This window comes from Streptomyces malachitofuscus, from assembly GCF_055571035.1.
The window spans coordinates 1-98,854 of sequence record NZ_JBVIGA010000016.1; the positions used below are offsets into that span (position 1 = coordinate 1).

A 98,854-nucleotide genomic window follows, 5' to 3' on the forward strand; every position below is an offset into this window, starting at 1 on the left:
AGCATGCGGCGGGTGACGGCGAAGCCTCCGAAGATGTTCACGCTCGTCAGCAGGATCGCCACGAAGGAGAGCACGGTGACGAGCCGGTTGCCGTGTCCGATCTGCACCAGGGCGCCGATCACCACGATCCCGGAGATGGCGTTGGTCACCGACATCAGTGGGGTGTGCAGGGCGTGGTGGACCTTGCCGATGACGTAGTAGCCGATGACCACAGCCAGCGCGAACACGGTGAAGTTTTCGGCGAGTTGAGCCGGTGCGAGGGCGACCAGCAGGAAGGTGGCCAGCATCCCGAGCCCGATCAGGCCGTAGCGCCGCGCCGGGGTGAGCGGCGACCGTCCGGCGTCCGCCGGCGCTGCGGCGGATTCCTCTTGCGGGGCGGCTGCCGGGGCGGCCGAGACGGCGACGGGCGGGGGCGGCCAGGTGACCTCGCCGGAGCGGACCACGGTGACGGCCCGCTGGACCACGTCGTCGAAGTCGAGGGCGGGCCGGCCGTCCTTGCCGGGTGTGATCAGCGCGAGGAGGTTGACCACGTTGGTGCCGAACATCTGCGAGGCCTGGTCGGGCAGCCGGGAGGCCAGGTCGGTGTAGCCGATGACGGTCACCCCGTTGTCGGTCACCACGCTGCGGCCGGGGATGGTGCCCTCGACGTTGCCGCCCTGGGCGGCCGCCATGTCGACGATGACGCTGCCGGGTTTCATCGCCGCCACATCTGCGGCGGTCAGCAGGCGCGGCGCGGGGCGGCCGGGGATCAGGGCCGTGGTGATGACGATGTCCACCTCCCGGGCCTGCTCGTGGTAGAGCTCGGCCGCCGCCCGGTCGTAGTCGGCGGAGGTGACCTTGGCATAGCCGTCGCTGCCCGCCTCGTGGGCCGTGTCCACCGCGAGATACTCGCCGCCGAGGGACTTCACCTGGTCGGCGACCTCGGGCCGCGGGTCGGTGGCGCGGACGACGGCACCGAGGCTGGACGCGGCCCCGATGGCGGCGAGTCCTGCGACGCCGGCCCCGACGACGAGGACCTTCGCCGGGGGCACCTTGCCCGCGGCGGTGACCTGCCCGGTGAAGAAGCGTCCGAAAACGTGGGCGGCCTCGATCACCGCGCGGTAGCCCGCGATGTTCGCCATCGAGCTGAGCACATCCATCGACTGCGCCCGCGAGATCCGGGGCACCGCGTCGAGGGCGAGCACCGTCAGCTCACGCGCGGCGAGTTCCTCCAGCAGCTCCGGCCGCTGCGCCGGGGAGATCAAGGACACCAGTGTCACGCCGTCGTGCAGCCTGGCGATCTCCTCCGTCGACGGCGCGTTGACCTTGAGTACGACATCCGCGTCCCATGCCGCGCCAATACTCGCCCCCGCCTCCTCGTAGGCCTGGTCGCCGTAGCCGGCGGCAGCACCGGCCCCCGACTCGACGACGGCCTCGTATCCGAGGCCGAGCAGCAGGCGTACGGTCGCGGGGGTCGCGGCGACACGTGTCTCCTCGGGTGTGGATTCGGTGACGACACCGATGCGTCGGGGCGGATGGGGATGCGCGGAGTGCTGCGCAGACATATGAGGTCCCCTCGTAAAGACATTGGTGGACACGGTGATACGGGACATGCCGACCCCTGGGAAGGGTGAGCGGGAAGGGGTCAGGTCCTGTCGACGCCGGACAGACGGAGAAGCGGCGACGAAGGACCTAGATGCCATACCCACCGTCGACGTCGATCGACTGGCCCGTCACGTACGACGCCGCATCGGAGACGAGGAAGCAGACCATCGCGGCCACCTCGGCCCCCCTGCCCAGTCGGCGGAGCGGGATCCGGCGCTCCACGTCCGCGCGCATCTCCGGTGGGACGTCGCCGGTCGCGGCGAGGCCGATGCCCATGCCGTCGGCGAGCACACCGGGTCCGACGGAGTTGGCGCGGATGCCGTAGCGGCCTTCCTCGAGCGCTACGGCCTGGATCAGAGCCTCTATGCCTCCCTTGGGAACGGACGAGAGAGCGTCCCGAGCGGGGAAGCGCCGCAGCGCCATTGTGGTCACGGCAGTGAGCGATCCGGACGTGGAGCGCAGGTGGGGCAACGTGGTCCGGACGAGTTCGAAGAACGCCGTCAGTTCCTGCTCGACGTGCCTCCGGAACTGGCCTGACTCGAAAGTGCTGACGAACCGTTGGTCGACGTACGGCCCCGAGGCGTGGACCACCGCGTCGATGCGCCCGTAGGCGTCGACGACCTCGCGGACGAAGGTGTCCGCCTGGTCCGGGTCGGTGAAGTCCGGATGGCCGGACAGGGACGACGCCCCCAGTTCCGCCAGCTCGCCTTCGAGTTCCGCCGCCTTCTCACTGTTGCTGCGGTAGGTGAACGCGACGCGGAATCCCTGGCGCGCCAGGCCCCGGCACACCGCACGTCCCACTCCTCCGGTGCCACCGGTGACCAGGGCCGCGCGTTCTCTGTTCGACATGGAAACAAGTCTTCTCTCGGCTTGGATGTTGTGATGTCACAGGGACCGTGCGACGAGTTCCTTCATGACCTCGTTGGCTCCGCCGTAGATGCGCTGAACCCTGGATCCGGCGTAGATGCGCGCGATCAGGTATTCCATGGCATACCCGTACCCACCGAAGATCTGCAGGCACCGGTCGGCGACCGAGGACAGAACGTCGGTACTCCAGTACTTGCTCTGCGAAGCCGTCGCGGCATCGAGCTTGCCGGACAGGTGCTGGATGATGCAGTGATCGAGGAAGACTCGCGCGACCCTGGCCTCGGTGGCACATTCCGCGAGTACCATCCTGGTGTTCTGCAGATCCCACAGTGAACCACCGAAGGCTCTGCGTTGCTTGGCGTATTCGGCGGTTATCTCCACCGCGTACTCGGCCTGTGCGACGGCCCCGATGGCGATGGCCAGCCGCTCTTGCGGCAGTTGGGCCATCAATTGCGCGAAACCGCGTTCTTCGGCCTCGCCGATCAGGTTTTCGGCGGGGACCCGCACGTCGTCGAAGAACAGCTCACGGGTGTCCTGGCCATGCTGGCCGATCTTCTTCAACGGCCCGCCGTGCGACAATCCGGTGACGCGCTCCCGCTCCACGCCGATGATCGAGAGCCCGCGCGCGCCCTCGCCGCCGGTGCGGGCGACCACCAGGATCAGCCCGGCCATGGAGCCGTTGGTGATGAACGACTTGGTGCCGCTGAGCACGTAGTGGTCGCCTTCCCGGCGCGCTCGGGTGCGCAGGGCCTTGAGATCCGATCCCCCGGACGGCTCTGTCATCGCTATCGCACCGATGAGCTCGCCGTTCGCGAGGCCCGGCAGCCATCGTCGCTTCTGCTCCTCCGTGCCGTACTCGTTGATGTAGTGCGGGACGATGGTGCTGTGGATGGCGTAGGGGAGAGAGTCGTCGGCGAGTCGTCCCTGCTCCCACAGGACCGCCGCCTCGTGCACGAACGTTCCACCGCCACCTCCGAATTCCTCGGGGATGCTCGGGCACAGCAGACCAAGTTTTCCCGCCTCGGTCCAGGTCTCGCGGTCGACGCCGTGCTGCGTGCTGAAGCGTTCCACATGGGGAATCACCGAGCGTTCGAAGAAGCTTCGGGCCAGCAGGCCGACATGGCGAGTCTCGTCGTCGACCCAGGGTGAGCAGTATTCGCCCATTACGCATCCAGCTTTCGAAGAAGTGACCGTCAGGAAACGCTCTGGCCGCCGTCGATGACGATGACCTCGCCGGTCATGAAGTCGGACGCCGGCCCTGCGAGGGCCACGATCCAGGTGGCGAGTTCGTTGGCGTCCGCCAGCCGCCGGGCGGGGATGGTCCGCAGAATCCTCTGCCTGAGCTCCTCGTCGGCACGCATCTCGGCGTTCATGTCGGTGACGAAGTAGCCCGGGGCGATGGCGTTCACCTGGATGTTGTGCCGAGCCCATTCGACGGCCAGTGATCTGGTCAGTCCGATCACGCCCGCCTTGGACGACGAGTAGGCGGTGTGGTTCGGGATCCCCTTGATGGCGAAGTTCGAGGCGACGTTGATGATTTTTCCGCCGTGGCCCTCGGACATCAGATGGCGGCCCATGGCGCGGACTGCCAGGAAGGTGCCGCGCAGATTGGTGGTCAGGACGGTGTCCCACTCCTCGGCTGTAGTGTCGACCAGTGGCTTGGTCGCAACCACGCCGGAGTTGTTCACCAGGATGTCGAGGCGGCCGAAGTGCGCCGACGACTCCGTGATCAGGGACTCGACCTCGGACTCGGAGGTGACGTCGGTCGGGCGCGCCCACGCCTCGTATCCCCGTTCGGCGGCCTCGGCCACGACCTGCTCCAGGTCCGCTGCCCTCCGTGAGGCGACCACGATCCTGGCGCCCTGTGCTCCCAAGGCGTGGGCGAAAGCCCGGCCGAGCCCGCGTCCACCGCCGGTGACGACAGCGACCTTCCCCTTGAGCACCTTCACGGCTGCTCTCCCTTCTCCTCGGGGTTCACGAGCTGCTGCGCCAGTAGACGCACGGCCTTCTTGTCGAGCTTCCCGAGGGTGGTCCTGGGAATGGCTTCGGTGAAGTGGATGACATCCGGGACCCACCACTTGGCCACGCGCTCGGCCAGATGAGCACGAAGAGTGTCTGCCGTCAGCACCTCACCGTGGCGCAGGACCACGAACGCGGCGGGCCGCTCGCCCCAGCGGTCGTCGTCGACGGCGACGACCACGGCCTCGGCGACCGAGGGGTGGTTCTCGATGGCGTCCGCGAGTTCAACCGAGGGGATCCACTCGCCGCCCGACTTGATCATGTCCTTCGTGCGGTCGATGATGCGGACGACGCCGTCCTCGGAGATGTCGGCGACATCTCCGGTACGCATCCATCCGTCACCGGTGAACTTGTCGTCGGATCCTGCGGGCATCCGGTGGTAGCAGGCGGTGACCGTGGCGCCCCGCATCTGCAGTTCTCCGCTCACCGCGTCGGTGCGCACGTCGATGAACGGAAGCGGTCTTCCCTGGGACAGCCTGATGCGCATCCGGTCCGCGCCTGCGGCGCGCGACCGGGCAGGCACACTGCCGATGGACACGAGCGGGTTGGCCTCGGTCATCCCGAAGCCCTGCACCACGGGAATCCCCAGCTCGTCGAATCGAGTGAGAAAGCGTTCGCTGAGCGGCGCTCCGCCGACCACCACCATGCGGAGCGAGGAAAGGTCCGGCAGTTCCGGGAGTCGGCCGACGTCGTGCCAGATCGTGGGGACGCCGGCGGAGAACGTGGCCCGTTGCTCCGCGAGAACACGCACCATGTCTTCGGGCGCGGTCAGCGGCCCCGGTAGGACGAGCCGCGCACCGGCCATCAGGGACGCGTACGGTATTCCCCAGGCGTTGGCGTGGAAGATCGGCACGAAGGGCACGGCCACGTCCGCTTCCGCGATCGCGTAGTAGTCGGGCAGGCACTGCAACAGCGTGTGCAGGACGGTCGAACGATGGGTGTACGCCACGCCCTTCGGTAGTCCCGTGGTACCGCCCGTATAGCACAGGGTGCACGCGGACTCCTCGGGAATGCGAGGGAAGGAGAAATCCGGGTCGCCCTCGGACAGCAGCCGTTCGTAGTCCAGCGCGTCGGCTTCTTCCGGTGGGGCTCCGATGAGTACGCGTTTGACGTGCGGTGGAAGCGCCGGGAGACGGCCGGCCAGGGAATGCTCCGCCACCACGACCGTCGCCTCCGCGTGGTCAATGACGTAGCTCAGCTCGTCGGGGTGGAGCCGGACGTTCAGCGGCGTCAGGACGGCCCCGATGGAGGGAACCGCGAGATGAAGTTCGAGGTGTTCCAGGGTGTTCCAGGCGAAGGTGGCGACGCGGTCTCCGACGTGTACACCAGCCCGGACGAGGGCGGACGCCAGCCTGCGCACGCGGGACACAAGAGTGGCGTACGTCATGTCGACCGGGCCCTCGTCGGTGTAGCCCACCACCCGCTGGTCGCCGAAGAAACGGCCGGCGCGTTCGACGATGCTCTGGAGCAGCAGCGGTTCGTTCATCATGGTCCCCGCGACCCTCACATCGCCGGGGCCGGTCCATGAGGTTGTCATTCGGCGACTCCTGATTTCTCCCACGCACGCACCGCCGTTCGCAGTGTGCTGATCCGGGCTTCGAGAGGGCCTTGCTCGTCCATCAGCTTCAGTGCCAGCGTCGTCACACCGGCGTCGGCGAACTCACGCATGCGTGACGCCATACGTGCTTCGTCTCCGATCAGTGACGTACGGTCGACCAGCTCGAACGGAACGGCGCGGCGCGCGCCGGCCTTGTCACCGGACAGGTACCTGTCCTGGATCACCTGTGCCGCCTCTTCGAAACCCGCCCGGACCGCGATCTCGTTGTAGTAGTTCTTCTCGCGGCTGCCCATTCCGCCGACGTAGAGGGCGACATAGTCGCGGACCATGTCCGCTGCCGATCGCGCGTCCTCGTGCACGGCGACGGGGACCGTGGCCACGATGTCGAAGAGCTCCTCCTCCCGCCCGGCGGCCTTGCGTCCGGCGGCGATGTGCGCCCGTGCGTGGTCGGCCTGGTCGGCCGAGTAGAACAGGGCCAGCCATCCGTCCGCGACCTCACCCGCAAGCTCCAGCGCCTTCGGCCCCGTGGCCGCCAGGTACAGCGGAACACGCTCACGGAGCGGATGGAGGATCAGTTTGAGCGCGACCCCGGGACCGTCCGGCAGCGGCAGTGAGTAGTGCGATCCCTGAACGATCACGCGTTCTCTGCGCAGAACACGCTGGATGATGTCGACGTACTCACGCGAGCGGGCCAGGGGCCTGCCGAACGGGACACCGTGCCAGCCTTCGGACACCTGCGGGCCCGAGGAGCCCAGTCCGAGCCGGAACCGACCGCTGGACAGCAGGTCCAGGCTCGCCGCGGTCATGCCCGTCATCGCAGGGGTGCGGGCCGGCACTTGGAGGATCGCGCTGCCGATGTCGATCCTCGACGTGTGTGCCGCGAGGTGGGCGAGCACGGAGACGGCGTCCACGCCGTAGGCCTCGCCCGCCCAGCATGCGGCGAACCCCAGGGCCTCGGCCTCCTGGGCCAGGGCGGTGTTGTCCGGCCGGGTGAGGAAGTCCTGGCCGAAATTCAGACTCAGCTTCATGGTGCGAGCTGTTCCCTTCCGTCCGACGGCTCCCCCACGTGCGAGGGCCGGGGCGGATCAGAGGCGTTCGATGATCGTGGCATTGGCGAGGCCTCCCCCTTCGCACATGGTCTGCAGGCCGTAGCGGGCTCCTCGGCGTTCGAGTTCGCACAACAGATCGGTCATGATGCGGACTCCGGACGCGCCGAGCGGGTGTCCCAATGCGATCGCCCCGCCATTGACGTTCGTCCTGTCCGGATCGGCCCGCAGTTCCGTAAGCCAGGCGAGCACCACGGGGGCGAAGGCCTCATTCACCTCGAACAGATCGATGTCGTCGATGCTCAGTCCGGCACGCTCGAGGACACGGCGTGTGGCCGGAATCGGTGCGGTGAGCATCATGACCGGGTCGTCGCCCACCACACTCATCGCACGGATCCTCGCCCGGGGGCGCAGGCCGTGTCGCCTGACGGCCTCGTCCGAGGCCACCAGCATGGCCGACGCTCCGTCCGAGATCTGGCTGGCGACCGCCGCCGTGATCCGCCCGCCCGGTCTGAGGGGCTTGAGTGACGCCATCTTCTCGAGGCTGGTGTCCCGCCGCGGCCCCTCGTCGACGGCCACCCCGGCGACCGGGACGATCTGCTCGGTCAGCCGTCCCTCGTCGACGGCGGCCACGGCGAGCCGATGGCTCTCCAGCGCGAACTGCTCGAGCGCTCCGCGGTCGAGCCCCCACGTGTCGGCGATCAGCTCGGCACCGTGGAACTGCGACACCTCTGTGCCGCCGTACCGCGCGCGCCAGCCGGCCGATCCGCTGAACGGATCCGGCACGTCGGCGGTCCGCCAGCTCGACGCCATCGCAACGGCGCTCATGTTCTGCACACCGCCCGCGACGACGAGATCCTGTGTCCCGCTCAGAACGGCCTGTGCCGCGAAGTGCACCGCCTGCTGTGCGGACCCGCACTGCCGGTCGATGGTCACTCCGGAAACCGACTCAGGCAGCCCTGCCGCGAGCCAGGAGGTCCGCGCGACGTTGGCAGCCTGGCTCCCCACCGGGTCCAGACAGCCGAAGATCACGTCGTCGACCGCTGCGGGATCCACCCCGGCACGCTCGACGAGTGCCGCAAGGACGGCGCCGCCGAGGTCCGCGGGGTGCTGGTCCGCCAGACCGCCGTTGCGACGCCCTACGGCTGTCCGTACCGCTTCGATGATGTAGGCGTCTGCCATCTCACTCCTGACCTGATCCTTGCGGGATCCGTCGATGAGCTCGATCCCGGCACCCCTGAGGCTAACTAGGATGTACAGACTCTTCAAGGTCCAACATTTGATTCGCAACCCCGAGCATGGCGTCACTCATCCATGAGCGTCGCTATGTATCCGATGAGATGCGGTATAGACCCTTCCTGGATCTACAAGAAAATAAATGTTGGACAGTGACGTTCTCGTTCACTTCGGCTACTGTTCACGGTGGCCGAAAGCTGTTGGTCACGACGGGCGCGACACGGCCCGCCGCGACCCCCGCCGACCCGGCGGCTTCGGTGACCCGGTGCCCCTCGCACCCCGAGGACGGCACCTACGGACGTCCACGGCTCGGGACTCCAGAACAGACCGCTCACGATCGAGTTCTTCGACGTCTTCCCTTTTCACCCGTTTCGGGGCGACTTTCGCACCAGTATGTGCGACCGACACGCAGACGAGGTACCGATGAGCGCAATCAACAACGAGAACAGCCCTCCCGGGCCGACGAGCCGGAAGGAGCTGCGCCGGGTCATGCTGGCCAGCTATGTCGGTAGCGCGGTCGAGTACTACGACTTCCTGCTGTACGTCACAGCGTCCAGTCTGGTCTTCAACAAGCTGTTCTTCACCAACCTCTCTCCGACGGCCGGCACCATCGCCTCCCTGGCCACCCTCGCCATCGGCTATGTGAGCCGTCCGCTCGGCGCGCTGGTATTCGGTCACTACGGCGACCGGCTGGGCCGCAAGTCCATGCTCATAGCCACGTTGATAATGATGGGCGTCTCCACCACACTCATCGGTCTGCTGCCCACGAGCGATCAGGTCGGCGTGCTGGCGCCGGCCCTGCTCATCCTCCTGCGGGTCGTCCAGGGCATATCGGTCGGTGGCGAGTGGGGAGGCGCGTCACTGATGGCCTTCGAGCACGCTCCCGCTCGTCGTCGTGGACTGGCGACCGGTGTGATCGCCGCGGGCGGGCCGACCGGCACCGCACTCGCCGCAGCAGCACTGGGGCTGTGCAGCCTGATGCCCGAGGAGCAGTTCTTCTCCTGGGGCTGGCGCGTTCCCTTCCTGATCAGCGCCGCGCTCGTCGCCATCGGACTATGGGCACGGCTGAAGGTCTCGGAGTCACCGTTGTTCATCGAGGAACAACGCGTACGGCGGGAGCGCGGTGACGCGCCGAGGATTCCGCTGTGGGAGGTTCTGCGTGCCCCCCGGCCCCTCATCCTGGCCTTCCTCGGGCTCCTGTCGACGTTCACCTTCTACAGCCTTGTCAGTTCGTTCGGACTCGCCTACGCCCGCGACCGTGGGCTCAGCCTGTCCGTGGTCCTCGGCATCCAGGTGCTCGGAGGCGTCACATGCATGGTGAGCATGATCATCGCCGGCGCCGCCTCAGACCGTTTCGGCCGCCGTGCGGTCCTCGCATTCGGAGCGGTGGCGGGCTCCCTGTTCACCTATCCGTTCCTGCAGTTGATCGCCTCCGGTGAGGCCGTGCAGACCATGCTCGCGTTCATCGTGATGTTCGGTCCGGTCGTCGGCCCCCTTTTCGGCCCGACCGGCGCATTCCTCAGCGAGCAGTTCGACACGGGCTCCCGCTACACGGGTGCGTCCCTGGGCTATCAGGCCGCTTCGACCGTCGGCGGCGGCTTCGCCCCGGTCATCCTCGTCTCCTTGATGGCCGCACAGGACGGCGGCCATGGATTCATCCTTCTGTTCGCGGTCGGCATCGGGGTGCTGAGCATTCTGGCTCTCGCCGCGATGCCCGCGCGGCGCGACGCGGGAGCGCCCCCCGACGTCACCGGCGCCCCACTCCAGCCCTTCCCGGCCGGCGGCGAAGGCGGTCCCCGACAGACGGGGCAGGCCTGACCCGACGGCGTGCGTCGCCCCGCAGCGGACGTGATGCGGCAAGCAGGGTGGCAGAATTCTTTCGATAAATGGAACATTTGCCACTTACGGCGTCGAGTGACGACAGCCAGCCTGGAGCGGACGACCGACTCCCTGTGCCGCATTCCTCGTCGCCGGCCGGCGGCGTCCCAGCTTCCCCTCGTCCGGGAAGGCTGCCCCGCCGGCCGATCACTTCCGCTCGTCTGCCGGCGCCCATCGCTCCCCACGCCGCGCAAGCTCCGCTTTCCGCTGCTGCGGCAGGCCGCAGCAGCGGACTGTCGACCACCATCAGACGAAAGGCTCCTCGTGCTGAAGAAGAGGCTCATCCTGATACGAAAGCGGCCCGACCTGTCCCTCGACGCCTTCAACGAGCATTGGGCGGGCCCGCACGCAACCATCGTCCTCGGCCTCCCGGGCCTGAAGGAGTATGTCCAGAACCCCGTCGTCCGCTACGCCGGCACGCCGTCGGGCGAGCGCTCGGTGGACGGGCTCGCCGAACTCTGGGACGACAACGCGGCCGACCCCGTCACCGCAGCGCGTGTGGCACGCGAACTGCGGGACGACGAACCGAGGTTCCTCGCCGGCCTGACCGGCTTCTCGGTAACCAGCACCGACAGCTACGACCCGGAGGCCAAGCTATGGGTCATCGGTGACGAGCCGTTCGACCCTGCCGTCTTCACCGAGGCCGTGGCCGAGGCGGTGACCGGCGGCGTCATCGAGTCCCGGCCCGCCAACGGGCGGCTGATGGACAGTCCCAGTCTGGTCCGCGAGCCCGCCGCACCCGCGCAGATTCTGACTGTCGGCACCACACGTGCGGCCGGTCCCGCCGTCCATGAGGCGGCGCTGAAGGCGGCCGCGGACGCGGCGGTGCTGGGGCGGCTGCGGATTCTGCTGACTCATGCGCGGCGCATCCTCTGACCGGAGACCACCACGGCCTCTGCCGGCCGAGTTTTCCACGGTCGTGACCGCGTCCGGCACGCGGTTCCGGATGCCCGACACGTAAGGATCACCATGACGAGCCTGTTCGACCCGCTCACCCTCCGCGGAGTGACAGCGCGCAATCGCATCTGGCTGGCACCCATGTGCCAGTACTCGGTCCACGCTCGCGACGGAGTCCCGACCGACTGGCACCTGGTTCACCTCGGCGCTCGGGCGACCGGTGGCTTCGGCCTTGTCATGACCGAGGCCACCGCGGTCTGCCCGGAAGGACGTATATCACCGCAGGACACCGGCATCTGGAACGAGGACCAGGCGCAGGCTTGGGCGCGGATCACCGATTTCGCCAAGGCCGAGGGCGCGGTCCCGGCCGTGCAGCTCGCGCACGCGGGGCGCAAGGCCTCGACCGCCGAGCCCTGGCACGGCAGGGTCGCGGTCGCTCCGGAGAACGGGGGATGGACCCCGATCGCCCCCTCTCCGGTCCCGTACCGGGATCTGTCCGTTCCCGACGCCCTGGAGGGCGCCCAGATCGACGCGACGGTGCGGGCCTTCGCGTACGCCGCGCGCCGTGCGGTGGCCGTCGGCTTCGAGGTCGTGGAGGTGCACGCAGCACACGGTTACCTGCTGCACGAGTTCCTTTCTCCCCTGTCGAACAAGCGGACGGACGAGTACGGCGGCGACTTCACCCACAGGATCCGGCTGGTCATCGAGGTCGTCGACGCGATCCGGCAGGTCATCCCCGACAGCACACCCCTGCTGGTACGGCTCTCCGCGACCGACTGGGTCGAGGGCGGCTGGACACTGGACGAGACCGTCGAACTGGCCGCACTGCTGGCCGGACGCGGCGTGGACCTCTTCGATCTCAGCTCCGGGGGCAACGACCCCCGCCAGCGGATTCCGGTCGGCCCCGGCTACCAGGTTCCTTTCGCCGACGCTGTCCGCACGAAGGCCGGAGTGCCCACCGCCGCCGTCGGCCTGATCACCGAACCGCGGCAGGCGCAGGACGTCCTCGACGAGGGATCGGCGGACGCCGTCTTCCTGGGGCGTGCCGCGTTGCGCGAATCGGAGTGGCCCCTGCGCGCCGCGCACACACTCGGGGTGGCCGCGCCGGACGCGCCGTATCCGGTGCAGTACCGGCAGGGCGAGTACAGCAATTGAAGAGAGAAGGCGACCCCACCTGCACCGGCTGTTCAGACCGCTTGTTGTCCGACATTGTCGAGTACAGTGACTGTGGACAACAGCAGGAGGGGGGCCAGGATGCCGGAGCAGGGTCTGAGCAGGCGGGCGATCGGCCAGAAGGTGCTCCGGCCGCGCGAACAGGTCGAGGAGCACATCAAGCTCGCCATCATGTCGGGCGAGCTGAAGAGCGGCGAGATGCTGCCGCCCGAGGCCGAGCTGGCCCGCCAGTTCGGCGTCAGCCGCACCACTCTTCGCGAAGCCCTGCGCTCCCTGGTGACCCAGCGTCTCATCTACAAGGTGCCCGGCTCGCGGGGCGGCAACTTCGTGCAGTCCGTGGACCACCACTCCCTCCGGTCCGACCTGGCCAGCTCGATGCACAATCTGCTGACCCTGGGAAGCATCGACTTCACCGAGGTCGCCGAGCTGCGGCAGTACCTCGAGGTGCCCTCCGTCAGGCTCGCCGCGAAACACCGTTCCGAGGAACATCTGGCGCTGCTGAACGAGATCGTGCGGCGGCAGAAGGCGGCGGCGGTGGACGACCCCGAGGTCCCGCAACTCGACGCGGCCTTCCACTCCACCATCGCCGAGGCGTCCGGCAACCGGGTGCTCGCCTCGTTCGTCTCCGCCCTGCATCAGCAGACCGAACCCGTGCACTACCTGGAGCTGTCCAAGGAGGTAGGCCGGCGCACGGTGCTTCAGCATGTGGCCATCGTCGACGCGATCGCGGCGCAGGACCCCGACGCGGCCGAGTCGGCCGTCGTGGAGCACCTGACGTATCTGCGCGCCCAGTTGGCTCCGCGCTTCGGCACGGCCTGATACCGGCCCGGTCGTCGACCGGGCTTTCTTACGCCGTACAAATGTCGGACCTTGAACGCCTTGTGTAACTGTCGTACCCTTACTCGCGCCAGCGTCAGTCTCCGCGCCGGCCACTCGTGACGATGAGGAAGTGCCCATGGAGTTCCTGGAGGACAGTGGCCCGCTCAAAGGACTGAGGGTCGTCGACATGACCACCTCCTACGCGGGACCGACGGCATCCATGTACCTCGCCGACCTCGGGGCGCAGGTGATCAAGGTGGAACGGCCCGGTCAGGGCGATGACGCGCGGTCCTGGGGCCCGCCGTTCGTCGAGGGGACCTCGGCCTGGTTCGCGTCGGCCAACCGCAACAAGCGGTCGGTGGTCCTCAACCTCCGCGTCCCCGAGGGACAGGACGCGCTGCTTCGACTGCTCGACGCAGCCGACGTCTTCCTGCAGAACATGAACCCGTCGAAGCTCCAGCAACTCGGCATCGACGGACCGGCACTGCTGCGGCGGAACCCGGGCCTGATCTACTGCGCGATGTCGGGCTTCGGGCTCGACGGACCGGACAGCCATCTCCCGGGCTACGACCTGGTGGCCCAAGCCCGGTCCGGTCTGATGTCCGTGACCGGCGAGACGGGGCGCGCCCCACAGCGCGTTTCGACAGCGCTCTCCGACATCGCCACGGGCATGGCGGCGGCGATCGCGGTGAGTGCGGCCGCTGTCCGGCAGGCCCGCTCCGGGGTCGGGGACATCATCGACGTGTCGCTGCTGGACACGGACCTCGCACTGATGGCCCCCCGGATCGCCGCGTACCACGCGGGTGAGCCGGAGCCGGCCCCGAGCGGCGGCACGGACTCGGTGCTGGCCGTCTACCAGCCCTTCGAAGCGGCGGACCGCACCATCGTCGTGGCCATCGGCAACAACCTGATGTGGCAGCGGTTCTGCCGGGCGGCAGGCCTGGATGAGCTGGCACGGGATTCCGCGCTGGCGGACAATTCCGGGCGCCGGGATCACCGCGCGCGGATCACCGCCCGCATCGCCGACGTCATCCGCCGCCAGCCGGCCGCCCAGTGGCTGCGCGTGCTGGGCGAGGCCGATGTTCCCGCCGCGCTCGTGCAGTCCCTGTCCGAGGTCGCCAAGGACCCGCATGTCATCGCCCGTGGATCGATCATGCCGGTGCCCGGAGGCGATCACACTCTGACGAGCGTGCGCAGCCCGTTCCGGCTGGCATCCGCTCCCGTGGCGCGCAATGAGCGCTTCCCGGCCCTGGGTGAGCACACCGCCGAGGTCCTGCGGGAGCTCGGCTACTCCCCCCAAGCCATGGCCCATCTGGCCACGGCAGGAGCTGCCGAGTTCGGGCCGTCCCGATCGGTCGCTCCGGACAACGAGGAAGGATCGCTCAGTGCCTGAACCAGTACTCACGGACACCGACGGCGCGGTCAGGGTCATCCGCATCAATCGCCCAGAGGTGCACAATGCGCTGAACGCGGCGGTACTCACGGATCTCAGAGCCGCCGTGGAGGCCGCCGCCTCGGATCCAGCCGTTCGCGTCGCGGTCCTCACCGGGACGGGGCGAAAGGCGTTCAGCGCCGGAGCCGACCTCAAGGAAGTGGCCGGTATGTCCCCCGACCGCGCCCACGAGGCAATGCGCCACGGACAGCGGGCGATGCGTGCGATCGAGCGCGCCGAGATCCCCGTGATCGCCGCCGTCAACGGCATCGCGCTCGGGGGCGGCTTCGAGCTGGTACTGGCCTCCACCTTCCCGGTCCTGTCCCACAGTGCGTCGCTCGGGCTGCCGGAGTCCGGGCTGGGGCTGATCCCGGGCTACGGAGGTACCCAGCGGCTTCCGCGCGTGATCGGGACGGCGGCCGCCGCGCACCTCATGCTGACCGGTTCCCGGCTGGACGCCGAGCGGGCCTACGCGCTCGGCCTCACACCGCTACCGCCCGTCGCCCCCGAGACCCTTCTCGAGACCGCGGTCACCATGGCCTCGCGGATCGCCGAGCAGGGGCCGCGCGCGGTCCGTTCGATCCTGCAGGCGCTGGAGACGGGACGTGACGCCACACTCGACGCGGGGCTCACCACCGAGACCGGGCTGGCATCACTCGCCCTCGCCGGCACCGAGTCGGCGGAGGGCATCGGAGCCTTCCTGGAACGGCGGCCAGCAGCATTCGAGGGCCTCGGCGGTGAGCAGTGAGCGTGCTCCTCGAACTCTTGGACATCGACACCGAACCATCGGCCCATCTCACACTGCACGGCCTGCTGGACGAGCAGACGGCGGACGAGGCCCTCAGCGAGCGGGAGAAGGAGGTCCGTTCCCGAACCCGGGAGGTCGTCGCCCGGCACGTCGTTCCCGGGGCCGCCCGTGCCGACGAGACCGGCGAGTTCGTGCACGACAGCGTACAGGCCCTCGCGGCGGCCGGGCTGTGCGGGCTCGTCTTCCCGCGGGAGCTCGGCGGAACCGGCGACACCAGCGTGGCCTACGCCCTGGCAGTGGAGGAGATCGCGGCGGGCTGCGCGGCGACGAGTCTGGTCTTCATGACGCAGACGCACGCCGCGTACCCCCTTCTCATCGCCGGGTCGGACGAGGTGCGCCACCGCTACATCCCCGGCCTGCTGGACGGCTCGCGATACGGCTCCCTGTGCATCACCGAACCGAACGCGGGCAGTGACGTCTCCGGTCTTCGCACGACAGCCACTTCGGCGGAGGGCGGCTACATCCTCAACGGCGCCAAGACCTTCATCACCACGGGTGACCGCGCCGATGTACTCGTCTGCTTCGCCAGCACCGACCGCGGCGCGGGCCGCGCAGGCATCAGCGCTTTCCTCGTCGACGGCTCGTGGGACGGCGTCACGCACAGCACCCCCTTCCACAAAATGGGCATGCACGGCTCGTCCACCACGGAGTTGTTCTTCGACGGGGTCAGGGTGCCCGCCTGCCATCGGCTCGGCACAGAGGGCCAGGGCTGGGCGATCGTGATGAACTCCGTGGTCAAGTCCCGGATCAGCGCCGCCGCCCAGGGAGTCGGGCTGGCCCGAGCGGCCTACGCGCGCACACTGGCCGCGCTCACCCGGCTGCACGGACCGCGGCTGCCGGACGAAGACCTCTTCACGCTGGCGGAGCTGCGCGGCCGGATCATCCAGGGCCGGCTGCTGCTGCACGCGGTGGCCCGGCAGGCCGACGCCGGGCAGGCCTCGACCGCACACATCGGGATCATGAAGCAGTCCTGCACCGACCTCGGCTGGGACGCCTCGGTCACGGCCACTCGGCTTCTGGGTCCCTACGGCGACCTCGGCGTCCTCGGCATCGAACGCTGCCTGCGCGACGCCAAGGTCACACAAATCTACGACGGCACCAACGAAATCCAGCGGCTGCTCATCGGCCGCGAGACGACCCGCGCGATGGCAGGCCTCACATGACGCCCCTCGTGACACCCGGCAAGGAATGTACAGATGACCACTGAACACAAGACCGCGGCGGTGCTCGGCGCGGGGACAATGGGCTCGGGCATCGCCACCGTGATCGCCCGCAGCGGCCACCGGACCCTGCTGTTCGATGTGAACGAGACCAATCTGGCCCGCGGCATCGCCACCGTGCACGGCTTCTTCGAGCGCAGCGTACAGCTGGGCAAGCTGAGCGAGGCTGACGCCGAAGCGGCGAAGGCGCGACTGAGCGGAACGACCGAACTCGCGGACCTCGCCCCGTCCGATGTCGTGGTCGAGGCCGTCTTCGAGGATGTCGCGCTGAAGAAGGAGACCTTCGGCCGGCTGGACGGGATCGTCTCGGAGCGGACACTGTTCCACACGAACACCTCCACCCTGTCGGTGACCGGTATCGCTTCCGGGTCCCGGCTGCCCGAACGCGTCGTCGGGACGCATTACTGCAACCCGGCACCACTGATGAAACTGGTCGAGGTGGCCGACGGCCGACACACCGCGGACTGGGCGCACAGGGCGACGCTCGAGTTCCTCGCCTCCCTCGGCAAGACCACCGTGGTGACGAAGGACAGACCCGGATTCATCGTCAACCGTTTCCTCATCCCGTGGGAGAACAGCTGCATCACCGCGCTGGAGACGGGCCTGGGGACCAAGGAATCCATCGACGCCGCCGTGACAGGCGCCCTGGGTCACCCGATGGGGCCGTTCCAGCTCCTGGACATCGTGGGCATGGACATCCACCAGCAAGTCGCGACCCGTCTGTACGAGCAGCTGCGCGATCCGCGGTTCTTCCCCCCGCCCATGGTCGAGCGGATGGTCGCCGCGGGGGACCTCGGCCGCAAGACCGGGCGTGGCTTCTACACCTACGACGACACCCGGCTTTTCGGGTCCTGACCGGGAGGGGAAGAGAAATGACAAAGGACATGCGGCACGTCGGGCTGCTCGGTTTCGGCACGATGGGCGCCGGGATCGCCCAGCTCGTCGCGCAGTCGGGCCGCGACGTCACAGTCCTGGAGACCGACCAGGACCGGATCGACGCGGGAGCCGCCTTCTTGAGAAAGTTCCTCGGCGGCGGTGTGGCCCGGGGCAAGCTGACCGAAGCCGGCCGCGACGAGATTCTCGGCCGCGTCCACGGCGTCACCGATGCGTCCGCTCTCGCCGGGGCCGAGATCGTGATCGAGGCGGTGACCGAGAGGCGTGAGATCAAGCGGGAGCTGCTGGCCCTGGTCGCCGAGGCGGTCGGGCCGGAGGCGTTGATCGTCACCAACACCTCGGCGCTGTCGGTCACCGACCTGGCGACCGCGGTGCCGCGTCCGGAACGCTTCGCCGGGCTGCACTTCTTCAACCCCGCCCCGCTCATGAAGGTGATCGAGATCGTACGGGCACTGCGGAGCGAGGAAAGCGTCATCGAGCGGCTGGTAGGTTTCGTCGGCGCGCTGGGCAAGGATCCGGTGGTGGTGAAGGACCGGCCCGGTTTCCTGGTCAACCGGCTACTCATCCCGTATCTCAATGATGTCGTGCAGGCCTACGACGACGAGCTCGCCAGTGCCGAGGACATCGACACGGCCGTACGGCTCGGTCTCGGCCACAAGCAAGGTCCGCTGGAACTCATGGACATGATCGGCCTCGACGTGCACGAGCACGCCACCACCAGCGCCTACGAGGCCACTCTCGACCCGGCCTTCGCCCCTCCCCCACTGCTGCGGCAGATGGTGGCCGCCGGCCGACTGGGCAACAAGAGCGGCCGGGGATTCAGGACGGAGGGGCACTGATGCCCGATTACGACGACCTTCTGATCGACCGCGATGAAGCGGTCCTCACCATGACGATCAACCGGCCCGAGACGGGCAACAAGTTCCGTCACCGGACGTGCCTGGAGCTCTCCGACGCGCTGCAGCGCTTCCGACTGGACCCGTCTCTGCGCGCGGCCGTCCTCACCGGCACCGGCGAGAAGTTCTTCTGCATCGGCGGCGAGCACGAGGAGACCACCTCGCTCGACCAGTCGCAGGTGCTCCCCGTCCTCGACGTGTACCAGGCGATCGACACCATTCCGAAGCCTGTCGTGGCGGCGGTCAACGGCTTCGCCGTCGGGGGCGGCAACGTGCTGCACACCGTGTGCGATCTCACGATCGCTTCCGAGACCGCGGTGTTCCGCCAGGTGGGACCCCTGGTCGGCAGCTTCGACGCGGGGTATGGCAGCTGGTATCTCGAGGACACGATCGGCCGCAAGCGCGCCAAGGAAATGTGGTATCTGAACAAGAAGTACTCGGCCGCGCAGGCGCTGGAGATGGGTCTGGTCAACGAGGTCGTCCCGGCCGCGGCCCTACTCGACCGCGCTCACGAGGTCGCCGGAACCATCGCCTCGCGCAGCCCGCTCGCGATCGGGGCACTCAAGGCGGCCTTCTCGGGGCGGCACAACGGCGTGTCGGGTCAGGCCCGGATGGCGCACGACCAGTTGCTGACGATGTACCTCAGGACGAACGAGGCGCACGAGGTCTCCGAGGCGTTCGCGGAGAAGCGCGCTCCCCGGGCCGACAGGTTCTGGTCATGAGCTGGCTCGGTCCCGGACTCGACCCGGATCAGCGCGGGCTGCTCGACATGCTCGACGCCTTCGTCACCGACCGGGACATCGACCTGACCGACGACCCGGCTCAGGTGGGCGCCCTGCGCCGGGAACTCGCCGGGCTGGGTGTGTGGACTCTCGGCGTCGCCGAGGAGCACGGCGGCGGCGGGGCGGACCGGACGATGACCACGGTGGCATTCGAACGGCTCGGACGGCGCTGGCCCGCCCTCGCCCTGGCATGCGTGCACGCCCATGCGGCCGCAGATGCTCTCGGCCCCGCCGGAGGGGACCTGGTCCCCCGGCTGCACACCGCGGAGGCGCTCATGGCAGTCGTGGAGGCCGACGCGACGCATGTGACGCTCACGCGTGAGGGTGATGCGGTGACCGGGTCGGTGAGCCGTGTGGACGTCACCGGCCCTCCCGACGCGCTGATCGTCCTGACCTCGGACCGTAGCGGACTGCTGTTCGAGACGGATGCGCTGGCTGCCGGGCCGGTCCTGCGCCGTTCCGGACTGGGCGGGGCGTGCACCACGCCGCTCAAACTGAACGGTGTCATCGGGGTATCGGTCCACAAGCTGGCCCTCGACGGCACCACTGTGCGCAACCGCCTTCGGCTGGGGGCCGCCGCGGTCGCCGCCGGCATCGCCGGCGGGGCGGTCGACGCGGCCACCGCCTATGCGGCCGAACGGCACCAGTTCGGAGGGCCGCTCACCGCGCTACCGACCGTACGCGCCTCCTTGTTCGCTCAGACCGCCGGTGCGACGACGGTGCTCCTGGCGGTGCTGGCCGCGGGAGGCCGAGGCACGGCCGCCGCATCGGCTGCACTGGTCCAGGCCTGCGACACAGCCGTGGACGTCGCCGCCGCGGCGCTGCAGATCCATGGCGGGTACGGCTACCTCGCCGAGTACGCGGCGGAGCGAAGCGCACGCGATGCCGTGTCCCTCCGGGCGGCCGTCGACGCGACGGGCACAGCCAGGCGCGAGGCCAGCCGCCTCGCCGGCATGCCATGAGTCCCCGGCGTGCCGGTACTGAATGGCAGGAATTTCACGAAAGCAGGCAATAGGGCTACTCGTGATGCAAATATGCCAAATACACCCTGGACTCATGACGACCCGCATACGACAGACACGTTGACATCACCCCCGCTGCCTCCAGGACATCACCGCCATGAGTACACAGACAGCCCTCCCCCGCCCTCTCCTTCCGGACGCTTCACAGGTCCCGACGCCCCGCGTTCTTCTTCTGCCTCTCGTGGGAGTGGCGAGGCCCTCGGCGGTTGCCCGCCGCCGCACCCTCGACACCCTCCACAACTGGGGCGTCACCGGCGAGGTGTGCGACGACGCCGCTCTCGTGGCCTCAGAACTGACCACGAACGCCGAAACGCACACCCCCGGCGGCCCTCTGCAGATCGAACTCACGCTCGACAGAAATCAGCTGACCATCGCCGTGCGGGACGACAGCCCTGCGCAACCGGTGACTCGCCGCGCCCCGGTGAGCTGTGAGCACGGGCGAGGCCTGACCATCGTGCTGGCACTGGCCCGCGGGTTGGGCTGCGAAAGCACCCCCGCTCACAAGACCGTCTGGGCGGCGCTCGCCGTCCCCGACGAACAGCTACGGGCAACCCCGGCCGGCACCTCGTCCTGCCTCGGCAGGGCTCGGTCGCGTTCCTTCACCGGTGGTGTGGCCGCCTAACCTGATGTCTCTGCATTGAGGTCCATCGTCCACCCTCCGCACCACGGCCGGCCCCGCCGTCGGGGCATAGGTGCGGTCCAGCGACCACGAACGACGTCTGCCGGGCTCCGGCACCGGGGCGTCTACTGGTCCCTCTGCGCTCTCACGCCGTCCAGTTCGCGTTTCACCGCCTCGTCGTCCTGGCCTACAAGGAGCTGGCTCTTGTCCTCGATGCGGGAGAAGCGCTCCCCTCTCGCGACGTCCTCCTCACTCAGCACCCGCCCGCACCACTCACCCCGGGCGACAGTCCGGTCGTCGAACGGGACAGCGGCGCCCTCGCCGAGAACGGTCCAGCCGTCGTCCGCCCAGCGCAGCGCCAGGAGGTAGGTGTGGCCCGTTTCCAGCCGGGGGCGTACGCGCTCGTGGCCTTCGTACGGGCACCGCTTTCCCGGTACACGCGCCAGCCGGCGGCCACCATGTCGAAGTGTCGCCAAGTGAATGCCGGGGGCTCTTCGCGGACCACAGGACGTCGTCCGCCCGGAATGTCACCGAGCGGTCGGTCGCATACTGGATCGGCCCCTTGGCGAAGTCCCGCCGATTGATCTCCTGCTCGGCGGTCGGTGTGGCCACGACGACTGATCGGCCTGCGTGACCCAGTCCTTCGCCGTTTCGTAGGGGTAGTCGTCGTAGGCGGTCCCGCAGCCCACCACCGTGTCCAGGCCATCCCTGCCGATCAGAACGGCAGCGGCGATTCCGACAGCGGCCAGGCATGCGGCGACGGGGCGGCCCGCCCGGTCGAAGAGAGCATTCAGCACGGGTCCTCGGTTTCACGCGGTGTGAAACCGCGAGGGGCCACACAAAGCCCTCCGGCGCGAAGACGAAGACGCTGTCCCCGTCACTTCGGTGGCCGGACAAAACGTGTTGTGATCACAGCGGTGATCACACCCACCTCCGGTGCACGTGAAAACCAGACCAGAACCCCGGTTTCCCATCAACGGTGTGGCCTGTGCCTGCGTACCCCCCAGTGACACCGTTGTCCGGCACACCGGTGCCGGCAGGCATGACACTCAGGAGTCCCCCTTGGAACAAGAGGACTTACAGTCCCCCGCGCCCCCACCCGCATCCCGCGCGCCGAGCCGCAGAGCCGCCTTGCTGGGCATCGGAGCGGTGGCCGGTGTCGGGGCGGTCGATCTCGGTGCGTTCCTCTTCGCGAGCGGCCGGCTCACCCCGGACAGGCTGACACCCGGCCGGCTGACGGACGGTTTCGAAACCGTCTTCGGCAAGCACGCCGGTTTCCGGAGGAACCACGCGAAGGGTGTGGGTGTCGCCGGGTCGTTCCTGGCCAACGGGGCCGGGAATGCCGTGTCCGAGGCCGTGGTCTTCGAAGACGGCAGAAGAACTCCGGTGACCGGGAGATTCTCGCTGTCCGGGGGCGTTCCGGATGTGGCCGACGCCACGCAGACCGTACGGGGTCTCGGGTTGCGATTCGACCTGCCGGACGGTGAACAGTGGCGCACCGCGATGATCAACCGCCCCGTCTTCCAGGACCGTACACCTCAGGGCTTCTACGAACGGATGCTCGCGTTCAAGGCGATGCCCGGGACGGGGAAGCCCGATCCGGAAAAGACCGCGGCCTTCCTCGCCAAGCATCCCGAGACGGTGCGGGCCATGGAGCTGGCGAAGCAGCACCCGCCCACATCGGGCTTCGCGGACAGCTCGTTCAACGGTCTCAACACCTTCCACTTCACCAACGGTTCGGGCGACACGGTGCCAGTCCGCTGGTCACTGATTCCCCTCCAGCCAGTGCGCCCGGCCGCCAAGGGGCCGCTCGGCAGGAACGAACTGTTCGAGAAGCTGATCACCGCCCTGGACGCCGGTCCACTGCGATGGCGGATGGTCCTCACCATCGGCCGTCCCGAGGATCCCGTCGACGACGCCACCGCGGCCTGGCCGGACACCCGTCGCACGATCGACGCCGGGGTCCTCACGCTCACCTCGGCACGCACCGAGGCCGCGGGCGAGGGGCGGGACATCAACTTCGATCCCACCGTGGTGCCCCGAGGGATCGCACCGTCCAGTGACCCCCTGCTCAGCGCCCGCTCGGCGGTGTACGCGCAGTCCTTCACACGGCGAGCCGGTGAGGGCATACGCACCAGTCCGGTGAAGGCGGCCGAGGAGAGCGATGTCTGAGGCCGCAACGGACGATCGCGAGGTCCTTGCCTCACCTGCCGGTGAACCGGCGCAGTTCCCGCTTTTCTCCCGCTGGCTGCACTGGATCATGGCCGGCCTCGTCGTGGTCATGCTCTTCATCGGCGCCGGGATGATGGCCTCCCTGGGCGATTACCGTTTCCTGGTGTCCGTGCACAAACCCTTGGGCATGGGGGTCCTGGCCCTGGCAGTGATCCGGCTGATGTACCGGCTCACCCACCGGGCACCGCCACTTCCCCGTTCGATGAACCGCACCGAACGGCGGGCGGCCACCGCGTCCGAGTCTCTGCTTTACGGTCTGATGGTGGCCCAGCCACTCGTCGGCTGGGCGATGGTGTCGGCGTCCGACACCCCGTTCGTGCTGGGCGGTGTGCATATGCCCGCCATCGTGCCGCCGGATCCGGGACTGTACTCCGCATTGCGCGAGACGCATGCGGTGTTCGGCTACGCCCTCTTCTTTCTCTTCACGATGCACATGCTGGCCGTGCTGGCGCATGCGCTGGTGTTGCGGGACGGGCTTCTCACGAGGATGGCCCTATGGAGGCGTCCGCGAATTCGTACAGCGGCCCCGTCGCGCTTCAGTCACCGCGGGAAAGGGCGAGAGGGGAGCAATGCGGTATGACGAGACACTCCGGCGGCATGTGCCTGTGTCCGCCGAGGAGTGGCGTATCCATCTCGCCGAGTTCGCCGACTGGTACTTCGGCACAGTGTCCGCCGCCCATCGGAGTCCGGCGTCGGATCGGCCACGGGGATTCCGGCTCCGGCGCGAGCCGGCGACCGCAAGACAACTGGACGCGGCCGAGGAACGGCTCGGGGTTCCGCTGCCTCCGAGCCTGCGCGGCTTCTTGACGGCCAGCAACGGCTTCGGGCCTGTCTCTCAGTACACGGAGGCGTTGCGCTCCTGTGAAGAGATCGACTGGTTCCGGCGTACTCACCCGGGGTGCGTCAACACCGTCGGCGGCACCGAGGAGCGTGATGTGCTGCTGCACGCGCTGTGTCTGACACGGGGCGAGGACGTGATCCTGCTGGACACCCGCACAACGTCGGCGGACGGTGAGTACGGTGCGTATCTCTTCGCCGTGAAGTACGGAGAACTCGATGAGCGGTACGCCGGTTTCGGCGAGGTCGTGCTGGCGGGCCACGCGGAGATCGAATGGCATCGCACGCACTGCGTCTGAGAGGTGGCGGTACGCGTGCCGTCATCAGTGCCCGGACGGCGGCCGGGCGTTGTCCATGGCTTTCCGGTCCGCGAGCCGGTTCCCGCACTGCGACGTGCCCACGTGACGAAGTGGCACACCGGGTCGCTCGAGGGCACCACCCGTCGCCGCAGAAGCCGGAAGGCACATGAGGTGAGTCCGCCGCGGGTGTGTCCGTCACGGCGACGACGAGCGCGGCGGCCGTCAGGAGCGTCGTACTCGTCGTCGCCGGGTTCCGGCGCGCGCCTCGTGGGCGGGCACAGCGGTGGGGACGGCGTGCAAGAGGACGACGTCCCGAGCGCCCGGTGGAGAGCAGGCGGCGCGACGGGGAGGCGGCCGGCCCACCCGGAAGCCGGAGGCGGGCCACCCGTCGCCGGCCGGGCGTCTCCTCGATTTCTCTTGCCTACGCAGTGGGATACACGCAGATGCCGAAGTCGCGCCATCCGGACGGGAGGTCGTCGGGACCCGCTGTGCCGGTGTAGTCGACCGGCTCGTCGCCCATGGTCAGACCGTCCTCGGCGTGGCGTCCGGTGTACCGGTCGAGGCCCCCGTCACCGACGGACTGGAACACCTGCAGTTCGGCCCGTCCATCGTGGTCCTCGTCGGTCGCGCGCGCATCGCTGACGAACGATGCCCTTGCGAGGTCGATGTGGCGGGTGCGGCTGCCGCTCAAGTCCCTGGCGAGCGGCCCGTAGCGAAGTTCATGCACGGGCAGGTGGGAGGCGGTGCTGTCTCCGGCGTCGCGCCGGCTGTGGAACAGGGCCAGGTCGAGATATCCGTCGCCGTCGAAATCGCCGAACGCGCCTCGGGTCGCGGTGTCCGGGACCAGCGCGCTGCGGGCCTTCTGCCACACCGTGCGAGCCTCGCCCACCCGGACCTCGACAGCGGTGGTCGCCCGGCTGAAGACGACCGTGGCGTCTCCCGAGCGATGGGGGTCGCGTATCTCGTCCAGGCGCCCGTCCGCGTCGAGGTCGGCGGTCAGCTTGGTGCCGCTCTCGTCGGAGCACACCACCGTCGGCCGGTGGTCACCGGGGTCGGGTCCGGATGCGAGGCAAAGCCATACAGCGGGCACCACAAGCGCCGCCCCCGCGCCGAGGACGGCCCGCAGGCGGGGGCGCCCCCACTGCCTCGGAAGCAGGTAGGACAACAAACCGTCCTGTTCCTTCGGACGGAGTTGAGGGACATCCGGCATGGGCGACACCTATGATTCTTCTAGCGGGCAATGCCCGATCCCAGATCGGCCCACTCCCCGGGCCCGACAAAGGTGCCCTCGTGCAACTGGGTGACGCCCTGGGGCAGAGGGCCGGCGGCGGATCCCGGCAGCATCCACGCGGATCCGGGAGCTTCCCGGTCGCCCGGAGCCGTGACCACGAGGTCGGCCCTGTGGTCGCCGTCCATGTCGGTGAGGCGCACGGCCCGCCCGAAGTTGTGCTCGCTGTTCGCCAAGCCGTGCACATCGCGCTCGTCGAACGCCCGGGCGCCCCGACCGGTCAGGCCGTTCTTGCCGCCCGGGAAGAACAGCACCTCCTCGGTGCCCGGTTTGGCGTACACCTCTGCCCGAGGGGCTCCCGCGACGACGTCCGCGTAGCCGTCGCCGTTGACGTCACCGGTGTCCAGGGCCACGAAGACACCGTCCTCGTCGCCCGGCTCCTCACCGGGTACGCCTGGTGTGTCGCGGTCGAGTGTCGTGGTTCTGGTTCCCGGTCCGGACTCCGTGCCGTGGACCACCGTCACCGAGCTGCGGCTCACCCCGCCACCGCGAGGGCTGAGGACCAGGTCACCGAAGCCGTCCCCGTCCACGTCGCCGACTGCGCCCGCCGCGGCGTCGGGCAGGCGCACGGTGTCGGGCTGTGTGAAGCCGTCCCGGCCGCCCTGCAGATAACTCACCGGCCAGTGCAGCTCGGACCAGGCGACGGTCTCGGGACCGGTGTCGTCGTTGTGGAAGGTCACCAGGTCGTCGATGCCGTCGCCATTGAGGTCCCCGGCCACCAGTTCCTGGTAGGCCATGTCGTCCGCCCTCTCGTCGGGCGCCCGGGGCACCGGCACGCGCCCCGTGCCGGCGGGCGAGCCGTCACGCAGGAACGGGCCCTTCAGCAGGCCACGTTCCGAGCCGATACCGAAGACGAGATCGGCGTGCCCGTCACCGTCGAAGTCGCCGGCGGCGAGCTGCTCCTCCAGGCACGGTTCAGAGGCCCAGGGCACATGGCTGCCGTCTGTCCCCGGCACCCGGGCGGCACGCGTCAGCCCGCGGTCGGAACCCCACATGATGATCACATGGGGGTCGCATCCCTCGAAGACGGAGGCGGCGAGGTCGGTGTAGCCGTCCTCGTTGAAGTCACGGGCCACTGTGTCGAATCCGAAGAACGCCTCGTCGCGGGGCTTCCCCGGAATCAGGGGATCGCCCTGCGTGAGCCGCTGGCACCGGCCGAGGTCCGTCCCCGTGCCGGTGCCGTACGCGACCGCGACCATCCCGGCGAGGGCGCTGTCCCCGACGTCTCCGGCAGGCCCGGCGAATGCGATGTCGGGGTGGCCGTCGCCGTCGAAGTCGGCGGCGGGTGCCGCACCGGTCCGAACCGGGCGGTCCGCTGCGGGCCCGGTCTGCGGCGCGGCGCCGTGTGCGGCGGTCCGGCACGCATGCGGTGCGGCGATGCTGCCGCTCTCGCCACCGGCGAGAAGGGTGCCCGCCACGACCGATACCGCCGCGACCGCGGCACCACCGCCGATCATCCCCAGCCGTTTTCCGACCGCTCTCCGCACAGACACTCCTCGTCACCGGGCCTCGCCGAATGGAGTAACGCGCCGGGTGGCCGGCATGGTTCCGGCTGGGGGATCGACGGCGGCAGGTGGCAGGGCGGGGCCACCGCGCACCGAGCGGCCTCGATGCCGACGTTCCGGGACGGGCTCCACCCGCCAGTCGCGCCCCGCGGACCAGCGGTGCCTGCCCAGTGTTCACGTCAGGGGCGCCCGGTGCCTCCCGCGGGGTGCCCGACGTAAGCTACGAAGAGGCGGTGGCGGACTTGGCCACCCTTCCGTCTCATCAGGTTCCGATTGCGGTGCCTGCACGACGGCACGCATCTGGGCGATGTTGAGATGGATCATGGTCAGGAAGCGCTACCACCACGGAGAGCTGCGCCGGGCCCTGCTCGACGCCGCCGAGGAGCTGGTCCGCGAGCGCGGAGACACGGGCTGGTCACTGCGTGAAGCGTCGGCCCAGGTCGGGGTCAGTCCGAGCGCCGCCTACCATCACTTCGCCTCACGTGACGCGCTCATGCACGCCCTGTCCGAACGCGTACTCGCCCAGCTCGGTACCCGCATGTCCGCTGCGGCAGCGGAGACTGCCGGGCCGGACGTCGACGACGACCTGCGAGGCATCCTCGCGGCGGGCCGCGCTTATATCCGCTGGATCACGAACGACCCCGCCGTCGCACGGCTGGCCTTCGGTTTCCATGCCCGGGGCTACGAGGTGGCATGCTCACCGCACCCGCAGGACGTGATCGAAGCCGAGCTCGACCGGCTCGCCGACGCCGGAGTCCTGAGCACCGCAGCCCGCGACGGCGCGGGATGCACCGTGTGGGCAGCCGTGCACGGCCTCGGAACCCTCCTCGCCGACAAGCTGGTGTCCCCCGCCGATACCGAGGTCGCGGACCTGCAGACGGAGCGCCTCCTTCGAGCCGTCCTCGCCGGTCTGGCACTGGAGTCCACACCTCCCCGGGGGTGACCGGAGGCACGCTCTGCCCACACCGGCCGCCGAGAACCCGGCAGGGAGGACGGCCGGCGAACGAGCTGCTGTGCAAGAACGCGGTGCATGCGGCCGTAACCTGGGCGGTCAGCGCATTCACCAGGTGGGCCGCACCTCGGTGGCACCCGAATACGTGCCCTTGCCCGGGCGCTGGTAGCCGCCTTCACGGTGGACGAAGTGCAGGCGCAGGGACGAGGTGCGTACCGGTGAGAAGGTGACCGTGTTGGCACCGGCGCGAGGGCCGGCGGGGTCCCAACGGGCACCGGTGACCTGTTCGAAGCGGCGTCCGCTCAGATGTTCGACGAACATCTGCCGGGGCGGCTGCACTCCTCCGCCGTCGTCGTAGAGGTGGACGGTCAGCCCGGTGCAGCGGCGCGGTGCGTCGAAGTCCAGCTGCAGCCAGTCGACGGTGTTGGGCGAGTTGTAGGCGGTCCAGCGCGGAGTGTCGGCGACGACCCCGTCCACCACGGCCATGGGCGAGTCGTACATCCACGTGTGGGACGCCGACACGGCGATCGGCCCGTCCGATTCGCCCCGCAGGTCCTTCGACGTGGCCAGCCCGATGCTCTGCGCGCCGGTCGTCGACTGGGCGTTGTAGAAGTGGAAGACGACGCCGTCGTGCTTGACGACCCACGGCTTCGTCGCCTGGTTCGCCTCCCAGGGCCGGGTGGAGCTGGTCAGTTTCGGCCCCCGCCAGGGCGTCCAGTTCACCAGGTCGTAGGAGCAGGCGAACGAGTCGAAGCGGCCGTTGGAGGTACGGTCGATGGTGTTCCAGAAGAACATCACCCACAGGTCCCCCATGCGGACGACCTGTGGGTCGCCACAGAGTGCGACGCCGTGCCACTCGTACGGAGTGAGAACCGGAGCCTCGCCGTAACGGCGCCAGTGGACCATGTCGTCGGAGACCGCCATACCGATCGTCTCGTTGCCGTACCCTCCGGCGCCAGTGGCGTTGTAGTACATGACGAAGCCGGAACCGAGGCGGGCCTGCGGATCGCGGATGATGTTGCTCTTGAACAGTTTGGAGCGTTCCCAGTAGCGGGTGTCGGAATCGTCGGGGCCCAGAACCGCCGTGTCCCGGCGATCCCATGGCTGCGGCAGGTGCGGGGTCCGGGTGGAGGCGACGCCGACGGACAGCGGTCCGCCCTCGTAACCGGGGTCGGGACCGCCGAGGTAGCTCATCCAGAACCGGTCGTCGAACATCTGCAGCTGGGCGGAGCCACCCCACTCGGTGTCCTGCAGCGCGATGTATCCGGCAGCCTGCTTCTGGTCCCAGGCGCCCGGCCGGAAGGGGAGAACGGTTCCCTCGGGCGTCCAGTCGAGCAGGTCGGGGCTCGACGCGAGCCGGGTCTCGTAGCCGTCCTCGCGAAACACCAGGTGCACCATGTACCAGCGGCCGCGATGGCGGAAGACGCTGGGGGAATCGACCAGCTCCGCATCCGGCGGTGTGGTGAGCACGGGGCCGTACCGGTAGGGCGTCTTGACCTCCTCGTACACCTCCTGCATGACCTCGTCCGGCACGGTCGTCGGGCGCCGGCGTCTGCCCTCGGCGCCAACTGCCCGGTCTTCGTCGGATGCGGCCGTCACGCCGTGTGCCGTGCCCGGCAGCAGAGAGAGGCCGGCGGCGGAGGCGCCCGCCATCCCTGTCCGCCGGATGAGGCCGCGGCGGGTCATCCCGTCGCTCCCCGTGGGCACCGGCCGCATGCCGCCTCGTTGTGCAGCATCGTTCCCCTGATGGCTCATCAGCGCCTCCCAGCCCAGACAACGTTGTCAAGCCAGTGCAATGTAGCGACGCGGCCACGAACGGTCAACGCCTCCCACCTCACGGAACGAGATTGAGGACCGAGAACGGCAAACCGGTCACCCGGCTTGAAAAGATGGATCGATATCTCTTCAACACACCTCGAATCACGGGCGTATCCCTCACTGAAGATCAGTCACCGAGCCGACGGAAGAGCGAGCCGGCGCAGGGGAACAGTGGACCTCGTGCCTACGCCGCCCATTTCGCACACGCATTGTCGACCCCGCCATCGGGCGCGGATACAGCGTGAGCCGGTGACTCGCACATGCTCATCGTGGTGTCGGCTCAGGCGGACGCCACAAAACAAGGGAGACGGTCCGGGTGACACACACCAGGATGACCCGCCGGGTGATTCTCAGCACCACCGCATTCGCCGCGCTGGCCCTGCCGGTCACGATGGCGTCGGCGAATGCGGACGCTCCGGAGAAGAGCACGTCGAAGACCGCGCCGATCCACCGCACAGTGGTGTCATTTGGCGCCTACACCAGCGCCGTCGGCGACATGCGTGATCCGGTCGTCGACGCGACCAACAATTCCCTGGCGGTCAGCCCCGACGAACGATTCGCCGTGGCGACGAACTCCGATTCTGACCACCTCTCCGTGATTCACCTACGCAGTGGCCGGAAGGTCGCCGAAATCAAGGGGTATGTCAGCCCGCGCAACATCCTGTTCGCCCCGGACAGCAAGACCTTCACCGTGTCCGACAGCGCCCGTGGTGTCGTGGACCGGATTTCCATGCGGACGTTCGACGTCGTGAAGCGTCTTCCGCTCGGCGCCGGTGTGTTCGGCACCGCGCAGAGCAAGGACGGCAAGCTGCTGTACGCCAACAACGCGGCCTCCAACACCGTCACCGTCATCGACCAAGCCGCCAACCGGCCCAAGACCGTGCTGACCGGGTTCTCCGAACCTCGTCAGGGGATCAAGCTCGCTCCCAAGGGTGACAAGCTGTACGTCACCAACTTCGACGGGGGCAAGGGCGGCAGGATCACCGTTCTCGACGTCACCACCGAGAAGCCGCAGGAGCTGAAGCAGATCGAGGGATTCGACGGCGTACGCGGACTGTCCGTCAACCGTGCCGGCGACCGGCTGTACGCCGCCAGCAGCGGCAACGACAAGATCTACATCGTCGACACCGCATCCGGTGAGACCCGGGACACGGTCGATGTGGGCGACCAGCCCTACGGTGCCGCACTCTCCCCCGACGAAACCGTGCTGTTCTCCGGGAACAAGGGCGCGAACTCACTGACCGCCATCGACCCCGGCACCGGGGATGTGAAGGGCACCGTGACGGGCCTGAAGGCTCCCCGTCAGGCGATCAGCTTCAGCGCCGACTCGCAGACCGCGTGGGTTCTCAACGAGGACCTGAGCGTCGCCGAGGTGGACGTGGACGCCCTCAAGGTGATCCGCACGCTCGGCAGGCGCTGACCGCACACGGCCCGGTTGCCGTCGGCCCCTGACGCCAGGCAACCGGGCCCTCACCCCGTCCGGCGGCCGGCCGACGGCTTCGCCAGGAGCCGGGAGCGGGCCGCGGCGCGCGTCCTCGTCCCGGCCGGGCCGCCGCGCTCACGCCGTACAGAGGCCGAGAGCGGTCCCCAGCCGGGACGCGCCCCGGGCGGCCGGGTCCTCGGGGGTCCGGAACGGGACACGCGCGGCCGGCCGAAGCGCCGTGCGGCCGGATCGCGCACCGGTGCCGTCCCGTGATGGGCCACCTCGACATCCCTGATCCGGGTGCCCCGTCGAGCCAGAAGAACCGGTCCTCCGGCACAGCGCGGTCCCCGGACACCGGTGGCCCGCCTCCGTGTCGCATGAGTCCTCCCAGGCGCTCCTCGCCACGAGGCCGACGCTCCCCCGGCCGTCCTCCGCGTGTCCGCCGATCCGCAGCCCGGTCCGGCCGAGCACGCCGGGATCGCCTCCTCCCCTCTCCCACCACTTCCGTGGGCGCTCCTCGACGCAGGTCCCGGCGGGGGGGGTGTCCCGCTGCTGCACCGGCGTCACGGTCGCGGGATCCGGTGAACGGCAGGAGCCGGCCGGCGGGTGGCAGCACAGAGTCCGTCAGGTCTGCGGGCAGCGTCACGAGATCCACGGTCCCGATCGGGTTCAGCGCCTCGTCAAGGCCGGGGCACCGGTGGGGAGCGTCAGCGGTCCGCCCAAGCGGCCGGCGACCGGCCGACCCGCACGGGTTGCCTGCCCCGCGGTGCTCAGCCCCCTCTTCCCGCGCACCGGACCCGGGCGCCTTCCGGCGGAGCCCGCTCAGTGCGTTCATGGTCCCGGGCCTCCTGCGGTGAGCCCGGGAACGCGGCTGTGCGCGGTCGCCGCCCGCCGATGATCGTCCGGGGCGTACACGCCCAGGCAGTGCACGTTCGCTGGGCATCCGGTCCGCCGGCGGAGGCAGTGCGAGACCCCCCACTGGGCCATTGGCCCAACTTTTCCGCACAAGATTGTCAGATGGTTCCCTTCGCCCGCATACTCCTGGCCCATCAGCGCACCATCCCGGCTTCCGCCGCGCCAACCATGGCTGGGGACACGGTCGATCGCCGTGCCGTGCCACCGTTCAGAGGAGAAGGCGATGACGTCATCCTTCACCGAAGCCGGCCGGCAGGACGGCCGGCACCCGCGTCTGGACGACCGCTACCGCCTCCCGGACGGTGTAGTGCACCTCTCCGGCATCCAGGCCCTCGTCCGCGTCCTGCTGGACCGTTCCGCGCGCGACCGTCGCGACGGTCTGCGCACCGCGACGTTCGTGTCGGGGTACGAGGGATCGCCCCTGGCCGGTTACGACATCGAGCTGGCACGACGCCAGGCGTTGCTGCGGGAGTACGACGTCGTCCACAAGCCGGGGCTCAACGAGGAACTCGCCGCGACCGCGGTCATGGGCAGCCAACTGGCCGGTCAGGTGGGCATGTCCCGCTACGACGGCGTCATGGGCATCTGGTACGGCAAGTCACCCGGCCTGGACCGTGCCTCCGATGCCCTGCGGCACGCGAACCTGGTGGGCACCGCCCGCCTCGGCGGTGCGGTCGCGCTGGTCGGCGACGATCCGGGGGCGAAGTCGTCCAGCGTGCCGTGCGTCAGCGAGGCGACGCTCGCGGACCTGGCGATCCCGACGCTCTACCCGGCCGACTCGCAGGACGTCCTCGACTTCGGGATCCACGCGCAGTACCTCTCCCGGTTCAGCGGCCTGTGGGCAGGGATGAAGATCACGACCGCGGTGGCGGACGCGATGTCCACGGCCGTCGTCGCCCCGAACCGCATCGCGGTCGTCGAGGGGGATGCGGGTCCCAGCCCGCACCGGCCGAGTGCGATGCTGCTGGGCCCCGAGCTCATGGCGCTCGAGCGCAGCCTGCACGACAGCAGGCTCCCGCGGGCCCTGGAGTACGCCCGACTGCACGGCCTCAACCGGGTGGTGCAGCGCGGGCCGTCCGACAAGATCGGCATTCTCGCCTCCGGCAAGACCTATCTCGATGTCCGTGAGGCGCTCCGTGTCATCGGGCTCACGGACGCGGACCTGACCCGCCAAGGCATCAGAATCCTCAAGCTCGGCATGGTCTTCCCCCTGGAGCGCGACGCCGTCGTCGAGTTCGCGGAGGGTCTCGACCATCTGCTGGTCGTCGAGGAGAAGAGACCGTTCCTCGAGGCCGCGGTCAAGGAGATCCTTTACGGCCGTGCCCAGGTCCCGACGGTCCACGGCAAGGAAGGTCCGGACGGACGGCCGCTGTTCAGCCGCTCGGGAGAACTCGACACGGACGGCGTCACCTCCGGCCTGTCCCGAGTGCTCGCGGCACTCGGTGTCGAGGCCGCCCGCGTCTGGCGCCGGCGGCCCCGGCCCCGAACCACGCTGTCCCTGCCGCTTTTGGCCCGCAGCCCCTACTACTGCTCGGGCTGCCCGCACAACACCTCAACCACCGCGGGCGGTGACTCCCCGGTGGGCGCCGGCATCGGCTGCCACTCGATGGTCGTGTTCATGGACACCGAGCAGGTCGGCACGGTCGTCGGGATGACCCAGATGGGCGGGGAGGGCGCCCAGTGGATCGGGATGCAGCCGTTCGTCGACGTCGGTCACTTCGTGCAGAACATCGGGGACGGCACCTTCATGCACTCCGGCAGCCTGGCCGTGCGGGCGGCAGTCGCCGCCGGGGTGAATGTCACGTTCAAGCTGCTCTACAACGGCACGGTCGCCATGACCGGCGGCCAGGACGCCGTCGGCGCTCTGCCCGTCGACCGGCTCGCCGCCACGCTCCTCGACGAGGGCGTCGCCAAGGTGATCATCACCACCGACGACAAGGCGCGCGTTCCCCGCGCCCGGCTCCCGAGGGCGGTGCGGGTGCTCGACCGGGCCGGTATCGAGAAGGCGCTGGCGGAGTTGAGGGCCACCGCGGGCGTCACGGTCCTCATCCACGACCAGGAGTGCGCCGCCGAGAAGCGGCGGGCACGGCGGCGCGGCAAGGCCGGCACTCCGACGACGCGCGTGTGGATCAACGAGCGCCTCTGCGAGGGCTGCGGTGACTGCGGCCGGGCGTCGAACTGTCTCTCCGTGCACCCCGTTCCCACCGAGTTCGGCCGCAAGACGCGCATCGACCAGTCCTCGTGCAACCTGGACTACTCGTGCCTCGACGGCGACTGCCCGGCGTTCATGACCATCACCCCGGCCGGCCGGCCGCGGCACGCCGGACCGCCCGCTCTGGCGGCCGGTGACGTGCCTGAGCCGGCCGTCCGCAGGACATCGGACGGCTCCTTCGGCATGCGGATCACCGGTATCGGGGGGACCGGCATCGTCACCGTCTCGCAGGTGCTGGCGACCGCCGCCGTCATCGATGGCCAGCACGCGCGCAGCCTGGACCAGACCGGTCTCGCCCAGAAGGGCGGCGCCGTCGTCTCCGACATCAAGATCACCGCGCAGGCCGTGGAACAGGGCGCGAAGCTCACCGAGCGGAGCTGCGACCTGTACCTCGCCTGCGATCCGCTCGTCGCGACCGATCCGACGTATCTTCGGGTCGCCTCCCCGGAGCGCACGGTCGCCGTCATGAGCACCACCGAGATCCCCACCGGGCAGATGGTGGTCGACACGGAGGTCGGTTTCCCGGCTCCGGACGTGGTCCGGCACGCCGTCGGCGAGGTGAGCCGTCAGCTTCTCGCGCTGGATACCGGTGCGCTGGCCACACAGCTTTTCGACGACGAGCAGTACGCCAACATGCTGCTGGTGGGAGCCGCGTACCAGACCGGGGTGCTGCCCGTGCCGGCGCGGGCGGTCGAGGAGGCCATCACCCTCAACGGGGTGGCTGTGGAGCGCAATATCCAGGCGTTCCGGCGGGGCCGCCAGGCAATCGCCGATCCGGAGGCGCTGCGCGCGGCGGTGGCGGGCCCGGCGCCCGAAGAGACCGCGAAGCCGCCACTGCCCCGCGGAACCACCGAGCTCGTGGCCACGGTCACCGGCGACGAGGGATCCGAACTGCACCGGCTGCTCACGGTGCGCGTGGCCGACCTCATCGGCTACCAAAACCTGCGATACGCCCGCCGGTACGCCGAGTTCGTCCGGCGGGTGGCGGACGCGGAGCGCGCCGCCGTGGACGGCTCGACCGAGCTGACGGAGGCGGCCGCCCGTTACCTCCACAAGCTCATGGCGTACAAGGACGAGTACGAGGTGGCGCGGCTCGCCCTCGATCCAGTCGTCGACGAGGACATCGATGCGGCGTTCGGGAGCGGGAGCCGACGGTCCTTTATGCTGCGTCCGCCCGTTCTCCGGGCCGTGGGCATGGAACGGAAGATCGCTGTCGGGCGCTGGTCCCGCCCCGTCCTCGTCCTGCTGCGTGCCCTGCGCAGGGTGCGGGGGACGCGCCTCGACCTTTTCGGCCTGCATCCCGTGCGCCGGGTCGAGCGTGAGCTCGCCGAGGACTACCGGGCGTCACTCGGCGCCTCGCTCGCGCTCCTGACCGAGGAGACGCTTCCCGTGCTCCGCCGCCTCGCGGAGCTGCCGGACGTCGTCCGCGGATACGAAGGGGTCAAGCTGGCCTCCGTGGAGCGCTACCGGGCCGAGAAGGACAGCATCCTCGCCGCACTGCGGGAGGGCGCCGAGCAGGTCACGACGGAGGCCGGGCAAGAACGGTGACGTTCGCGGTCCCGGGCCCCCGGACGCGTCCCGCCACCGCGTCCGCACCCTGGCCCTCGACGCACGGGCCGACGGGCCGACGGGCCGACGGGCCGACCACCCGCTTCAGGGTGCCTGTTCACAGCCTGCCGCACACCGTCCACCGCGCAAGGGCGAGGCCCGAGCCGCCGCACCCTGCTGATCGCAAGCGAACCGGCGGCGTCGGCTGAGTGGGAGGCGCGCGGCGGCTCGACGCGACGCCCTCCTGGGCCGGAGCATGCTCAGCGCCACGGTGTGGGCCTTCGACGTGCCGCAGCAGGCCGCACAGCGCGTCCTCGCCGAAGGACTGCCCGGAAGCCGCGCGGGCCAGGAGCCCGCGAAGCCCTGCCGCGCAGGCCGCGCCGGACCATTCCCCGCCCGAGCGGCCAGCTCCGCGGCGGCGGCCCGTCACACGCGGACATGCCGGAGACCGGCACACGCGGTACCGGGTGTGCCCGCTGACCACCGCACACCGGGAAGGTCAGGCACCCCACGGCAAGGCCACGCTCACGGATTCCAGAACATCGTCGTCTCCACCAGGTCGAAGCGCCGGGCGGCGAGCGCCTGCCTCCGGATCGCCCAGTGGAGGGACAAGCCCTCCCTGCCCTCGATGCCGGGATGCCACTCGGCCAGCAGCACCCAGTCCCTCAGGTCCCCGGTCTCGTCCGCATGGATCGCAACCGACTCCACAGGATTCGTGTCCATGGATTCGTGCTTGGGGTGCCCACCCACCTGCACCCACCCGCCGGCCGGGAAGCCACTGGCACACACGTCCAACAGCGCGTCGTGGACGTTGCCGTAGGGAGCCCAGGGAAGCTCCTCACCGCGCCAGCCGTGTGCCGTGGCCACCGCCTTGCTGCCGTGGAACGGCAGGGACACGTCTGCGGTCAGGCTCAGGTCACCCTGCCAGAACGCCTCGTGTATCTCCCGCCAGTCCTCCAGGCCGTTCTCCTCGGAGTAGTCGAAGATTCCCGCGCGTTCCTCGACGGTCGCGCCCTCGGGCACGTACATCACGTCGCCTCCGGCATCCGGGTCGGGGAACCCGAAGAGCAGCAGACGGCCGTCGGGCGGCAGCGGGAGTCCCGTCACCTCTTCGGACAGGTCGGCACAATTGAGCGAGGCGACGAGGGGAAACTCGGGGTCCGGGGCATCAGGGGGGAGGAGGAGGGGACCACCATAGCGGCCTACGGTCGGTCCGGCGCCGTTCAGAGTCAGGGTCGCGCAGGGGAGGGCGGCGTCCGTCCACTGTTCGACGACGGTGGCGGGGACTTGCTCCGCCGTCAGCTCCGCACGGTATCGGCTCAGTCTGTTCAGCACCTCAGGCCTCATGCGGGGAACCCTATCGAGCCCGTCCCTCCCGGAATGCCCGGGGACCGTTCTGGCAACTACGGCGTCAAGCCGGGCCGTCACGTCGTCTTCTCATGCTCGGGTACCGTCCTCTGAGCCACAACCACACGGTCTCGTAACGGAGTTACGGCAACGCAGTTAAGGTCGCCCATCGGATTCCCCACGCTTTCCGACTGTCCTTGAAGGGCTTGATCAGTGCCGGAAGACTTCGTTCCGGGGCGCGCAGGCGCGCCCCGGGACCGCTTCTGCCGGGTGATGTGACATCCCATCCGGCGACTCCTCAAGGGGGAGAAGGACGTGCGCAGAAAAGTGAGAAGGGCATGCGGGGCCACGGTCGCGGGGGCGGCCGCCGTGGCGCTCACGGCGGGCATGGCCGGCCCGGCGTCGGCCGACGGGAAGCAGCGGACGGCCACCGCTTCGCAGGTGCCGTCGAAGGCGGGCGCCGCGAAAGGGCCGTCGCTGAAGACGAAGCACCACATCACGCTGATCACGGGTGACCGGGTCGCGGTGGACGCCAAGGGCCGTGTGGTGGGCTTGGAGCGGGGGAAGGGGCGGGAACACGTGCCCTTCCATGTCCGCAGGGTCGACGGGCACACGCTGGTGATCCCGGCGGACGCGGCCCGGCTGATCGCGACCGGCAAGGTCGACCGGCGGCTGTTCGACATCACCGAGTTGAACAAGTCCGCGATGCGTGACTCCCACAAGCGGGGCCCGAGGGCCATCGTCGGCTACCGGGGTTCCGCGAAGACCGCCAAGGCGGATGTCCGGGAGGCGGGTGATCTGCGCCGTTCCCTGACAGCCTTGAACGCGGACGCGGTGCAGACCTCGCACAAGGACGCCTCCGATCTGTGGGAGGCCGTCACCGATGGTGACAAGACCGCCTCCGGTGTCGCCCATGTGTGGCTGGACGGGGTCCGCAAGGCCTCTCTCGACACGTCCGTGGCGCAGATCGGCACGCCGAAGGCGTGGGCGGCCGGCTACGACGGCAAGGGCGTCAAGATCGCCGTCCTGGACACCGGCGTCGACGCCACCCACCCGGACCTCAAGGGCCAGGTGGCCGCGTCCAGGAACTTCACCTCCGCGCCCACGGCCGGCGACAGGTACGGCCACGGCACCCATGTCGCGTCCATCGCGGCAGGTACGGGCGCCAAGTCCAAGGGCAGATACAAGGGTGTCGCGCCCGGCGCGAAGATCCTCAACGGCAAGGTGCTGAGCGACGACGGCTCCGGTGACGACTCCGGCATCCTCGCCGGGATGGAGTGGGCGGCCGCGCAGGGCGCCGACGTCATCAACATGAGCCTGGGCGGCACCGACACCCCCGGCATCGATGCGCTGGAAGAGGCGGTCAACCGGCTCTCGGCCGAGAAGGGCGTGCTGTTCGCCATCGCGGCCGGCAACGACGGCCCGCAGTCGATCGGTTCGCCCGGCAGCGCGGACGCCGCCCTCACCGTCGGCGCCGTCGACGACAAGGACGCGCTCGCCGACTTCTCCTCCACCGGCCCCCGCACCGGAGACGGCGGTCTGAAGCCGGACGTCACCGCTCCCGGCGTCGACATCACGGCCGCCTCGGCCGACGGCAACCTGATCGTCGGGGAGGTGGGCGAGGAGCCGGATGGCTACATGACCATCTCGGGTACGTCGATGGCGACCCCGCACGTGGCGGGCGCGGCGGCGATCCTGAAGCAGCAGCACCCGCAGTGGAAGCACACCGAGCTGAAGAGCGCGCTCACCGGCTCCACCAAGGCAGGCGCGTACACGGCGTTCGAGCAGGGTTCGGGCCGGATCCAGGTCGACCGGGCGATCACACAGACGGTGATCGCCGAGCCCGGCTCGCTGGGCTTCGGGCTCCAGCAGTGGCCGCACACCGACGACAAGCCGGTCACCAAGCAGCTCACCTACCGCAACCTGGGCACCGAGGACGTCACCCTGAAGCTGACGTCGACCGCCACGAACCCCAAGGGCAAGGCGGCCCCGGCCGGCTTCTTCACGCTGGGCGCCACCACCGTCACGGTCCCGGCGGGCGGCAAGGCCTCCGTGGACGTCACCGTCGACACCCGCCTCGGCGACACGGTCGACGGCGCCTACTCGGCCTACGTGGTCGCCACCGGCGGCGGGCAGACCGTGCGCACGGCCGCCGCGGTGGAACGCGAGGTCGAGTCGTACGACGTGACGGTGAAGGTCCTCGGCCGTGACGGCAAGCCGACCGGCAACCACTGGTCGACCCTGGCCGCCACGACGGGTACCGCCACGGGCAAGGTTTTCGACCTCCACGACTCCGACGGCACTGTCACGCTGCGGGTTCCCAAGGGCGACTACTTCCTGGACTCCGGTGTCTTCCTCGGTCCGGCCGAGGACTACAAGCGTCTCGACTGGCTCGCCCAGCCGAAGGTGAGCGTCACCAGGAACACCTCGGTCACACTGGACGCCCGCAAGGCCAAGCCGGTGGACATCACCGTGCCGGACAAGAAGGCCACGCCGTTGTTCGCCTCGGTCGACTACGACCTGAAGACGAAGGACTCGTCCTACAGCGGCGGCTGGTTGCTCGAGTCGTACAACGGCTTCGCTTCCGCGCACGTGGGTCCGCGGCTCCCCAAGGGCGTCCTCACCCAGCAGTGGGACGCGCACTGGTACAAGGGCGACGAGGAGCAGTACAGCATCACCACGGTCTCCGGGGTCGACAGGCTCGCCACCGGCTACACCCGGCACTACAAGGCGAGTGACCTGGCCACGGTGAAGGTCAGCATGGGCGCGCCCGCCCCGGGCAAGAAGGGTGTGTTCGACGCACGGTACGTGTTGCCCGGTGGCATCTCCTGGTCGTCGATCGGTGTCCCGCAGCGGCTGCCCGGCACCCACACCCTGCACCTGTCCACCTCGGACAAGGTCACATGGAACATCGACTTCGCGCAGGAGGACCACAGGCAGGAGGGCCCGCCGGACCTCGACACCGTCTACCTCATCGGTGAGGGGAAGACCTATAAGGGCGGCAAGACCTACAGGGAGACCGTGAACACGGCGGTCTTCGGCCCGAGTCTCACCAAGGACGACGGTGTTTTCCGCAACGGCAACAAGATCTACGGCTCTCTGTATCTCTTCTCGGACGGCAAAGGCCACCTCGGGGACTCGGTGACGAGTTCGGCCGTCACCAGTCTCTACCGCAACGGCAAAAAGATCGGCTCGTACGACGGCACTCCGAACGGCCTTGACGAGTTCGAGGTTCCGCCGGGTGACGCCTCGTACAGGCTGACCACTTCGGTCAAGCGGAGCGCCAAGGTCGCCGCCGCGTCCACGCGGATCGACGCGAGCTGGACCTTCCGCTCCAAGAAGACCGCCGACCTCAAGCAGCTTCCGGCCTCCACGGTCCGCTTCCTCGCGGCCACGGGCCTGGACAGCAAGGTGACGGCCGGCAAAAAGGCCACGATCCCGGTCTCCGTGGAGGGCGCCGCCCAGGGTAAGAACCTCAAGTCCCTGTCGGTGTACGTGTCCTACGACTACGGCAAGACCTGGAAGAAGACCACGGTCAAGAAGGGGAAGATCACTGTCAAGAACCCGGCGAGGGGGAAGGCGATCTCCTTCCGCGCCGAGGTCACGGACAAAAAGAACAACACGTCGACGGTCTCCGTCTACAACGCCTACTACGGCAAGTAGACCGTGAGCGGATGGCCCGCCGGAGGTCCCTCCCGGCGGGCCATCCGCATGGCTGGGTACGTCAGCGGATCTCTGATCCCGCCCGCCCGCTGGTCCTGTGACGGCATCCACGACGCGTGGATGCCGCGCATACAGAGAGAGAAACATGTCAGAAATGTTGCGCCATCAAGCATGGCGGTTCAGATGGGTCGCTGTCCTGGCAGGCATTCTGGCCTGCGGATCCCTCCTGATCTCACCCGCACCCCAGGCCAAGGCAGTCGAGGACGGATTCACCAGTTCCGCTTCCGGGACCGATATGGCCCAGATATGGCTGAAAGGCGTGGACGGCAGGCCAGACCAGTACGCCTGCTCAGGGGTCGTCACCGGCACGCACTGGATCCTCACCGCCGCACACTGTTTCAAATTCGCTCCGTACTACGAGTTCTTCGTACGGGTGGGCTCCACCACGCTGGGTGCGGGCAACAGGCACAACGTTGTCTCAGTTAAGTTCCGTCATGACCTGGCGGTTCTGGAGACTGCGCCGACGGAAGGGCACTTGAATACCCAAGGACACCCCTACGCGAAGCTGGCGCCGAACAAGAAGGTGAGGTTCAAAAGCCAACTTGAGTCCTACGGCTGGGGTAAGACCTGCGCGTCCTGCACCGCTTCCCCCGTCCTCAAGGGCGCGTACACCAAGGTGACCGACAACGAAGAAGGACTCAAGGACAGCGCGGGCGGTCCCGCTTACAAGATCCGAGCGCTCAAGGCCAGGCTGCGGGAGGGGGACTCCGGCGGGCCGTCCGGGTACTGGGGCAGCCCTCGGGTCCGAGTGGTCACGGGTGTCCTCTCGCAGAGCGTTACTGACTCGAACCGCCCGGCCGACGCGTACATATCCCCGACATACGACAACCCGCTGTGCGGGTCCCAGCGCAACTGTGTGCACGACTGGCTGCAGCAGGAAGCCCGCATGAAGGTGTACGAGCCCCATGACGAGTTGAAGCGGGCCATTCGCGTCATGGCACTGGGGTCCTCGAGCACCTGGGGTGAAGGCAGCTCCGACGGCAATGGCTACCGGGACACTGTCGACCGGGGACTGCAACAGATCGCCGACCGCAATGCGGGGAAGACCGGCGAGCACAGGGTCTCGCCGTCCCTCGCCGAGGCGGGGACCCAGGACGACAAGGACGCCACACCCGAAGTGGACTGGGTGGGGTCGGTCCGGGTGGGGACGATGCCTGACCGGGAGACCGAGGGCTGGCGTGGTTACCGGATCAACGAGATCGCCGGCAAGGCGAGCTGCTCCGTCCCGCTCTACCTCCCCAATGTCGTCACCGTCCTCGCGGGCGGGAACGACGCCATCCAGGACTACCAGATGGACGGCGCCATCAACCGGCTGGAAGCGCTCATCGATCAGGTCACCACCGACGTCCCGGGCGCCACCGTGCTGGTGGCGGGACTACAGCCCTTCCACGATCCCGCCAGGAACGCCCGCGGCGAGAAGTTCACCGCCCAGATCCCGGCGCTGGTGGACCGGTTCGTACAGCGTGGCCTGTCCGTGGTCTACACCGACATCTCCCACCTGGAACCTTCCGACATCCACACCTCCGACGGCATTCACCCCACCGACGAGGGCTACGACAAGATCGGCGCGGCGTTTGTGAAGGCCGCCAACAAGGCCAACGATCAGGGGTGGATCCTGGAACCGTTGGAACAGGACGGCGAAGCGGTGTCCGACGCCTGCCCGACGCGAGACGACGGTCCCGGCGGCACCGGAGGTACTGGTGACAACGGCGGCAGCAAGCTGGGGCCGGGCTGGAAGGACCACGGTGTCATCCAGTCCCAGCAGTTCCCCTCTACCAACCGGTTCTGGATGGTGGATATCAACAAGGACCGCAAGGCCGAGTTCGTGACGGTCGATCAGCACCAGAACTTCCGTTTCTGGTGGAACGGCGGCCCCTCCGGCAAGGGCTGGGTGCCCTTCGTCGAAGGCAAGAATTCCTACAAGCCCCCCACTGGAGTGGTGGGTAACCAGTTGCGCTTCGCCGACCTGGACGGTGACGACTTCCCCGACTGTGTGTCGGTCGACCTGACAGGCAGGTTGCAGGTTTATACCTGGAAGGCCGACAACCCAGTCGGTGCGCGGATGTGCGCGAACAAGTACGAAGGGGTGGCCAGTGTCTTCGACAAGGGATCGGCCGGTAAGTCCCTGACGATCGACCCTGCCACCAAAATCCGGTTCGCCGACGTCACAGGAGGAGGCCGGGACGACTACCTGCTGATCGAGCCGGACGGCACGACCACCGCCTGGTACAACCGTGACTTCCGGAACGGCGACGGCCGCACGTGGTTGGACTGGACCTCCCCCCAGAACATCAGCGGCGCCCTGCAGAACCCCCGGGAGATCAGATACGCCGACATCAACGGGGACAAGCGCGACGACCGGATCCTGATCACCGCCAACGGCGGCGCCAGGGCCTGGATCAACGAAGGGCCAAGGGGCTCGGGCGGAACGTACCGGGACATCGGCAAGATCGCTGGTGACACTGGCCTTCCTCCGAAGGATATCCAGTTCGCCGACGTCGACGGAGACGGCAAGGACGACTTCGTGAGGATCGGCTGGACCGGCGTCACCCACGCCTGGCTCAATGCTCTCCCCGCGAACTACTTCACCACCTTCCACCCGTGACGCAGGGCTGACTGGCTGTCCCCCTCCCCCATCCGTGCGGGTGATCGGCCGGCTGCTCGGGTCCACCGGGACGCCTGAGCTGCAGACGTCGAAGGCGGTGGACGCCCGGCTCATCGATGAACTGGTGGGCCGGGCCCAGGCCGAGGGGCTGCATCTGACGCGAGAGCGGGCCGATGCAGCATCTGACCAAGCGGCTGCCCGAGTCCGCGATCGAGGGCTCTCCCGTGCCGCGGCCGGCAAGCGGACGTACACGGCGGTGGCCGCGGAGCTCGGCATCACGGCAAGTCGCTGTGGACGTGGGTCCGAAGGACGGGCCCTGGCCGTGCCCGGACGCCGTGAAGCGGGTGGGGGGCGAGGGCCAGGAGCCGGCGCGGCCGCGGGACGGAGAGCGCCCTGCTCGAGGCCGAGAATCCGGGGCGCCTCCTCCGCGCGGCCCGGGCCGGGCCGCGCCCGGTGAGGCTGTGGGCAGTCAGTCCTCCGCCGCCCTCGCCTGGCCCGGCCGGCTCATGGACGGACCGGTGCCGTTCTGCGGGCCGTCACAATGTCGCCCCATCGTTCGGCGAAGGAGCCCCACAGCGCGCGCAACCTTTCCTCCTCGCCTGCCACATGGGCGACCACCGAGGACGGGTCGAGGCCGAGTGCTCTCAGCGGGCCCACGTCGGAGGTACCCCAGCCCGCGATGTCGTCGGCCAGCACCTCGGGGTGGAACTGGACACCCCATACGGAGGTTCCCATGCGGTAGGCCTGGTGCGCGCAGCGTGCGCTGGTGAGAAGGGGGACGGCGCCCTCGGGCAGGACCGCGGTCTCCTCCCAGTGCCACTGCACGGCGCACGGGGGCGTGTCCAACCGCGTGAGAGGGGCGAAGAGTTCGTCCCTCGACGCGGGCAGCAGAGGAGTCAGCTCGCACAGGCCCACCTCCGGCCGCTCGGAGTACCGGACCGTGCCTCCGCAGGCCACCGTGAGCAGTTCCATGCCGAGGCAGATGCCCAGGGTCGGCATGTCCCGGGCGACGGCCTGGCGCAGCAGGTCGCCGGCCGCGGACAGCCAAGGGGCCTGTTCCTCGTCGTAGGGGCCCATGGAACCGCCGAGGACCAGGAGTCCGTCGTAGTCGTCCGGCGTCAGGGGAAGCAGGTCACCCGCCCAGGGGCGGCGTATGACGAGGTCCAGTCCCCGCGCGGTGAGGCGTTCGCCGACCTGGGCCGGGCCCGTACCGTTCTCGTGCTCCACGACGAGCACCCGGGGCGCGCTCACAGCCGCCCGGCCTCGACGATGCGGCGCAGGAAGGCGCGGGTGCGTTCCTCCTGCGGGTCGCCGAAGATCTGCTCGGGCGGGCCTTCCTCCAGCAGGACGCCTTGATGCAGGAAGCACACTTTGTGCGACACCTCCCGGGCGAAGCCCATTTCGTGGGTGGCCAGCAGCATGGTCATGCCGCTGTCGGCGAGTTCGCGGACGATGTCGAGGACCTCGGCGACCAGTTCGGGGTCGAGAGCCGAGGTGATCTCGTCGAGGAGCAGGGCACGCGGCTGGGTGGCCAGTGCGCGGACGATGGCCACCCTCTGCTGCTGTCCCCCGGAGAGCTGGTCGGGCATGCGCTCGGCCTTGTCGGCGAGGCCGACGCGGGCGAGGAGCGTGCGGGCCCGTTCCTCCGCCTCGGCTCGGGGTACTCCGGCCACCCGCATCGGGGCGAGCGCGACATTGCGTACGACGTTCATGTGCGGGAAGAGGTTGAAGTGCTGGAACACCATGCCGACGTCGCGGCGCAGCCGGTTCACGTCGGTGCCGCGGCCCGACGCGGTCTCGCCGCCGACCCGTATCTCGCCGGCGCTGATGTCCTCCAGCCCGTTGACGCACCGCAGCAGTGTCGACTTGCCGCTGCCGGAGGCACCGATCAGAGTCACCACCTGGTGCTGTTCGACGTCCAGGTCGATGCCGCGCAGGACCGGGGTGGTGCCGTAGCTCTTGTGTACGGCGTCGATTTCGATGAAGGGCATGTCAGGCTCCCTTGCCGCGGCGCTGTTCCCGGGCGATGAGCCGGTCGACGAACCGGGCCTGGGGGATCGTGATGAGGATGAAGAGGGCCGCGACCACGGTGACCGAGGAGAGGTTGAAGTGGTTCGACGCGAAGATCTTCGACTGGTTGAAGGCGTCGATGGTGCCGATGATGTTCACCAGGGCGGTGTCCTTCTGCAGACTGATGAAGTCGTTGAGCAGGGGCGGGACGACGCGGCGGGTGGCCTGGGGCAGTACGACGTGGCGCATGGTGGCGCTCTGCGAGAGGCCCAGGGAGCGGGCCGCCGCGGTCTGGCCTGGGGCGATGGACTCGATGCCGGCCCGGAACACCTCGGCGACGTACGCGCCGTAGGTGAGGGTGAGAGCGAGGATCGCGAACCAGACCGGGCTGAGTGAACTGAGGAGCGGCACTTCGGCGAGCGGCAGCCCGAAGCCGATCAGGTAGATGATGATGATCGCCGGGATGGCGCGGAAGCCGTCGATGTAAGTGGTCGCGAGCAGCCGCAGCGGGCGGCCGGCCCGGCCCGGCGCCATCCGGGCCAACGCGAGCGTCAGTCCCCAGGCGAGGATCAGGATCTGGGCGACGACGGCGATGAAGAGATTGGTGCCGAAGGCGGACACGATCTCCCGGAAGCTCAGTTCGATGACCGAGCCGTCGAAGAAGGTGCGCTGGACCGCGCGGTCGTTGGTGGTCAGGAACCAGACGGCACCGAGCAGCACCAGCGCGGCCAGACACCAGCCGAGGGTGGTCCAGGCGTCCTCTCGGGCTTCGGAGGCGGCCCGGCGGGCGTCGGCGGGCCGCTGTTCCTTCCAGGCCGCGGTGGCGGTACGGGCCGAGCTCACCGCTCGCGCCGCGGGCCGGAGCAGGGTGAGCAGCGCGGCGGTCACCACGGCGGCGCCGGTGACCGCCGCCGCGGTGGGCAGCACCCGTCCGGCGGCCGCGGCGGTGACGCCGGTCAGCACCACGGTGATCAGGACGCCCGCCAGCGCGACGGCGGCGAGCGGCAGGGCCGGCGGGGGCGGTGTGCTCTTCGCCGGTTCCTTCTGCCCGGTGGTCAACGGGCTTGCGGTCAGCGTCACTTGGCGCTCCAGAGCGGGATGGCCTCGGGGTCGCCGCCGAAGGCCTTGGTGAGGTAGGTGGAGGCGAGGCCGGCGAGGGTGCCGTCCTTCTTCATCTCCTCGATGGCTCCGTCCAGGGCGGCGGCGTTCTCGCTGCCCTTGGGGTAGAGGGCTCCGTAGGACTCGCCGGTGTCGTACTGGCCGATCACCTCGAGCTTGCCCTTGGACTCCTTGGCCTTGCCGAGCATGATCGCGACGTCGGTGAGGGCGGCGTCGATCTGGCCGGCCTGGACGGCGGCCTGCAGCTCGACGTCACCGGCGAACACCTTCGGCGCCTTCTCCGGACGCAGCTTGTCGCGGACGAAGTCGGCCCCCGTGGTGCCCTGTTTCACGCCGAGTTGGAGGCCGGTGATGGTGTCCTGGGTGGCCTTGGAGCCGGACTTCACCAGGACGCCGATGTTGGAGGCGAAGTAAGGGGCGGAGAAGTCGACGACCTTGCGGCGTTCGTCGGTGATGGATATCTCCGCGAGGGCCAGGTCGAAATCGTTGCTCTTGCCGGCGACCAGCGCGTCGAAGGACACGTTGCGCACGGTGAGCTTGGGCAGACCGGCCCGGTAGGCGAGGGTCGCGGCCATGCAGTACTCGTAGCCGTTGTCGATCTGGCGGACGGTGTCGCCGTTCCACCAGCCGGGACTGGGCAGGTCACCGACGACGGTGAGGGTGTCCTTCTCGACGGTCTTCAGGTCGATCGAGCCGCGCTCGCCGGTCACCTCGCACTCGCCGTAGGTGCGCTTCCCCTTGGAGTCGGTGGTGTGGGACGTGGAGTCTCCGCCGGCGGACGCGGAGCCGCCGCAGGCGGTGAGGGCCGCCAGCAGCACGGCGCTGAGTGCGGGGACGGCGAGGGTACGGAGGGTGCGCATGGCGCTCCTAGGGACGTGGCCGGAAACCATTGGTGCGCTACAGTGCCCAAAACGTTTTGGGTCCGTCAATAGCCCGAGCACAGGGAGACCAAAACGTTTTGGGCACAGCGGGTCGGGCACGATGTCCGACGGACCGCGCGGGAGCGTGGCACCGGGGCCGCTCCGGCCGCCGACAAGGGGAGGGCGACACAGGCATGTCCAGCCGTGAGGACGCGACACGAACGACCGGCCGCGCACCGGCATCCGCCAGGGGGGCGGGGCGGCGCGTCGGCATCCGCGACGTGGCGGAGGCGACCGGCCTGTCCATCACGACCGTGTCGCACGCCCTGCGCGGCAAGGGCCAGATCGCCCCGGCCACCCGCGAACGGGTGCGCCGCGCCGCGGCCGAACTCGGCTACCGGCCCGACCCCGTCGCCCGGGGCCTGGTCTCCGGTCGGACCGGCATCCTGGGCCTTGTCGTCGGCCACATGGCGGACCTCCCCTGGGCCAGCACCTACCGGCCCTACTACGCAGCCTTCTCGGCGGGCGCCACCATGGCGGCCGTGGAGCGCGACTACGCGCTCGTCGCCGTCCCCGGCGACCCGGCCTCGGGACTGTGGGCACGCGTCCCCATGGACGGGATGATCATCGTCGACCCCGTACGTGAGGATCCGCTGCTCGCCGACTGCGCCCGGCGCGGCATGCCCGTGGTCACGGACGGCCGCCCCATCGACCCGGGGTACGAGGACGTCCCCACGGTGGAGAGCGACCTGGAGCACGGCATGGCGGCGATTCTCGGCCACCTACGGGAGGCCGGCGCCGCCCGGGTCGGCCTGCTCTCCGGCCCCGAACCCGACGCGTACACCCAGGACTGTGAGCGTCTCTACCGCCAGTGGTGCGCCACGGCCGGCCAGGCCCCCCTCGTCGAGACCCCCGCCGTCACGGAGGACCCCGTCGAAGCGGCTCTGCGCATGCTGTCCGCCCCGGACCGGCCCGACGCCGTGCACGGACTCAACGAGACCTACGGGCAAGCCCTCATCGTCGCGGCCCGGCGACTGGGCCTCACCGTCCCCGGCGACCTCATGATCAGCGTGATGCGGGCGAGCGACCAGGCGGCCGGGACCACCGACTGGGAGGTCCCCCTGACCGCGCTCAGCCTCGACGCCCGCCGCCTGGGCGCCGAATGCGTAGCGGCGCTCATCGACGTTCTCGACGGCAAGGACCCGGGCAACTCGGTCGTCCCGTGCACCGTGCTCGTACGCGGTTCCACACGCCGTGCCGAGCCGAGCACCAGGTGAGCGCGTCCCGAGCGCTCTCACCCAGGGGCATCGTCTCCTTGGTGCCGTTGCGGTGACGCGACCGGTCACAGGGCGAGTTCCCCACCTGAACCGGCTGCGCGCGACCTGAACAAGAGTCGATCACTGCAGTCGGACCTGGGCCGCCCCGCCCAGGTCGATGCCGCGCACACGAGCGGCCGTCGACGACCTGATGCGGCCGCTCCTCGCCCGAGCAGGATGCCAGACGCGCCGGCACATACCTCCGTCGGCTCATAGCCGCTGTCGGAGGGATACCGATCACACCTCTGTGCCGCGTTCGGCCATTGCGCTGAAGGCGAGTACGTGATGGCTGCTGGAAGACCATGAAAGGCTCGGATATCCGCAGCCAGGCCACTTCCCAGGCATGAGCGCGGGCCGGGCGCAGGCGGTCCGGTAGACGTTCGTCGACGGCGGCCGGCAGCCGCCAGGCAGTCGGTGTCGCTGCTGCAGTCGTCGCCGTGGTCGTGCTCGACGCGAACCGGCGCCCTGGTCGCGCAGGACAGTCCGGTCCGCGATCGCTTCGCCGCCGTCCGCCACCGTCACCGCGAGGTCGGCGGCGATCCGGCACGGGACACGACCCGCGCCGCGTGGCCGGAGCAGTTGCGACACGGTGGAGTACGCGCTGGTCAGTCCGGTGGCATCGGGCGTGACCGGCGGACTTCTGCAACCGGCGGTGATCGCCCGGCAGCGGTCAGGTGGCCCCGCGGTATGACGCACTGCCCGCTCCGTCCCGGGCACCCGTATGTCGTTTGTGCCGGCCGCCAGGTCGCTGACACCGGCGCGGCCGCGGGCGAGGCGGTCGGTCGTGCGGTGCGGGAGGGCCGGGCAAGGAAGCGGCAGCGTTTACCCAATGACCGTTGGGCAGTATGGGACCGGTCAGTGCTGTCTCCGGAAGGTCGGCTCGACAGCCTGGATCGTCGGCACGTGCACAACCTCGACTGTCAGTGGGGCGTGTGAGGCTGTCCGAGACCTACCGTGTCAACTATCGGAGTTGAGTATGACGACCCCTTCGACCATGACGGTCGCGGAATGGCGTGCGTTCCTCACCGACTACAACGCCAGGCACATCAACTCGGACGAGATCCGTGAGGCCATCGAGGAGGGTCGGCAGGTCATCAGTGAGGAGCGGCTGGAGGCCGGGTGGGCCGGTGCCGAACCGGCTGGCGAGGAAGCGATCGTGGCCGCCGAGGAGCGGCTCGGGGTGAGGCTTCCTCCCTCGTACCGCAACTTCCTCCGGGTCAGCGACGGCTGGGAGAACATCGGGTTCGTCGACCTTTTCCAGGTCGGGGACATCGGCTGGTTCACCGACCTGTGTGCCGACCTCATGGAAGCATGGTCGGAGCTGGAAGTCTTCGGGGAGTATTTCCCCATGCTCAAGCGCTCCCTGCTGATCGGCGACGACGACGGCGGTAGTGGCTGCTACTGGCTGCTGCACGCCGACAGCATCGGGGAGAACGGCGAGTGGACCGCGTACGAGTGGTGGCCCGGCGACGGCGACGACCCCGAGCCTTACAGCGACTTCACCGCCATGGCGCGGGAAGCAGTACGGGACTGATGAAGATCTTGGTGAGGGGCTGTCCGGCCGGAGGCCGGGCAGCCCCTCCGGTCATTCGGTGGCCATGCCGAGGTGCCAGGTGTTGTTGTGGGTGAGGTCGAGGTTGATCAGGCGGCGGAGATTGAGGGCGGCGGCCCGGTTGTGGAGCCAGGTGTGGTTCGGGCGGGTGCCGCGCTAACGCACGCGCCGGTTCCGGTGGACGAGCCAGGCGACAGCCCGTTCAACCGGTGGCCGTCGGCCCCTCCCACATCAGCAACGCTGCCGTGCTCGTCGCTCCATCTTCCCTCCTGTCCGTACCCCCGGGCACGTCACCCCGCTTGTTCACCGGTGTGGTCAGGGAGGTGCCGGCGGATGGGCTGCTCCAGGCGCTTGCGCGGGTGCCCGACCCGCGTGATCCGGGTGTCCGATGCCGACTGGCCACGCTGCTTGCGATCGGGGTGTGCGCGATGACGGCAGCCCACCTACGCGGCTCGATGCGTCTCCACGTCCTGTCCGATGATGACCGATCGGACAAACACACCGATCAACGGAATCCCTGCCCGAAGGCGCCGAGGGCCACTCTCACCGTCAGCCGGAGGCAGCCTTCCCCCGCGTCAAGGGCTCGGCCCTCAGCCGCCGTTCCGCTGACCCTGGCCCTCGACGCCCGGCCGGATGGCAGACCACATCATCATCACGTCGCACCAGGCCATGACCTGATCAGGTGGGGCGCCGTCCATGGGGGCCCACACCTCACGGTGGCTGCCGGGGCCCCCTTTGCCGTTATGTGCCTTCTCGCACGGGAACCGTTGCCACTGACACCGGAGGCTGGCACGTTTCCGCCCAGCGTCGGTTCGGCCCTGCGCCCCGACGTCGGTCTGCGGAGAAGGACGGACTCATGCGAAGACTGGGACCGCTTGGCGTAATTGTCATGTCCATAGCAATCATGCCGGGCCCGGCACCGTACGCGGCGCAGGCAGCGCCCGGCGGCCGGGGCGGCGAGATGCTCACGCACCTGGCAGCCGGACGGGACGGTGAGAGGCTGATCCGCGTCGGTACCACCGCGGGTCCGCGTGGGCTGACCTACCACGCCTACCAGCGGACCTATCGGGAATTACCCGTGGTGGGCGGCGACTTCGTGGCCGTCACCGACGCCTCCGGCAACCTGATGGGCACCCCCCTGCACGGCAGACCACCCATCGACGTCGACGTCACTCCGTACCTCACACCCCGCCGGGCGGCGGCCGCCGCCCGCACGCGCATGCCGGGTGCCGGCAGCGACGCGGTCAACGCCTACTGGAACGGCCACACAGTCAACATCGGCCACACGAAGGACGATCAGCGACAGCTCGCCGAACTCGACGTCGTGGCACATGAGTTCGGACATTACGTCTTCCAGTACACCCCGGGAGGCTTCGACGGCTACACGGAGACGTACGCGTTGAACGAGGCCACGGGCGACAACTTCGGCGCTCTCACCGAGCACTACGCGAACCACCCCTCCGACGAGCCGGACTACGTGTACGCGGAGGAGGCGGACGCCCTGGGACGCGGCCCGGAGCGCATCATGTACGACCCCTCGGCGGGGCCCCGTGACGAGCCGAACTGCTGGTCGCCGAAGATCCCCGACACCGAGGTGCACGACGCCGCGGGACCCGCCAACCGCTGGTTCTACCTGGTCGCCGAGGGATCGGACCCCGGTGGCGACAAGCCGTCCAGCCCCATCTGCGCCGGTGGACCGGCCAGCGTGACGGGCCTGGGTATCCGCACCGCGGGCCGGATCTCGATGACCGCGCTGCTGCAGAAGACGTCCTTCTGGGAGTACGCCGACGCCCGCGTGGCGACCCTGAACGCCGTGACGCAGCTGTACCCCGGTGACTGCGCCCATTTCGACACGGTCAGGGCCGCCTGGTACGCCGTGTCGGTGCCCGCACAGGCTGCCGAGCCCGGCCGCCCCGGCACCTGCGGGGAGCCGGCGGGCTCCTTTTCCCTGGATGTGGTGCCGGGGACGGCCGAGAACGATGCGTGCGGCACGACGAGCAGCACCGTCGTCACGCACACGACGGCGGGAGACCCGCAGACCGTCGGCCTCGCAGCGTCCGGCCTCCCGGTCGGCGTCACGGCGGCGTTCAATCCTCCGTCGGTCGTCTCGGGCAACTCGTCCGTACTGACGGTGTCCACCGCGAAGAGCACGCCCGCGGGGACTCACCGGATCACCGTGACCGACACCGGCTCCGCCGGCAGCCGCACCACCACATCCGACCTGACGGCCCGGCAGTCGGCACCGGACCCCTGCCCTCGGCACGAGACCATCCGCACCGGCACCCTTCCCGCCGGCTTCACCCAGTGCCAACCGCACGGCGGCTTCTTCCGCACAACCGTCTCCGGCACGCACCGGGCCTGCCTGGACAGACCCGACGACACGGACTTCGCCCTCGCCCTGCAGAGGTGGAGCGGCCGGTCGTGGACCGTGGTGGCCGAGGCCACGGGAGCGGACACCACACTCACCCACTCCGATCAGGCCGGCCACTACCGCCACCGGACCCAGGCACGGTCGGACGGCGGCGACTACAGCCTCGGCTACGGCAGTCCGTGACAGGCAACCGACGAACAGGACCCTCCCCCAGCACCGTCTTCGAAAGGACATCCCCCATGAGACAACGCCTCGTCGCGCTGGCCGGCACCCTGGCCCTGGCGCTGGGCACCCTGACCGCCGCCTCCGGTACCGCCCTCGCGGGCACCGACGCGCCATCGACCGCACCGCACACCCGCACTCCGCCCGGCACGACGGCCGCGGGGGCGAACAGCCAGGCTCCGGAGATCCCGGCCGAGAACATCATGGAGCACCTGAGTGCCTTTCAGCGGATCGCCGACGCCAACGGCGGCAACCGCGCCCACGGCCGGCCCGGTTTCAAGGCCTCCGCCGACTACGTCAAGGAGAAGCTCGACGCGGCCGGGTTCACCACCTCGCTCCAGTCCTTCACCTACCGCGGGGCCACCGGCTGGAACGTCGTCGCGGAATGGCCGCACGGCGACCCGGACGACGTGGTGTTCGCCGGCGCCCATCTGGACGGGGTGACGGCCGGTCCGGGGATCAACGACAACGGCTCGGGCTCAGCAGCCGTCCTGGAGACCGCACTCGCGGTGTCCCGGGCCGGTCTGCGGCCCGACAAGCGGCTGCGATTCGGCTGGTGGGGTGCGGAGGAACTGGGCCTGATCGGCTCCCGCCACTACGCCGACGGACTGGGCGCGGCCGAACGCGACAAGATCGACATCTACCTCAACTTCGACATGGTCGGCCAGAAGAGCACCACGAGGTGGGGTGTCTACAGCCACACGCCGGCCGTGAGCACGGTCTTCAAGGAGTACTTCGCCGGCCGCGACATCGGAACGTACGACATCAGATGGGACGGAAGTTCCGACCACTCCTCCTTCACCCGCCACGGCGTTCCGGTCGGCGGCATCGGATCCTCCGACGACCCGTGCTACCACTCCGCGTGCGACACCATAGACAACGTCGGCCCACGGGCCATGGGCATCGCCACCAACGCCATCGCGCACACGGTCTGGGAACTGGCCGGTGAGGGCGACGCCCCGGCGCGGGACTTCTCCGTGGAGGCGGACCCGCGGGCAGGGTCCACCGACCCGGGCGGCCGGACCACCGCCACCGTCAGGACCACGACCACCGCAGGTGATCCCCAGCAGGCCGGGCTGACCGCCACCGGCCTGCCCACCGGCACCACCGCGGCATTCAGCCCGGACACCGTCACCACAGGCCAGAACAGCACCCTCACCGTCGCGACCACGGCCGCGACCCCGCCCGGCACCTACCCGATCACCCTCACCGCCACCGGGTCGCACACCACCCGCAGCACCACCTACACGCTCACCGTCAACGGCGGCACACCCGGCGCCTGCGCGGACGCCGAGACCGTCAAGGGCGGCACGCTGACAAGTGGTTCGAGCGCCTACCAGCCGGACGGGTCCTACTTCCGCACCACGGTCACCGGCACCCACGAGGCCTGCCTCGACGGACCCGACAACACCGACTACGACCTCTACCTGCAGAAGTGGAGCGGCTCGGGCTGGACCACCGTCGCAGGCGGAACCACACCCCAGGCCGACGAGACCCTCACCTACACAGGAAGCGCGGGCTACTACCGCTACCGCATCCACGCCTACAGCGGCAACGGCACCTACACCCTCGGCTACAACGCCCCCTGACCGGCTGCCCCTCGATTCCCCTCCCCTGGCCGCGGCGGCCCTCCGCATCAGGAGGGCACAGCCCGGCGTCATCAGAACGTCAGAAAGGAAGTTCCCCATGTCCGAATACTCCAGACGCCGCCGGTACGGCGCCGTCACCGCCCTCGCGGCCTTACTGGTGCTCGCACCGACACCGGCCGGCGCAGCCGTCTCGCCCGAACCGGCGGCGCCGACAGGCCGCATCACCGGTACCGCCGGCCCGACCGCGATTTCGGGCTCCTACGTCGTCGTCTTCCGCGACGGCGCAGTCACAGCCTCGGGCACCGCGGACCGTGCGCTGCGCCTGGCCACCGAATACGGCGGCACGGTGACGAACACCTACCGCACCGCCCTGCGCGGGTTCAGCGTGCGCATGTCGGAGACGGAGGCCCGCCGCCTGGCCGCCGATCCGGCGGTCGCCTACGTGGAGCGGGACCGCAGGGCGAGCATCTCCGGCACCCAGTCCCCGACGCCGTCCTGGGGCCTGGACCGCGTCGACCAGCGTGCCCTTCCGCTGGACGACTCGTACACGTACCCCAACTCCGGTGACGGAGTACGGGCGTACATCCTCGACACCGGGGTGCGTGCGAGCCACACGGACTTCGGGGGCAGAGTCGTACCCGGCAGAGACATCGTCGACGACGACGACGATCCCAGCGACTGCCACGGACACGGCACACACGTGGCCGGGACGGTCGCCGGAAGGGCCCATGGCCTCGCCAAGAACGCCACCGTCGTCGGTGTGCGCATCATGAACTGCGCCGGTTCAGGGGCATGGAGTGATGTGATCGCGGGCATCGACTGGGTCGCCTCCGACCACGACCCGGGCGAGCCTGCCGTAGCGAACATGAGCATCGGCGGCGCCACGATGCAGTCGGTGAACGACGCCGTCACCAGGGCGATCGCGGACGGCGTGACCTTCGTGGTGGCAGCGGGCAACGAGAACACCGACGCCTGCCGTACGTCACCGGCCAGTACGCCGGCGGCCATCACCGTGGGTGCCACGGACCGCACCGACAGGCGCGCCTACTTCTCCAACTACGGCACGTGCCTGGACATCTTCGCGCCCGGGGTGGACATCACCTCCGCCTGGCACACGAGCGACACCGCGACGAAGAGCAACAGCGGTACCTCCATGGCGGCGCCGCACGCGGCGGGGGTGGCCGCTCTGGTGACGGCCGCCAACCCTGCGTACACCCCGCAGCAGGTGCGTGACGCGATGGTCGCCGACGCGACCGACGGAGTCGTGACCGACCCCAAATCCGGCTCACCGAACAAGCTGTTGCACGTGAGCAACGAGGCACCGGCAGAGGACGACTTCTCCGTGTCGCTCTCGCCGAAGGCCGGAGCCACCGATCCGGGTGGATCGGTGAAGGCCACGCTGGCCACCTCCCTCGTGAAGGGCGACCCGGGAAACATCGCCCTCAAGGCGACGGGCCTTCCGGCCGGGGTGACCGCGACGTTCACCCCCGAGACGGTGACGGCGGGTGAGTCCTCCGCTCTCACTCTCGCCACCACCGCCGACACTCTCCCCGGCACCTACCCGGTCACCGTCTCCGCCACCGGCACCAACGGGGACGTCACCCGTACCGCGGTCTTCACGCTGACCGTCAACGGCACCGCTCCGGGCAAGTGCGAGGACGCCGAGACCGTCAGGACCGGCACGCTGACGACCGGTTCCAGTGCCTACCAGCCGGACGGCGCCTACTTCCGCACGACCGTCACCGGCACCCACGAGGCCTGCCTCGACGGACCCGACAACACCGACTACGACCTCTACCTGCAGAAGTGGAGCGGCTCGGGCTGGACCACCGTCGCAGGCGGAACCACACCCCAGGCCGACGAGACCCTCACCTACACAGGAAGCGCGGGCTACTACCGCTACCGCATCCACGCCTACAGCGGCAACGGCACCTACACCCTCGGCTACAACGCCCCCTGAGTGCCCCGCTCCCGGCCTGTTCCGAGCTGCCGTGGGCGGTGTGCCGCAGCTGCCTCCCCGGCACGGCACAGCCCCGCCCCGGCCGGCCGGTCCAGGTGAGCCGGCCGGCCGGGTGAGTGGCCCATGACGGGTGCTCACCTCATGCGGGCGGGGCCGTCGCGGCTCTCGTGGGGCACGGCCCCGCCCGCTCTCCTCACCCACCCCACTTCGCAGGAGGAACGGATGCGATGGCGCATCGCACTACTGTCCACACTCGTCCTGGGGGCGACCGCCCTCGTCGGTCCCGTCGGCTCGGCAGCCGCCGGTCCCGCACCGGACCCCGCGGCAGCCGCCCAGGAACAGTCGGTCCAGTACCGTGTCTCGGGGGCCAAGACGCGTGCGGACCGGACCAGGATCGCCGCCACCGGCGCGGCGGTCGACTTCGTCGAGCACGGAACGATCTACGTCACCGCGACCGGCGCCGAGGTCCAAAGCATCCGCCGCCTGGGGTTCACGGTTGAGCGCGTGCCACCGGCTCCGTCGGACAAATCAACCGGCGGGGCGGCGGGTTTCCCGCCGGCCGACGCCGGATACCACGACTACGCGGAGACCGTGGCCGAGCTCGACCGTATCGCCGACGCGTACCCGGGCCTCGCGCGGAAGTCGGTGGTCGGCAAGTCCCACGAGGGCCGCGACATCGTCGCTCTGAAGATCTCCGACAACGTGGGCACCGACGAGGACGAACCCGAGGTGCTGTTCAACGCCAACATCCATGCCAGGGAACACCTCACCACCGAACAGGCCCTCTACCTGGCCGACCTGTTCACCTCGCGGCACGGCAGCGACACCCGGGTCACGAACGTAGTCGACTCACGGGAGATCTGGATCATCCCGATGCTGAACCCCGACGGCAGCGAGTACGACCACGCCACGGGCTCCTATCGGTCGTGGCGCAAGAACCGGCAGCCCAACGCCGGCACGACGAGCGTGGGCACGGACCTGAACCGGAACTTCGGCTACAAGTGGGGGTGCTGCAACGGATCCAGCGGTTCCCCCTCCAGCGACACCTACCGCGGCTCCGCCCCCTTCTCGGGCACCGAGACCCGGGTCTTGCGCGACTTCGTCCTGTCCCGGCGGGTCGGCGGCGAACAGCAGATCAAGGCCCATATCGACCTCCATTCGTACTCGGAGCTCATCCTCTGGCCGTTCGGCTACACCTACTCCGACACGGACACCGGGCTGACCGCCGACCAGGAGGCCACGTTCCGCACCATCGGGCAGCAGATGGCCGCCACCAACGGGTACACGCCGCAGCAGAGCAGCGACCTGTACATCACCGACGGTGACTCCATCGACTGGATGTGGGGCGCCCAGGGCATCTGGTCGTACGTCTTCGAGTTGTACCCGGCCTCCGCCTACCCGGGGTTCTACCCCCCGGACGAAGTCATCCCCGAGCAGACCGCCCGCAACAAGGAGTCGGTGCTCACCCTGGCCGAGTACGCGGACTGCCCCTACCGGGCGATCGGGAAACAGGACAAGTACTGCGCCGACGCTCCGGCGCACGACTTCTCCGTGGTGGCGGAGCCTTCGGCCGGTTCCACCGATCCCGGGGGCCGGACCACGGCCACCGTCAGGACCGCGACCACCGCGGGTGAGCCGCAACAGACAACCTTGACCGCGGCCGGTCTGCCCGCCGGGGCCACCGCGGCCTTCGAGCCCGAGACCCTGACCACGGGTGAGAGCAGCACTCTGACCGTCACCACCACCGCCGGCACTCCGCCCGGCACCTACCCGGTCACCGTGACCGCCACCGGCGAGCACACCACCCGTACCGCCACCTACATGCTGACCGTCAACGGCACCGCTCCGGGCAAGTGCGAGGACGCCGAGACCGTCAGGACCGGCACGCTGACGACCGGTTCCAGTGCCTACCAGCCGGACGGCGCCTACTTCCGCACGACCGTCACCGGCACCCACGAGGCCTGCCTCGACGGACCCGACAACACCGACTACGACCTCTACCTGCAGAAGTGGAGCGGCTCGGGCTGGACCACCGTCGCAGGCGGAACCACACCCCAGGCCGACGAGACCCTCACCTACACAGGAAGCGCGGGCTACTACCGCTACCGCATCCACGCCTACAGCGGCAACGGCACCTACACCCTCGGCTACAACGCCCCCTGACCGGCTGCCCCCGGGTCGCCCCGGGACCGGAAGCGCCCGGCCGGCTCTCCAGCCGGCCGGGCGCCTCGCTTCCGCCTCGGGACGCGCAGCCGGATCGCGCGTCCCCTCGCATCCCCCGTGGTCGCCGGGGAAGAACGCCACGCAGACGGATCCGAAGACTTACGGACACATGCTTGCCCGACTGTCGCACCAGACGGTGTGGACCGGGGTCTGCGGGTGCTCCCGGGACCGCTCACATGCGGAGGCCAGGCGTCCTGCCTGGTCGGTGGTCATCCGGGGGGCGGCCCTCACCCTGGAGCCTGTCGTCCCGCGCCCGGCGGGCATCCTCCGGACCCTTACCGGACACTCGGCGGCGTCCATGCAGGCGGTGTTCAGCCTCGCGCCATCGGACGGCCAGCACGGCTGAGGAACATGCGGGCTGATCGCATTCCGCTATCCGGTCCGTGGAGCCCTGATGAGCACAGAGGGACAGAGAAGTCGTCACCCATTCCCGCACAGGCGCGTAGTGCTGCGTGCCGCGGTTGCCGCACCGGCCGCCGCCGTGGCCGCCGGAATGGACGCCTCCCCCGCCGAGGCGGGCGAGGGCGCCGTGGCGTCCGGCGGCCGGTTCGATGCCGACAGCCCGCGGTTCGTGCTGGCAGTGCTGCCCGACACCCAGTACCTCTTCGACGCCGACAGCGCCGATCCCGCGCCGCTACGGGCGACGTTCCGGCACCTCGTGGCCGAGCGGTCGGCAGCCAACATCGCGTTCATGACGCACCTCGGCGACGTCACCGAGCACGGCACCGCGGACGAGATCGAGCTCGCGGCAGACACCTTCGGCGTCCTGCACGGTCGGGTGCCGTACAGCGTGCTCGCGGGCAACCATGACGTCAGGTCGTCCACCGACGACCAGCGGGGCGGATCGGCCTACCTCTCCGCGTTCGGACCCGACCGCTACCGGTCCATGCCGACGTTCGGCGGTGCGTCGCCCGACGGCTACAACAGCTACCACGTCCTGCGGGCCGGCGGGCGACGATGGATCGTCCTCGCCCTCGACTGGCGGGTCTCCGACAAAGGGCTGGAGTGGGCCCAGGGGGTGCTCGATGCCCACCCCAGCCTGCCTACGGTGCTGACCACGCACGACATCGCCTGGTCCGGTGACGACGGCGAGGCCCGGCTGTCCGGCCACGGGCAGCGCCTGTGGGACGGCCTGATCAAGGGCAACGACCAGATTTTCCTGGCGCTGGGCGGACATTACTGGCCCCCCGGCCGAACGGTGCTGATCAACGATGCCGACAACGATGTCCACATCCACGTCACCAACTACCAGGATCGCTACTACGGCGGTGCCGGAATGATCCGCACCTACGGCTTCGACCTGGTGCGCGGAGTCATCGACGTCGAGACGTTCTCGCCGTGGTTCCTCGCCCGGGACCCCGCCGAGCGCTCCCCGCTGGCCGCCGAGACCGTCGAACTCACCGGCCCCGCAGACCGGTTCACGCTCACCGTCGACTTCGACAGGCGGTTCGCCGGCTTCGCCCCCGTCACACCGCCGAAACCCCGGCCCGCCCGAGCCGTGATGCCCCGCGGCACGCTCGCCTACTGGCGCTTCGACTCCTCCGGAACCGACGCGGCGGGGACCCCCGGCGCCACTGTCGCCGACGGCACCGTCGTCAAGGACCTGACCGGTAACGGCAACGACCTGACGGTGCGCCGGCTGCACTCCAGCGGCCCCGACGTGCTGACCTGGTCGGAGGACCACCACCGCGGGCAGCCCGCGCACGCCAGCCTCCGATTCGACGGTGGCCGAAGCCCCGACCGCGGTGCCGTCCTCACCACCGCCGCGCGTGCGGCCCTCAACAGCGAGAAGTTCCTCCGCGGGTACACCATCGAGACCTTCGTCCGGCTGCCCGAGCCGTTCGAGGGCAACCACGACTGGATGGGCATCCTCAGCTGGGAGGGCCGCAACGGCAACGCGGGCAAAACGACGGGCTGGTCACCTCTGGAACCGACGTGCAGCCTCAACCTCTCCCCCGAACGGTTCCTTCAGTTCGTCGTCTACCCGCACCGGCAGGACGCCGACCCCACGTCGTGGAGCCACTCCGTGCCGGCTGGACGCTGGATGCACATCGCCGTCGTCAACGACGGCCGCCGCACGGTGATGTACGTCGAGGGCTCGAAGATCGCCCGCAACCCGGCGCAGGCGTCGACCGGCATCGCCACCCTCGGCAAGCCCTTCGTCCTGGGCGCCACGCAGTTCGACGAGAGGTTCGGGCAGGGGTTCTACGGCTGGATGGGCGACACCCGGATCGTCGGACGGCCCCTGCCCGTCGAAGAATTCCTCACCCTCTCCGGCTGAGCCCCTCGGCGGAGGCTGCCGATGCGGTCGGCCCGGAACCCTGCCGGCAGGGCGTCCCGCCGGCCACGGCCTGTCCGGTGCGGCCGCCCCAGCGATCTCCTGAGTACCCGGCACCGCGAGCAGGTCGGGCAGGCCGACGCTCTCGGTACCGACCGCCAGGGCACACCGGCCGCTGCCCCGGCGGGCGGATATGCACGCACATCGGTGCCGTCCCACTCGCGGACGGAACACTGAACCGGAGCAGGTTCCGGCTTCGGTATGCGCCGAGGAACCGGAGCAGTCCGACCATGGGCCGGTTCGCCTGCGGCGTCGCCGCCCCGCCCCTCGCCGGGCTCCGGCAACCGACGCTTTGTTCTCCCGGTCCGGCGGGCTCCGTTCACGCCGAGTTCAGCGGGCGGCTCGAGAATCGAGCGCACCCAGCATGATCGCATACTTGAACGAAGGACTTCCGGTGAAGGACAACACCATCCAGGACGAGGCCTCCTCGGCCGTCTCCAGACGTCAGCTGGTCAAGTTCGCCGGTGTGGGGGCGACGTTCGTCGCCGCGAGCCCGCTGGCGGCGGCCACGACCGCGGCCGCCGCGGAGGGCGGCCCTGCACGAGGCGGCGGCTCCCGCAGGAGGGCCTGGCGCGCCGGGGACCACCACGTGCACTCCGAGTACAGCGGCGAGTTCGACACCTCCACCACCCCGCCCACCTTCCACAAGGGCGCGGACGCGGTGTACCCGATCGTCACCAACGCGATCATGGCCAAGCACTTCGGCCTCAGCTGGGCCATGTGCACCGACCACGGCGGTCCCACCCACTCGAAGGTGAACCTGGAGCTGGCCTATCCGGACCTGCTGCGCTCGCGCGTGCTGGTGCCCGAGGTCCTGCAGTTCTGGGGCATGGAGTTCGACGCCCCGGCTCTGGACCACCACACGCTGATGATCCCGCACCACGCGAACGAGGCCCAGCAGCTGTTCGAGCTGGAGAGCCGCTTCGCCAAGTACGACGCGTTCCCCACCGACCCCGGCCGCAACACCGAGGCCAAGATGGTCGAGTTTCTGAAGACCGCGAAGGACATGCGGAACAAACCACTGGTCATTGCCCACCACGCGTCCCGCTCGGCCACCGGTCTCGGTGTCTACGGGCAGGACACCCCGCGCGAGTTCCGCAACGGCAACAACGTGGCGCCGGACGTCTACGTGGGCTTCGAAGGGTCTCCGGGGCACCAGGCCGGCCCGCTCGTCGACCGTGCCCGCGGCGGCTACGGCAACCACCCCACGTACGGCGGCTTCGACCAGATGACCGCACGGGTGGGCGGTCTGTGGGACGCGCTGCTGGGCGAGGGGCGCCGTTGGTGGATCACCGCGACGTCGGACTCGCACGTGCACTGGACGCGGGGCGGTTCCGACTTCTGGCCCGGCGAGTACAGCAAGACCCATGTGTACGCCCGGCAGGACTACGCCGACATCATGGACGGGCTCCGCAACGGCCGGATCTGGGTGGGCACCGGGGACCTGATCACCGGACTCGACCTCACCGTCGCCGGCCGGCACCGCAGTGCGGCCACGGGCGAGACGCTCGTCCTCGGCCGCCGTGACCGCGACCAGGTGGACATCGAGATCAGGTTCCGGCCGCTCAAGGGACGCAACGCCAACGGGGACCACCCGGAGGTCCGCCGCGTCGACCTGATCGTCGGACAGGTCACGGGCCCGGGCTCCGACCTCGACTCCGACACCAACCCCACCACGAAGGTGGTGGCACGGTTCGGCCCAGGCGACTGGCGTCGGCAGGGACACGACCAGGTCATCAGGTACACGCTGCGCGACGTCGGGACGGACCTCTACGTCCGGGTGCGCGGCACCAGCACCGACGAGGCCGAGCCGCTCGCCGACGGCCTGGAGAGCCCCTGGGACGACCTGTGGTTCTACTCCAACCCCGTCTTCGTCGAGGTGCGTTGACACCCCGCATCGGAGCGAGCCGGACCCGGTTTCCCTCCGCGGTCCGGCTCGGTGTTCCACGCGTCCCCTGAGGCCTGTCCGGGCGGTCAGGTGACTGCCAGGGGCTCAGGTCGCCGCTGTGGGCATGGCCCGCGCCGTACGGGGGCTGAAATCCGGCACCACCTGCCGCTCACCGTGACCGGCGGCGCCGCGGCCTCCTCCGCGAGAAATCCGCCCGCCGCGGGACATCGGCTCGCGGAAGACGTCGCGGCGCCCACCGGTGTCCGGTGCGCGCCGCGAGGCGGCCGTCGAGTCGGCCGCGTCTGCCTACCTGACGTAACCGCTCCGGTCCCAGCCGTCCTCGCCCCCCTCCGAGCCGGGTGCCGACGTGGCGGCGTCGTCATAGGACGCACCGATGACTATCTCTCTGACCTCGGTAAGCGTGGTGGCCGAGGCGCCGTTGAGGCAGACACGGACGCTGAAGGGGAACACCGTCTCACCGACGCCGGGCCGGGAGGAAACAAAAGCCGGGCGTGCCCACTCCTGGTCCCCTCCGAGCGCACGACAACGCTCGCCGGGCGCGGGATACGGGCTGGGTTCGACTTCCGTGTCCATGTCGACGATCCCCCGGTCCCGCTCCTCCGAGCGGCTGAAGGAGATCACTGCCTCTCCCTCGGCGAGACGAGGCAGGGACGCGCAGGGGTAGCCGTCCCTGGCCGGCGTGCCGAGGCACGACGGCGTCGCCGTCACGGGCCTGTTGGCGACCAGGACGCCCTCGGTGTCCGGCGGGCCCGCTTGCTCACGCGCGTACCAGCCGTCGGGCACGTCGAGACGGAGCGCACCGCCCGCGAGAGCGATCCGGTGCTCCGAGGGCGGCGCGGCGACCTGACTTCGGAGCGGCTGGACGAGGGGGTTGTGAAACAGGGCGACCGCCGCAGCGCCCACCACCGTCGCCGCCAGTGCTCTGCGTCGTCGACTGCGCGTCCTCACCCGTTTGTGGACCTGGCGCATGCGGTCCGCAGGCGCCGGCAGCACCGGCACAGTTCGTTCCAGCAGCTCTCGCAACTGCCGCTCCCCCGCCTCCTGTTCGTCAGCGTCGCGCACCGTGCTCCCCCTCCTCGAGATGAGTGTGCAAGGCCGGCATGCCACGCAACGCGCGCAGAGCCTTGAGGGACTGGCTCTTGACCGTGCCGGGCCGGCAACCGAGCGTCTCGGCGGTCTCCTCGATGCTCAAGTCCTCGAAGTAGCGCAGGACGACCACCGCGCGCTGCCGGGGCGGCAAGGACCGCACCGCGACGGCGAGCGAATGCTGGAGATCGATCCCCGCGAACACGTCCTCGGTGGCGGACTCGGGTAGCTCCCCGTGCGGAACCTCGCCGCGCCAGCGCCGCCGCCACCAGGACGAGAAGGTGGTGACCAGAGCCTTGCGGGCATAGGCCTCCGGGTTGCCCTCGGCGATCCGGTGCCATGTGGGCCACAGCTTGGCCAGTACCGTTTGCACCAGGTCCTCCGCCAGGTGGGCATCGCCCGTCAGCAGCCACGCCGCGCGCAGCAGCCGCGGGCCGCGTGCCGTGACGAACTGCTCGAAGTCCGACGACGAGCCTTTCACCGACGCCCCTTAACCCTCGCGTCCGGGCTTCTCGGGACGGATTCCCCAAGCGCCTCGTGGCTGCCGCACCGTCCCGAGCCCCGGTCCGCCTGCCCCGGGCATCTCCGCTCGGCGGACGGAGAGGGTGCCGGTCACCTCACCGCTCACGCCGGCAGGCCCGCCTCGGGGCGGGCGATCAGGGACCGCAGCATCGCCACGCCTCGTGAGGCGAGCGAGGAGACGGTCCCCTGGGGGCAGTTCAGATCTTCGGCGACCTGTCTTTCCGGTAGATCACAATAGTGGCGCAGCACTACCGCTGTCCGCTGCTGCGGGGGCAACTGGGCCAGGACGGCGCCCAGCCGGAGACGGTCTTCCACCAGGCCCGCGGAGTCGGCCGTGACGGTGGGCTCCGGCAGCCTCTCCGTGGGCCGTTCGCCCTGCCAGCGTCGTCGGGCCGCTCGTGCGGCCGCACGCGTCAGTATCCGCCGGGCGTATGCCTCGGGTGCTCCGTTCGCGATCCGCGGCCAGACCAGCCACAGCTTGACGAGTGCCTCCTGCACCAGATCCTCGGCCGCGTGACGGTCGCCGCCCGCCAGCGTGTCCGCGTACCCCAGGAGCGCCGGCCGACGGGCCGTCACGAACTCGTCGAACGAGCACTCCGTCGTAGTTCCCGTCCGCATGCGCTGCACCCCTCGTCTGCCGTGCCTCATCTGTTCGGGTGCGCGGCCCCCGGCCGCGCGCCTCACGCCTTGTAACGCGGTGACGAGCGGAGTACGACAGCCCCGGCCGCCACAAACGTGACCGACGTCACACGTGGACCGTGCAGGGAACCGGCACGGCCAGGTCCTTTTTCTTGTGCGGTGGCGATACCGCGCCCACGGCACACTCCGTGGCGGCCCGGCCGGGCCGCCCGTCCCCGTACGGCGCCGAGCCGCCGCACGACGACTTCCTCATCGGACGGACAAGTGATCACCTTGCGTTTGCGCACTACATGGACGGTGCTCGCGGCAATGAGCGTGCTGGCCCTGTCGGCATGCGGCCAGAGCGACTCCGAGGCGTCCTCCCGCGGCGAGGCGGGCACCGCGGCCGGGGACGCCCCGTCGGCCGCGCCGGGCGGCGCGCTCACCGTCCCCGAGGACGCCGACCCGGATACGAAGAGGTACTACCTGACCGAGAACGCGATCGCGGCCTGTATGAAGAAGCGAGGATTCAGCTACACACCGGTCGCCGAGCCCTACACGTCACCGGGGGAGGCGAACTTGGCGATCGACGGCGAGGACTACGCCCTGGCGAAGAAGTACCGGCAGAAGTACGGCTTCGGTCTCTACGCTTCCGCCGTCTACCCCAATGATCCGGCCCTGGCAACCGCGGACGTGAAGCCCGACCCCAACGACACCTACCGCGACTCTCTTCCCGCCGCCCAGCAGAAGGCGTACAAGAAGGCGTTGGGGCAGTTGGAAGGTACCGTCGACTCTGCCACACCTCCGCGTCCCCCCAAGGACGGATGCGTCGCGCAGGCCGAACTGAAGGTGAACGGGCCGGCCAAGTCGAAAGCCGAGCAGGAACGGGAGAACGCGCGACAGGCGGAGCGGGACAAGCAGGCCGGGCAGGCCCTCAACGGCGACCCGCAACTCGTCTCCCTCGCCCAGGAGTACGCCGCCTGCCTGCGCAAGAAGGGCATCACGGTCACCACCACCCAGCCCACCGGCATCGGCGACATGGTGAAGTTCCAGGTGGGCGCCCAGATGCTGTCGGAACCGAGCAAGGAAGAAGCGCTGCCGAAGCTCGCCCGTGAGATCGACCTCGCGCTCAAGGACCTCGAGTGCGGCAAGCAGTTCAGGGCCGCTTACTGGCCCAAGTACAAGAAGAACCCCTACGTCGGGGACAACGGATGAGGCCCCGCGAGAAGCGGCGGAGCAGCCGTACGAGGCGCCTGGGCGTGATCGTCGCCGTGGTCGCCGTCGTCGGGGCGGGCGGCTGGTTCGCCGGCACCCGTATGCAGTCACCCGCCGATGCCGCGGCCTCGCAGCAGCCGCCGAAGGCGGGCGCGGTGACCGTGCCCGTGGAGCACCGTGCACTGACCGCCACCGTGGTGGCCCAGGGCAGCCTGGAGTACGGCTCTCCGCGAAGTCTCACCCTGGCAGGGTCCGTCGGTGCGTCCCAGGAGAGCGACGAGGAAGCCGGTGCCGCCCAGCGGGTCACCAAGGCGCCGTCCGCCGGAAGCCGGCTGACGGAAGGCGATGTCCTCATGCAGGTGAACGGCAGGCCGGTGCTGGTGCTGCGCGGGCCGGTACCGATGTACCGGACCATCGGCCCCGGTTCCTCGGGGGACGACGTCAGACAACTGCAGAAGGCCCTCAACAGGCTGGGCTTCCCGACGGGCGGCGTCACCGGGACCTACGGGCAGGGCACCGCGTCCGCGGTCGGCCGTTGGTACCGGAGCAAGGGGTACACGGCGCAGGAGCCCACCAGCGCCGACCGGCAGCAACTGGGGCAACTCGAGACCGCGGTGTCCGACGCGCAGCTCGCGCTGCTCACCGCGCGGGGGGACGGCGGGAAGTCCGAGGGCGACGGTGAGTCCGGACCGGAATCGAAGGAGGTCCGGCGCCTGCAGATCAAGTCGGCCGAGAAGCAGCTTCAGCTGGCGAACTCCGCGCTGGCCTCCTTCAAGGCCGGCTACGGGACCAAGGTGCCTGCGGGAGAAGTGATCTTCCTGCCCGAGTTTCCGGTCCGGGTCGACAAGGCCAAGGTGCGCGCCGGTGACACCCCGGACGGGGAAGTCGCCGCCGTGACGAGTTCCGACGTCGTGGTGGACGCCGTGGTGCCCGGCGCGGACGCCGCTTCCCTGCGCGAAGGGATGGCGGTCCAGGTCACGACAGCGGACGGCAAGGAAGCCAAGGGTGTGCTCAGCGAAATCGGCGCACCGGGGTCGGCACCGGAGGACACCGCGGGACACGCTGAAAGTGGGGAGCCCGCGACCACCGGAGCGTCCGGCGGCGGCACGTCGGACCCTGTGCCTCTGAAGGTCACCATCCCGAAGCCCGGCCCGCTCGCCAAGGACGCGGGCGGCGCGGTGACGGTGACCATCGAGGTGGGCGACTCGAGCGGCAAGGTCCTGGCCGTGCCCGTCGCCGCGGTCCAGACCTCGGCGGGCGGGCAGGCGCGCGTACGGGTCGAGCGGGACGGGAGTGTGCGGCGTGTCGAGGTCGACCTCGGGATCTCCGCGGACGGGCTGGTCGAGGTGAAGCCGGACGGCGGCGCGCTCAAGAAGGGCGACCTCGTGGTGGTCGGCCAGTGACCGGACCCCTGGCACCCGGTGACATGCCGGACGAAGGCGACGTCATCAAGCTGATCGGTGTCCGTCGCACCTTCGACTCCGATCCGCCCGTGCACGCACTGCGCGATGTGAACCTGACGGTCCGGCGAGGAGAGCACCTGTCGATCGTCGGGCCGTCGGGGTCGGGCAAGTCCACCCTGCTGAACACGCTCGGGCTGCTGGACAGCCCGAGCTCGGGGGACTACTGGCTGGACGGGGTCAGGACCGGCGCCCTCACGGACCGTCAGCGCACCGCGCTGCGCGGAAGCAGTATCGGCTTCGTCTTCCAGTCCTTCCATCTGCTTCCCTACCGGACCGTGGAAGAGAACGTCATGCTGGCGGAGATCTACCGCAGGCCCCGCCCGGGCAGAGCGCGCCGCAGCCGTGCCGAACGCGCCAGAGCGGCACTGGACCGGGTGGGGCTCTCCCACCGGCACGGTTTCCGGCCCGATCGTCTGTCCGGCGGCGAGCGCCAGCGTGTGGCCATAGCCCGGGCGCTGATGAGCGAACCGGCCCTGCTGCTGTGCGACGAACCCACCGGCAACCTCGACAGCGAGAACACGCTCTCGGTCCTGGACCTCTTCGACCAACTCGGCGCGCAGGGCATGACCCTGGTCGTGATCACCCATGACGAGGCGGTCAGCAGGCGCGCGACCAAGCGGGTGCGGATCCACGACGGGCAGCTCAGTCAGGAGTACGCATGAGGCACCGTCGCCGTGCTGTCGCCGCGGACCCGGAGAAGAAGGCCGGGCGTCCCTGGATCGCTCCGAGAGACCTGTGGACGGAAGCGGTGGCGGGCGTACTGGCCCGTCCGCTGCGGTCCGCTCTGACCACACTGGGCACCGTGCTGGGTATCGGCACGCTGGTCATCACGATCGGGGTGGCGTCGACGGCCGCCCACCAGATCGTCGGCCGGTTCAACGCGCTCACCGCGACCTCGGTCACCGTCGAGGTGCCGCCCCCGGCGTCCGACACCGTCCCGCTGGTGGACTGGGAGGGCATCGCTGCCGTGAACCGGCTGGCCGGGGTGGAATCGTCCGCCGCGCTCGCGCAGACGGACGAACTGGCCGCCGTACAGGTGCGGACCAACGACGTGGTCACGCCCGGTGGCCTGTCCGGCCAGACGCTGGCCGTCGCCGCCGCCTCGCCCTCCCTGCCGGCGGCGGTGCGAGGCGACGTCACGGCCGGCCGGTTCTACGACAGCGGCGACATCGCCCGGCACGCCCGGGTGGCGGTGCTGGGCGACCAGGCGGCTCGTCTCCTCGGCATCACGGAGGTGAACGACTCGCCCGCGGTCTTCTTCAACGGGCACTCCTTCACCGTGATCGGGATCCTCGGCGGATTCAAGCGCGAGCAGCGCCTGTCCACCTCGGTGATCCTGCCGCCCACGACAGCGAGGGACCGCCTCGGCCTGGGTACGGTGAACCGAGTCCTGATCAACACCTCCCTCGGCGCCGCGCAGCAGGTCGCCAGGCAGTCACCCGTCGCCCTGACGCCCAACAGCGCGAAGGCACTCACTGTCCTCGCCCCGCCCGATCTGTCGAAGGCACGCAAAGGGGTCCAGGGCGACGTCAACAGCCTGTTCCTGGTGCTCGGGCTGGTCTCCCTGATCGTGGGTGCCATCGGTATCGCCAACGTCACGCTGGTCACCGTGATGGAACGGGTCGGAGAGATCGGACTGCGGCGCGCCCTCGGCGCTTCGCGCCGGCAGATCGCCGGGCAGTTCCTCATGGAGTCGACGACGATCGGCCTGCTGGGCGGGGTCATCGGCGCCGCCCTGGGCATGGTCGTCGTGGTGTCCGTGTCGGCGGTCAAGGACTGGACTCCCGTACTCGACGGCCGGCTTGCCCTCGGCGCACCGGTGGTCGGCGCGGTGGTCGGGCTGCTGGCGGGCGTGTACCCGTCGCTGCGGGCCTCCCGGATGGAACCGGTCGAGGCGTTGCGCGCCCCGTCCTGACAACGTGTCTCCGTCACGCCGCTTCAGGGACGACAGGGGCTGTCCAGGACCGCGAGAACCACCAAGCTCGCTGCGGACACGTGACGCGCACGGCGTTTAAGGCGACCAGCGCGTCGTTCGCGCCGATCTGCACCCACAGGTCGCCGTTGCCGCGGGCCTTGTCGAGCCGGTCGGAGGAGAAGTCGGGCAGCGGGTTCAGCGCGCGGGGCCGCTGACGCCGCAGTCCGGTCCGGCCGAAGGAAGGAGTGACCGCAGCCGAAGGTGACCGTCAGCGAGGAAGGCAGCCCCGCGTCCCGGGCCACGCCGGTGTACCCGTCACCGGCCGGCTCGCCCGCCGGTCGGTGAGCTGGGGCGGCGTCGTCCGGATCGCGCAGGCCGACGCCCAGCACCAAGGCGTGCGGCGGCGGCGCGGAGTCGTCCCCGCGCCGCCGATGGCCGCGGTGTCGCGCGCCCCGCGACCAACTCGGGCAGGGTGGCCCCGAGACGGTGCATCACCCTGATCAGGCCACCGTGGGCGTGCGGCCGGGGAACCGGCGGCTCCCGGGTCGCAGAGGGCACCGCATCCGCCGCGTCCCGACAAGCCCGGCAGCCGGGTCCGCTCAGCGGCCCGCGGCGGTGAGCCATTCCGTGACGGCCGCGACGGCACGGGTGCGCAGGAGGGGTGCCGCTTCGACGGCCGCCCGGCGCAGACCTGCCGGATGGATGTCCGCCGCGGCCAGGGCTTCGGCGTGTCCGACGAGCCACCTCTCGATGTCCTCCGCGGGGGTCTCCAGATGGAACTGCAGGGCCAGGACCTGTGTACCGAGCGCGAAGGCCTGGTGCGGGCAAGCCGGCGTGCCGGCCAGGAGCTGTGCGTTCCCGGGGATGCCGAACATGTCGTTGTGCCAGTGCAGTACCGGCACTCCCGCCAGGTGGCGCAGAGGGGAGGCTGTCCCTTCCGGGGTGAGCTCCACCGGTGCGTAGCCGATCTCCCGTGCCGCGCCGGGAGTGACCTGCGCACCCAGGGCACGGGCGAGCAACTGCGCGCCGAGGCAGATGCCCAGCGTCGGCGAACCGTCGGCCAGCCGGGCGCGCAGCGCAAGGAGTTCGTCGGCCAGGAACGGATAACGGCCGGCGTCATGGGCGCCCACCGGGCCGCCGAGTACCACCACCAGGTCGGCGGCCCGGATCAGCGCGGTGTCGACCGGCTGGGTGGCGACATCCATGTAGTGCGTCAGGTAGCCGCGCTCCCTGAGCAACGGTCCGAGAAGTCCGAGGTCCTCGAAGCCGAGGTGGCGGACAGCCAGCGCGGTCCGGCTCGGTGAGGTGTCTGCGGTATCCGTGGGCATGGCCGCCCTCCTCGCGGGTTGCCGGCGGGTCATGTACGGAGGTAGGACGCGCCGTTGAGGTCGACGACGGTTCCCGAGGCCCAGGCCGCCGCGGGAGACGCCAGGAAGTGGACCGTGGCGGCGATCTCGGCCGGCGTCCCGACCCTGCCGAACGGGCTCTCCCCCCGCAGTCGGTCGCCCTCCGGTCCCGACAGGCGCGCGGCCTGGCGCTCGGTGGCCACGAAACCGGGCGCGACCGAGGTGACGGCGATGCCGTGCGGGGCCAGCGCCACCGACAGCGACTGGCCGAGGGCGTGCAGCGCCGCTTTGGTCGCACCGTAGGCCGGGAAATCCGGTTCTCCCCGGAACGCACCGCGTGAGCCGATGTTTACGATCGCCCCGCCGGCGCCACGGTCGATGAGGTGCCGGGCGACGGCCCAGCTCAGGTCGGCCGCGCCGAGCAGGTTGACCTGGACCATGCGGCGCCAGATTCGCTGCCAGTCGGCCAGCGGGGTGTCCGGGATCCGGTGCTGTGTCTCCGCCGTGGGCCCCACGGCCGCGTTGTTCACCAGCACATCCACCACGCCCAGCGCGTTCACCGCCTCGGTCACCAGCCGCTCGGCCGCGTCGGGCTCGCCCAGGTCCGCCCGCAGCAGGACATGTCCTTCGCCCGGCATCTGCCGCAGGGTCTCCTCGGCGTCCGAGCGGCGGGCGGCGTACTGCAGGGCGACGCGGTCGCCGCCTTCGGCGAAGGCCAGTGCGACGGCCCTGCCGATACCACGCGAGCCGCCTGTGACGAGGACGCCCCTCATCGCGCGAACACCATGGATGCGTCACGGAAGGACTTGAACTCCAGGGCGTTGCCGGCCGGGTCGCGGAAGAACATGGTCCACTGCTCACCGGGCTCGCCGGGGAAGCGGAGGTGGGGCTCGATGCCGAAGCGCACCCCGGCGGCGCGAAGCCGGTCGACGCATGCGTGGAAGCGTCGCTCGTCCAGCAGAAGGCCGAAGTGCGGGACGGGCACGGTGTGCTTCTCGACCCGGCTGGTGCCCGCCGGCTGCGGAACGTTCGGTACCAGGTGGGTCACCAGCTGATGCCCCTCGAGGTTCCAGTCCACCCAGTGGTCGGTGCTCCGGCCCTCGGCCAGGCCGAGCACCCCGCCGTAGAAGTGACGGGCGGCGGCCAGGTCGTCTACGGGGATGGCCAGATGCATGGCGGGTCGATGGGTCATGGTGCGCCTCCGTGGGCTCGCTGACCGGAGCAGCATGCTCAGGCCAATGGTCGAATGTCAACATTAGGACATCCAGCCAATTGGCAACGAACAGTTTCGATGTCAACATCGAGACATGTCATCCGCACTGCCGAAGGCCCCCCGTCGCGGGCTCGCCGACGAAGCCGCCGACCTTGTGCGAGCGGCCATCTTCTCCGGGCACTTCCCCCCCGGAGCCCCCCTGCGCGAGGTGGAGCTGGCCGCACGCCTCGGCGTGAGCCGGGGCTCGGTCCGCGAGGGTCTGGCGCGGCTGGAACGGGAAGGGCTGGTCCGGGGCGGCTGGCACCGGGGCACCACGGTCATCGATGTCACGGCGGAGGACGTCGAGGAGGTCTATACGCTGCGTGCCGCGCTGGACCGACTGGCCGCCACCACCGCGCGGCGTACCGCCTCACCGGAGAATCTCTCCCGGCTGGACCAGACGGTCGCCGACATGGCGGCCGAGATCGCCGGAGCCGCCGACGCCCGCCGCCTGGTCGCGCTGGACATCGCCTTCCACGACCAGATCTACACCGCTGCGGGCAACGACAGGCTGACGACCGCTTGGCGGACCATCCGCTCGCAGCTGCACCTCTTCCAGTTGCGCCGCGCGGACGCGGGCTACGACCACTATCGCGCACGCGTGGTCGACGAGCACCGCGAACTGGCCGCGCTGCTGCGCTCCGGCGACCCCAACACCCTGGCCCGACTGGCCGAGGAGCACGTGGACTCCGCGCGCCGCAGCCTGCTGGCGGGGCTGGCGGACTGAGCCGGGACCGAGGCACGTGCCCCGAACCGCGGTGCCGCGGCACGGCCCCCGGCCACGGGCGGTGCCGGCCGTGGCCGGAGGTCGTGCCGTCCTCACCACGGCGGGGCCGGCGACCCGGCCTGGGCCGCCGCATCCGTAGGCAGGACCACCATGCTCGGAGGCACCTGGAGACCGGGAGGTGAGAACCCACGAGCCGCGCGGTGCCGGGTGGGAGCAGACGTGCACGACGGTATGCGCGGGAGCGGGAGCGGGACACGGCCGCCCCGTGCGGCCGTCGTGCCGGACGGTGACCGAGGTCGCCTGGAACGCACGGCAGGAGTGCGTCTCACCCCACCCCGCCGGGGATCCATTCCACCCGCCGGGTGACACCGTCGAGCACGTCGTCCAACGGCTCCACCCCGATCCCGGGCCCGGTGGGCACCGCAAGGTGACCGTCGCGCACGACGAACGGCTCGGTGATGTCGGTACGGTAGTAGCGGTCCGAGCCCGAGGTGTCACCGGGCAGGGTGAACCCCGGCAGCGCGGCGAGAGCCACGTTCGCGGCCCGGCCCAGTCCCGTCTCCAGCATCCCGCCGCACCACACCGGCACCCCGTGCGCGACACAGACGTCGTGGATGCGCCGGGCCTCCAGGTAACCGCCCACCCGGCCGGGCTTGATGTTGACGACCGCGCAGGCGCCCAGCCGGATGGCGTCGGCCGCCGCCCGCGCCGAGGTGACCGACTCGTCCAGGCAGACCGGCGTACGGATCTGCCGGGCCAGCGCCGCGTGCCCGAGGACGTCCTCCTCCGGCAGCGGCTGCTCGATCAGCAGCAGACCGAAGTCGTCCAGGCGGGCCAGATGACGGGCGTCGGCCAGGCCGTAGGCGGTGTTCGCGTCCACCTGGAGCGCCACCTCGTCGCCGAAGCGTTCCCGCACGGCCCGGACCGGTTCCACGTCCCAGCCGGGCTCGATCTTGAGCTTGATGCGGACGTATCCGGCGTCCAGGTATCCCGCCACGCTGTCGAGCAGCTCCGGCACCGAGTCCATGATGCCGACGGAGACACCGCAGGGCACCCTGTCCCGCACCGCGCCCAGCTCGCGGGCCAGCGGGCGCCCTGAGGCACGCAGCTCCGCGTCCAGAACTCCCATCTCCAGCGCCGCCTTGGCCATCCGGTGACCGTGGAAGGCCGCCAGGGCCGGCGCCACGCCGACCGCGTCGAGACGGTCCGCGCGCGCGAGCGCCGGGACGAGGAAACGGCGCAGGACGTCGGCGGTGGCCTCGACGTACTCCGAGGAGTACAGCGGGTCCGCCATCGCCACGCACTCCCCCCACCCCTCACCCTCGTCGGTGACCACCCGCACCAGCAGCGCCTCACGGACGGTGGCGGTTCCGAAGGACGTACGGAACGGTGCCACCAACGGCATCTCGACATGGCGGAGTTCGACGCCTGTGAGCTTCATCGGTTCCCCTTCTGCAGGATGTACCAGCCGGTCCTGTCGAATCCGGTGACCCGGGCACCGCCGGCCAGCAGTGTGCCGAGCACGTCGCGCAGGGCGGCACGCCACTGTCTGGCCTGCCCGGGCGAGGTCAGGCGGAGCCGTTCGATGTCCTGCGGGACCGCGACCAGCAGGGTCGGGCCGTCCAGCGTGCCGGGGACCGGACCGGCATCCTGGCCCCTGCCCAGCGCCTCCACGGCCCCCGCCGCACGGCAGGCCGCCACGTCGCCCGGCGTGGGCGCCCCGGCGCAGGCCGCACGGACCGGGTCGCTGTCCAGTTCCCACCGCACGAGCAGGCGGTCGGTGTCGTCATCGCCGTTGATGCCGTCGTGCACGTCTCCGTAGAAGTTCGTCAGGTACTCCTCCGGCCGAGTGCCGAGTTTGACGAGGTTGAAGTAGGAGTTGCGCCGCACCAGCGGGTCGAAGGTCCAGCTGATCGCCGACACGCCCCGCTGCAACGACCAGGCACGCTGGTGCAGCTTGAGGGCGAAGCCGACACTGCGGCCCCGGGCCGCGTTGGACACGCCGGCGATGTGACTGTGCAGCGTCCCGTCCGCCGGGGCGCCGAAGAATCCGACGCACGCGCCGATCAGCTCGTCCCCGTCGAAGGCTCCGCCGATGTAGTTGCCCGACTTCGCCAGGGCCCGCAGCAGTTCGCCGGTCATCAGGGCACTGGTCGGACCGGGCCGCCAGATGAGGTCGAACAAGGCGTGCACCTGGTCGAGTTCCCGGCCGGCTGTCACCTCCCGGACCCGCACCCCGGAGGCGTCGGCGGCGGCCACCGCCTGGGCGACGGCGTCCGCGACGGCCGCGTGCGTGCTGCTCCCGGGGTGGTGGTTCGAGTCGAACACGGGCCTGATGCCTCCTGCCGTCGATGGCTGACTCATGTGCGCCCTTCCCCGAGGAGCCGGGTGGGCCTGCCCGCCCGGGGCACCGGACCGGTGAGCAGATCGTCCGTCAGCGCGGCCAGCAGTGCGCTGCGGCCCGGGAGTTCGGCCACGAGCACGTGCTCGTCATCGGCGTGGGCTCCGCCGCCCACCGCGCCGAGCCCGTCCAGCGTGGGCGTACCGACGCCCGCGGTGAGGTTCCCGTCGGACGCGCCGCCCACCGCCGTGCCCACGGGCTCGGGCAGGCCGAGCCGGGCCGCGACGGCGACAGCGCGGGCGAACAGTTCCGCGGAGGCGGCGGGTTCCATCGGCGGCCGGTTCGGGCCGCCGCCGATGTCCAGCCTCGCGCCGGGAAGGACCGGCCGCAGCGTGCGCATCGCCCGGTCCACCCGGGACTGCTCGGCCGCGTCCGCCACCCGTACGTCGACAGCGAAACGCCCGGCCTCCGCAACGGTGTTGGTGGTGGTGCCGGAGACCAGCACGGTCGGCGTCACACTCGTCCCGCGGGCCGGGTCCGGCAGCGCGCTGACCGCGAGGACCTGGTGGGCCAGTTCCACGGTGGCGTTCACACCCCGCTCCGGTTCCAGTCCGGCATGGGCGGCCCGGCCGCGCACCCCGACCTCGTACAGCGACACCCCCTTGCGGCCGGTCTTCAGGGCGCCTCCGTCCGCCGACGCCTCCAGTACCAGTGCCGCCGCGCAGCGCGACGCCTCTTCCTCCACCAGTCCTCGCGACGTCGGCGAGCCCATCTCCTCGTCTCCGGTGACCAGGAGGGTGACACCCGCGGGGTCGGGCAGGGCCGCGAGGGCATGGAAGGCCATGATCAGCCCCGCCTTCATGTCGAAACAGCCGGGGCCGCGCAGTACGCCGTCGACGACGGAGAACGGGTGGCGGTCCAGCGAGCCGATCGGCCACACCGTGTCGTGGTGCCCGAGCAGCAGCACCCGCGGCGGTCCGTCGCCCAGCCGCCACCGCAGATGGGCGCGCCCCTCGATGACGATCCGTTCCGGCCGGACACCGAGCAGGGAGGTCCCCACTTCGGCCACCACGTCGGCGCTCGCGGCGACCGCATCGAGGTCGGCCGACGGCGACTCGCAGCGAATGAGCGACTCGAGGCCGGCGAGCATCCGGGGCAGCGCCGCGGTCATGTGCGCGACCAGCGCGGTCCCCGTCACTTGGAGACCACCTTGGGAGTGGCGCGCACCCCGTGGTGCAGGTACTTCTCGCCACCCGGCAGCGTGTAGAAGACCACCGGCCGCCAGGTTTCGCTGTCCGGGTCCCGTACGGCGAAGAGATCACCGGAGGCGTCGAGCGGGACCAGCGGGTACTCGTCCACCGGGTCGGGCACCAGCTCGGCCAGCGGGCCTGTGACCGTGGTCCGCAGGACCCCCTCGCCGTCCCGCTCCAGCACCTCGATCCGTGCCCCCGCCCGCTCGTAGACGCCGGTGTGGGACCGGATGTCCACGGCCGGGGGATGCGGCGGGGGGGCTGGTGTGCGTGGCATGTCGAGCCCGGCCAGCTCGGCGAAGATCTCCCCGAACAGCTCCTCGTACAGGTCGCGGGCGTTGCCACCGTTGGTGAGCAGCGTGACGGCGAGGCCGTCGGCGGGCAGCAGCCGCAGGAAGGCGGACTGGCCGATGGTATTGCCGTCGTGGCCCAGTACCAGCCGCCCGTCCCAGGTGAAGCGGCACCAGCCGAGGCCCCAGGAGTCGCCGAGCGTGTACGGGTCGGGCAGCTCGGCGTGCCGTTCGGCCATCGCCGCAGTACCGGCCTCGCTCAGCAGCCGCCCGCCGGCGGTCAGCCCGCCGGACAGGTGAGCCCGGGCGAACGCCAGGACGTCTGCGGCCGTGGAGGTGATCAGCCCGGCCGGTCCGAGCGAGCGGGGCAGGCCCCACACCGGCGCCCGCCGTGGCGAGCCGTCGCCGTCGTGCCCCTCGTGGCCCGTGGCAGCCCGGTGCAGCAGTGCCTCCTCCGGCAGGGTCACCGTGTGCCGCAGTCCCAGGGGTGTGAAGACCCGCTCGCGCATCGCCCGGTCCCAGGTGACACCGGTGAGCCTCTCCACGACCCGGCCCATCAGGGAGTAGCCGGAGTTGCAGTACGACCAGGTGGCGCCGATGGGATGGTTGACCGCCACGTCGGCCAGCTCCGCGACGTACTTCTCCAGGCAGTCGTCACCGCGTCCGGTGTCGGTGAAGACGTCACCGTCGATGCCGCTGGTGTGGGTCAGCAGATGCCGCATCGTCACGGACTTCGTGGTCTGCGGGTCGGCCAGGGACAGCTCGGGAAGCACCGCGGTGAGCGGTGCGTCGAGGTCGAGCAGCCCCTCGTCGGCCAGCTGCATGACCACGGTGGCCGTCCACACCTTCGAGATCGAGCCGATCTGGAAGAGGGAGTCGGTGGTCACCGGCACCCCCGTATCGGCGTTGAGCACGCCGTGGGCCGCCTCGGCCGACTCCTCGTGCCGCGCGCCGCCCGCGTCCGGACGGGTCCGCAGGATCCCCAGCACCGCCCCGGGCACCCGGTGCCGGACGGCGAGGGCGTCGAGCCGGCGCTGCCAGTGCGCGGTGTCGATCGGCGGCCGGCCGCCCGCATGGTGCTCCACCCACGCCGCGACACGGCGGTTGAGGTCCAGCAGATGCGACGGGGGACCGTCCAGCGGGAACATGTGGGAGCCGCCCGGGTAGAGCACCAGCCGCGTGGGCACCTCGCGTTCGCGCAGGGCGGTGTGCCACTGCGCGGCCTGGCTCACCGGGCAGATCAGATCGTCCGTGCCGTGGTAGATCAGGGTGGGCGTACGGACCCGGTCCACCCGCGTCAGGGGAGACATGGCCGCATACCGCTCCCCGTGGGCCCAGGGCGGCCCGTGGAACTCGTACCGGGCGAGGAAGGGCCCGTCCTCGGCGGAACCGGCCATGCTGGTCATGTCGCTGACGATGCCGCCGGCGACGGCCGCGGCGAACCGGTCGTCGAGGCCGGTCAGATAGCAGGTCATGTAGCCGCCGTAGCTGTACCCCGTGACCGCGAGCCGGCCGGGGTCGGCGAGTCCCTCGGCGACCAGTGTGTCCAGGGGTTCCAGCAGGTCCTTGGCGTCGGCCAGACCCCACGCGTCGTGCACGGCGTCGAAGAAGTCCTCGCCGTAACCGTCGCTGCCCCGCGGGTTGACCAGGAGCACGGCCCAGCCGCGGGCGGCGAGCAGCTGGTGGTAGAGGTGTACGGGGTCGGCGGCGCCGTTCCAGGCGTTGTGCGGTCCGCCGTGGATGTCGAGCAGCAGCGGCCGCGGCCGGTCCTCCTCCTGCGCCCCTTCAATCAGCCAGCCCTGCACCACGGTGCCGTCGGAGATGGTGAACTCCCGCTCCGTGCGCGGGAACAGCTCGACATCGGCCAGGGCGGCGCCGTGTGCGGTGCACACCGTCTCGGCGCCCGACGCCAGGTCGACGGCGACGATCTCGCCGAAGGAGGTGGGTGTCGCGAGCACCGTGACGGCCGTACCGCCGTGCACGCTCAGGCCCGACACCGTGCGTCCGGCGCCGCCCAGCACCGGGCGTGGCCGAGGCCCGTCCGGGCCACCGGGACCGGTGGCGTACACATGCGTGCATCCGCGGTCGCGGACGCAGAACAGCACCGAGTGGCCGCCTTCCGCGAGCTGCGGCAGCGCACCGGGGTAGCCGGGGCCGCCGGGCATCACATTGCGGTCGAGTCCGGAGGCGAGGTCCCTCACCCCGGTGCCGGGCTCGCCGCCGAGCGGGAGGTGCAGCAGCCGCGCATGGCCCACCGGGGCCCCGGGATGACCGATGACCAGCAACGCCCCACCGTCCGCGGTCCAGTCGGCGCTCAGCGCCACACCCTCGGCCGGGCCGACCCGCACCGCGGACGCCCCTTCCTTCTCGACGGCGACGACATGGGCCGCCGAGTGGGCGGTCAGGTCCGCCCGCGGGCCGGTCGCGGCGGTGAACGCCAGGCGCGTGCCGTCCGGGGACCACCTGGGCGGCGAGGCGTGCCGGTCCCCGTCGGTGACCTGGCGGCAGCGTCCGGTCGCGAGGTCGAGGACATGCAGGTGCCGGCGGACCGTGCCGAGGAGTCCGGCACCGTCCACCTGGTAGTCGAGCCGCTCGGTGACCACCGGCCGGCCCGGCGCCCCCGGGGCTCGTGTTCCCCGCTCGGGGTCGGTGTCGACCGGCGCGGTGAAGGCGATCCTGGTGCCGTCCGGGCTCCAGACCGGGGCGCCGGCGCCCAGCGGCAGACGAGTGAGCTGCTCGGCCTCGCCGCCGTCGACGGGCAGTTGCCACACCTGCGGCGGTCCGTCGCCGGTACGCAGGAACGCGACACGGGTCCCGTCAGGAGACCAGGCCGGCGCCCGGTCGTCGTCGCCGTGGGTCAGCCGGCGGGCATCACCGCCGGTGCGCGACACCATCCACAGGGTGCGAACGGTCCGGTCGGTCTCCGTGTCACCGGTGCGCAGCACGTACACGATGCGCCGGGCGTCCGGGGACAGCGCCGGCTGCTCCGGTGTCGCGATACCGGACAGGTCCTCCAGACGCAGGGGCCGGGTCATGGCGGTGCTCCTCACTGATGGATCGACGTAGGGGTGGGCAGAGCCGGGCGCGCTCACCGCGCCGTACCCGGCGGTGCGAGCCGGTCCGCGGCGAAGTGGCAGGCCGCGCCGTGCACACGCCCCGCGGAGCCGGGAGAGGGATCGAGAGTCAGGCACTCGGCCCGGTCGGGCCGTACCAACGGCCCTACGGGGCATCGCGGATGGAAGCGGCACCCCGCCGGCACGTGGTGCGGATCCGGCGGCTCGACCTCCGTGACGGCACCCTCGCCCTGCCCCGTGTCGGCCCACGCGGACCCGTCCCGCTGCGGTGCGGCGGCCAGCAGCTCACGGGTGTAGGGGTGCTGCGGATCGGCCAGTACGTCGTGAGCGGGACCGCACTCGACGATGCGGCCCAGATACATCACCGCGACGACGTCACTGACGTAGCGGACCACAGCGAGGTTGTGCGAGATGAACAGCATGCCCAGGCGCATCCGCCGCTGAAGGTCGCGCACCAGGTTCAGCACGGTGCCCTGGACCGACACGTCCAGCGCAGAGGTGATCTCGTCGGCGACGACCACCGAGGGCCGTCCCGCCAGCGCCCGTGCCAGCGCCACCCGCTGGCGCTGCCCGCCGGACAGCTCCGCCGGCCGGGAAAGGGCGTGCCCCGCGTCGAGGCCCACCAGTTCGAACAGCCGGGCAACCTCCGCGCGGCGCCCCGCGCCGTCGGACGGGCCGGTGCGCGGAATGGCCTCGGCCACCGAGTCACCGACCCGCATCCGCGGGTCCAGCGAGGCGTAGGGGTCCTGGAAGACCATCTGCAGCGGCCGGTGCCCCCCGCCCCTCGCACGGTGGACGACGTCCTGCCCGCCGAGCAGCACCCGGCCGGAGGCGAGGGGAGCGAGGCCGACCGCCGCACGGGCCAGGGTCGACTTCCCGGAACCCGACTCCCCGACCAGGCCGACGACCTGCCCCGGGGGCACGGTCAGACTCACTCCGTCGACGGCCCTGAGTGCCCTGCGCCCGGTGCCGTAGCGCACGGTGACGTTCTCGAACCGCAGCTCGCTCACGGTCGTTCTCCCGCTTCCGTGGTGGGGTCGGACAGGTGCTCGTCGGGCCGGACCGTGGCACCGGTGTGCGGATACCAGCAGGCGATCCGGTGCCCCGGCTCGCTCACCCGGAGTCGCGGGTCGTCCGTATGGCACCGGTCCCGCGCGGCGGGGCAACGGGGCGCGAAGGCGCACCCGGACGGCACCTGGCCCGGTGTGACGGGCCGCCCCGGGATGACGGGGAGCGGCCGGTCGAGGTCGCTCTCCATGTGGGGCACGGTGGCGATGAGCGCGCGCGTGTAGGGGTGCCGGGCGGCGGTGAGCAGCCGGTCGGAGGGCAGCTCCTCCACGACGCGGCCCGCGTACATCACCAGGACCCGCTCGCAGGTCTGCGCCACCACGTTGATGTCATGGCTGATCAGCAGGAGGGCCACGCCGTCCGCGGTACGCACCCGCTCCAGCAGGCGCAGGACCTGTCGCTGGACCGTGACGTCCAGCGCGGTCGTCGGTTCGTCGGCGATGATCAGCGCCGGGCGGCCCATCAGGCCGAGCGCGATCATCGCGCGCTGGCGCATGCCGCCGGAGAACTCGTGCGGGTACTGCGCCGCGCGCCGTTCCGCCGCCGGGATGCGCACCTCGCGCAGTCGTTCCACCGCCCGTGCCCACGCTCCGCGCCGGTTCATCCCCAGGTGCTGTTCCGCCACTTCGGAGAGCTGCCGGCCGATGCGCATGGTGGGGTTGAAGGAGGTCATGGGGTCCTGGAAGACCATGGCCAGCGACGTGCCGAGCAGCTGCCGGGTGGCCGCCGTCTCCTTCTCCCCGTCGAGCAGGGACGTCCCGAGAAACTCCAGACGGTCGGCGTCCACCGTGCCCGGGTGTTCGACCAGCCGGCTCACGGCGAGCGCGGTGAGGCTCTTGCCCGACCCGGATTCCCCCACGACGCCCACCGACTCCCCCCGGCCGACCGAGAGGCCGACACCGCGCACCGGGGTCACCGGACCGTGCGGGCCGGGGAAGCTCACCCGCAGCCCTTCCACCGACAGCACCGGCTCCGTGCCGGGCGCGGCAGCCGCTTCCGGCTCGACCGGTGCCTTCCCGGCAGCGGCTTTCCCGACGGGGGACGGCAGGCGGATGCCGCGCGCGGTGGGGATGCCGACGGCCTTGGCGACGGCCTCGCCCGTGAGGTTGAAGGCCAGCCCGGCGATCACCACGGCGGCACCGGGCGCCAGGGCCGCGGCGGGATGGGTGTAGATGCCGGTGAGGCCCTCGCCGAGCAGCCGCCCCCAGTCGTACGACGGTGCCTGGACGCCCAGGCCGAGGAACGACAGCCCGGAGAAGGCCAGCAGCGCGCTCCCGGCGCCGATGGTGGCGTTGACGATCAGCGGTTCGGCGATGTTCGGCAGGACGTGGCGGGTGAGCACACGCAGCCTGCCGACCCCGGCGACCCGGGCCGCGCAGACGAAGTCCCGCTCGCTGACCGACGCCACCAGCGTCTGGGTGAGCCGGGCGAAGCCGGGTGCCGTCGCGAAGCCGATGGCGAGCACCGCGCCCTGGGTGCCGACACCGAACACCACGGCGAAGAACAGGGCCAGCAGCAGCCCGGGAAAGGCCACGGCGATGTTCACCACCGCCGTCACCGCCCTCCCGGCCCGGCGTCCCAGCAGGGCCGGTGCCACGCCGAGCACCAGGCCGGTCACCACACCGAGCACCGTCGCCAGCAGCGCCAGGGCGACCGACAGCCTGGTGGCGACCAGGACCCGGAAGAAGACGTCCCGGCCGAGGTTGTCGGTGCCCATCCAGTGATGGCCCGAGGGCCCTTGCAGCAGCCGGCCGGTGTCGATGGCGGCGGCCCGGCCGGACCACAGCAGCGGCCCGAACGCCGCAAGCAGCAGCACGGCCAGCAGCAGCACGGCCGCGCAGCAGCCGAGCGGGGAGCGCAGTACGCCGAACCACTGGCCGCCGCCCGCCGGACCGCCGCCCCGCGGCCCGCTCCGGGATCCGTCCTCGCGGGTTCGGGGTTCCTTCTCGCCCGCCGCGCGGGTCCGGTGTTCCACCGCCATCGGTCAGCTCTCCCGGATCGCGGAACGGGGATCGAGCAGGGCCAGCACGACATCGACCGCGATGTTCACCAGCAGCACCCCCGTGCCGTAGACGAGGACGACGCCCTGCACCACGGGGTAGTCCTTGGTGAGGATCGACCGGACGATGGTGCTGCCCAGGCCCGGCCAGGCGAAGACGTTCTCCACCAGCACCGTGCCGGCCACCAGGCCGCTCAGCAGCAGCCCGCCGATGGTGAGTCCCGCGGTCACGGCGTTGGGCAGGGCATGGCGCAGATGGATGCGCCGGGCCGGCAGGCGTTTGGCGCGTGCGGTGCGTATGTAGTCCGTGTGCAGCACCGACAGCATTTCGATCCGCACGATCCGGGCGAGCACCGCCGCCGGCCCGGCGGCCAGGGAGACCACCGGCAGTACGTAGGAGTCGATTCCGGCCTGGCCCGCGACGGGGAACCAGCCCAACCGCACGCCGAACACCCAGACGAGACCCACGGCGAGCAGGAACTCGGGGATCGTGGCGATCAGGACGCCGGCGGAGGTGAAGGTCAGTTCGGTGCGGTGCCGGCGGCCGCCGCGGGTCAGGACCGCCATCGCCGCGCCCAGCGGCACGGACAGCAGCACCGCCAGCAGGAAGGAGGCCACGGCGAGCGCGACGGTGGCCGGCAGCCGGTCACCGATCGTCTGCGTCACGGGCAGACCACTGGTCACCGATACGCCGAGGTCACCCCCGGCCAGGTCCCGCAGGAAGCGCAGGTACTGGGCCGGCAGGGAGTCGTTCAGTCCCAGTTGCTCCCGCCGCTGGTCCACCACCTGCTGCGACGCGGTCAGTCCGAGCGCGGCGCGCACCGGGTCGCCCGGGATGAGGTGGATCATCAGGAACGCGGCCGTCACCAGGACCCACACCGACACCACCAGCCGGCCGAGGCGGCGTACCGTGAAACGCGTCCAGGGGTGCTCCAGCAGGCCGATGGCCGGGCCCGGCACGGTGGGGGGACGTGGGGTACCGGGCCCGGACAGGAGCCGGCCGGCCGTCTGCGCTTTCATGTGTGCGGGTGCCTCCGGGTCACGGGGCTGGTCATCCGACCATGCGGATCGATGTCGGGACGATGGAGCCGTCGGCGAGTTCGAAGGTCGCGCGGTTGCCGAACACCGGGGTCACCAGGTCGGCGAAGGGCACCACGTCGGCCTGCTGGAACAGCGCCTTCTCGGCGGCGGCCCACTCGTCGCACCCCTTCGCGCCGGGGAGCGCCGAGGCGGCCTTGACGTGGGCCTCGTACGCGGCGTTGTCGACGGAGCCGAAGTTGTTGCCGTCCGGCGGGGTGGGGCCCGAGAGGAAGGGCACGGCCTGGGTGGGCAGGGTGACCGTCAGCGGCAGGAACAGCGCGTCCCAGGAGCCCTCGCCGGAGATGACCTGGTCGAACTGGGCGTCGGCCGCACCCCGCAGGGACACCTTCACACCCACCTGCTGCCAGGAGGAACGCAGCAGTTCCGCGGCGTTCTGCATCGGAATGCCGCGGCTGGTCGGGTAGTAGAAGGTCAGGGAGAGCCGCTTGCCGTCCTTCTGCCGTACTCCGTCGGCACCCGGCTTCCAGCCCGCTGCGTCGAGAGCCCGCTCCGCGGCGGCCCGGTCGTGGTCCGGCAGGTTTCCCTCGACGGTGTCCGCGGTGCAGGGACCCTGCCCCTTGGCGACCAGCCCGGTGAGCGGCTCGCCACCGCCATTGGTGACCACCGTGCGCAGTTGCTTCAGGTCGAGGGCCTGGGTGAGCGCGCGCCGCACCCCGGCATCCGCGGTCGGAGCGCCGCGTCGCTGGTTGAACCACAGCTCACCCAGCGGCGCGTGCATCGAGCGCTGGAAGTCGAGCCGCTCCGCCACCCGTTTCCTGTCCTGCCCGGTGATCACGGCCGCGTTGACCTGGTTGACGAGGAGCAGGTTGGCGGCGGTGGCCTCGTTGGGTACGACCTGTAGCACCACCGTGTCCGGAAGGCCCTTCGCGTCCTTCGTCCCGCCTCCGGGTCCCCAGGCGTAGTCCTTGCGCCGGGTGAAGGAGTAGTGGTCGTCGGCGACGGCCTCGGTGAGGGTGAACATTCCGGTGCCCGAGCCGCCCTGCTTGAGGATCGAGCGGTCCTTCATGCCCTCGCGGCACACGATGGGCAGGCCACCCACGTTCCGGCCGAGGAACGCGTCGGGGACGGGTGAGGTCACGGTAACGGTTCCGGCCGAGTCGTCGGCCTTCGCCTTCGCGCCGGGCGGCACGTACAGTCCGATGGCGCTCGACCCGTTCTTCGGGTCCGACACGTAGTTGATGTTGTCGGCGACATCGGTCGCGGTGAGCGGGGTGCCGTCGGAGCAGGTGATCCCCTTGCGCAAGGTGTAACTCGCGGTCGTGGCCGTACTCTTCCACGTGCCGGCCAGCGCCGGGACCTCCTTGCCGGAGGCATCCACGGCCACCAGCGAGTCGTAGAGGAACGCGCCGACCTGGTGGGCGACGGACAGCGCGGTCGCGTGCGGGTCGAGGGTACCGGGATCGGCGGAGATGGCGAGGGTGAACGTCCCCCCCTCGACGGGCTTGCCGGACGTGCTCGTGCCGCCGGATCCGCTGCACGCGGTCAGGGCGATGGTCAGCGCTCCGGCCATCGCGATGGTCGTCGGCCCTGCGTATTTCATGGTGCCTCCCGAGAAGGCTCGTCATGGGCCGGGGCGGACCACCGGCCCGGGTGGTCAGTCGGACGTGCGGCGGTCGGCCCGGCCCGTGTGCAGGAACTGCGCGGGACCACCGGGAGCGCCGCCGACGAAGGCGTACGGCTGGTGGAATCCGTTCTCCGGCTCCGCGGCGATGAGCGTGTCGCCGTCGAAGGCGACCAGCTCGAACGTGGTCGTCTCCATGCCCATCTCGGCCGCGAGCCCCTTGGGGACACACCTGACCCAGACCCGGCGTGCGTCATCCTGGGTGACGGTGTTGTCGAACAGACGCGAGCTGTAGGTACCGGTGTAGCGGCCGGCGTCGACGGGCCGGGGATCGGCGGGCGGCACCGGCATCGGCGGAAGCTCCGTGCCGGCCAGCTCCCGCAGCACATGTCCGACGACCTCGCGGTAAAGGCCGAGGGCGTCGCCTCCGTTGGTCAGCAGGGTGACGGCGAGGTCGTGTTCGGGCACCATCCGCAGGAAGGAGGCCTGGCCGATGGTGGTGCCGTCGTGCCCGATCACCGGAGTGCCCGCGCCGTCGAAGATCTCCCAGCCCAGCCCCCAGGCATCGCCCATCACCCCGAGCCGGGGAAGTTCCACCTCCCGCTCCCGCATGGCCTTCGCCGTGGTGTCCCGCAGAACGACCGTGCCGTCGGCCGCCGTGCCGCCGTCGAGGTGCATCCGGGCGAAGGCCAGCAGGTCCCGCGGACGCATCGCGAGCATCGAGCCCGCGGGGGCGTTCGAGGGGGCGAGCGCCCACACCGGAGCGGGCACGAGAGCGTCCTCGGGTGACGGCCGGACATGCCCGACCGCCGTCCGGCGCAGGATCGCCTCCTCCGGCCCGTGCGCGGCGTGGGTGAGGCCCAGCGGGGACAACAGGTGGTCGCGCAGACAGGCGGCGAACGGCTTGCCACGCACCACCTCGACCAGCCGGCCCAGCACGCAATAGCCGGCGTTGTTGTAGGAGAACAATGCCCCCGGGGAGAAGAGTTGGGGCACGTCGACCAGGGTGGCGACGTACTTCTCCACGCAGTCGTCGTCCCTGCCGGTGTCGGTGAAGATGTCACCCTCGAACCCGGCGGTGTGGTTGAGCAGCTGACGCACGGTGACCTCGGCCGAGGCGGACTCGTCGGCGACCCGGAACTCCGGCAGCCGCACCCGCACCGGCTCGTCCAGCTCCACCAGACCCTCGTCGGCGAGCTGCATCACCAGGGTCGCCGTCCACACCTTCGTGATGGAACCGATCTGGAACAAGGTGTCGGTATTGACCTCCACCCCCGTCGACAGGTTCAGAACCCCCGTGCCGTGGTCCGCGACCTCTCCGCCCAGGTCCACGGCGACCGCCGCGCCCGGAACGCCGTACCGGTCGAGGAGGACGGGCAGCCGCTCCTCCCACCAGCCGTGAATCTCGTTGAGTTTCGACATGCCGTGAACGTAGGGGCCCGTACGCGGCACGGATTCGTGCCGGAACACGAAGCCCGGGCCGCGACTCCGTGCTTCCGCACGAAGTCAGCGGCCCCAGACCTGTGCAGTTCGCACGGGTCGCGGGCCGGCACGCAGCCCTGGTGTGTCCTGACATCTGTGGGGCGGGCTGCCGGCTCTGGACGCGGTCCGGACCGGAGCCCGTGCCACATGCCTCCGCGGTAACGAGGACACGGCCGTGTCTCCTCAGTGCGCCACTCGCGGCTCCGGGTGTGAGCAGTTGCGGTACAGAAAGTGCCGCTGAGATTGATCATGGTCCGGCCGGCGTCGGGTGAGCGGATCATCCGGCCGCCGCCGGATGCGGACTCGGCGGGAGGATGTCGTCGGCGTCCTGGAGGCCGGCGGCGTCCGCGCGGGCCGCCGCGACGGCTTCGGGGGACGCCTGCTTCTTCTCGTGCTCGGCAAGTGCCCGGTAGATGCTCGCGACGCTGGGAGCCTGGCCCGTGCCGGTGGGGATGATCAGGTCGGGCTGGATCCACGGACCGGAAGGGCGCTTCGCGGTCGCCGGGCCGTCACGTTTGATCTTGCTCGGCCAAGGGACCGTCTGTGCGCATCAAGGTGGGTGCCCGTGCGGCTTCGCCGGCCCTGCCGTCGCGCTCACCCCCTGCAGAGTCAGCGAACCTTAATAAGAGCCTCATTTGCCTATAAGTTATAGGTTCGTGCATGCTAGTCATAGGCATGCTGAGAGTAGGTGATGGTTGTGGTTCGGGCAGGACCGAGCCCGGAGCGGCTGACGCTCGCTGGTGCGGAACTCGCCGATGAGGCCGGTTTCGACCGGGTGGCCCTGTCCGCGCTCGCCCGGCGTTTCGACGTGAAGCCGGCGAGCCTGTACGCGCATGGGAAGAACTCCCACGACCTCAAGACCCGGATCGCGCTGTTCGCGCTGGAGGAACCCGCCGACCGGGTCGCCGACGCCGTGGCCGGGCGCGCGGGCAAGGATGCCCTGACGGCTTTCGCGAACGCCTACCGGGACTACGCCCGCGCACCCGGGCCGGTACGAAGCAGCGCGGTACCGGCTCGACCCGCAGACCGCCGCGGCCGGCGCCGGCGTCCGGCGCGCGCAGATGACTCGGGCAATCCTGCGCGGCTACGACCTGGCTGAGCCTGACCAGACGCACGCGGTCCGCATGCTGGGCAGCTTCTTCCACGGCTACGCCCCTTGGAGGCAGCCGGCGGCTTCGACCACACCGGCATCGCCGCGCAGCTGTCCTGGGCCTGGACCCTGGACTGCCTCGACACCGCATTGCCGCGACCGGTCCGCCCCCTGACCGGTCGCGGCACCCGCGACGGCTTCTCCATACCGACCCGACACCTCACCCCAGAACGAGAAGGCTTGAGGCAATGAGCAGCGAACAGATCACCACCCCCATCACCGTCGACTTCCTGCACGGACACCTCGACGTGGAAGAGACTGCCCACGGCCTGCTGCCCCACCGGCTGCCTGCCTGGGCGCGCCGCCAGATCCCCGACGACCTGCTGGCCGTGGCCGAGGCTCAGCCCTCCGGTGTCCGGCTGGCCTTCCGTACGAGCGCCACCGCCGTCCGCCTGGACACCCTGCCGACCAAACGCGTCTACCGGGGCTTCCCGCCCCCGCCGGACGGCGTCTACGACCTCCTGGTCGACGGCCGCCTCACCGCCCAGGCCACCGTGGAGGGCGGAAACCTGCGCACCGTCACCGACATGCAGACCCAGACCGCGGAATTCACCCCAGGCCCTGCCGGCACCGCCCACTTCACCGGCCTCCCCGCCGGCGAGAAGGACATCGAGATCTGGCTCCCGCACGCGGAGATCACCGAGGTCATCGCCCTGCGCACCGACGCCCCCGTCGAGCCGGCCCCGAAGACCGGGCGCCGGGTGTGGCTGCATCACGGCAGCTCCATCAGCCACGGATCCAACGCCGTCTCCCCCAGCACCATCTGGCCCGCGCTGGCCGCCTCCGCAGGCGATGTGGAGCTGATCAACCTCGGATTCGGCGGCAGCGCGCTGGTCGACCCGTTCACCGCCCGCGCGATGCGCGACACCCGCGCGGACCTGATCAGCCTCAAGCTCGGCATCAACGTCGTCAACAGCGACGCCATGCGCCTGCGCGCCTTCGCCCCCGCCATCCACGGCTTCCTCGACACCATCCGCGAGGGCCACCCCACGACCCCTTTGCTCCTGGTCTCCCCTGTCCTGTGTCCGACCCACGAGAACACCCCCGGACCTCTCATGCCGGACCTCTCCAATGGAGCCCTGAAGTTCAAGGCCACCGGTGATCCGGCCGAGACCGCCGCCGGACGGCTGACGCTCACGATCGTCCGCGACGTCCTGGCCGACCTCGTCAAGCAGCGGTCCGCCGAGGACCCCAACCTCCACTACCTCGACGGACTCGACCTCTACGGCGAGAACGATCACGACGAGTTCCCCCTGCCGGACGCGATCCACCCCAGCCCCGAAGGACACCGCCGCATCGGCGAGAACTTCGCCAAGCTCGTCTTCGCAGACAACGGGCCCTTCGCCATCACAACTGGCTGAAGGATCAACCCGACACCCTGGCACCGCTCGTAAGCTGCCGTCCACAGGCTCATCAACAAAGCGGGACGGCATGACGGGCAGCAGTTCTGCGATCAGACCGGACGACCGCCGGGCCGGCACCCCCGTTGTGGTTGAGGCGCTGCGCATCACCGGTCGCAATCGGCGCCCCGTGTCCGGCTCCGCCGTCCTGGCCGGCGGGGCGGCGCTGCTTGTCGGAGGGGTAATCGTCGCAGGTGCCTTCGCCGCATCATGAGGCCTCTTCCAGGAAGCCAGAAGCGACGCCGAGCTCGCCATCGAAAACGAGGAGTCCTGCGTCGCGTAAGCCGACCCAGGACGGAAGGCACTTCCCACCGTCCCCCGGGGAGAGGTGATCGCCGACGTACTTCGCGTTCGGCCTGGTGGCGGTGAAGTCACGGCCGATCAGGTCCGAAGCCTTCGCCGCGGTCGGGTCCGCGATCGCGGTGCGGTGCCGGCGACGCGGCCGCACGCCCGCCGGGTTGATGCTCCGCATCACGCGCGCGATGCGCTCGTGGTTGACCCGCTCACCGTTCTCCCGGAGTTCGGCGGTGATCCTCGGGACACCGTGGGTGCCGTCCGATTCGCGATGCACGGCCCGTATGCGGGTGGTGAGGCGGGCGTCGGCCGCCCGCCGGGCAACCCGGTCCGCGCCGTCCGCGCCCGTCACCGGCTCCGCCCACGGGCGGGCGGTGCCCAGCCACCTCTCCACGCGTTCCGACGGTGCACCGCGCGCCAGAGTCTTCTGGCGGAGCCGGTTCCGAAACAGGGGTGATCTCGGTCCTCATGAGGACGCTGTGGGCCAGGTGTGCAGGAGGATGTCCAGGGCGTTGAGGATCTCGGTCCAGCTCTCCTGCGCGTCGGGGGAGCTGTGGCTGAAGCCTCCCGCGCCCTCCAGACCGACGAATCCGCTGAACACGCTGCCCAGCAGTCGCACGGCGTGTGTCTGGTGCGGTTCGGCCAGGTCGTATCCGCGCAGGATCGCCCGCGACATCTGGGCGTGCCGCACACCGGCGCTGGAGGCGGCCGCCTCCGGGCTGAGCCGGAACCGGGTGGCGGCGAAGCGGCCCGGGTGCTCGAGGGCGTAGTCGCGGTAGGCGTTCGCGAACGCGGTCAGCGCGTCCTTGCCGGCCCGGCCGGCCACCGCGGCGGACACCAGGTCGGCCAGCTCCTCCAGGGCGAGCAGCGCGATCCTGGTCTTCAGGTCGTGGGCGTTCTTCACATGCGAGTACAGGCTCGCGGTCCTGACGCCGAAGCGTCGGGCCAGCTCCGAGGGAGTGGTCTGCTCGAATCCGATCTCGTCGGCCATCTCGGCCCCTGCCTTGACCAGGCGTTCCGTGGTCAGTCCTGCGCGCGCCACACCCGTCCTCCACATCGCTCACCGAGCCAGCCTTGGAACATTATGGACTTGCCTAAATTGTTTAGGCAAATTACCGTCATTTTTATGAAACCTCTGACGGAACCAGAGATCCGCAACGCCTTCGTGAACTGCACCAAGGGAGAGGCCAAGCGTCTGTACGTGCCCCGCGAGCTGAGCGGGGAGCCATGGAGCGACCTGGACTTCCTGGGCTGGCGGGACCCTCGCGCCCCCGACCGGGCCTACCTCGTGGCGGAGCTGAACGGCCCCCCGGTGGGCATCCAGCTGCGCTCCTCCGGCGCCGGTTCGTGGCAGACCCGGCGCAGCATGTGCTCGGTGTGCGTGACCACGCACACCGGAGGTGTCTCCCTGATGGTGGCACCGAAGGCCGGGAAGGCCGGCCAGCAGGGCAACTCGGTCGGCACCTACATCTGCAGCGACCTGGCCTGTTCCCTGTACGTGCGCGGGAAGAAGGACGCGGGCATGGGCGGACGCCTCCATGAGTCCCTCACCCCGCAGGAGAAGGTCCAGCGGACCGTGGCCAACCTCGCCGCGTTCATCGCCGAGGTGGTCGCGTGAGCCGGACTCCGAGCGACCGCCCTCAGGACGTGGCCCGCACCGACACCCCGACAAGGAGCACCGACATGACGAACAGCACGGAGCCGACGAGCCAGCGGACGAAAATGACCCTGCACGTCTACACGGTGAACCAGGACTGCGCCGTCGTTGAGGACCGCGGCACGATCGACGTTCCCGACGTCCGGGAGCCGCTGTCACTGATGGAGTACCTGTACCCGCCCTGTGCCTGCCCGCGCTGCCGGGCCGGCGAGGCGGCCGCCTCCTGACATCCCAAGGGTCCGACAGCCGTGGCCCGGCCGGGCTGCCCCGATACGACCCGACCGACCGGCACCCCGGTCTCGTGCACATGTCGTTCCACCAAGGCGAACGAGAACCTGGTGGACGTCGCTCAGCACGCCGTCGACACGACGCCGAAGGGATCCGGCGTGCCCCGCCTGGTGGTCGCGTCCGAGGTTTACCGCCAGTGGGCGGTTGACCATCCAGAACGCTTCCCACTCGCCCACGGTGGCGCCGCTGCGGCACTACGCGGACCGGTGGACGGTTCCTCCACCCCAGGTCTCGCCGCGCGTGCATCTCCGCACCACGCTGCCGCTCACCGGGACCTGTGGCACCGACCTTCGTGGTGGACGTACCTGTTCTTGAGGCGACACCGGGTATCAGGCCGGCGTGAACGCGGCCGAGCTGCTGTCCGGTGATCCGCAACGCCCCGCACCGCGGCGGGCACGCGGCTCGGCCGAGCCCTCGCCGGTCGGGGTCGTGGCGCGGTTCGGCCCGGGCGACTGGCACCGGCGCGGGCACGACCATCGCCGGGCACACCCTGCGGGACGTGGGGACGGATCTCTGCGTGCGGGTGGGCGGCACGAGCACCGACGAGGCCGAGCCGCTCGCCGACGGTCCGGAGAACCCCTGACGCGACCTGCGTTTCTGCTCCCAACCCGTGCTCGCCGAGGTCCGCTGACCCCACGGCCACCGGGACCCGCCCCTGCGCCGCGCCGCAGATCGTGATGAGGGTGGGCGAACTTCCCGACCCGGGGTGTGCTCGGCGGCGACAGATGTCATCGCCGTCCGTCGCAGCGTCAAGCCAAGTCGTCGAACTGTGCGAGGAGCGTGTCGGCGGTGATGTCGGCCGTGCCGCCGGCCCCCTCGGCATGCGGCGCCAGTTCGGCCCAGATGACTTTGCCGCCCGGCGTGTAGCGGGTGCCCCAGCGTTGTGCGTAGTGGGCCACCAGGAACAGTCCCCGGCCGCCCTCGTCGGTGGTCGCGGCTCTGCGCACCTGTGGGGATGTGCTTCCGGCGTCGGACACCTCGCAGGTCAGGGTCGCGTCGTACAGCAGACGCACTCCGATCGGCTCGGTCCCGTACCGGATCGCGTTCGTGAGCAGTTCGCTGAGGATCAACTCCAGGGTGAAGGCCGTTTCCTCCAGGCCCCACTCCCGTAGTCGCCGAGCGCACTGCCGGCGCACACCCGCCACCGCCCGCGGGTCCGACGGCACGTCCCACTCCGCCACCTTCGACGGATCGAGCAACCGGGTGCCCGCCACCAACAGCGCGATGTCGTCGGACGGGTGCTCCGGCAGCAACGCGTCGAGGACCATGTGGCACATCTCCTCGGGAGTACGGTCCGACGCACCACGCAACGCTTCGTGCAGCAGCGCGAGTCCGCTGTCGATGTCCCGTTTCCTGTCCTCGATCAGCCCGTCGGTGTACAGCACCAGCTTCGAGCCCTCGACCAGGCGCAGTTCCGCTGTCTCGAAGGGGACGCCGTTGAGGCCCAGTGGAGGGGAGACGGGCACCTGCGGACTGTCGACGGATCCGTCCGGCAGCACCACCACCGGCGCCGGGTGCCCGGCCCGGGCCACCGTGCACGTCCCGGTCACCGAGTCGTAGACCGCGTACAGACACGTCGCCCCCGTCACGCCGGTGCTCTCGCCGTCGCCCGTCTCCTCGTCGGTCCTCGTGTCGGCGTCGATGCGAATCACCAGGTCGTCCAGGTAGGCCAGCAGCTCGTCCGGCGGCAGGTCGAGCGCGGAAAGATTGTGCACGGCGGTCCGCAGCCGACCCATCGTCGCCGCAGCGTGCAGGCCGTGGCCGACGACATCGCCGACCACCAGCGCCACCCGGCTGCCGGGCAGCGGGATGACGTCGAACCAGTCCCCGCCCACCCCCGCCTCCGCGGGCAGGTACCGCCATGCCGCCTCCAGGGCGTTCTGTTCCGGGACCCCCCTCGGCAGCAGGCTCCGCTGCAGTGCGACGGCCATCGCGTGCTCACGCGTGAACCGGCGGGCGTTGTCGAGGGCGACCGCCGCCCGTGCCGCCAGTTCCTCGGCGAAGGCCAGGTCGTCCTCCTCGAAGGCAGGTCGGCCCTCCGTGCGCCAGAAGTGCACCATGCCCAGCACCGCGCCCCGCGCCCGCAGGGGCACCGTCACCAGCGACCGCAGACCGTACTCCGGCATCGCCCGCACCTGGTCCCAGTCCTGGTTCTGGTCCTGCTCCGGGTTCTGGTCCTGCTCCGTAGGCGGCGGACCGGCCACGTCGCGCGGGGCCGTCTCCGCGACGGCCCGGCCCGACTCCAGTGCCCGGGCCGGTGCGGTCCCGGGTACGACCGTGATCAGCTTTCCCACCGGGGGGAGCCCCGTTGCCCCGGCTGCGCCGCACACCGCCGTGCGACGCAGCGGTCCCCATGCCTCGGATGTCGGTTCCTGCCCCCGAGGCACCGCCTCCAGCAGGTCCACGGCCGCGATGTCGGCGAACCGCGGCACCGCCACCTCGGACAGTTCCTCCGCCGTGCGGGTTACATCCAGTGTCGTCCCGATCCGCATGCCGGCGTCGTACAGCAGCGTCAACCGGGCCCGGGCGACCTCGGCCCGTCCCGTGACCGCGGCCAGTTCGGTGGTGTCCCGGAGGGTCGTCACGCTGCCGGGCTGCCCGCCACGGGGGGACGTGATCCGTTTGTTCACCGCCAGCAGCCGGTCACCCGCCAGCCGCACCTCGTCCGTGACCGGCTCACCCGACGCAAGCACTCCGTCCATGCCCTCGTCGAGTCCGAGCGAGCCGATCGGACGGCCCTCCACCTCCGCCGGCAGGCCCAGCAGCCGCCGGGCCTCGTCGTTGGCCAGCACCAGCCGTCCGTCGGACCCTGTGATGAGCACGCCTTCCCGTACCGCGTGCAGCACCGCGTCATGGTGGTCGTACATCCGCGCCATCTCCACCGGGCCCAGGCCGTGCGTCTGGCGGCGCAGCCGGCGCGCCACGAGTGCCGTCCCGGTCGTGGACACGGTGAACGCGACGGCGCCGGTGATGAGGATGATCGGCAGCTGGTTCGCGGCCATACTGGTCACGTTACGGACCTTGAGCCCGGAGGACACCAGGCCGATCACCGAGCCGTCGGGTCCGGTCACCGGCACCACCGCCTGGACGACGCGGCCCGACGGAGTGTCGAGCGTCTCGACGAAGACCTCGCCGCGCAACGACGGCTCGATGTTTCCGACGAACTTCTTGCCGATCCGGTCAGGGATCGGGTTGGTGTAACGGATGCCGTTCGTGTCCATGACGGTGATGAAGTCGACACCGCTCCTCTTCCGGACCGTCTCGGCCCGCGGCTGGAGTTCCGCCGTCGGATCCGGGGAGTCCAGCGCAGCCTCCATGCCCGGAGCGTTGGCGAACGCCTCGGCCACGGCCACCGACTGCCGTCTGGCCTCCCTGGTGCTGTCCCGGTGAGCCTGCAGGATCAGCGCCGTCACCGCGGCCACGACCAGCAGCACCACGATCACGACCTGGAGGAGGAACACCTGACCGGCGGCGCTGTGCGGACTCAGCAGGGCGCGCCGACCCGTACCGGAAGCGGAGCCGGGCGGCGCGTGCCGGATTCGGCGGAAGTGTGCCTTCATGATCACCCCTCGCCCGGCTCACGCGTCGGGAAGTGCCCCCACGCGTTTACACCAGAGGCTTTTCACCCGCATTCTAAGGGTTGGTGAAATATTTACCCTTTTACGTTTCCACTCAGCCGGACGACTCGGCCGGGGCCTCTCCTGGGTGCGGGCGGCACAGGGAGACGGGGCGGCCGGGGCATCGGCTGCTGAGCAGACCGGGTTGCCGGTCTTGTCGGGACGCGGCGGATGTGGTGCCCTCGTCGCTATCAGCTCGAAAGGCGCCGGCTCCATGAACGCACACGCCCACGGTGGCCTGGTCAGGGTTCTGCACCATCTCGGGGCCACCCTGCTCGAGGTGGTCCACGGCGGGGCACGCGACACCGCGGCCATCGGCGGCGTGGTCATCCACGACCCCGTGGACGACTCCGCGCCGCCGCCGCACGCCTTGGTGCTGGGCGTCGGCCTGCGCGATCCGGACGAGGTCGCCCGGCTGCTCGGTGAGCTGGGGCGCCGGCAAACCGTCGCCCTGGTGGTGCGAGCCCCGGTACCGGTGGACGCGAGGGTGGCGGCGGCGGTCGAGACGTCGGGCGTCGGGCTCCTCGGACTGACCCGCGGGGCGTCCTGGGTGCAGGTGGCCGCCATGCTGCGCGCGGTCCTCGCCGAGGGCGACATCGGCGGGGACGGTCCCGAGACCCTGGGCAGTACCCTGTCCGGTGACCTGTTCGCGCTCGCCAACTCGATCGCCGCGCTGATCGACGCGCCGGTGACGATCGAGGACCGCCACTCACGGGTGCTGGCCTTCTCGGGCCAGCAGGACAGGGCCGACGCCTCCCGAGCCGAGACGATTCTCGGCCGTCAGGTCCCCGAGCGGCTATGGCGTCAGCTCACCACCCGCGGCCTTTTCCGCGACCTCTACCGCAGTGACGGGCTGGTCCACATCCCACCGCTGCCGGACGGGATGGACGGCACCACCGTGCCGCGCGTCGCGGTCGCCGTCCGGGCAGGCGATGAGGTGGTCGGCTCGATCTGGGCCGCCGTGCGCGAGCCCCTCAGCCCGGGGCGGTCACAGGCGCTGCGCGACTCGGCCAAGATCGTCGCCCTCCACATGCTCCGACTGCGGGCCGGGGCCGACGTCGAACGCAGGCTGCGTGCCGATCTGGTCAGTACCGCCCTCGAGGGAGGGGCCGGTGCCCGAGAGGCGCTGAACAGGCTGGGCCTGTCCGGCGGACCCGTCGTGGTACTGGCCCTCGCGCTGTGCGACGACACCGGCGAGAAGCCGGTGACCGGGGCGGAGGCGGAGCTCGCGACCGAGCGGGCGCGCCTGGCCGACGCCTTCGCGATGCACCTGGCGGCCGTGCACCCGCACTGCGCCGCCGCCCTGCTCGGCGACACCGCCTACGGGCTGGTCCCCGCCCAGCAGGACGGCGGGACCGGTGAGGAGCGTGCGGCGCGGATCGCCGCCGACTTCCTCGACCGGGTGGTGACGCGCACCGCAGCGGTGATCGGTGTGGGTCCGACGGGTGCGGACGCCGTCGGCCTCGCGCACGCGCGCTCGGGCGCCGACCGGGCGCTGCGGGTGCTCCGTGCCCGGGCGTCCGAGCGCCGGGTGGCCCGGCTCGCCGACGTACAGGTCGAAGCCCTGCTCTGCGACCTGCGCGACCTCGTGGCCGCTCGGGGCGACGAGCCCGGCGGTCTGATCGCGAGGCTGGCCGCCTACGACGAGCGGCGCCGTGCGAATCTCGTCGAAACGCTGCGCGCATGGCTCGACGCCTTCGGCGACATCACCGCGGCCGCGGCCGCGGTACACGTCCACCCCAACACCTTCCGCTACCGTCTGCGCCGTCTCACCGAGGTCGGCGGCATCGACCTGGACGACCCCGAGGCGCGCTTCGCCGCCATGCTCCAGCTCCGTCTGCTCCCCCTGCCGCGCACCTCGCCATGAGCACCGGCAGGTCACCGCTGGGCCCAGCGGGGCCCCGCTGGGCCGCCGACGGCGTCCGGCGGGCAGCCGAGCCGCCCCCGGGTCGCCACCAGCAGGACGACGGCCACCACCACCGAGCTGACCAGGAACGCGTGGTCGGTGTACCGGAACGACAGTGACGGGAACATGTCGGACCAGGCGACGGAGAAGAAGTTGTTGACGCTGGTGTGCAGCACCATGGCCAGCAGCAGGCTCTGACCGGTGTGGTTGAAAACCCAGGTCATGACGAAGCTGAACGCCACGGTGATGGCGAGGAACTCCACCGGCTTGTCCCAGGAGACGTCCGGCCAGCCGCCCCACTCACTCAGGAAGAGCGGCAGGTGCCACACGCCCCACAGCGGGCCGAGGACGAGGGTGCCGCGCAGGGGGCCGAACTTGTGCTGCAGGCGCGGCATGGCGAAGTCGCGCCAGCCGGGCTCCTCGGCGAGGCCCGTGGTCAGTATCTGCAGGATCAGACCCGGTACGTACGCGGCCAGCAGAACCGCACTCGGCATGCCCGGAAGCTGACCGGACAGCAGGACGGTGGTGAGGGTGAGCACCGCGGGCACCGCGATCGCGATGCCCACGTACCAGCTCCAGCCGACCCGCCACTTGGTCATCCGCCCGATCCAGGCCCGCAGGCCGGGGCGGCCGTCGGCGACAACGGTCACCACCAGGGCCGACAGCACCGGCCCGAGGTAGGCACCGGGAATGACTCCCAGGAGCTGGCTGGTGCCGAGCACCGAGGGAAATGCGAAGTGCAGCACGCCCAGGCCGTTCTCGGACAGGATGTACGGCGTCCAGGCCACCCAGCTCAGCAGGAACGCGAGGGCGAAGAACCAGGTCAGCGGGAAGCGCCGGACATGTCCACGTACTCCGGCAGGCGTCGGCGGGCCATGGTGTGCGGGTGGGACGGCCGTTCCGACGTATGCCTGGTTGCTCATCGCCGTGTCCTTTCGAGGTGCTGGATGCGATGCCCTCAGCACATCAGCGGGCAGTGCGGATTTCACTGCGCTGGGCACCCCGAAAGCCGGTACAGCCTGCTGTACCGGTCACCGGCAGCGGGCCCTCCTCCATGTGATGGTCCGTCACCAACGTGCCACACTGATTCGCTCTGGAGAGAAGACGGGGCGTGACCAGGGATCCCGGAGCCCTCTCATGGATCACAGAGCGGGAACGGCGCTCACGGCCTCGTCCTCGGTGAGCTTCGGCCGGCGCGCGCCGGCCCGGCCGCGGGGGGGGGGGGGGGGGGGGGGGGGGGGGGGGGGGGGGGGGGGGGGGGGGGGTTGCCCCCCCCCCCCCCCCCCCTAGTGGGGGGGGGGGGAGAGGG

Annotated in this window: 72 protein-coding genes and 3 pseudogenes; 39 read left to right on the top strand and 36 right to left on the bottom strand. The window is 70.3% G+C overall.

Going from position 1 to position 98,854, the window contains the following annotated elements; translation table 11 throughout:
- From ACZ44S_RS22965 to ACZ44S_RS22995, 7 genes are all read right to left on the bottom strand, one after another.
- A partial coding sequence (locus tag ACZ44S_RS22965) for a Re/Si-specific NAD(P)(+) transhydrogenase subunit alpha (protein ID WP_466931898.1) occupies nucleotides 1-1,544 on the bottom strand: 1,544 nt, incomplete at its 3' end.
- Between the two features lie 127 nt (nucleotides 1,545-1,671).
- Nucleotides 1,672-2,433, bottom strand: a complete 762-nt coding sequence (locus ACZ44S_RS22970) for an SDR family NAD(P)-dependent oxidoreductase (RefSeq protein WP_466931900.1) — start codon at nucleotides 2,431-2,433, stop codon at nucleotides 1,672-1,674.
- Between the two features lie 36 nt (nucleotides 2,434-2,469).
- On the bottom strand, nucleotides 2,470-3,615 hold the full coding sequence (locus tag ACZ44S_RS22975; RefSeq protein WP_466931902.1) for an acyl-CoA dehydrogenase family protein: 1,146 nt from the start codon (nucleotides 3,613-3,615) through the stop codon (nucleotides 2,470-2,472).
- 29 nt (nucleotides 3,616-3,644) lie between these two features.
- Complete coding sequence (locus ACZ44S_RS22980; RefSeq protein ID WP_466931904.1) at nucleotides 3,645-4,400, bottom strand: SDR family NAD(P)-dependent oxidoreductase; 756 nt, start codon at nucleotides 4,398-4,400, stop codon at nucleotides 3,645-3,647.
- Nucleotides 4,397-6,007 carry a long-chain-fatty-acid--CoA ligase gene (locus tag ACZ44S_RS22985; RefSeq protein WP_466931906.1) on the bottom strand — a complete coding sequence of 537 codons (1,611 nt, stop codon included), beginning with the start codon at nucleotides 6,005-6,007 and terminating at the stop codon, nucleotides 4,397-4,399. Before ACZ44S_RS22985 ends, ACZ44S_RS22980 begins: the two co-directional genes overlap by 4 nt.
- Nucleotides 6,004-7,056: an LLM class F420-dependent oxidoreductase gene (locus ACZ44S_RS22990; RefSeq protein WP_466931908.1), complete on the bottom strand. Its 1,053-nt coding sequence runs from the start codon at nucleotides 7,054-7,056 to the stop codon at nucleotides 6,004-6,006. Before ACZ44S_RS22990 ends, ACZ44S_RS22985 begins: the two co-directional genes overlap by 4 nt.
- A gap of 57 nt (nucleotides 7,057-7,113) precedes the next feature.
- Nucleotides 7,114-8,256, bottom strand: a complete 1,143-nt coding sequence (locus ACZ44S_RS22995; RefSeq protein WP_466932228.1) for an acetyl-CoA C-acetyltransferase — start codon at nucleotides 8,254-8,256, stop codon at nucleotides 7,114-7,116.
- Nucleotides 8,257-8,733: 477 nt separating this feature from the next.
- Here ACZ44S_RS22995 and ACZ44S_RS23000 point away from each other — a divergent pair, with 477 nt between their 5' ends.
- The 12 genes from ACZ44S_RS23000 (at nucleotide 8,734) to ACZ44S_RS23055 (ending at nucleotide 20,753) form a co-directional block, all read left to right on the top strand.
- Nucleotides 8,734-10,128, top strand: coding sequence for an MFS transporter (locus tag ACZ44S_RS23000; protein WP_466931910.1), 1,395 nt, complete (start codon nucleotides 8,734-8,736; stop codon nucleotides 10,126-10,128).
- 324 nt (nucleotides 10,129-10,452) lie between these two features.
- Nucleotides 10,453-11,064 (top strand): EthD domain-containing protein, encoded by a 612-nt coding sequence (locus ACZ44S_RS23005; RefSeq protein ID WP_466931912.1) that lies wholly within the window; start codon nucleotides 10,453-10,455, stop codon nucleotides 11,062-11,064.
- Between the two features lie 93 nt (nucleotides 11,065-11,157).
- Nucleotides 11,158-12,240, top strand: a complete 1,083-nt coding sequence (locus ACZ44S_RS23010) for an NADH:flavin oxidoreductase/NADH oxidase (protein WP_466931914.1) — start codon at nucleotides 11,158-11,160, stop codon at nucleotides 12,238-12,240.
- A gap of 99 nt (nucleotides 12,241-12,339) precedes the next feature.
- Nucleotides 12,340-13,077 (top strand): FadR/GntR family transcriptional regulator, encoded by a 738-nt coding sequence (locus ACZ44S_RS23015; protein ID WP_466931916.1) that lies wholly within the window; start codon nucleotides 12,340-12,342, stop codon nucleotides 13,075-13,077.
- A 136-nt stretch (nucleotides 13,078-13,213) separates the two neighbouring features.
- Nucleotides 13,214-14,470 carry a CaiB/BaiF CoA transferase family protein gene (locus tag ACZ44S_RS23020; RefSeq protein ID WP_466931918.1) on the top strand — a complete coding sequence of 419 codons (1,257 nt, stop codon included), beginning with the start codon at nucleotides 13,214-13,216 and terminating at the stop codon, nucleotides 14,468-14,470.
- Nucleotides 14,463-15,257 carry an enoyl-CoA hydratase/isomerase family protein gene (locus ACZ44S_RS23025; RefSeq protein ID WP_466931920.1) on the top strand — a complete coding sequence of 265 codons (795 nt, stop codon included), beginning with the start codon at nucleotides 14,463-14,465 and terminating at the stop codon, nucleotides 15,255-15,257. The genes ACZ44S_RS23020 and ACZ44S_RS23025 overlap by 8 nt, the downstream gene beginning before the upstream one ends.
- Before the next feature lie 2 nt (nucleotides 15,258-15,259).
- Nucleotides 15,260-16,480 carry an acyl-CoA dehydrogenase family protein gene (locus tag ACZ44S_RS23030; protein WP_466931922.1) on the top strand — a complete coding sequence of 407 codons (1,221 nt, stop codon included), beginning with the start codon at nucleotides 15,260-15,262 and terminating at the stop codon, nucleotides 16,478-16,480.
- A 33-nt stretch (nucleotides 16,481-16,513) separates the two neighbouring features.
- Nucleotides 16,514-17,392 carry a 3-hydroxyacyl-CoA dehydrogenase family protein gene (locus ACZ44S_RS23035; RefSeq protein ID WP_466931924.1) on the top strand — a complete coding sequence of 293 codons (879 nt, stop codon included), beginning with the start codon at nucleotides 16,514-16,516 and terminating at the stop codon, nucleotides 17,390-17,392.
- A 17-nt stretch (nucleotides 17,393-17,409) separates the two neighbouring features.
- The gene (locus ACZ44S_RS23040) at nucleotides 17,410-18,270 is read left to right on the top strand and encodes a 3-hydroxyacyl-CoA dehydrogenase family protein (protein WP_466931926.1); all 861 of its coding nucleotides are present in this window, start codon (nucleotides 17,410-17,412) and stop codon (nucleotides 18,268-18,270) included.
- Entirely contained in the window at nucleotides 18,270-19,049 is a 780-nt protein-coding gene (locus ACZ44S_RS23045; protein WP_466931928.1) for an enoyl-CoA hydratase-related protein, read from the top strand. The genes ACZ44S_RS23040 and ACZ44S_RS23045 overlap by 1 nt, the downstream gene beginning before the upstream one ends.
- Nucleotides 19,046-20,071, top strand: a complete 1,026-nt coding sequence (locus ACZ44S_RS23050; RefSeq protein ID WP_466931930.1) for an acyl-CoA dehydrogenase family protein — start codon at nucleotides 19,046-19,048, stop codon at nucleotides 20,069-20,071. The genes ACZ44S_RS23045 and ACZ44S_RS23050 overlap by 4 nt, the downstream gene beginning before the upstream one ends.
- Before the next feature lie 241 nt (nucleotides 20,072-20,312).
- Nucleotides 20,313-20,753, top strand: a complete 441-nt coding sequence (locus ACZ44S_RS23055) for an ATP-binding protein (protein ID WP_466931932.1) — start codon at nucleotides 20,313-20,315, stop codon at nucleotides 20,751-20,753.
- Between the two features lie 122 nt (nucleotides 20,754-20,875).
- Here ACZ44S_RS23055 and ACZ44S_RS23060 read toward each other — a convergent pair whose 3' ends face one another.
- Nucleotides 20,876-21,226 carry a hypothetical protein gene (locus ACZ44S_RS23060; protein ID WP_466931934.1) on the bottom strand — a complete coding sequence of 117 codons (351 nt, stop codon included), beginning with the start codon at nucleotides 21,224-21,226 and terminating at the stop codon, nucleotides 20,876-20,878.
- 655 nt (nucleotides 21,227-21,881) lie between these two features.
- Between ACZ44S_RS23060 and ACZ44S_RS23065 the strand changes: the two genes are divergently transcribed.
- From ACZ44S_RS23065 to ACZ44S_RS23075, 3 genes are read left to right on the top strand one after another with little or no spacing between them, the layout of a single operon-like run.
- Nucleotides 21,882-22,922: a catalase family peroxidase gene (locus tag ACZ44S_RS23065; protein ID WP_466931936.1), complete on the top strand. Its 1,041-nt coding sequence runs from the start codon at nucleotides 21,882-21,884 to the stop codon at nucleotides 22,920-22,922.
- Nucleotides 22,915-23,562 (top strand): cytochrome b, encoded by a 648-nt coding sequence (locus ACZ44S_RS23070; RefSeq protein ID WP_466931938.1) that lies wholly within the window; start codon nucleotides 22,915-22,917, stop codon nucleotides 23,560-23,562. Before ACZ44S_RS23065 ends, ACZ44S_RS23070 begins: the two co-directional genes overlap by 8 nt.
- A gap of 19 nt (nucleotides 23,563-23,581) precedes the next feature.
- Entirely contained in the window at nucleotides 23,582-24,118 is a 537-nt protein-coding gene (locus ACZ44S_RS23075) for an SMI1/KNR4 family protein (protein ID WP_466931940.1), read from the top strand.
- 421 nt (nucleotides 24,119-24,539) lie between these two features.
- On the opposite strand, the gene ACZ44S_RS23080 is transcribed toward ACZ44S_RS23075, so the two are convergent.
- Both ACZ44S_RS23080 and ACZ44S_RS23085 read right to left on the bottom strand, forming a co-directional pair.
- The gene (locus ACZ44S_RS23080; protein WP_466931942.1) at nucleotides 24,540-25,328 is read right to left on the bottom strand and encodes a hypothetical protein; all 789 of its coding nucleotides are present in this window, start codon (nucleotides 25,326-25,328) and stop codon (nucleotides 24,540-24,542) included.
- A gap of 20 nt (nucleotides 25,329-25,348) precedes the next feature.
- On the bottom strand, nucleotides 25,349-26,893 hold the full coding sequence (locus ACZ44S_RS23085) for a VCBS repeat-containing protein (RefSeq protein ID WP_466931944.1): 1,545 nt from the start codon (nucleotides 26,891-26,893) through the stop codon (nucleotides 25,349-25,351).
- Nucleotides 26,894-27,233: 340 nt separating this feature from the next.
- On the opposite strand from ACZ44S_RS23085, the gene ACZ44S_RS23090 reads away from it, so the two are divergent.
- On the top strand, nucleotides 27,234-27,854 hold the full coding sequence (locus ACZ44S_RS23090; protein WP_466931946.1) for a TetR/AcrR family transcriptional regulator: 621 nt from the start codon (nucleotides 27,234-27,236) through the stop codon (nucleotides 27,852-27,854).
- A 117-nt stretch (nucleotides 27,855-27,971) separates the two neighbouring features.
- On the opposite strand, the gene ACZ44S_RS23095 is transcribed toward ACZ44S_RS23090, so the two are convergent.
- A complete protein-coding gene (locus tag ACZ44S_RS23095; protein WP_466931948.1) occupies nucleotides 27,972-29,549 on the bottom strand; it encodes a discoidin domain-containing protein in 1,578 nt (525 codons plus the stop codon).
- Between the two features lie 448 nt (nucleotides 29,550-29,997).
- Here ACZ44S_RS23095 and ACZ44S_RS23100 point away from each other — a divergent pair, with 448 nt between their 5' ends.
- Complete coding sequence (locus tag ACZ44S_RS23100) at nucleotides 29,998-31,101, top strand: YncE family protein (protein ID WP_466931950.1); 1,104 nt, start codon at nucleotides 29,998-30,000, stop codon at nucleotides 31,099-31,101.
- Nucleotides 31,102-32,242: 1,141 nt separating this feature from the next.
- Nucleotides 32,243-35,779: an indolepyruvate ferredoxin oxidoreductase family protein gene (locus ACZ44S_RS23105; protein ID WP_466931952.1), complete on the top strand. Its 3,537-nt coding sequence runs from the start codon at nucleotides 32,243-32,245 to the stop codon at nucleotides 35,777-35,779.
- Between the two features lie 525 nt (nucleotides 35,780-36,304).
- Here ACZ44S_RS23105 and ACZ44S_RS23110 read toward each other — a convergent pair.
- Entirely contained in the window at nucleotides 36,305-37,126 is an 822-nt protein-coding gene (locus ACZ44S_RS23110) for a DUF1963 domain-containing protein (RefSeq protein ID WP_466931954.1), read from the bottom strand.
- 315 nt (nucleotides 37,127-37,441) lie between these two features.
- On the opposite strand from ACZ44S_RS23110, the gene ACZ44S_RS23115 reads away from it, so the two are divergent.
- Nucleotides 37,442-40,789: a S8 family peptidase gene (locus ACZ44S_RS23115; protein WP_466931956.1), complete on the top strand. Its 3,348-nt coding sequence runs from the start codon at nucleotides 37,442-37,444 to the stop codon at nucleotides 40,787-40,789.
- 154 nt (nucleotides 40,790-40,943) lie between these two features.
- On the top strand, nucleotides 40,944-43,454 hold the full coding sequence (locus ACZ44S_RS23120) for a GDSL-type esterase/lipase family protein (RefSeq protein ID WP_466931958.1): 2,511 nt from the start codon (nucleotides 40,944-40,946) through the stop codon (nucleotides 43,452-43,454).
- A gap of 504 nt (nucleotides 43,455-43,958) precedes the next feature.
- On the opposite strand, the gene ACZ44S_RS23125 is transcribed toward ACZ44S_RS23120, so the two are convergent.
- Genes ACZ44S_RS23125 through ACZ44S_RS23140 form a run of 4 tightly spaced genes read right to left on the bottom strand, consistent with a single transcriptional unit; the run spans nucleotide 43,959 to nucleotide 47,443 of the window.
- Nucleotides 43,959-44,705: a type 1 glutamine amidotransferase gene (locus ACZ44S_RS23125; protein WP_466931960.1), complete on the bottom strand. Its 747-nt coding sequence runs from the start codon at nucleotides 44,703-44,705 to the stop codon at nucleotides 43,959-43,961.
- Entirely contained in the window at nucleotides 44,702-45,445 is a 744-nt protein-coding gene (locus tag ACZ44S_RS23130) for an amino acid ABC transporter ATP-binding protein (protein ID WP_037937135.1), read from the bottom strand. The genes ACZ44S_RS23125 and ACZ44S_RS23130 overlap by 4 nt, the downstream gene beginning before the upstream one ends.
- A 1-nt stretch (nucleotide 45,446) precedes the next feature.
- Entirely contained in the window at nucleotides 45,447-46,544 is a 1,098-nt protein-coding gene (locus tag ACZ44S_RS23135; RefSeq protein WP_466931962.1) for an amino acid ABC transporter permease, read from the bottom strand.
- Entirely contained in the window at nucleotides 46,541-47,443 is a 903-nt protein-coding gene (locus tag ACZ44S_RS23140) for an ABC transporter substrate-binding protein (protein WP_466931964.1), read from the bottom strand. Before ACZ44S_RS23140 ends, ACZ44S_RS23135 begins: the two co-directional genes overlap by 4 nt.
- Nucleotides 47,444-47,637: 194 nt before the next feature.
- Here ACZ44S_RS23140 and ACZ44S_RS23145 point away from each other — a divergent pair, with 194 nt between their 5' ends.
- From ACZ44S_RS23145 to ACZ44S_RS23180, 8 genes and pseudogenes are all read left to right on the top strand, one after another.
- The gene (locus tag ACZ44S_RS23145) at nucleotides 47,638-48,720 is read left to right on the top strand and encodes a LacI family DNA-binding transcriptional regulator (RefSeq protein WP_466931966.1); all 1,083 of its coding nucleotides are present in this window, start codon (nucleotides 47,638-47,640) and stop codon (nucleotides 48,718-48,720) included.
- Between the two features lie 1,015 nt (nucleotides 48,721-49,735).
- Nucleotides 49,736-50,293 (top strand): SMI1/KNR4 family protein, encoded by a 558-nt coding sequence (locus tag ACZ44S_RS23150; protein ID WP_466931968.1) that lies wholly within the window; start codon nucleotides 49,736-49,738, stop codon nucleotides 50,291-50,293.
- Between the two features lie 907 nt (nucleotides 50,294-51,200).
- Entirely contained in the window at nucleotides 51,201-52,865 is a 1,665-nt protein-coding gene (locus ACZ44S_RS23155) for a M4 family metallopeptidase (protein ID WP_466931970.1), read from the top strand.
- A 56-nt stretch (nucleotides 52,866-52,921) separates the two neighbouring features.
- A complete protein-coding gene (locus ACZ44S_RS23160; protein WP_466931972.1) occupies nucleotides 52,922-54,493 on the top strand; it encodes a M20/M25/M40 family metallo-hydrolase in 1,572 nt (523 codons plus the stop codon).
- A 97-nt stretch (nucleotides 54,494-54,590) separates the two neighbouring features.
- A complete protein-coding gene (locus tag ACZ44S_RS23165) occupies nucleotides 54,591-56,453 on the top strand; it encodes a S8 family serine peptidase (RefSeq protein ID WP_466931974.1) in 1,863 nt (620 codons plus the stop codon).
- Between the two features lie 222 nt (nucleotides 56,454-56,675).
- Nucleotides 56,676-57,980, top strand: a pseudogene (locus ACZ44S_RS23170) (M14 family metallopeptidase); the annotation flags it as partial.
- 1,090 nt (nucleotides 57,981-59,070) lie between these two features.
- On the top strand, nucleotides 59,071-60,957 hold the full coding sequence (locus ACZ44S_RS23175; protein WP_466931976.1) for a LamG-like jellyroll fold domain-containing protein: 1,887 nt from the start codon (nucleotides 59,071-59,073) through the stop codon (nucleotides 60,955-60,957).
- Nucleotides 60,958-61,408: 451 nt separating this feature from the next.
- On the top strand, nucleotides 61,409-62,902 hold the full coding sequence (locus ACZ44S_RS23180; protein ID WP_466931978.1) for a phosphoesterase: 1,494 nt from the start codon (nucleotides 61,409-61,411) through the stop codon (nucleotides 62,900-62,902).
- A gap of 306 nt (nucleotides 62,903-63,208) precedes the next feature.
- On the opposite strand, the gene ACZ44S_RS23185 is transcribed toward ACZ44S_RS23180, so the two are convergent.
- The 3 genes from ACZ44S_RS23185 to ACZ44S_RS23195 all read right to left on the bottom strand — a co-directional run bounded on the left by ACZ44S_RS23185 (nucleotide 63,209) and on the right by ACZ44S_RS23195 (nucleotide 65,149).
- The gene (locus tag ACZ44S_RS23185; RefSeq protein WP_466931980.1) at nucleotides 63,209-63,985 is read right to left on the bottom strand and encodes a hypothetical protein; all 777 of its coding nucleotides are present in this window, start codon (nucleotides 63,983-63,985) and stop codon (nucleotides 63,209-63,211) included.
- The gene (locus tag ACZ44S_RS23190; RefSeq protein WP_466931982.1) at nucleotides 63,972-64,490 is read right to left on the bottom strand and encodes a SigE family RNA polymerase sigma factor; all 519 of its coding nucleotides are present in this window, start codon (nucleotides 64,488-64,490) and stop codon (nucleotides 63,972-63,974) included. Before ACZ44S_RS23190 ends, ACZ44S_RS23185 begins: the two co-directional genes overlap by 14 nt.
- A gap of 143 nt (nucleotides 64,491-64,633) precedes the next feature.
- A complete protein-coding gene (locus ACZ44S_RS23195; RefSeq protein WP_466931984.1) occupies nucleotides 64,634-65,149 on the bottom strand; it encodes a SigE family RNA polymerase sigma factor in 516 nt (171 codons plus the stop codon).
- 330 nt (nucleotides 65,150-65,479) lie between these two features.
- Here ACZ44S_RS23195 and ACZ44S_RS23200 point away from each other — a divergent pair, with 330 nt between their 5' ends.
- From ACZ44S_RS23200 to ACZ44S_RS23215, 4 genes are read left to right on the top strand one after another with little or no spacing between them, the layout of a single operon-like run.
- Complete coding sequence (locus ACZ44S_RS23200; RefSeq protein WP_466931986.1) at nucleotides 65,480-66,364, top strand: hypothetical protein; 885 nt, start codon at nucleotides 65,480-65,482, stop codon at nucleotides 66,362-66,364.
- On the top strand, nucleotides 66,361-67,767 hold the full coding sequence (locus tag ACZ44S_RS23205) for a peptidoglycan-binding protein (protein ID WP_466931988.1): 1,407 nt from the start codon (nucleotides 66,361-66,363) through the stop codon (nucleotides 67,765-67,767). The genes ACZ44S_RS23200 and ACZ44S_RS23205 overlap by 4 nt, the downstream gene beginning before the upstream one ends.
- Nucleotides 67,768-67,790: 23 nt before the next feature.
- On the top strand, nucleotides 67,791-68,489 hold the full coding sequence (locus ACZ44S_RS23210; protein ID WP_466932230.1) for an ABC transporter ATP-binding protein: 699 nt from the start codon (nucleotides 67,791-67,793) through the stop codon (nucleotides 68,487-68,489).
- A complete protein-coding gene (locus ACZ44S_RS23215) occupies nucleotides 68,486-69,742 on the top strand; it encodes an ABC transporter permease (protein ID WP_466931990.1) in 1,257 nt (418 codons plus the stop codon). Before ACZ44S_RS23210 ends, ACZ44S_RS23215 begins: the two co-directional genes overlap by 4 nt.
- An 85-nt stretch (nucleotides 69,743-69,827) precedes the next feature.
- Here the strand turns inward: ACZ44S_RS23215 and ACZ44S_RS23220 are convergent.
- The 4 genes and pseudogenes from ACZ44S_RS23220 to ACZ44S_RS23235 form a co-directional block, all read right to left on the bottom strand.
- Nucleotides 69,828-70,168: pseudogene (locus ACZ44S_RS23220) on the bottom strand (Dyp-type peroxidase domain-containing protein); the annotation flags it as partial.
- Nucleotides 70,169-70,341: 173 nt separating this feature from the next.
- The gene (locus tag ACZ44S_RS23225) at nucleotides 70,342-71,070 is read right to left on the bottom strand and encodes a glutamine amidotransferase (protein WP_466931992.1); all 729 of its coding nucleotides are present in this window, start codon (nucleotides 71,068-71,070) and stop codon (nucleotides 70,342-70,344) included.
- Between the two features lie 29 nt (nucleotides 71,071-71,099).
- Entirely contained in the window at nucleotides 71,100-71,861 is a 762-nt protein-coding gene (locus ACZ44S_RS23230; protein ID WP_466931994.1) for an SDR family NAD(P)-dependent oxidoreductase, read from the bottom strand.
- Nucleotides 71,858-72,280, bottom strand: a complete 423-nt coding sequence (locus ACZ44S_RS23235; protein ID WP_466931996.1) for a VOC family protein — start codon at nucleotides 72,278-72,280, stop codon at nucleotides 71,858-71,860. The genes ACZ44S_RS23230 and ACZ44S_RS23235 overlap by 4 nt, the downstream gene beginning before the upstream one ends.
- 115 nt (nucleotides 72,281-72,395) lie before the next feature.
- Here ACZ44S_RS23235 and ACZ44S_RS23240 point away from each other — a divergent pair, with 115 nt between their 5' ends.
- Nucleotides 72,396-73,067 carry a GntR family transcriptional regulator gene (locus ACZ44S_RS23240; protein WP_466931998.1) on the top strand — a complete coding sequence of 224 codons (672 nt, stop codon included), beginning with the start codon at nucleotides 72,396-72,398 and terminating at the stop codon, nucleotides 73,065-73,067.
- Nucleotides 73,068-73,392: 325 nt separating this feature from the next.
- Here ACZ44S_RS23240 and menC read toward each other — a convergent pair whose 3' ends face one another.
- From menC to ACZ44S_RS23285, 9 genes are read right to left on the bottom strand one after another with little or no spacing between them, the layout of a single operon-like run.
- Nucleotides 73,393-74,508, bottom strand: coding sequence for an o-succinylbenzoate synthase (menC, locus tag ACZ44S_RS23245; RefSeq protein ID WP_466932000.1), 1,116 nt, complete (start codon nucleotides 74,506-74,508; stop codon nucleotides 73,393-73,395).
- Nucleotides 74,505-75,431, bottom strand: coding sequence for a GNAT family N-acetyltransferase (locus ACZ44S_RS23250; protein ID WP_466932002.1), 927 nt, complete (start codon nucleotides 75,429-75,431; stop codon nucleotides 74,505-74,507). Before ACZ44S_RS23250 ends, menC begins: the two co-directional genes overlap by 4 nt.
- Nucleotides 75,428-76,558 (bottom strand): M20 family metallopeptidase, encoded by a 1,131-nt coding sequence (locus tag ACZ44S_RS23255; RefSeq protein ID WP_466932232.1) that lies wholly within the window; start codon nucleotides 76,556-76,558, stop codon nucleotides 75,428-75,430. Before ACZ44S_RS23255 ends, ACZ44S_RS23250 begins: the two co-directional genes overlap by 4 nt.
- A gap of 44 nt (nucleotides 76,559-76,602) precedes the next feature.
- Nucleotides 76,603-79,983 carry a serine hydrolase gene (locus ACZ44S_RS23260; RefSeq protein WP_466932004.1) on the bottom strand — a complete coding sequence of 1,127 codons (3,381 nt, stop codon included), beginning with the start codon at nucleotides 79,981-79,983 and terminating at the stop codon, nucleotides 76,603-76,605.
- Nucleotides 79,984-80,036: 53 nt separating this feature from the next.
- The gene (locus tag ACZ44S_RS23265) at nucleotides 80,037-81,032 is read right to left on the bottom strand and encodes an ABC transporter ATP-binding protein (RefSeq protein WP_466932006.1); all 996 of its coding nucleotides are present in this window, start codon (nucleotides 81,030-81,032) and stop codon (nucleotides 80,037-80,039) included.
- On the bottom strand, nucleotides 81,029-83,071 hold the full coding sequence (locus tag ACZ44S_RS23270; RefSeq protein WP_466932008.1) for a dipeptide/oligopeptide/nickel ABC transporter permease/ATP-binding protein: 2,043 nt from the start codon (nucleotides 83,069-83,071) through the stop codon (nucleotides 81,029-81,031). Before ACZ44S_RS23270 ends, ACZ44S_RS23265 begins: the two co-directional genes overlap by 4 nt.
- A gap of 3 nt (nucleotides 83,072-83,074) precedes the next feature.
- Nucleotides 83,075-84,109, bottom strand: coding sequence for an ABC transporter permease (locus ACZ44S_RS23275; RefSeq protein ID WP_466932010.1), 1,035 nt, complete (start codon nucleotides 84,107-84,109; stop codon nucleotides 83,075-83,077).
- Between the two features lie 31 nt (nucleotides 84,110-84,140).
- Nucleotides 84,141-85,730: an ABC transporter substrate-binding protein gene (locus ACZ44S_RS23280; protein WP_466932012.1), complete on the bottom strand. Its 1,590-nt coding sequence runs from the start codon at nucleotides 85,728-85,730 to the stop codon at nucleotides 84,141-84,143.
- A 54-nt stretch (nucleotides 85,731-85,784) separates the two neighbouring features.
- Complete coding sequence (locus ACZ44S_RS23285; RefSeq protein ID WP_466932014.1) at nucleotides 85,785-87,173, bottom strand: serine hydrolase domain-containing protein; 1,389 nt, start codon at nucleotides 87,171-87,173, stop codon at nucleotides 85,785-85,787.
- Nucleotides 87,174-87,930: 757 nt separating this feature from the next.
- On the opposite strand from ACZ44S_RS23285, the pseudogene ACZ44S_RS23290 reads away from it, so the two are divergent.
- Nucleotides 87,931-88,575: pseudogene (locus ACZ44S_RS23290) on the top strand (TetR/AcrR family transcriptional regulator).
- The gene (locus tag ACZ44S_RS23295) at nucleotides 88,572-89,744 is read left to right on the top strand and encodes a GDSL-type esterase/lipase family protein (RefSeq protein WP_466932016.1); all 1,173 of its coding nucleotides are present in this window, start codon (nucleotides 88,572-88,574) and stop codon (nucleotides 89,742-89,744) included. Before ACZ44S_RS23290 ends, ACZ44S_RS23295 begins: the two are co-directional and overlap by 4 nt.
- Before the next feature lie 247 nt (nucleotides 89,745-89,991).
- Here the strand turns inward: ACZ44S_RS23295 and ACZ44S_RS23300 are convergent, their stop codons facing one another.
- The gene (locus ACZ44S_RS23300; RefSeq protein WP_466932018.1) at nucleotides 89,992-90,471 is read right to left on the bottom strand and encodes an IS3 family transposase; all 480 of its coding nucleotides are present in this window, start codon (nucleotides 90,469-90,471) and stop codon (nucleotides 89,992-89,994) included.
- Nucleotides 90,472-90,543: 72 nt separating this feature from the next.
- Nucleotides 90,544-91,119: a TetR/AcrR family transcriptional regulator gene (locus ACZ44S_RS23305; RefSeq protein WP_466932020.1), complete on the bottom strand. Its 576-nt coding sequence runs from the start codon at nucleotides 91,117-91,119 to the stop codon at nucleotides 90,544-90,546.
- Nucleotides 91,120-91,203: 84 nt separating this feature from the next.
- Here ACZ44S_RS23305 and ACZ44S_RS23310 point away from each other — a divergent pair, with 84 nt between their 5' ends.
- From ACZ44S_RS23310 to ACZ44S_RS23320, 3 genes are all read left to right on the top strand, one after another.
- Nucleotides 91,204-91,695: an FBP domain-containing protein gene (locus ACZ44S_RS23310; RefSeq protein WP_466932022.1), complete on the top strand. Its 492-nt coding sequence runs from the start codon at nucleotides 91,204-91,206 to the stop codon at nucleotides 91,693-91,695.
- A gap of 65 nt (nucleotides 91,696-91,760) precedes the next feature.
- Nucleotides 91,761-91,961: a hypothetical protein gene (locus ACZ44S_RS23315; RefSeq protein ID WP_466932023.1), complete on the top strand. Its 201-nt coding sequence runs from the start codon at nucleotides 91,761-91,763 to the stop codon at nucleotides 91,959-91,961.
- A gap of 425 nt (nucleotides 91,962-92,386) precedes the next feature.
- On the top strand, nucleotides 92,387-92,605 hold the full coding sequence (locus tag ACZ44S_RS23320; protein ID WP_466932025.1) for a hypothetical protein: 219 nt from the start codon (nucleotides 92,387-92,389) through the stop codon (nucleotides 92,603-92,605).
- Nucleotides 92,606-92,771: 166 nt separating this feature from the next.
- Here ACZ44S_RS23320 and ACZ44S_RS23325 read toward each other — a convergent pair whose 3' ends face one another.
- On the bottom strand, nucleotides 92,772-95,582 hold the full coding sequence (locus tag ACZ44S_RS23325) for a SpoIIE family protein phosphatase (RefSeq protein WP_466932027.1): 2,811 nt from the start codon (nucleotides 95,580-95,582) through the stop codon (nucleotides 92,772-92,774).
- A 271-nt stretch (nucleotides 95,583-95,853) separates the two neighbouring features.
- On the opposite strand from ACZ44S_RS23325, the gene ACZ44S_RS23330 reads away from it, so the two are divergent.
- Nucleotides 95,854-97,506, top strand: coding sequence for a PucR family transcriptional regulator (locus ACZ44S_RS23330; RefSeq protein ID WP_466932029.1), 1,653 nt, complete (start codon nucleotides 95,854-95,856; stop codon nucleotides 97,504-97,506).
- 11 nt (nucleotides 97,507-97,517) lie between these two features.
- Here the strand turns inward: ACZ44S_RS23330 and ACZ44S_RS23335 are convergent, their stop codons facing one another.
- A complete protein-coding gene (locus tag ACZ44S_RS23335) occupies nucleotides 97,518-98,468 on the bottom strand; it encodes a CPBP family intramembrane glutamic endopeptidase (RefSeq protein WP_466932031.1) in 951 nt (316 codons plus the stop codon).
- Nucleotides 98,469-98,854 lie beyond the last annotated feature (386 nt).

What these genes read in the sequence shown, in the direction of transcription:
- ACZ44S_RS22970 (WP_466931900.1), bottom strand. Translation starts at nt 2,433, where the DNA reads ATGTCGAACAGAGAACGCGCGGCCCTGGTCACCGGTGGCACCGGAGGA.
- ACZ44S_RS22975 (WP_466931902.1), bottom strand. Translation starts at nt 3,615, where the DNA reads ATGGGCGAATACTGCTCACCCTGGGTCGACGACGAGACTCGCCATGTC.
- ACZ44S_RS22985 (WP_466931906.1), bottom strand. Translation starts at nt 6,007, where the DNA reads ATGACAACCTCATGGACCGGCCCCGGCGATGTGAGGGTCGCGGGGACC.
- ACZ44S_RS22990 (WP_466931908.1), bottom strand. Translation starts at nt 7,056, where the DNA reads ATGAAGCTGAGTCTGAATTTCGGCCAGGACTTCCTCACCCGGCCGGAC.
- ACZ44S_RS22995 (WP_466932228.1), bottom strand. Translation starts at nt 8,256, where the DNA reads ATGGCAGACGCCTACATCATCGAAGCGGTACGGACAGCCGTAGGGCGT.
- ACZ44S_RS23000 (WP_466931910.1), top strand. Translation starts at nt 8,734, where the DNA reads ATGAGCGCAATCAACAACGAGAACAGCCCTCCCGGGCCGACGAGCCGG.
- ACZ44S_RS23010 (WP_466931914.1), top strand. Translation starts at nt 11,158, where the DNA reads ATGACGAGCCTGTTCGACCCGCTCACCCTCCGCGGAGTGACAGCGCGC.
- ACZ44S_RS23015 (WP_466931916.1), top strand. Translation starts at nt 12,340, where the DNA reads ATGCCGGAGCAGGGTCTGAGCAGGCGGGCGATCGGCCAGAAGGTGCTC.
- ACZ44S_RS23020 (WP_466931918.1), top strand. Translation starts at nt 13,214, where the DNA reads ATGGAGTTCCTGGAGGACAGTGGCCCGCTCAAAGGACTGAGGGTCGTC.
- ACZ44S_RS23035 (WP_466931924.1), top strand. Translation starts at nt 16,514, where the DNA reads ATGACCACTGAACACAAGACCGCGGCGGTGCTCGGCGCGGGGACAATG.
- ACZ44S_RS23040 (WP_466931926.1), top strand. Translation starts at nt 17,410, where the DNA reads ATGACAAAGGACATGCGGCACGTCGGGCTGCTCGGTTTCGGCACGATG.
- ACZ44S_RS23045 (WP_466931928.1), top strand. Translation starts at nt 18,270, where the DNA reads ATGCCCGATTACGACGACCTTCTGATCGACCGCGATGAAGCGGTCCTC.
- ACZ44S_RS23050 (WP_466931930.1), top strand. Translation starts at nt 19,046, where the DNA reads ATGAGCTGGCTCGGTCCCGGACTCGACCCGGATCAGCGCGGGCTGCTC.
- ACZ44S_RS23070 (WP_466931938.1), top strand. Translation starts at nt 22,915, where the DNA reads ATGTCTGAGGCCGCAACGGACGATCGCGAGGTCCTTGCCTCACCTGCC.
- ACZ44S_RS23080 (WP_466931942.1), bottom strand. Translation starts at nt 25,328, where the DNA reads ATGCCGGATGTCCCTCAACTCCGTCCGAAGGAACAGGACGGTTTGTTG.
- ACZ44S_RS23090 (WP_466931946.1), top strand. Translation starts at nt 27,234, where the DNA reads ATGGTCAGGAAGCGCTACCACCACGGAGAGCTGCGCCGGGCCCTGCTC.
- ACZ44S_RS23095 (WP_466931948.1), bottom strand. Translation starts at nt 29,549, where the DNA reads ATGACCCGCCGCGGCCTCATCCGGCGGACAGGGATGGCGGGCGCCTCC.
- ACZ44S_RS23105 (WP_466931952.1), top strand. Translation starts at nt 32,243, where the DNA reads ATGACGTCATCCTTCACCGAAGCCGGCCGGCAGGACGGCCGGCACCCG.
- ACZ44S_RS23110 (WP_466931954.1), bottom strand. Translation starts at nt 37,126, where the DNA reads ATGAGGCCTGAGGTGCTGAACAGACTGAGCCGATACCGTGCGGAGCTG.
- ACZ44S_RS23120 (WP_466931958.1), top strand. Translation starts at nt 40,944, where the DNA reads ATGTTGCGCCATCAAGCATGGCGGTTCAGATGGGTCGCTGTCCTGGCA.
- ACZ44S_RS23130 (WP_037937135.1), bottom strand. Translation starts at nt 45,445, where the DNA reads ATGCCCTTCATCGAAATCGACGCCGTACACAAGAGCTACGGCACCACC.
- ACZ44S_RS23140 (WP_466931964.1), bottom strand. Translation starts at nt 47,443, where the DNA reads ATGCGCACCCTCCGTACCCTCGCCGTCCCCGCACTCAGCGCCGTGCTG.
- ACZ44S_RS23145 (WP_466931966.1), top strand. Translation starts at nt 47,638, where the DNA reads ATGTCCAGCCGTGAGGACGCGACACGAACGACCGGCCGCGCACCGGCA.
- ACZ44S_RS23150 (WP_466931968.1), top strand. Translation starts at nt 49,736, where the DNA reads ATGACGACCCCTTCGACCATGACGGTCGCGGAATGGCGTGCGTTCCTC.
- ACZ44S_RS23155 (WP_466931970.1), top strand. Translation starts at nt 51,201, where the DNA reads ATGTCCATAGCAATCATGCCGGGCCCGGCACCGTACGCGGCGCAGGCA.
- ACZ44S_RS23160 (WP_466931972.1), top strand. Translation starts at nt 52,922, where the DNA reads ATGAGACAACGCCTCGTCGCGCTGGCCGGCACCCTGGCCCTGGCGCTG.
- ACZ44S_RS23165 (WP_466931974.1), top strand. Translation starts at nt 54,591, where the DNA reads ATGTCCGAATACTCCAGACGCCGCCGGTACGGCGCCGTCACCGCCCTC.
- ACZ44S_RS23175 (WP_466931976.1), top strand. Translation starts at nt 59,071, where the DNA reads ATGAGCACAGAGGGACAGAGAAGTCGTCACCCATTCCCGCACAGGCGC.
- ACZ44S_RS23195 (WP_466931984.1), bottom strand. Translation starts at nt 65,149, where the DNA reads ATGCGGACGGGAACTACGACGGAGTGCTCGTTCGACGAGTTCGTGACG.
- ACZ44S_RS23200 (WP_466931986.1), top strand. Translation starts at nt 65,480, where the DNA reads ATGAGCGTGCTGGCCCTGTCGGCATGCGGCCAGAGCGACTCCGAGGCG.
- ACZ44S_RS23205 (WP_466931988.1), top strand. Translation starts at nt 66,361, where the DNA reads ATGAGGCCCCGCGAGAAGCGGCGGAGCAGCCGTACGAGGCGCCTGGGC.
- ACZ44S_RS23210 (WP_466932230.1), top strand. Translation starts at nt 67,791, where the DNA reads ATGCCGGACGAAGGCGACGTCATCAAGCTGATCGGTGTCCGTCGCACC.
- ACZ44S_RS23215 (WP_466931990.1), top strand. Translation starts at nt 68,486, where the DNA reads ATGAGGCACCGTCGCCGTGCTGTCGCCGCGGACCCGGAGAAGAAGGCC.
- ACZ44S_RS23225 (WP_466931992.1), bottom strand. Translation starts at nt 71,070, where the DNA reads ATGCCCACGGATACCGCAGACACCTCACCGAGCCGGACCGCGCTGGCT.
- ACZ44S_RS23230 (WP_466931994.1), bottom strand. Translation starts at nt 71,861, where the DNA reads ATGAGGGGCGTCCTCGTCACAGGCGGCTCGCGTGGTATCGGCAGGGCC.
- ACZ44S_RS23235 (WP_466931996.1), bottom strand. Translation starts at nt 72,280, where the DNA reads ATGACCCATCGACCCGCCATGCATCTGGCCATCCCCGTAGACGACCTG.
- ACZ44S_RS23240 (WP_466931998.1), top strand. Translation starts at nt 72,396, where the DNA reads ATGTCATCCGCACTGCCGAAGGCCCCCCGTCGCGGGCTCGCCGACGAA.
- menC (WP_466932000.1), bottom strand. Translation starts at nt 74,508, where the DNA reads ATGAAGCTCACAGGCGTCGAACTCCGCCATGTCGAGATGCCGTTGGTG.
- ACZ44S_RS23250 (WP_466932002.1), bottom strand. Translation starts at nt 75,431, where the DNA reads ATGAGTCAGCCATCGACGGCAGGAGGCATCAGGCCCGTGTTCGACTCG.
- ACZ44S_RS23255 (WP_466932232.1), bottom strand. Translation starts at nt 76,558, where the DNA reads ATGCTCGCCGGCCTCGAGTCGCTCATTCGCTGCGAGTCGCCGTCGGCC.
- ACZ44S_RS23260 (WP_466932004.1), bottom strand. Translation starts at nt 79,983, where the DNA reads ATGACCCGGCCCCTGCGTCTGGAGGACCTGTCCGGTATCGCGACACCG.
- ACZ44S_RS23270 (WP_466932008.1), bottom strand. Translation starts at nt 83,071, where the DNA reads ATGGCGGTGGAACACCGGACCCGCGCGGCGGGCGAGAAGGAACCCCGA.
- ACZ44S_RS23275 (WP_466932010.1), bottom strand. Translation starts at nt 84,109, where the DNA reads ATGAAAGCGCAGACGGCCGGCCGGCTCCTGTCCGGGCCCGGTACCCCA.
- ACZ44S_RS23280 (WP_466932012.1), bottom strand. Translation starts at nt 85,730, where the DNA reads ATGAAATACGCAGGGCCGACGACCATCGCGATGGCCGGAGCGCTGACC.
- ACZ44S_RS23285 (WP_466932014.1), bottom strand. Translation starts at nt 87,173, where the DNA reads ATGTCGAAACTCAACGAGATTCACGGCTGGTGGGAGGAGCGGCTGCCC.
- ACZ44S_RS23295 (WP_466932016.1), top strand. Translation starts at nt 88,572, where the DNA reads ATGAGCAGCGAACAGATCACCACCCCCATCACCGTCGACTTCCTGCAC.
- ACZ44S_RS23310 (WP_466932022.1), top strand. Translation starts at nt 91,204, where the DNA reads ATGAAACCTCTGACGGAACCAGAGATCCGCAACGCCTTCGTGAACTGC.
- ACZ44S_RS23315 (WP_466932023.1), top strand. Translation starts at nt 91,761, where the DNA reads ATGACGAACAGCACGGAGCCGACGAGCCAGCGGACGAAAATGACCCTG.
- ACZ44S_RS23325 (WP_466932027.1), bottom strand. Translation starts at nt 95,582, where the DNA reads ATGAAGGCACACTTCCGCCGAATCCGGCACGCGCCGCCCGGCTCCGCT.
- ACZ44S_RS23330 (WP_466932029.1), top strand. Translation starts at nt 95,854, where the DNA reads ATGAACGCACACGCCCACGGTGGCCTGGTCAGGGTTCTGCACCATCTC.
- ACZ44S_RS23335 (WP_466932031.1), bottom strand. Translation starts at nt 98,468, where the DNA reads ATGAGCAACCAGGCATACGTCGGAACGGCCGTCCCACCCGCACACCAT.